Source organism: Agromyces sp. NPDC058110, assembly GCF_042884735.1.
GTDB lineage: Bacteria > Actinomycetota > Actinomycetes > Actinomycetales > Microbacteriaceae > Agromyces.
The window spans coordinates 841,181-954,832 of record NZ_JBHVTI010000001.1 but is presented as its reverse complement, the minus strand read 5'-3'; the positions used below and the strand labels follow the sequence as shown (position 1 = coordinate 954,832).

At 71.7% G+C, this 113,652-nt stretch carries 101 protein-coding genes and 3 tRNA genes (1 of these 104 running past the window's edge); 66 read left to right on the top strand and 38 right to left on the bottom strand.

The window, feature by feature from the left end; translation table 11 throughout:
- Positions 1-707 carry the 5' portion of a CPBP family intramembrane glutamic endopeptidase gene (locus tag ACFVS8_RS04525; RefSeq protein ID WP_387058068.1) on the bottom strand. 55 nt of this gene lie to the left of the window's left edge, so 707 of the gene's 762 nt are visible here — the first part of the coding sequence; it begins with the start codon at positions 705-707; the stop codon falls past the left edge of the window.
- A gap of 205 nt (positions 708-912) precedes the next feature.
- Between ACFVS8_RS04525 and ACFVS8_RS04520 the strand changes: the two genes are divergently transcribed.
- From ACFVS8_RS04520 to ACFVS8_RS04495, 6 genes are all read left to right on the top strand, one after another.
- Positions 913-2,529, top strand: coding sequence for an ABC transporter substrate-binding protein (locus tag ACFVS8_RS04520; RefSeq protein ID WP_387058065.1), 1,617 nt, complete (start codon positions 913-915; stop codon positions 2,527-2,529).
- Positions 2,530-2,714: 185 nt separating this feature from the next.
- Complete coding sequence (locus tag ACFVS8_RS04515; protein ID WP_387058062.1) at positions 2,715-3,644, top strand: ABC transporter permease; 930 nt, start codon at positions 2,715-2,717, stop codon at positions 3,642-3,644.
- Positions 3,634-4,587, top strand: coding sequence for an ABC transporter permease (locus tag ACFVS8_RS04510; RefSeq protein WP_387058059.1), 954 nt, complete (start codon positions 3,634-3,636; stop codon positions 4,585-4,587). The genes ACFVS8_RS04515 and ACFVS8_RS04510 overlap by 11 nt, the downstream gene beginning before the upstream one ends.
- On the top strand, positions 4,584-6,350 hold the full coding sequence (locus tag ACFVS8_RS04505; RefSeq protein WP_387058056.1) for a dipeptide ABC transporter ATP-binding protein: 1,767 nt from the start codon (positions 4,584-4,586) through the stop codon (positions 6,348-6,350). Before ACFVS8_RS04510 ends, ACFVS8_RS04505 begins: the two co-directional genes overlap by 4 nt.
- 244 nt (positions 6,351-6,594) lie before the next feature.
- A complete protein-coding gene (gene typA, locus ACFVS8_RS04500) occupies positions 6,595-8,499 on the top strand; it encodes a translational GTPase TypA (RefSeq protein ID WP_387058053.1) in 1,905 nt (634 codons plus the stop codon).
- Between the two features lie 187 nt (positions 8,500-8,686).
- Positions 8,687-9,541 carry a M23 family metallopeptidase gene (locus ACFVS8_RS04495; protein WP_387058050.1) on the top strand — a complete coding sequence of 285 codons (855 nt, stop codon included), beginning with the start codon at positions 8,687-8,689 and terminating at the stop codon, positions 9,539-9,541.
- 45 nt (positions 9,542-9,586) lie between these two features.
- Here the strand turns inward: ACFVS8_RS04495 and ACFVS8_RS04490 are convergent, their stop codons facing one another.
- Positions 9,587-10,393 carry an enoyl-CoA hydratase/isomerase family protein gene (locus tag ACFVS8_RS04490; RefSeq protein WP_387058048.1) on the bottom strand — a complete coding sequence of 269 codons (807 nt, stop codon included), beginning with the start codon at positions 10,391-10,393 and terminating at the stop codon, positions 9,587-9,589.
- 173 nt (positions 10,394-10,566) lie between these two features.
- Between ACFVS8_RS04490 and ACFVS8_RS04485 the strand changes: the two genes are divergently transcribed.
- From ACFVS8_RS04485 to ACFVS8_RS04465, 5 genes are all read left to right on the top strand, one after another.
- The gene (locus tag ACFVS8_RS04485) at positions 10,567-11,055 is read left to right on the top strand and encodes a hypothetical protein (protein ID WP_387058045.1); all 489 of its coding nucleotides are present in this window, start codon (positions 10,567-10,569) and stop codon (positions 11,053-11,055) included.
- Entirely contained in the window at positions 11,052-11,474 is a 423-nt protein-coding gene (locus ACFVS8_RS04480) for a hypothetical protein (protein WP_387058042.1), read from the top strand. The genes ACFVS8_RS04485 and ACFVS8_RS04480 overlap by 4 nt, the downstream gene beginning before the upstream one ends.
- A gap of 69 nt (positions 11,475-11,543) precedes the next feature.
- Positions 11,544-11,864 carry a ferredoxin gene (gene fdxA / locus ACFVS8_RS04475; protein ID WP_092964954.1) on the top strand — a complete coding sequence of 107 codons (321 nt, stop codon included), beginning with the start codon at positions 11,544-11,546 and terminating at the stop codon, positions 11,862-11,864.
- 2 nt (positions 11,865-11,866) lie between these two features.
- Positions 11,867-12,985, top strand: a complete 1,119-nt coding sequence (gene dapC, locus ACFVS8_RS04470) for a succinyldiaminopimelate transaminase (protein WP_387058039.1) — start codon at positions 11,867-11,869, stop codon at positions 12,983-12,985.
- Between the two features lie 179 nt (positions 12,986-13,164).
- Positions 13,165-14,484: a citrate synthase gene (locus tag ACFVS8_RS04465; protein WP_387058037.1), complete on the top strand. Its 1,320-nt coding sequence runs from the start codon at positions 13,165-13,167 to the stop codon at positions 14,482-14,484.
- 192 nt (positions 14,485-14,676) lie between these two features.
- On the opposite strand, the gene ACFVS8_RS04460 is transcribed toward ACFVS8_RS04465, so the two are convergent.
- Positions 14,677-17,304, bottom strand: coding sequence for a penicillin acylase family protein (locus tag ACFVS8_RS04460; RefSeq protein ID WP_387058034.1), 2,628 nt, complete (start codon positions 17,302-17,304; stop codon positions 14,677-14,679).
- Between the two features lie 99 nt (positions 17,305-17,403).
- Positions 17,404-18,351, bottom strand: a complete 948-nt coding sequence (gene dapD / locus ACFVS8_RS04455) for a 2,3,4,5-tetrahydropyridine-2,6-dicarboxylate N-succinyltransferase (protein WP_387058033.1) — start codon at positions 18,349-18,351, stop codon at positions 17,404-17,406.
- Between the two features lie 66 nt (positions 18,352-18,417).
- Here dapD and dapE point away from each other — a divergent pair, with 66 nt between their 5' ends.
- From dapE to ACFVS8_RS04440, 3 genes are all read left to right on the top strand, one after another.
- On the top strand, positions 18,418-19,515 hold the full coding sequence (gene dapE / locus ACFVS8_RS04450; protein ID WP_387058030.1) for a succinyl-diaminopimelate desuccinylase: 1,098 nt from the start codon (positions 18,418-18,420) through the stop codon (positions 19,513-19,515).
- A gap of 7 nt (positions 19,516-19,522) precedes the next feature.
- A complete protein-coding gene (locus ACFVS8_RS04445; protein ID WP_387058028.1) occupies positions 19,523-20,752 on the top strand; it encodes a hypothetical protein in 1,230 nt (409 codons plus the stop codon).
- A 118-nt stretch (positions 20,753-20,870) separates the two neighbouring features.
- Positions 20,871-21,044, top strand: coding sequence for a DUF3117 domain-containing protein (locus tag ACFVS8_RS04440; protein WP_067875042.1), 174 nt, complete (start codon positions 20,871-20,873; stop codon positions 21,042-21,044).
- A 102-nt stretch (positions 21,045-21,146) separates the two neighbouring features.
- On the opposite strand, the gene ACFVS8_RS04435 is transcribed toward ACFVS8_RS04440, so the two are convergent.
- Positions 21,147-21,779 (bottom strand): O-methyltransferase, encoded by a 633-nt coding sequence (locus ACFVS8_RS04435; RefSeq protein ID WP_387058025.1) that lies wholly within the window; start codon positions 21,777-21,779, stop codon positions 21,147-21,149.
- Between the two features lie 89 nt (positions 21,780-21,868).
- Here ACFVS8_RS04435 and ACFVS8_RS04430 point away from each other — a divergent pair, with 89 nt between their 5' ends.
- Entirely contained in the window at positions 21,869-22,258 is a 390-nt protein-coding gene (locus ACFVS8_RS04430; RefSeq protein WP_387058023.1) for a sec-independent translocase, read from the top strand.
- A 54-nt stretch (positions 22,259-22,312) separates the two neighbouring features.
- Here ACFVS8_RS04430 and ACFVS8_RS04425 read toward each other — a convergent pair whose 3' ends face one another.
- Entirely contained in the window at positions 22,313-23,863 is a 1,551-nt protein-coding gene (locus ACFVS8_RS04425; protein WP_387058021.1) for a succinic semialdehyde dehydrogenase, read from the bottom strand.
- A 69-nt stretch (positions 23,864-23,932) separates the two neighbouring features.
- Here ACFVS8_RS04425 and ACFVS8_RS04420 point away from each other — a divergent pair, with 69 nt between their 5' ends.
- Together ACFVS8_RS04420 and ACFVS8_RS04415 are read left to right on the top strand one after the other, a co-directional pair.
- A complete protein-coding gene (locus tag ACFVS8_RS04420; protein WP_387058019.1) occupies positions 23,933-25,351 on the top strand; it encodes an MFS transporter in 1,419 nt (472 codons plus the stop codon).
- 2 nt (positions 25,352-25,353) lie between these two features.
- Positions 25,354-26,925, top strand: a complete 1,572-nt coding sequence (locus tag ACFVS8_RS04415; protein WP_387058016.1) for a pyridoxal phosphate-dependent decarboxylase family protein — start codon at positions 25,354-25,356, stop codon at positions 26,923-26,925.
- 23 nt (positions 26,926-26,948) lie between these two features.
- Here ACFVS8_RS04415 and ACFVS8_RS04410 read toward each other — a convergent pair whose 3' ends face one another.
- Genes ACFVS8_RS04410 through ACFVS8_RS04395 form a run of 4 tightly spaced genes read right to left on the bottom strand, consistent with a single transcriptional unit; the run spans position 26,949 to position 30,945 of the window.
- Complete coding sequence (locus ACFVS8_RS04410) at positions 26,949-27,887, bottom strand: hypothetical protein (RefSeq protein WP_387058013.1); 939 nt, start codon at positions 27,885-27,887, stop codon at positions 26,949-26,951.
- A gap of 5 nt (positions 27,888-27,892) precedes the next feature.
- Entirely contained in the window at positions 27,893-29,068 is a 1,176-nt protein-coding gene (locus ACFVS8_RS04405; RefSeq protein WP_387058011.1) for an Mrp/NBP35 family ATP-binding protein, read from the bottom strand.
- A complete protein-coding gene (locus ACFVS8_RS04400) occupies positions 29,049-29,624 on the bottom strand; it encodes a DUF1003 domain-containing protein (protein WP_387058009.1) in 576 nt (191 codons plus the stop codon). The genes ACFVS8_RS04405 and ACFVS8_RS04400 overlap by 20 nt, the downstream gene beginning before the upstream one ends.
- The gene (locus tag ACFVS8_RS04395) at positions 29,611-30,945 is read right to left on the bottom strand and encodes a magnesium transporter MgtE N-terminal domain-containing protein (protein ID WP_387058006.1); all 1,335 of its coding nucleotides are present in this window, start codon (positions 30,943-30,945) and stop codon (positions 29,611-29,613) included. Before ACFVS8_RS04395 ends, ACFVS8_RS04400 begins: the two co-directional genes overlap by 14 nt.
- A 32-nt stretch (positions 30,946-30,977) precedes the next feature.
- Between ACFVS8_RS04395 and ACFVS8_RS04390 the strand changes: the two genes are divergently transcribed.
- Both ACFVS8_RS04390 and ACFVS8_RS04385 read left to right on the top strand, forming a co-directional pair.
- Entirely contained in the window at positions 30,978-31,754 is a 777-nt protein-coding gene (locus tag ACFVS8_RS04390; protein ID WP_387058003.1) for a general stress protein, read from the top strand.
- A gap of 73 nt (positions 31,755-31,827) precedes the next feature.
- Positions 31,828-32,181, top strand: a complete 354-nt coding sequence (locus tag ACFVS8_RS04385) for a TIGR02611 family protein (protein WP_387058000.1) — start codon at positions 31,828-31,830, stop codon at positions 32,179-32,181.
- A 22-nt stretch (positions 32,182-32,203) separates the two neighbouring features.
- Here ACFVS8_RS04385 and ACFVS8_RS04380 read toward each other — a convergent pair whose 3' ends face one another.
- Together ACFVS8_RS04380 and ACFVS8_RS04375 are read right to left on the bottom strand one after the other, a co-directional pair.
- Positions 32,204-33,775 carry an aminopeptidase P family protein gene (locus tag ACFVS8_RS04380; RefSeq protein ID WP_387057997.1) on the bottom strand — a complete coding sequence of 524 codons (1,572 nt, stop codon included), beginning with the start codon at positions 33,773-33,775 and terminating at the stop codon, positions 32,204-32,206.
- A gap of 51 nt (positions 33,776-33,826) precedes the next feature.
- A complete protein-coding gene (locus ACFVS8_RS04375) occupies positions 33,827-34,852 on the bottom strand; it encodes an endonuclease/exonuclease/phosphatase family protein (RefSeq protein WP_387057994.1) in 1,026 nt (341 codons plus the stop codon).
- A 117-nt stretch (positions 34,853-34,969) separates the two neighbouring features.
- On the opposite strand from ACFVS8_RS04375, the gene ACFVS8_RS04370 reads away from it, so the two are divergent.
- A complete protein-coding gene (locus tag ACFVS8_RS04370) occupies positions 34,970-35,854 on the top strand; it encodes a PHP domain-containing protein (protein ID WP_387057991.1) in 885 nt (294 codons plus the stop codon).
- Between the two features lie 175 nt (positions 35,855-36,029).
- On the opposite strand, the gene ACFVS8_RS04365 is transcribed toward ACFVS8_RS04370, so the two are convergent.
- A complete protein-coding gene (locus ACFVS8_RS04365) occupies positions 36,030-37,574 on the bottom strand; it encodes a DEAD/DEAH box helicase (protein ID WP_387057989.1) in 1,545 nt (514 codons plus the stop codon).
- A gap of 132 nt (positions 37,575-37,706) precedes the next feature.
- Here ACFVS8_RS04365 and ACFVS8_RS04360 point away from each other — a divergent pair, with 132 nt between their 5' ends.
- The gene (locus ACFVS8_RS04360) at positions 37,707-38,420 is read left to right on the top strand and encodes a ferritin-like fold-containing protein (protein WP_387057987.1); all 714 of its coding nucleotides are present in this window, start codon (positions 37,707-37,709) and stop codon (positions 38,418-38,420) included.
- Positions 38,421-38,473: 53 nt separating this feature from the next.
- Here the strand turns inward: ACFVS8_RS04360 and ACFVS8_RS04355 are convergent, their stop codons facing one another.
- On the bottom strand, positions 38,474-38,794 hold the full coding sequence (locus ACFVS8_RS04355; protein ID WP_387057986.1) for a hypothetical protein: 321 nt from the start codon (positions 38,792-38,794) through the stop codon (positions 38,474-38,476).
- 1 nt (position 38,795) lies between these two features.
- Positions 38,796-39,020, bottom strand: a complete 225-nt coding sequence (locus ACFVS8_RS04350; RefSeq protein WP_387057984.1) for a DUF3107 domain-containing protein — start codon at positions 39,018-39,020, stop codon at positions 38,796-38,798.
- A gap of 92 nt (positions 39,021-39,112) precedes the next feature.
- On the opposite strand from ACFVS8_RS04350, the gene ACFVS8_RS04345 reads away from it, so the two are divergent.
- Together ACFVS8_RS04345 and ACFVS8_RS04340 are read left to right on the top strand one after the other, a co-directional pair.
- Positions 39,113-42,361, top strand: a complete 3,249-nt coding sequence (locus ACFVS8_RS04345) for a PD-(D/E)XK nuclease family protein (RefSeq protein WP_387057982.1) — start codon at positions 39,113-39,115, stop codon at positions 42,359-42,361.
- A complete protein-coding gene (locus ACFVS8_RS04340; protein ID WP_387057978.1) occupies positions 42,358-45,720 on the top strand; it encodes a UvrD-helicase domain-containing protein in 3,363 nt (1,120 codons plus the stop codon). Before ACFVS8_RS04345 ends, ACFVS8_RS04340 begins: the two co-directional genes overlap by 4 nt.
- Before the next feature lie 186 nt (positions 45,721-45,906).
- Here the strand turns inward: ACFVS8_RS04340 and ACFVS8_RS04335 are convergent, their stop codons facing one another.
- The gene (locus ACFVS8_RS04335; RefSeq protein ID WP_387057975.1) at positions 45,907-47,151 is read right to left on the bottom strand and encodes a phosphotransferase; all 1,245 of its coding nucleotides are present in this window, start codon (positions 47,149-47,151) and stop codon (positions 45,907-45,909) included.
- A 160-nt stretch (positions 47,152-47,311) separates the two neighbouring features.
- On the opposite strand from ACFVS8_RS04335, the gene nudC reads away from it, so the two are divergent.
- Together nudC and ACFVS8_RS04325 are read left to right on the top strand one after the other, a co-directional pair.
- Complete coding sequence (gene nudC, locus ACFVS8_RS04330) at positions 47,312-48,346, top strand: NAD(+) diphosphatase (protein ID WP_387057972.1); 1,035 nt, start codon at positions 47,312-47,314, stop codon at positions 48,344-48,346.
- Positions 48,343-50,154, top strand: a complete 1,812-nt coding sequence (locus ACFVS8_RS04325; protein WP_387057969.1) for an ATP-dependent helicase — start codon at positions 48,343-48,345, stop codon at positions 50,152-50,154. Before nudC ends, ACFVS8_RS04325 begins: the two co-directional genes overlap by 4 nt.
- 947 nt (positions 50,155-51,101) lie before the next feature.
- On the opposite strand, the gene ACFVS8_RS04320 is transcribed toward ACFVS8_RS04325, so the two are convergent.
- Positions 51,102-52,463, bottom strand: a complete 1,362-nt coding sequence (locus ACFVS8_RS04320; protein ID WP_387058202.1) for a zinc-dependent metalloprotease — start codon at positions 52,461-52,463, stop codon at positions 51,102-51,104.
- A gap of 214 nt (positions 52,464-52,677) precedes the next feature.
- Between ACFVS8_RS04320 and ACFVS8_RS04315 the strand changes: the two genes are divergently transcribed.
- Together ACFVS8_RS04315 and ACFVS8_RS04310 are read left to right on the top strand one after the other, a co-directional pair.
- Entirely contained in the window at positions 52,678-53,823 is a 1,146-nt protein-coding gene (locus ACFVS8_RS04315) for a PDZ domain-containing protein (RefSeq protein ID WP_387057966.1), read from the top strand.
- Positions 53,824-53,965: 142 nt separating this feature from the next.
- Positions 53,966-56,908, top strand: coding sequence for a UPF0182 family protein (locus tag ACFVS8_RS04310; RefSeq protein ID WP_387057963.1), 2,943 nt, complete (start codon positions 53,966-53,968; stop codon positions 56,906-56,908).
- Between the two features lie 97 nt (positions 56,909-57,005).
- On the opposite strand, the gene ACFVS8_RS04305 is transcribed toward ACFVS8_RS04310, so the two are convergent.
- Positions 57,006-58,409 carry a glycoside hydrolase family 18 protein gene (locus tag ACFVS8_RS04305; protein ID WP_387057960.1) on the bottom strand — a complete coding sequence of 468 codons (1,404 nt, stop codon included), beginning with the start codon at positions 58,407-58,409 and terminating at the stop codon, positions 57,006-57,008.
- Positions 58,410-58,655: 246 nt separating this feature from the next.
- On the opposite strand from ACFVS8_RS04305, the gene ACFVS8_RS04300 reads away from it, so the two are divergent.
- A tRNA-Met gene (locus ACFVS8_RS04300) sits at positions 58,656-58,729 on the top strand.
- Positions 58,730-58,879: 150 nt separating this feature from the next.
- Here the strand turns inward: ACFVS8_RS04300 and ACFVS8_RS04295 are convergent.
- Together ACFVS8_RS04295 and ACFVS8_RS04290 are read right to left on the bottom strand one after the other, a co-directional pair.
- A complete protein-coding gene (locus tag ACFVS8_RS04295) occupies positions 58,880-59,473 on the bottom strand; it encodes a VanZ family protein (protein WP_387057957.1) in 594 nt (197 codons plus the stop codon).
- Positions 59,470-60,111: a M15 family metallopeptidase gene (locus ACFVS8_RS04290; protein WP_387057954.1), complete on the bottom strand. Its 642-nt coding sequence runs from the start codon at positions 60,109-60,111 to the stop codon at positions 59,470-59,472. Before ACFVS8_RS04290 ends, ACFVS8_RS04295 begins: the two co-directional genes overlap by 4 nt.
- An 86-nt stretch (positions 60,112-60,197) precedes the next feature.
- Between ACFVS8_RS04290 and ACFVS8_RS04285 the strand changes: the two genes are divergently transcribed.
- From ACFVS8_RS04285 to ACFVS8_RS04270, 4 genes are all read left to right on the top strand, one after another.
- Positions 60,198-60,887: a response regulator transcription factor gene (locus ACFVS8_RS04285; protein ID WP_387057951.1), complete on the top strand. Its 690-nt coding sequence runs from the start codon at positions 60,198-60,200 to the stop codon at positions 60,885-60,887.
- A complete protein-coding gene (locus tag ACFVS8_RS04280) occupies positions 60,880-61,983 on the top strand; it encodes a sensor histidine kinase (protein WP_387057948.1) in 1,104 nt (367 codons plus the stop codon). Before ACFVS8_RS04285 ends, ACFVS8_RS04280 begins: the two co-directional genes overlap by 8 nt.
- A 161-nt stretch (positions 61,984-62,144) precedes the next feature.
- Positions 62,145-62,591 (top strand): hypothetical protein, encoded by a 447-nt coding sequence (locus ACFVS8_RS04275; protein ID WP_387057945.1) that lies wholly within the window; start codon positions 62,145-62,147, stop codon positions 62,589-62,591.
- Between the two features lie 87 nt (positions 62,592-62,678).
- Positions 62,679-62,752 (top strand) — tRNA-Met (locus tag ACFVS8_RS04270).
- 109 nt (positions 62,753-62,861) lie between these two features.
- Here ACFVS8_RS04270 and ACFVS8_RS04265 read toward each other — a convergent pair.
- On the bottom strand, positions 62,862-63,593 hold the full coding sequence (locus ACFVS8_RS04265) for an alpha/beta fold hydrolase (RefSeq protein WP_387057942.1): 732 nt from the start codon (positions 63,591-63,593) through the stop codon (positions 62,862-62,864).
- Positions 63,594-63,777: 184 nt separating this feature from the next.
- Here ACFVS8_RS04265 and ACFVS8_RS04260 point away from each other — a divergent pair, with 184 nt between their 5' ends.
- Positions 63,778-65,316: an MFS transporter gene (locus ACFVS8_RS04260; RefSeq protein WP_387057939.1), complete on the top strand. Its 1,539-nt coding sequence runs from the start codon at positions 63,778-63,780 to the stop codon at positions 65,314-65,316.
- A 44-nt stretch (positions 65,317-65,360) separates the two neighbouring features.
- Here ACFVS8_RS04260 and ACFVS8_RS04255 read toward each other — a convergent pair whose 3' ends face one another.
- Positions 65,361-66,734 (bottom strand): MFS transporter, encoded by a 1,374-nt coding sequence (locus ACFVS8_RS04255; RefSeq protein WP_387057936.1) that lies wholly within the window; start codon positions 66,732-66,734, stop codon positions 65,361-65,363.
- A 149-nt stretch (positions 66,735-66,883) separates the two neighbouring features.
- Here ACFVS8_RS04255 and ACFVS8_RS04250 point away from each other — a divergent pair, with 149 nt between their 5' ends.
- A complete protein-coding gene (locus tag ACFVS8_RS04250) occupies positions 66,884-67,783 on the top strand; it encodes a LysR family transcriptional regulator (protein ID WP_387057933.1) in 900 nt (299 codons plus the stop codon).
- Between the two features lie 77 nt (positions 67,784-67,860).
- On the opposite strand, the gene ACFVS8_RS04245 is transcribed toward ACFVS8_RS04250, so the two are convergent.
- The 3 genes from ACFVS8_RS04245 to helR form a co-directional block, all read right to left on the bottom strand.
- Positions 67,861-69,021, bottom strand: a complete 1,161-nt coding sequence (locus ACFVS8_RS04245; protein ID WP_387057930.1) for an AI-2E family transporter — start codon at positions 69,019-69,021, stop codon at positions 67,861-67,863.
- Positions 69,022-69,040: 19 nt separating this feature from the next.
- The gene (locus ACFVS8_RS04240; RefSeq protein ID WP_387057927.1) at positions 69,041-69,304 is read right to left on the bottom strand and encodes a hypothetical protein; all 264 of its coding nucleotides are present in this window, start codon (positions 69,302-69,304) and stop codon (positions 69,041-69,043) included.
- 141 nt (positions 69,305-69,445) lie between these two features.
- Positions 69,446-71,617 (bottom strand): RNA polymerase recycling motor ATPase HelR, encoded by a 2,172-nt coding sequence (gene helR / locus ACFVS8_RS04235; protein WP_387058200.1) that lies wholly within the window; start codon positions 71,615-71,617, stop codon positions 69,446-69,448.
- 277 nt (positions 71,618-71,894) lie between these two features.
- Here helR and ACFVS8_RS04230 point away from each other — a divergent pair, with 277 nt between their 5' ends.
- From ACFVS8_RS04230 to ACFVS8_RS04220, 3 genes are read left to right on the top strand one after another with little or no spacing between them, the layout of a single operon-like run.
- The gene (locus ACFVS8_RS04230) at positions 71,895-72,821 is read left to right on the top strand and encodes an SDR family NAD(P)-dependent oxidoreductase (RefSeq protein WP_387057924.1); all 927 of its coding nucleotides are present in this window, start codon (positions 71,895-71,897) and stop codon (positions 72,819-72,821) included.
- Positions 72,822-72,866: 45 nt separating this feature from the next.
- On the top strand, positions 72,867-73,364 hold the full coding sequence (locus tag ACFVS8_RS04225) for a ClbS/DfsB family four-helix bundle protein (protein WP_387057921.1): 498 nt from the start codon (positions 72,867-72,869) through the stop codon (positions 73,362-73,364).
- 9 nt (positions 73,365-73,373) lie between these two features.
- A complete protein-coding gene (locus ACFVS8_RS04220; protein WP_387057919.1) occupies positions 73,374-74,246 on the top strand; it encodes a carbon-nitrogen hydrolase family protein in 873 nt (290 codons plus the stop codon).
- Here the strand turns inward: ACFVS8_RS04220 and ACFVS8_RS04215 are convergent.
- Positions 74,233-75,495 (bottom strand): aminotransferase class I/II-fold pyridoxal phosphate-dependent enzyme, encoded by a 1,263-nt coding sequence (locus ACFVS8_RS04215; RefSeq protein ID WP_387057916.1) that lies wholly within the window; start codon positions 75,493-75,495, stop codon positions 74,233-74,235. The two genes, ACFVS8_RS04220 and ACFVS8_RS04215, sit on opposite strands and share 14 nt — an antisense overlap.
- A gap of 168 nt (positions 75,496-75,663) precedes the next feature.
- Between ACFVS8_RS04215 and ACFVS8_RS04210 the strand changes: the two genes are divergently transcribed.
- From ACFVS8_RS04210 to ACFVS8_RS04190, 5 genes are all read left to right on the top strand, one after another.
- Positions 75,664-77,517 (top strand): S1C family serine protease, encoded by a 1,854-nt coding sequence (locus ACFVS8_RS04210; protein WP_387057914.1) that lies wholly within the window; start codon positions 75,664-75,666, stop codon positions 77,515-77,517.
- A gap of 169 nt (positions 77,518-77,686) precedes the next feature.
- Positions 77,687-78,742 (top strand): glycosyltransferase family 2 protein, encoded by a 1,056-nt coding sequence (locus tag ACFVS8_RS04205; RefSeq protein ID WP_387057912.1) that lies wholly within the window; start codon positions 77,687-77,689, stop codon positions 78,740-78,742.
- A 5-nt stretch (positions 78,743-78,747) separates the two neighbouring features.
- Positions 78,748-79,557: a CDP-alcohol phosphatidyltransferase family protein gene (locus ACFVS8_RS04200; protein ID WP_387057909.1), complete on the top strand. Its 810-nt coding sequence runs from the start codon at positions 78,748-78,750 to the stop codon at positions 79,555-79,557.
- Positions 79,558-79,609: 52 nt separating this feature from the next.
- Positions 79,610-80,455: a glycosyltransferase family 2 protein gene (locus tag ACFVS8_RS04195; RefSeq protein ID WP_387058197.1), complete on the top strand. Its 846-nt coding sequence runs from the start codon at positions 79,610-79,612 to the stop codon at positions 80,453-80,455.
- 86 nt (positions 80,456-80,541) lie between these two features.
- Complete coding sequence (locus tag ACFVS8_RS04190; protein WP_387057906.1) at positions 80,542-81,837, top strand: CDP-glycerol glycerophosphotransferase family protein; 1,296 nt, start codon at positions 80,542-80,544, stop codon at positions 81,835-81,837.
- A gap of 24 nt (positions 81,838-81,861) precedes the next feature.
- Here ACFVS8_RS04190 and ACFVS8_RS04185 read toward each other — a convergent pair whose 3' ends face one another.
- From ACFVS8_RS04185 to ACFVS8_RS04175, 3 genes are all read right to left on the bottom strand, one after another.
- Positions 81,862-82,866 carry a hypothetical protein gene (locus ACFVS8_RS04185; RefSeq protein ID WP_387057903.1) on the bottom strand — a complete coding sequence of 335 codons (1,005 nt, stop codon included), beginning with the start codon at positions 82,864-82,866 and terminating at the stop codon, positions 81,862-81,864.
- Between the two features lie 128 nt (positions 82,867-82,994).
- A complete protein-coding gene (locus tag ACFVS8_RS04180) occupies positions 82,995-83,768 on the bottom strand; it encodes an ABC transporter ATP-binding protein (RefSeq protein WP_387057901.1) in 774 nt (257 codons plus the stop codon).
- A complete protein-coding gene (locus tag ACFVS8_RS04175) occupies positions 83,768-84,580 on the bottom strand; it encodes an ABC transporter permease (protein ID WP_387058194.1) in 813 nt (270 codons plus the stop codon). Before ACFVS8_RS04175 ends, ACFVS8_RS04180 begins: the two co-directional genes overlap by 1 nt.
- Before the next feature lie 75 nt (positions 84,581-84,655).
- Between ACFVS8_RS04175 and ACFVS8_RS04170 the strand changes: the two genes are divergently transcribed.
- Entirely contained in the window at positions 84,656-85,204 is a 549-nt protein-coding gene (locus ACFVS8_RS04170; protein WP_387057898.1) for an ECF transporter S component, read from the top strand.
- Positions 85,205-85,304: 100 nt separating this feature from the next.
- On the opposite strand, the gene ACFVS8_RS04165 is transcribed toward ACFVS8_RS04170, so the two are convergent.
- Entirely contained in the window at positions 85,305-85,997 is a 693-nt protein-coding gene (locus ACFVS8_RS04165) for an NTP transferase domain-containing protein (protein ID WP_387057896.1), read from the bottom strand.
- 402 nt (positions 85,998-86,399) lie between these two features.
- Here ACFVS8_RS04165 and ACFVS8_RS04160 point away from each other — a divergent pair, with 402 nt between their 5' ends.
- From ACFVS8_RS04160 to ACFVS8_RS04150, 3 genes are read left to right on the top strand one after another with little or no spacing between them, the layout of a single operon-like run.
- Complete coding sequence (locus ACFVS8_RS04160) at positions 86,400-88,379, top strand: ABC transporter ATP-binding protein (protein WP_387057893.1); 1,980 nt, start codon at positions 86,400-86,402, stop codon at positions 88,377-88,379.
- The gene (locus ACFVS8_RS04155) at positions 88,355-89,929 is read left to right on the top strand and encodes a hypothetical protein (protein WP_387057890.1); all 1,575 of its coding nucleotides are present in this window, start codon (positions 88,355-88,357) and stop codon (positions 89,927-89,929) included. The genes ACFVS8_RS04160 and ACFVS8_RS04155 overlap by 25 nt, the downstream gene beginning before the upstream one ends.
- 58 nt (positions 89,930-89,987) lie before the next feature.
- Positions 89,988-90,269 carry a DUF3039 domain-containing protein gene (locus ACFVS8_RS04150; protein ID WP_387058191.1) on the top strand — a complete coding sequence of 94 codons (282 nt, stop codon included), beginning with the start codon at positions 89,988-89,990 and terminating at the stop codon, positions 90,267-90,269.
- A gap of 39 nt (positions 90,270-90,308) precedes the next feature.
- Here the strand turns inward: ACFVS8_RS04150 and ACFVS8_RS04145 are convergent, their stop codons facing one another.
- Entirely contained in the window at positions 90,309-91,628 is a 1,320-nt protein-coding gene (locus tag ACFVS8_RS04145) for a nicotinate phosphoribosyltransferase (RefSeq protein WP_387057888.1), read from the bottom strand.
- 84 nt (positions 91,629-91,712) lie between these two features.
- On the opposite strand from ACFVS8_RS04145, the gene murI reads away from it, so the two are divergent.
- The 4 genes from murI to ACFVS8_RS04125 are packed head-to-tail and all read left to right on the top strand — an operon-like array spanning position 91,713 to position 94,951.
- The gene (murI, locus tag ACFVS8_RS04140) at positions 91,713-92,558 is read left to right on the top strand and encodes a glutamate racemase (protein WP_387057885.1); all 846 of its coding nucleotides are present in this window, start codon (positions 91,713-91,715) and stop codon (positions 92,556-92,558) included.
- Positions 92,555-93,319: a ribonuclease PH gene (gene rph, locus ACFVS8_RS04135; protein ID WP_387057883.1), complete on the top strand. Its 765-nt coding sequence runs from the start codon at positions 92,555-92,557 to the stop codon at positions 93,317-93,319. The genes murI and rph overlap by 4 nt, the downstream gene beginning before the upstream one ends.
- Entirely contained in the window at positions 93,316-93,957 is a 642-nt protein-coding gene (gene rdgB / locus ACFVS8_RS04130) for an RdgB/HAM1 family non-canonical purine NTP pyrophosphatase (protein WP_387057880.1), read from the top strand. The genes rph and rdgB overlap by 4 nt, the downstream gene beginning before the upstream one ends.
- A gap of 58 nt (positions 93,958-94,015) precedes the next feature.
- The gene (locus tag ACFVS8_RS04125) at positions 94,016-94,951 is read left to right on the top strand and encodes a cation diffusion facilitator family transporter (RefSeq protein ID WP_387057877.1); all 936 of its coding nucleotides are present in this window, start codon (positions 94,016-94,018) and stop codon (positions 94,949-94,951) included.
- Positions 94,952-95,007: 56 nt separating this feature from the next.
- Here the strand turns inward: ACFVS8_RS04125 and ACFVS8_RS04120 are convergent, their stop codons facing one another.
- Together ACFVS8_RS04120 and ACFVS8_RS04115 are read right to left on the bottom strand one after the other, a co-directional pair.
- Entirely contained in the window at positions 95,008-95,766 is a 759-nt protein-coding gene (locus ACFVS8_RS04120; RefSeq protein WP_387058188.1) for a DedA family protein, read from the bottom strand.
- Between the two features lie 235 nt (positions 95,767-96,001).
- Positions 96,002-96,655 carry a heme oxygenase (biliverdin-producing) gene (locus ACFVS8_RS04115; protein WP_387057875.1) on the bottom strand — a complete coding sequence of 218 codons (654 nt, stop codon included), beginning with the start codon at positions 96,653-96,655 and terminating at the stop codon, positions 96,002-96,004.
- 94 nt (positions 96,656-96,749) lie between these two features.
- On the opposite strand from ACFVS8_RS04115, the gene ACFVS8_RS04110 reads away from it, so the two are divergent.
- Both ACFVS8_RS04110 and ACFVS8_RS04105 read left to right on the top strand, forming a co-directional pair.
- A complete protein-coding gene (locus ACFVS8_RS04110; RefSeq protein WP_387057872.1) occupies positions 96,750-97,610 on the top strand; it encodes an LLM class flavin-dependent oxidoreductase in 861 nt (286 codons plus the stop codon).
- Positions 97,611-97,715: 105 nt separating this feature from the next.
- Entirely contained in the window at positions 97,716-98,075 is a 360-nt protein-coding gene (locus tag ACFVS8_RS04105) for a hypothetical protein (protein ID WP_387057869.1), read from the top strand.
- An 86-nt stretch (positions 98,076-98,161) separates the two neighbouring features.
- Here ACFVS8_RS04105 and ACFVS8_RS04100 read toward each other — a convergent pair.
- The 3 genes from ACFVS8_RS04100 to ACFVS8_RS04090 all read right to left on the bottom strand — a co-directional run bounded on the left by ACFVS8_RS04100 (position 98,162) and on the right by ACFVS8_RS04090 (position 99,709).
- Positions 98,162-98,243: transfer RNA gene (locus tag ACFVS8_RS04100), tRNA-Leu, on the bottom strand.
- 88 nt (positions 98,244-98,331) lie between these two features.
- Positions 98,332-99,321 carry a permease prefix domain 1-containing protein gene (locus ACFVS8_RS04095; RefSeq protein ID WP_387057866.1) on the bottom strand — a complete coding sequence of 330 codons (990 nt, stop codon included), beginning with the start codon at positions 99,319-99,321 and terminating at the stop codon, positions 98,332-98,334.
- A gap of 1 nt (position 99,322) precedes the next feature.
- A complete protein-coding gene (locus tag ACFVS8_RS04090; RefSeq protein ID WP_387057863.1) occupies positions 99,323-99,709 on the bottom strand; it encodes a PadR family transcriptional regulator in 387 nt (128 codons plus the stop codon).
- Between the two features lie 116 nt (positions 99,710-99,825).
- Here ACFVS8_RS04090 and ACFVS8_RS04085 point away from each other — a divergent pair, with 116 nt between their 5' ends.
- The 14 genes from ACFVS8_RS04085 to ACFVS8_RS04020 all read left to right on the top strand — a co-directional run bounded on the left by ACFVS8_RS04085 (position 99,826) and on the right by ACFVS8_RS04020 (position 111,565).
- On the top strand, positions 99,826-101,097 hold the full coding sequence (locus ACFVS8_RS04085) for a CpaF family protein (protein WP_387057861.1): 1,272 nt from the start codon (positions 99,826-99,828) through the stop codon (positions 101,095-101,097).
- Entirely contained in the window at positions 101,094-101,963 is an 870-nt protein-coding gene (locus tag ACFVS8_RS04080; RefSeq protein ID WP_387057859.1) for a type II secretion system F family protein, read from the top strand. The genes ACFVS8_RS04085 and ACFVS8_RS04080 overlap by 4 nt, the downstream gene beginning before the upstream one ends.
- Positions 101,951-102,898, top strand: coding sequence for a type II secretion system F family protein (locus ACFVS8_RS04075; protein WP_387057857.1), 948 nt, complete (start codon positions 101,951-101,953; stop codon positions 102,896-102,898). Before ACFVS8_RS04080 ends, ACFVS8_RS04075 begins: the two co-directional genes overlap by 13 nt.
- Positions 102,899-102,958: 60 nt before the next feature.
- Positions 102,959-103,159 carry a hypothetical protein gene (locus ACFVS8_RS04070; protein ID WP_387057854.1) on the top strand — a complete coding sequence of 67 codons (201 nt, stop codon included), beginning with the start codon at positions 102,959-102,961 and terminating at the stop codon, positions 103,157-103,159.
- A 44-nt stretch (positions 103,160-103,203) separates the two neighbouring features.
- Positions 103,204-103,617: a TadE/TadG family type IV pilus assembly protein gene (locus ACFVS8_RS04065; RefSeq protein WP_387057851.1), complete on the top strand. Its 414-nt coding sequence runs from the start codon at positions 103,204-103,206 to the stop codon at positions 103,615-103,617.
- The gene (locus tag ACFVS8_RS04060; protein WP_387057849.1) at positions 103,592-104,080 is read left to right on the top strand and encodes a TadE family protein; all 489 of its coding nucleotides are present in this window, start codon (positions 103,592-103,594) and stop codon (positions 104,078-104,080) included. The genes ACFVS8_RS04065 and ACFVS8_RS04060 overlap by 26 nt, the downstream gene beginning before the upstream one ends.
- Positions 104,077-104,559 carry a pilus assembly protein TadG-related protein gene (locus ACFVS8_RS04055; RefSeq protein ID WP_387057846.1) on the top strand — a complete coding sequence of 161 codons (483 nt, stop codon included), beginning with the start codon at positions 104,077-104,079 and terminating at the stop codon, positions 104,557-104,559. The genes ACFVS8_RS04060 and ACFVS8_RS04055 overlap by 4 nt, the downstream gene beginning before the upstream one ends.
- 145 nt (positions 104,560-104,704) lie before the next feature.
- Positions 104,705-106,336 carry a hypothetical protein gene (locus ACFVS8_RS04050; protein WP_387057843.1) on the top strand — a complete coding sequence of 544 codons (1,632 nt, stop codon included), beginning with the start codon at positions 104,705-104,707 and terminating at the stop codon, positions 106,334-106,336.
- A 72-nt stretch (positions 106,337-106,408) separates the two neighbouring features.
- The gene (locus tag ACFVS8_RS04045; RefSeq protein ID WP_387057841.1) at positions 106,409-106,687 is read left to right on the top strand and encodes a hypothetical protein; all 279 of its coding nucleotides are present in this window, start codon (positions 106,409-106,411) and stop codon (positions 106,685-106,687) included.
- A gap of 69 nt (positions 106,688-106,756) precedes the next feature.
- Positions 106,757-107,866, top strand: a complete 1,110-nt coding sequence (gene prfB, locus ACFVS8_RS04040) for a peptide chain release factor 2 (RefSeq protein ID WP_387057838.1) — start codon at positions 106,757-106,759, stop codon at positions 107,864-107,866.
- Positions 107,867-107,990: 124 nt separating this feature from the next.
- On the top strand, positions 107,991-109,247 hold the full coding sequence (ftsE, locus tag ACFVS8_RS04035; protein WP_387057835.1) for a cell division ATP-binding protein FtsE: 1,257 nt from the start codon (positions 107,991-107,993) through the stop codon (positions 109,245-109,247).
- On the top strand, positions 109,244-110,155 hold the full coding sequence (gene ftsX / locus ACFVS8_RS04030) for a permease-like cell division protein FtsX (protein WP_387057832.1): 912 nt from the start codon (positions 109,244-109,246) through the stop codon (positions 110,153-110,155). Before ftsE ends, ftsX begins: the two co-directional genes overlap by 4 nt.
- 133 nt (positions 110,156-110,288) lie before the next feature.
- The gene (smpB, locus tag ACFVS8_RS04025; protein WP_387057829.1) at positions 110,289-110,765 is read left to right on the top strand and encodes an SsrA-binding protein SmpB; all 477 of its coding nucleotides are present in this window, start codon (positions 110,289-110,291) and stop codon (positions 110,763-110,765) included.
- 62 nt (positions 110,766-110,827) lie between these two features.
- Entirely contained in the window at positions 110,828-111,565 is a 738-nt protein-coding gene (locus ACFVS8_RS04020) for a tyrosine-protein phosphatase (protein WP_387057826.1), read from the top strand.
- 130 nt (positions 111,566-111,695) lie between these two features.
- Here ACFVS8_RS04020 and ACFVS8_RS04015 read toward each other — a convergent pair whose 3' ends face one another.
- The gene (locus tag ACFVS8_RS04015) at positions 111,696-112,742 is read right to left on the bottom strand and encodes an alpha/beta hydrolase family esterase (RefSeq protein ID WP_387057823.1); all 1,047 of its coding nucleotides are present in this window, start codon (positions 112,740-112,742) and stop codon (positions 111,696-111,698) included.
- Between the two features lie 98 nt (positions 112,743-112,840).
- The gene (locus ACFVS8_RS04010; protein ID WP_387057820.1) at positions 112,841-113,500 is read right to left on the bottom strand and encodes an SIMPL domain-containing protein; all 660 of its coding nucleotides are present in this window, start codon (positions 113,498-113,500) and stop codon (positions 112,841-112,843) included.
- Positions 113,501-113,652: the final 152 nt, after the last annotated feature.

Below are 113,652 nucleotides of genomic sequence, written 5' to 3'. Positions count from 1 at the left end.
CCGACGAACGAGACGACGTCGAGCACGAAGTGCGCGACGACCAGCGGCATCGTGCGCCCCCACCGCTGATAGCACCAGCCGAACACGATGCCCATCACCGCGTTGCCGACGAACGGCCCGAAGCCCTGGTACAGGTGGTACGTGCCGCGCAGCAGGGCGCTCGAGACGATCGTCGCCCACGGGCCGACGCCGAGTTCGCGGAACCGGGTGAACAGGTACCCGACCACGATGAGCTCCTCGGTCAGCGCGGCCTCGAGCGCGCGCAGCACCAGGATCGGCACGGTCCACCACAGCCAGGCCGCAGGGGAGGCCTCGACGGCCACGGTGATGCCCAGCGCACGGCCGGCGGCGTAGAGCGCGAGGCCGGGCACGCCGATCACGGCGACGAGCAGCAGTCCGGATGCCGCGTCGCGGCCGGGCCGCGTCAGGTCGAAGCCGAGGCGGCGGAACGGGCTGCGACCCGGCTGCCAGAGCAGGTAGAGCACGAGCGCCACCGCGAACAGCCCGAAGAACACGTCGAGGAACTGGTACGTGAAGTCGAGCCATTCGCGTTGCGAGCGGCTCGGATTGAGGGCGACGGACTGGTCGCCGAGCGACTGCTCGGCGGTGACCTTCGCGATGATCGAGACGATGGAGTACACCGCCGAGGCGCCGAGTGAGAGCCCCAGCACGATGACGATCTCGATGCGCAAACGAGCAGCCGACATGCAGTGATCCTCGCATATCGTCACGCAGCGCAAAGATCCTGCGTACTGTGACGGAATCCGTCGCACGTTCCGCCCCCAAGGTTGCGCGTCGGTAACGGTTTGCGCAGGAGTTTGCTTCGAGGGTTGGCGATTCATAGTCTCGACTCATCCCGCGCGCCAGGGCGGCCAGAAGCCGCACTGCCGACGCACGTCTACAGGAGGAACATTGAAGATCAAGAGAATCGGCGTTGCAGCCATTGCTCTTGCTGCGGCCGGAGTGCTCGTGCTCACCGGCTGCACGAGCGGCTCGCCGGAGTCGACCGAGGGCGCCAGCTCGACCGCGGTCATCAGCACCAACGGCAACGAGCCCCAGAACCCGCTGGTTCCCACCAACACCAACGAGGTCGGCGGCGGCAAGATCCTCGACTCGATCTTCGCGGGTCTGGTCTACTACGACGCAGAGGGCGCTCCCCACAACGACGTCGCCGAGTCCATCGAGACCGAAGACGCCCAGAACTACACCATCAAGATCAAGTCGGGCCTGAAGTTCACCAACGGCGAAGACGTCACGGCGAACTCCTTCGTCGACGCGTGGAACTACGGCGCGCTCCTCTCGAACGAGCAGCTCTCGAGCTACTTCTTCGAGTCGATCGAGGGCTTCAGCTACGACGAGGACTCCGAGCTCACCGGTCTCGAGATCGTCGACGACACGACCTTCACGGTCAAGCTCAAGCAGCCCGAGTCGGACTTCCCGCTGCGCCTCGGCTACTCGGCGTTCTTCCCGCTGCCCGCGTCGGCGTTCGACGACATGGAGGCCTTCGGCGAGAACCCGGTCGGCAACGGCCCGTACATGCTCGACGGCGAAGGCGCGTGGAAGCACAACGAGCGCATCAGCCTCGTCGTGAACCCCGACTACGACGGCGACCGCAAGGCCCAGAACGGCGGCCTCGACATCGTCTTCTACGCCACGCAGGAGGCAGCGTACGCCGACCTCCAGGGCGGCAACCTCGACGTGCTCGACGCCATCCCCGACGGCGCGCTCTCGACCTTCCAGGACGAGTTCGGCGACCGCTCGGTCACGCAGGCCGCGGCGATCTTCCAGTCGTTCACCGTCCCCGACCGTCTCGCCCACTTCGGTGGCGAGGAGGGCAAGCTCCGTCGTGCCGCCATCTCGAAGGCGATCGACCGCGCTGAGATCACCGACGTGATCTTCTCGGGCACCCGCACCCCGGCCCACGACTTCACGTCGCCGGTCATCGACGGCTACTCCGAGGACATCCCCGGCGCCGACGTCCTCGACTTCGACGCCGACGCGGCGAAGGACCTGTGGGCTCAGGCCGACGCCATCTCCCCGTGGAGCGGCACCTTCCAGATCGCCTACAACGCCGACGGCGGCCACCAGGCCTGGGTCGACGCTGTGGCGAACCAGCTGAAGAACAACCTCGGCATCGACGCGTCGGGCGCTCCGTACCCGACCTTCGCCGAGGTGCGCACCGCGATCACCGACCGCACGATCGAGACCGCGTTCCGCACCGGTTGGCAGGCCGACTACCCCGCCCTGTTCAACTTCCTCGGCCCGATCTACGCGACGGGCGCCGGCTCGAACGACGGCGACTACTCGAACGCCGAGTTCGACGGTCTCCTCAAGGAGGGTCTCGCTGAGACCGACCTCGCGGCCGCCAACGAGAAGTTCCAGCAGGCGCAGGAGATCCTCTTCGCCGACCTCCCCGCGATCCCGCTGTGGTACTCCACGGTCAACGGCGCGTGGAGCCAGTCGGTGGAGAACGTCCAGTTCGGCTGGAACTCCGTCCCGCTGTACTACGAGGTCACCAAGAGCGAGTAATTCTCGATCTGGACGTCTCGGGGTTAGACTCTGAGGCGCCCGTGGGGCGGCAGCCATCGGCTGCCGCCCCACACTCACGTATCCTCCGGTGCGCTCCTGATCGGCGTAGCATCGTGAGGACGAACTCGCATAAGGGTGAGGTTTCTTCCACAATGTCCACTAATCCGAAGCGCGAGGCCTGATCGATGGCCGGATACATCGCGCGCCGACTGCTGCAGGCGATCCCTGTACTGCTCGGAACAACGTTCCTGATCTACTTCATGGTCTTCGCCATGCCGGGCGACCCGATCGTCGCCCTGTTCGGCGACAAGACCCCGCCGCCCCAGGTGCTCGAACAGCTCCGCGAGCGGTACAACCTCGACCAGCCGTTCATCGTCCAGTACTTCATCTTCCTCGGCAACATCTTCCGCGGAGATCTCGGGACGTCGTTCTCCGGACAGCCGGTCTCCGAGATCCTCGCGACGACCTTCCCGGTCACGCTGCGCCTCGCGATCATGGCCGTCATCATCGAGATGGTGTTCGGCATCGCCGTCGGCCTCATCTCGGGCCTGCGCAAGGGCGGCATCTTCGACGCCAGCGCGCTCGTCGTGAGCCTCATCCTCATCTCGCTGCCGGTGTTCGTCGTGGCCTTCGTCGCCCAGTTCATCTTCGGCATCCAGCTGGGATGGTTCAGGACCACGGTCGGGCCAGGTGCGCCGACACAAGACCTGATACTCCCGGCCATCGTGCTCGCGACGATCAGCTTCGCGCAGATCACCCGACTGACGAGGGCGTCAGTCATCGAGACCGACGGCCAGGACTTCGTTCGCACCGCCGCGAGCAAGGGCCTGTCCCGCGGGCGCATCGTCCCCGTGCACATCCTGCGCAATTCCCTCATCCCCGTGGTGACCTACCTCGCCGTCGACTTCGGCGTGCTCATGGTCGGCGCCACGGTGACCGAGGGCATCTTCAACGTCCCCGGTGTGGGACGCACGCTCTACCAGGCGATCATTCGCGGCGAGGGCCCCACGGTCGTCTCGTTCGTGACCGTGATGGTGCTGATCTACCTCGTGGTGAACCTGCTGGTCGATCTTCTGTACGCCGTTCTCGACCCGAGGATCCGCTATGCCAAGTAACACCAGACCCGATCAGCAGCACTTCGTCGCGCCGCTGGAAGAGACCCCCCTCGTCGCGATCGACAAGGTCAAGGCCGAGGGCAAGCCCACCAACCTCTGGACCGACGCGTGGGCCGACGTCCGCGGTCGCCCGATGTTCTGGATCTCCTCGGTCCTCATCGTGCTCGTCGTGGTGGTCGCCCTGTTCCCCGGCCTGTTCACGCAGGTGCCGCCGAATAACGATTGCCAGCTCTCGAACAGCAACGGCGGCCCGACCGACGGCCACCCGCTCGGCTTCACGAAGCAGGGCTGCGACATCTACTCGCGCATCATCCACGGCACGTCGACGTCGCTCTCGGTCGGCATCATCGTGACCGTGCTCGTGGCCGTGCTCGGCATCGCGTTCGGCGCGTTCGCGGGCTTCTACGGCGGATGGATCGACTCGGTGCTCTCGCGCCTGGGCGACATCTTCTTCTCGATCCCCTACATCCTCGCGGCCGTCGTCATCATGTCGGTGTTCTCCAAGTACGCGAACGTGTGGGTGATCTCGCTCGCCATCGGCATATTCGCGTGGCCGGCCACAGCGCGTGTGCTGAGAGCCGAGATCCTCAGGGTGAAGAACTCCGACTACGTCATGGCGGCCACCGCCCTCGGCGTCTCGCGGTTCCGCATCCTGCTCCGTCACGTGCTGCCCAACTCGATCGCGCCCGTGATCGTCATCACCACGATCTCGCTCGCCTCGGCGATCGTCGCGGAGGCGACCCTGTCGTTCCTCGGCGTCGGCCTCCCGTCGAGCACCATGTCGTGGGGCAATGACATCAGCGCCGCGCAGACCGACCTCCGTACCGCGCCGCAGGTGCTGATCCTGCCGTCGATCGCGCTGTCGATCACGGTGCTCAGCTTCATCATGCTCGGCGAGGTCGTCCGCGACGCGCTCGACCCGAAGGCGAGGGCACGTCGATGACCGACACCACCAACGCAACCGAACCGACGACCCGCCGCGACGGCGAGGAGCGTCCGATCCTCGAGATCAAGGACCTCCAGGTCGGGTTCAACACCCAGAACGGCCTCGTCAAGGCCGTCGACGGCGTGAACATCACCCTCTACCGCGGGCAGAGCCTCGCGATCGTGGGCGAGTCGGGTTCGGGCAAGTCCACGACCGCGCACGCGATCATCAATCTCCTTCCGGGCACCGGTCACATCACCGGCGGCCAGATCCTCCTCGACGGCCAGGACCTCACCAAGGCGTCGAAGAAGGAGATGGAGGGCATCCGCGGTCGCAAGGTCGGCTTCGTGCCGCAGGACCCGATGTCGAACCTGAACCCGGTCTGGTCGATCGGCTTCCAGGTCGAGGAGGCCATCAAGGCCAACGGCATCGCGACCGGGCGCAAGGCGATCAAGCAGCGCGCGATCGAGGTGCTGAAGCAGGCCGGCCTGCAGGACGCCGACCGGCGTCTCAAGCAGTTCCCGCACCAGTTCTCGGGCGGCATGCGCCAGCGCGTGCTCATCGGCATGGGCCTCGCCGCAGACCCGCAGCTGCTCATCGCCGACGAGCCCACCTCGGCGCTCGACGTCACGGTGCAGCGCGTGATCCTCGATCACCTCGAGTCGCTGACGCGCGAGCTCGGCACGACACTGCTGTTCATCACGCACGACCTCGGCCTCGCGGCCGAGCGCGCCGAGCAGCTCGTGGTCATGTACAAGGGCCGGGTCGTCGAGTCCGGGCCGTCGGTCGAGATCCTGCAGAACCCGCAGCACCCGTACACGCAGCGGCTCGTCGCGGCTGCTCCGAGCCTCGCGTCGCGGCGCATCCAGGCCACGGGCAGCATCGCAGCCGCCGAGGCCGCGATGCAGTCCGACGCCGAGGCCGCGGCGGGCGACGAGATCGACCTGCTGGCCACCGCCGAGGCACGTGCCGAGGCGCTGGCCACGGCCGAGCCGGCCGCGCCCGCGATCACGGTCGAGAACCTCACCAAGGTGTACAAGATCCGCGGTGCGGGCGACTTCACGGCCGTCGACGGAGTCTCGTTCCAGATCCCCAAGGGCAGCACCATGGCCCTCGTGGGCGAGTCCGGATCGGGCAAGTCCACGGTCGCCAAGATGCTCCTGAAGCTCGAAGACGCGACCTCGGGCAAGATCGTCGTCGGCGGTCAAGACCTGGCGAGCGTCACGGGCAAGCAGCTGTTCGAGCTCCGCAGCCGCATGCAGCCGGTGTTCCAGGACCCGTACGGGTCGCTGAACCCGCTGCGCAACATCGGCAACACGATCTCCGAGCCGCTCTCGACCCACGGCGTGGGCGACCGCGCCTCGCGTCGTGACCGCGTGTTCGAGCTGCTCGACCAGGTGTCGCTCCCGCGCACCCTGGTCAGCCGGTACCCCAACGAGCTCTCCGGCGGCCAGCGCCAGCGCATCGCGATCGCGCGTGCGCTCGCACTGAAGCCCGAGATCGTCGTGCTCGACGAGGCCGTCTCGGCGCTCGACGTGCTCGTGCAGGCCCAGATCCTGCGCCTGCTCGCCGACCTGCAGGGCGACCTCGACCTCACGTACCTGTTCATCACGCACGACCTCGCGGTCGTGCGCGTGATCGCCGACAACGTGAGCGTCATGCAGCGCGGCCGCATCGTCGAGGCGGCGACCACCGACGAGGTGTTCGACAACCCGAAGCAGCAGTACACGCAGGACCTGCTCGCGGCCATCCCCGGCGCGAACATCGAGCTCGGCGCCTAGCGCTCCGCAGACTCAGCGCGGCTCGCCGCGCACCCGGAACGCCCGGCATCCGACCACGGATGCCGGGCGTTCCGCCGTTCTCAGGTGAACGCCCGCTCGGCACGGTAGGCTTGACGGGCGCGCGCCGTCGATCTCGGCCGTGCATCCCCAGACCTTTCACCAAAGCGCTTCCGCGTTTCCGTCGTGCCGCCGTCGTGGCCGCGGGGCGTCGCACACGAAGCCCACCAGCTCAAGAGGACCGAACATGGCGAACGCCACCCGCACCGATCTGCGCAATGTCGCGATCGTGGCCCACGTCGACCACGGCAAGACCACGCTCGTCGACGCGATGCTCCAGCAGACCAACTCCTTCGACGCGCACGCGCACGTCGAGGAGCGCGCGATGGACTCGAACGAGCTCGAGCGCGAGAAGGGCATCACGATCCTCGCCAAGAACACGGCGATCTCGTACAACGGCGTCCACGCCGGCGACAGCCCCATCACGATCAACGTGATCGACACCCCGGGCCACGCCGACTTCGGCGGCGAGGTCGAGCGCGGCCTGTCGATGGTCGACGGCGTCGTGCTGCTCGTCGACGCGAGCGAGGGCCCGCTGCCGCAGACCCGCTTCGTGCTGCGCAAGGCCCTCGAGGCCCGCATGCCGGTCATCCTGCTCGTGAACAAGACCGACCGCCCCGACGCGCGCATCGACGAGGTCGTCGCCGAGAGCCAGGACCTCCTCCTCGGCCTCGCCTCCGACCTGGCCGACGACGTGCCCGACCTCGACCTCGACGCCATCCTCGACGTGCCCGTCGTCTACGCCTCGGGCCGCAACGGCGCCGCGAGCCACACCAAGCCCGAGAACGGCGAGCTGCCCGACAACGACGACCTCGAGCCGCTCTTCGAGGCGATCCTCGAGCACATCCCGGCCCCGACCTACGACGACGAGCACCCGCTGCAGGCGCACGTCACGAACCTCGACGCGTCGCCGTTCCTCGGCCGCCTCGCGCTGCTCCGCGTGCACCAGGGCACCATCAAGAAGGGCCAGACGGTCGCCTGGGTCCGCCACGACGGCTCGGTGCAGAACGTGCGCGTGACCGAGCTCTTCCTCACGAAGGCGCTCGACCGCTACCCCGCCGAGAGCGCCGGCCCCGGTGACATCGCCGTGGTCGCGGGCTTCGAGGACATCATGATCGGCGACACCCTCGCCGACCCCGAAGACGTGCGCCCGCTGCCGATCATCGCCGTCGACGAGCCCGCCATCTCGATGACGATCGGCACGAACACGTCGCCGCTCGTCGGCAAGGTCAAGGGCCACAAGCTCACCGCGCGCATGGTCAAGGACCGCCTCGACCGCGAACTCGTCGGCAACGTCTCGCTCAAGGTCGTCGACATCGGCCGCCCCGACGCGTGGGAGGTCCAGGGCCGCGGCGAGCTCGCGCTCGCGATCCTCGTCGAGCAGATGCGTCGCGAGGGCTACGAGCTCACCGTGGGCAAGCCCCAGGTGGTCACGAAGCAGGTCGACGGCAAGACGCACGAGCCGTACGAGCACCTCACGATCGACGCCCCCGAGGAGTACCTCGGCGCGATCACGCAGCTGCTCGCTGCGCGCAAGGGCCGCATGGACAACATGGCGAACCACGGTACCGGCTGGGTCCGCATGGAGTTCATCGTGCCGAGCCGCGGCCTCATCGGCTTCCGCACCGAGTTCATGACCACCACGCGCGGCACGGGCATCGCGAACGCGATCTCGCACGGCTACGACGCATGGGCCGGCCAGATCGTGACCCGCAACAACGGCTCGATCGTCGCCGACCGCTCGGGCGTCGTCACGCCGTTCGCCATCATCGCGCTGCAGGAGCGCATGACGTTCTTCGTGAACCCGACCGAAGAGGTCTACGAGGGCATGGTCATCGGCGAGAACTCGCGCGCCGACGACATGGACGTCAACATCACGAAGGAGAAGAAGCTGACGAACATGCGTTCGTCGACGGCCGACACCTTCGAGTCGATGACCCCCTCGCGCCAGCTCTCGCTCGAGGAGTGCCTCGAGTTCGCCCGCGAAGACGAGTGCGTCGAGGTCACCCCGACCGCCGTGCGCATCCGCAAGGTCGAGCTCGACGCGACGGCTCGTGCGCGCACGACGTCGCGCCTGAAGAAGCAGGGCTAGTCGCTTCGAACGGGGCGGATGCCGCGGGCCCGAGCCCGCGACATCCGCCCCGTTCCGCGTCTCCGCCGTGATGCCGTCCCGGCATGCACACGGGTTGCGCATGAGAAGTTGAGGGTTTGTTCAGAAACGTTTCATACGTTGGAATGGTTCACCTGGACGCCCCCGACCGGAAACTCCTGCACCACCCATGACCTTCCCCCACTTCGGCCGCCGAGCCGCAGCGCGATCCCGCGCGGCCGTTCGCGGACCTCGCTTCCGTTCCCGCTCCGCCGACCAGGCCCTCCGCTCCGCCTTCGCCGCCGTGCCGCCCCTGCGCGCACTGCTGCCGCGTCGTGCCGGCCTCGTGCTCATGGGCCTCGGCTTCGTCGGCGCGATGGTGGTCAGCTCGAGCGTGCCGGCCCTCGCCGTGAGCGCCGCCGACACCACGGCCTCGGTCTACGCACCGGCGGAGTACACCGGCGACACCATCGAACTCGAGCCGCAGACCGTCGAGGTCGCCAGCGATGCCGTGATGCCGTCGGCGGTCGCGGGCGCGAGCTCCTACGCGGTCGAGGCCGCACCGCCGCCCCTGGTCTCGCAGGTCGCGAGCGTCGGCTCCGTGTCGCTCATCGAGTCGGAGCGCATCGTGTGGCCCGTGCTGACGCCCGAGCGCCAGAGCGACGGCTTCGGCCCGCGCTCCGCTCCGTGCGCCGGCTGTTCGACCAACCACGACGGCGTCGACTTCAACCCGGGCAACGGCTCGCCGGTCATGGCGATCGCCGACGGCGTCGTGGTGCTGGCGACCGAGAGCGGCGGCGGCCTCGGCGTGAACATCGAGGTGCAGCACAACATCGGCGGCACGCTCGTGACCTCGTCGTACGCGCACATGCAGAGCGGCTCCATGACCGTCGGCGTCGGCGACCAGGTGACCGCCGGGCAGCAGATCGGCCTCGTCGGCACCACCGGCCAGTCGACCGGCCCTCACCTGCACCTCGAGATGTTCGGGTCCGACGGCGTGCGGTTCGACGGCTTCGCCTGGCTGGCGATGCGCGTCACCGGCTGAGCGCCCTGAACCGACGCGCCCTGCCGCGCCCGGGATGCGACGGCGTCAGCGGCTGAAGCCGGGCGAGCGCTTCTCGAGGAACGCCGCGACGCCCTCGCGCATGTCGTCGGTGCCGAACGCCTCGCCGAACCCCGCGACCTCGCGCTCGACGGCTTCGTCGGTGCTGCGACCTGCGGCCTCGACGAGCACGCGCTTCGCGTTGGCGACGGCGACGGGCGAGTTCTGGGCGATCTGCGCGACCGTGTCGCGTGCGCCCGCCAGCAGCGCCTCGCGGTCGGCGAACCGGCGCACCACGAGGCCCGCCTCGACGGCCTCCTCGATGCCGATCCGGCGCCCGCTATAGATGAGCTCCTTCGCCCTGGCCGGTCCGACGACGCGCGGCAGCCGCACCGTGCCGCCGAACCCGGGGATGAGCCCGAGTCGCACCTCGGGCTGGCCGAACGCCGAGGCATCCGTCGCGTAGATCATGTCGCAGGCGAGTGCGAGCTCGAGCCCGCCGCCCAGGGCGAAGCCGTCGACGCAGGCGATCACGGGGGAGGGGCACGACTCGATGCGCGCCGCGACCCGGTGTCCGAGGCGCGCGGACCGCTCACCCTCCTCGGGCGTCGCCCCGGCCATGCCCGCGATGTCGGCGCCCGCGACGAACGCCCGCCCGCCCGCGCCCACGAGCAGCACGCCCCGGACGGCCGAGGCGGAGTCCGCGATGCGGGCGAAGGCGTCGTCGAGGGCCTCGAGCACGGCCGTCGAGAGCGCGTTGAGCGCTTTCGGGCGGTCGATCGTGACGATCGCCACGTCGCCGTCGAACTCGAGGTCGACCTCGGGGCGGGCGGGTTCGGATTCGGGCGTCGTCATCGTCGATCGGTCCTCTCGTTGGGCGTGCACTCACGCTACGGCATGCGCACCCCGCGGCGGATCGAGGTCGGTCGGAGGCCGGACGCGGCACGGGCTCCGGCCGTGCCTCCGTGGCCGGCGGATCGGCGCGCCGGTAGGATCCGAGGACACCCCGAAATCACCGAGGAGCTCCCATGCCTTCATCCCAGACCATGGTGCGGATGCCGCGCGCGGCCGTCCGCGGCGTACTCGCGTTCGCCGCAGCGGGCCTGGTCGCCGCCGCACTCACGGGCTGCGTGAACCCCGTCGAGGAACTCGTGCAGAACGGGGTCGAAGACGCCATCGAGGGTGCGACGGGCGGCGACGTGAGCCTGGGCGGCGAACTGCCCGCCGGGTTCCCGGCCGAGATCCCGATCGTCGAGGGCAAGATCACCGTCGGGATCGGCACGGGCGACGCGAACGGTTGGGTCGTGGTCGTGGACGCCACCGAGGCAGACCCGGCGTCTGCGGCGGCCTCCGCGCTCGAGGGCGCCGGCTTCGCCGAGGACACCTCGATGACGCAGGAGCAGCGCGACGCGCTCATGGGCGGGGCGCTCGACGCGAAGGTCTACTCGAACGGCACCTACCTCGTGCTGCTCGCCGTGCAGGACTCGACCGTCTCGTACACGGTGACCCCGCAGTGAACGCGGCAGCCGGCGCGAGCACGTGGAGCCGCATCGCGACGCTCGTGCTCGCGTTGCTCGTCGGAGCGGTGTACGGCACGCTCGGCACGGTCGGCCACCGTCAGGTGTGGCAGATCGGCGACGTGAGCCTGCCATGGGGGCTCGTCGCGGCCCTCGTCGGCGTGGCGGCCCTGCTCGTCGCGTTCCGCACGATCGGCGGGGGTCGGCTGGTCGCGGCGGTCGCGGGCCTCGGCGTGATCCTGATGGTGGGGCTGCTCACGCTTTCCGGCCCCGGCGGGTCGGTGCTCGTGGTGGGCGACCTCACGGGCACGATCTGGTCGATCGGCCCTGCGCTCGTGACGGTGTTCGTCGTAGCGTGGCCGCGATTGCCCCAGCGTGCGGCTGCGCGTCCGACGGCGTCGGGCGCGGGCGCCGCGTAGCTCCGGCGTGGCGCGGCTCCGGCGCGGCATAGACTGAAGTCCCAGCTTCCGAAAGGACCGCGAGCCACCGTGACCTACGTCATCGCCCTTCCGTGTGTCGACGTCAAAGACCGCGCCTGCATCGACGAGTGCCCGGTCGACTGCATCTACGAGGGTGAGCGTTCGCTCTACATCCACCCCGACGAATGCGTCGACTGCGGCGCCTGCGAACCCGTCTGCCCCGTCGAGGCGATCTACTACGAAGACGACCTGCCCGACGAGTGGGCCGACTACTACAAGGCCAACGTCGAGTTCTTCGACGACCTCGGCTCGCCCGGCGGGGCAGCCAAGGTCGGCGTCATCGCGAAGGACCACCCCGTCATCTCGGCCCTGCCCCCGCAGGCGCACTGAGCATGGCACTCGGCGCACTGCCCGACTACCCGTGGGACCTCATGACCCCGTACCGGGAGCGCGCGGCCGCGCACCCCGACGGCGTCGTCGACCTCTCGATCGGCTCGCCGGTCGATGAGACCCCGGCCGTCATCCGCGACGCGCTCTCCGCGGCGACCGACGCGCACGCCTACCCGCAGACGATCGGCACGCCCGAGCTGCGCCGGGCGATCGTCGAGTGGTTCGAACGGCGTCGCGGCGTCGTCGGCACCGGCCTCGCCGAGCGCAACGTGCTGCCGACGATCGGCTCGAAAGAGCTCGTCGCGCTGCTCCCGCTGATGCTCGGCGTCGGTGAGGGCGACGTGGTGGTGCACCCGCGCGCCGCGTATCCGACCTACGCCATCGGCGCCGCGATCGCGGGGGCCGAGTCCCTCGCCTCCGACGACCCGGCCGAGTGGCCCTCCGACACGAAGCTCGTGTGGCTGAACAGCCCGGGCAACCCCGACGGACGCGTGCTCGACATCGACGAGCTGCGCGCGGCGCAGGCGAGGGCGCGCGAGCTCGGCGCGACCATCGTCAGCGACGAGTGCTACGCCGAGCTCGGCTGGGACGCCCCCTGGGGCGACGAACGGGTGCCGAGCATCCTCGACCCGCGCGTGAGCGGCGAGGACCGGAGCAACACCCTCGCCGTGTACTCGCTCAGCAAGCAGTCGAACATGGCCGGATACCGTGCTGCGTTCGTCGCCGGGTGCGGACGCCTGATCGAGCAGCTGACCAACGTGCGCAAGCACGCCGGACTCATGCTTCCCGCCCCGCTGCAGGCCGCGATGGTGGCCGCGCTCGCCGACGACGAGCACGTCGCGGTGCAGAAGCAGCGCTACCGCGCCCGCCGCGACGTGCTGCTGCCCGCGCTCGAGGCGGCCGGGTTCCGCATCGACCGCAGCGAGGCCGGACTCTACCTGTGGGCCACCGAGGGCCGCGATGCGTGGGAGTCCGTCGGGCGCCTTGCCGACCTCGGCATCGTGGCCGGCCCCGGACACTTCTACGGCGAGCACTACCCCGAGCACGTCCGGCTCTCGCTCACGGCCACCGATGAACGGGTCGCGGCCGCGGCGCGCCGACTCGCGGCATCCGTCGCCTGACGACCGCGGGATTCGTGATCGCGCACAGCGCGGAGTCGCCCTGCGGAGCGTCGACTGTCGAATCCGGCAACTCCACGGCGGATGTCTTGGCGGATGCGACAGTGTGCCCCGGCCACGTCTAGGCTGTAGTTCGGATCGCGGTCGAACCGGGCTGCGTGACGGAAAGCAGGTGACCGCACATGACGATCACGGGAGGCGCCGTGAGCGACGCTCTGAACAACGCCGAAGGCCAGAAGCCCCTTCAGGCGACCCTCAACTTCCCCGGTGGCACCGCGGAGTTCCCGATCCGGGCGGCCGTCGACGGCGCCTCGAGCATCGACCTGTCGGCGCTGACGCGGCAGACCGGGTTGACCGCACTCGACTACGGGTTCGTGAACACCGCCTCGACGCAGTCCGAGATCACGTACATCGACGGCAACCAGGGCATCCTCCGCTACCGCGGCTACCCGATCGAGCAGCTCGCCGAGCACTCGACGTACCTCGAGGTCGCGTGGCTCCTCATCTACGGCACGCTGCCGACCGCCGACCAGCTCGGCGAGTTCGACGAGAAGATCCGTCGCCACACGCTGCTGCACGAAGACCTGAAGCGCTTCTTCTCGGCGCTGCCGCACACGGCGCACCCGATGTCGGTGCTCTCGAGCGCCGTCTCGGCCCTCTCGACCTACTACGAGGGCTCCGACCCCGACGACGTCGAGCTCACGATGATCCGCCTGCTCGCGAAGCTGCCGGTCATCGCGGCCTACGCGCACAAGAAGAGCATCGGGCAGGCGTTCCTGTACCCCGACAACTCGCTGAGCTTCGTCGACAACTTCCTGCGCCTGAACTTCGGCAACATGGCCGAGCAGTACGAGATCGACCCCACGCTGTCGAAGGCGCTCGACCGCCTGCTGATCCTGCACGAGGACCACGAGCAGAACGCGTCGACGTCGACCGTGCGCCTCGTCGGCTCGACCGGCGCGAACCTGTACTCATCGATCTCGGCCGGCATCCAGGCGCTCTCGGGCCCGCTGCACGGCGGCGCCAACGAGGCCGTGCTCCAGATGCTCGCGCAGATCCGCGACTCGGGCGAGGGCGTGGCGAAGTTCGTCGAGCGCGTCAAGCGCAAGGAGGACGGCGTCAAGCTCATGGGCTTCGGCCACCGGGTCTACAAGAACTACGACCCGCGCGCGACGATCGTCAAGCAGTCGGCCGACGAGGTGCTCGCCGGCCTCGGCGTGGCCGACCCGCTGCTCGACATCGCCAAGGAGCTCGAGCAGTTCGCCCTCCAGGACGACTACTTCAAGGAGCGTCGCCTGTACCCGAACGTCGACTTCTACACCGGCGTCATCTACAAGGCCATGGGCTTCCCGACGCGCATGTTCACCGTGCTGTTCGCGATCGGCCGCCTGCCCGGCTGGATGGCGCACTGGCGCGAGATGAACCTCGATCCGCAGACCAAGATCGGCCGCCCGCAGCAGCTCTACGTGGGCGAGGCCGAGCGCCGCTACCCCGGCGCCTGAGCGCCGCCCCGCGGCATCCGCCCGTCGTGTTCGACGACGATCGGATGTCTCGGGCCATCCGATACGCCGAAGGGGCGCCACGTCGATCGTGGCGCCCCTTCGGCGTCTGTTCCGGGCGAGCGGGCCCGACGCGCCCCGTCAGGCCGCTCACGTGCCGAGTGCGGCTGCGCGGAGCCGTGCTGGCGAGGCGCGCTACTCCGCGGCGGGCGTCTCGACCGGCGCGGGGGTCGCGGGCGCGACGCCGGCGACCGGCAGCAGGTTGAGCGTGTCCTTCGCAGCGTGCCGGACCGCGTCGAGTCCGAACGGCCAGTCGCGGGTCTCGCCGTGCTGCCAGAGCGGTGCCTGATCGACGTAGTTCGGGTGGAACGCGTGCCCGGAGGCCCCGGTGAGGTTGATCCAGGTGGAGGCATCGAAGTCGCCGAGGTCGACGACCATGCGCATCGAGGGCACCCAGTCGACGCCGTAGCCCTGCGTGGCGTCCCATCCGAGCGCGTTCACGATCGACGACCCTCCGCCGAGCTCGTAGGGGCCCCGGTTGAACAGCCATTCGAGCGGGGCGATGCCCGAGGTGCCGAAGCTCTGGTTGGTCAGGGTGAGGGTGTGCAGGCGGCCCCAACGCCACGACTCGCTGCTGCTGCCCATGCGGCTGGTCGCCTCGACCCAGGCCTCGTCGAGGGCGTTCGCGATCATGGCGTCGCGCCCGGCGACGCCGAGGCCCTCGTTCGTCCACCACGTGGAGTCGGGCTCGCCGAGCAGGGTTCCGACCACGCGGTACCAGCGGTCGCCGCCGGTCGGGCGGGTCTGCTCGGGCAGCGCGCCGAACATGTCGTCGAGGAGGTGCTTCCAGAACACCGCGAAGTACGCGGCTCCGGCGCTGTCGGCGTCGGCGCGGCCGTTCCAGTCGGCGAGCAGCGCCTGGCCGTGTGCCGCGTCGCCCGTGAGGTCGAGCTCGGCGACGACCGGCAGGAAGGCGGCGGCGTTCGCGTCGCCAGTGTCGAGCTGGATGCGCGTGAGATCGTCGGCCGTGAGCTTCTCGCCGGCGTCGACCTTCTCGCGCAGCAGGCGCTCGATGGCCGCGGCGCGGTAGCCGTAGTCCCAGTCGGCCGTGAGGAACGGGCCGCCGACGGCACCCTGGTTCGTGACGGCGTTGTTCGCCGTCACGATGTAGCCGCGCGACGGATTCAGCACGCTGGGCAGGTCGTCGAACGCGACCTCGCCGGTCCAGCCGACGTCGCTCGTCCACCCGGGCTGCGGCAGGGTGCCGTCGCCGTGCTTGCGGATCGGCACGGCGCCCGGGGCCTGGTACCCGATGTTGCCCTCGGTGTCGGCGTAGATCAGGTTCTGCGCGGGCACGTCGAACTGCGAGGCCGCGGCGCGGAACTCGTTCCAGTCGCGGGCCCGGTCGAGCGCGAAGATCGACTGCGCCGTCGTACCCGGCGTGAGCGCGGTCCACTGCAGCGAGAGCTCGTTCGTGCCCTCGGGTGCACCGGATGCCGCGGGGTACTGCTCGGCGACGGCGGCGAAGTCCGAGCCGATGCCCGTGACGATCGGCCCGCGACCGGTCGAGCGCACGGTGATCGTCACGGGCGAGCCGCCCGCGACCTCGATGGTCTCCTCGCGCGTGGTGAGGGGGACTTTCCGGCCGTCGAGCTCGTAGGTGTCGGCCTCGACGCGTTCGAGGTAGAGGTCGGCGACGTCGGGGCCGAGGTTCGTGAAGCCCCACGCGATGCGGTCGTTGTGGCCGATGATGACGCCGGGAAGCCCGGCGAACGTGTACCCGGCCGTGTCGAAGGTGCAGTCGTCGGTCGGCTGGGCGCAGCGCAGGCCCATCTGCGCCCAGATCGACGGAAGGGCCGGGCCGAGGTGCGGGTCGTTGGCGAGCAACGGCTCGCCCGACTCGGTGAGCGCTCCGGACACGACCCAGGAGTTGGATCCGATGTCGCTGCCCTCGGGCCCGAGCAGTGCAGGGATGCCGTCGAGCGTCGCCCGCAACGAGGTGAGCGCGGCGGCGTAGTCGGCGGTGGTCGGGGCATCCGTCGTCGTCTGCCCCGCGGTGAGCGGCGTGACGGCGCCCGAGGCCGAGGGCGCCGAGGCGGCCGGGAGCCCGTCGACGATGGTCGGCGAGGCCGACCAGTCGACGTCGGGGTGCAGCCGCGCGATCTCCTCGGCGGGCAGTGCGGTCGACAGCAGGGCCCGGTCGATCTCGTCGCCCAGGTTCGAGCGGAGGTCCCAGGCCATCGCCTTGAGCCACGCGATCGAGTCGACGGGGGTCCACGGCTCGGGGGAGTAGCCCGGGTTCTGCAGGCCGAGCACGGCGTACTCGAGCGAGAGCTCGGCGCCGCTGCGGCTCGCGAGGTAGGCGTTCACGCCCTCGGCGTACGCCGTGTAGTACGCGCGGGCCTGATCGTCGAGCAGGTCGTACTCCGGCTCGGCGATGCCGCGCCAGTCGAGCGTGCGGATGAACGTGTCGGTGCCGACCTGCGATTCGCCGAACAGCTCGGCGAGCCGGCCGGCGGTGACGTGGCGCCGGAAGTCCATCTCCCAGAAGCGGTCCTGCGCGTGCACGAAGCCCTGCGCGTAGAACAGGTCGTGGTCGTTCTCGGCGACGATCTGGGGGATGCCGGCGTCGTCGCGGTACACGCTCACGGCCGCGACGAGCCCGGGGGCGTCGAGCCGACCGCTCGTCGTGGGGAACGAGCGCTGCACGGTCCACCAGCCGACGCCGCCCGACGCGAGCACGAGCAGCAGCACGATCCCGAGCACCCAGGTGAGCGCTCTCAGCCAGCCGTGGTGTCGGGTTCTGGGTGCGTCGGTGCCCACGTCACTCCTTCGTGCTCGCCCCCGAGGACGGCCGCCGTGCGGCGGCCTGAGGCACCACTGTAATGGAGCGGACGAGCCGGGCGAACGGCCCTCCGGAACTCAGGCGTGGAGCGCGGTGTTCAGGGTGACGCCGTGGCCGTCGCGCGAGAGCACCTCGACCCGGCCGTTGACCGAGTTGCGGCGGAAGAGCAGGTTGGGCACGCCCGAGAGTTCGACGGCCTTCACGGTGCGGTCGGTGCCGCCTCCGAGCACTGCGACCTTGGTGCCCGCGGTGACGTAGAGCCCGGCCTCGACGACGGTGTCGTCGCCGATCGAGATGCCGATGCCCGAGTTCGCGCCGAGCAGCGCGCGCTCGCCGATCGAGACGCGCTGGGTGCCGCCGCCGGAGAGGGTGCCCATGATCGAGGCGCCGCCGCCGATGTCGGATCCGTCGCCGACCACGACGCCCTGCGACACGCGGCCCTCGATCATCGAGCTGCCGAGCGTGCCGGCGTTGAAGTTCACGAAGCCCTCGTGCATGACGGTCGTGCCGGGGGCGAGGTGGGCGCCGAGGCGCACGCGCGAGGCATCCGCGATGCGCACGCGGTCGGGGGTCACGTAGTCGAGCAGTCGCGGGAACTTGTCGAGGCCCGTCGCGTGGATGCCGGCGCGCTGCAGCGCGGGGCGCAGCCGGTCGAAGGCGGCGGGGTGCACGGGGCCCGCGTTGGTCCAGACGACGTTCGGCAGGTGGCCGAAGACGCCGTCGAGGTTCACCGTGTTGGGCGCGGCGAGCAGGTGCGAGAGCAGGTGCAGGCGCAGGTAGGCGTCGGCGGTCGAGGCCGGGGCGGCGTCGAGGTCGATCGTGAGCTCGACCACCTCGACGCGCACGTCGCGTCGCGCGTCGTCGCCCGCGAGTGCGGCGTGCTCGGGGGCGAGTGCGGATGCCGCGTCGCCGAGCACCGGGGCCGGGAACCACGCGTCGAGCACGGTGCCGTCGCCGGCGACGGTCGTGAGGCCCGCGGCCGAGGCGGTGCGGGCAGGGGCGATGGCGGTCTCGTTCGCAGGCATGCCTCAAGGGTACCGAGCGTCGTGGGCGGATGACGCGGGGCGACGACGCGTCCGTAGACTCGACGCATGACGCACGCCGACTCCGCGCCAGCCCCGCTCGACCCGACCGCCGACATCGTCGCGCTGACGAAGGCGATCTGCGACATCCCGAGCGTGTCGGGCGACGAGACCGTGCTGGCCGACCTCGTCGAGCAGGCGCTCGCCGCGGCATCCCATCTGGAGCTGCACCGCGACGGCGACACGATCGTCGCGCGCACGAACCTGGGGCGCGAACGCCGGGTCGTCATCGCGGGGCACCTCGACACCGTGCCGATCAACGGCAACGTGCCGACCCGCTTCGAGACCGACGCCGGCGTCGACTACCTCTGGGGCCGCGGCACGACCGACATGAAGGGCGGCGTCGCGGTCGCGCTGAAGCTCGCGGTCGAACTGGCCGAACCCGCTTACGACGTCACCTGGATGTTCTACGACCATGAGGAGGTCGCCGCCGACCTCAACGGGCTGAAGCGCCTCGCCGAGACGCGGCCCGACCTGTTCGAGGCCGACTTCGCGATCCTCGGGGAGTCGTCGAACGGGCAGGTCGAGGGCGGGTGCAACGGCACGCTGCGCGTGGAGCTGCGGGCGACCGGCACGCGCGCGCACACGTCGCGCCCCTGGATGGGCGTCAACGCGATCCACGCGCTCGCGCCCGCCCTCGAGCGCCTGTCCGCGTTCGAGGCCGAGACGGTCGACGTCGAGGGGCTCGCCTACCGCGAGGGCCTCAGCGCGGTCGGCATCAGCGGCGGCGTGGCCGGCAACGTCGTGCCCGACGAGGCGGTGCTCACCGTCAACTACCGCTTCGCGCCGAGCCGTTCGGTCGACGACGCGGTCGCGGCCATGCGCGCGCTCTTCCCCGAGTACGACCTCACGGTGACGGATGCCTCGGCCGGTGCGCGCCCGGGCCTCGACGACCCGTTCGTGCAGGGGTTCCTCGCGGCCGTCGGCGCCGAGGCACGACCCAAGTACGGGTGGACGGACGTCGCCCGATTCAGCGCGCTCGGCGTGCCCGCCGTGAACTACGGCCCGGGCGACCCGAGCCTCGCGCACACCGACGACGAGCGCGTGCGCCTCGACGCGATCGTCGCGTGCGAGGTCGGCCTGCGGTCGTGGCTGACCGGAACCTGACGCCCGCATGACGACGGCGCAGACCGAGCGCGAGCCCGACCCCTTCCGCGCGACGCGATGGTCGCCGCGCGTGCGGTGGCGCCTCGCGCCGTGGTGGGCGCGCGTGATGGTGGTCTTCGCAGCCTCCCGCGCGGTCACGACGGTGATCGTGCTGGCGCTCGCGAGCGTGCAGGGCGCGAACCCGTGGACCGGTGCGAAGCCGGGATACTTCGAGTACGCGAACATGTGGGACGCCCGCTGGTACCAGATCATCCAGCTGACGGGGTATCCGGCCGAGCTGCCGCTGACGCCCGACGGGCACGTCGCCGAGAACGCGTGGGCGTTCATGCCGGTCTACCCGGCGCTCGTCGGCATGCTGACGTGGTTCCAGATCCCGTGGAACGTCGCGTCGGTGCTCGTCGCGCTCGCCGCGGGCCTCGGCGCGGCCCTCGTGTTCCACCGGCTCATGTCGCGGTTCCTCGAGCCGGATCGGGCGATGTTCGCCGTCGTGCTGTTCTGCGTCGCGCCCGTCTCGCCGATCATGCAGTTCGGCTACGCGGAGCCCCTCGGCTACCTGCTGCTCGCGGCGGCGCTGCTGCTGCTCGTCGATCGCCGGTACGGCTGGCTGTTCCCCGTACTCGCGCTCTGGTCGTTCACCAGGCCGGGCGCGCTCGCGTTCGCGCTCACGCTGGGCCTGCACTGGGTGTGGCGCCGGTGGCGCCGGCGCGACGACCCGTTCCCGACACGCGAGCGCGTGCTCGCGGCATCCGTCACGGTCTTCGCCGTGCTCTTCGGGTTCGGCTGGCTGCTGGTGGCCGGCCTCGGCACGGGCGACCTGCACGCCTACACCGACACCGAACTGGCGTGGCGTGCGGCGTACATCGGCTACGGCGAGCTCGTGCCGTTCACCGCGTGGTTCGAGTCGGGCGGATGGTGGCTCGGCCAGCCGCTCGGCACCATCGCCGTCGTGGCGCTGATCCTCGCGTTCGGGCTGCTGCTGGTCACGCCGGCGGTGCGGCGCCTCGGCGTCGACATCCGGCTCTGGTCGGCGAGCTATGCGCTGTACCTGCTCGCCGTGTTCTTCCCCCAGTCGAGCGTGTTCCGCATCGCGTCGCCGCTCTTCCCGCTGCTCGGCGCCGCGGCGATCCCGCGCTCCAGGTGGTACCGCTGGGCCGTCGTGGTCGTGTTCCTCGCGCTCCAGGTCGGCTGGCTGCTCATCTGCTGGGGCATCGACGGGCGCGACTGGACGCCGCCGTGATCGTGGCCGTGTTCGTCGCCGTGAGTCCTGCCGTGTCGTCCACAACCTCACGGCGATTTCTCAGGACTGCTTCCGATGCACGATAATGGTTGTATCCAGCCACGAAAGGGGTAGCTCAATGGCGGCCATGAAGCCACGCACCGGAGACGGGCCTATGGAGGCTGTGAAGGAGGGTCGTCTGATCATCGTGCGGGTTCCGCTCGAGGGCGGCGGTCGCCTTGTCGTCTCGGTCAACGATGCTGAGGCCAAGGAGCTCTACGACGTGCTCGGCGGCGTCGTCAACCCGGCCTGATCAGTTCCACCCGTTTCGAGCCGAGCCCGCGTGCGGTGCTCGGCTCGAGGCATGTCCGGCGTCGGTGTCGACGAGCGGATGCCGCGGGCGGGTGCCCGTGGGTCAGGCGCCGAGCTTGACGATCTGCAGCAGCCCGTCGCCCGCAGGCGAGACCGCGGTGGCCACGGCGGCCGACGCCGAGAGCTCGGAGATGAGCGCCCGGAAGGCGGTCGCCTCGTCGTCGCGACGGGCCGGGTCGGCCACGCGTCCGCGCCAGAGGGCGCGCGCGACGAGCACGGAGCCCGTGGGCTTGGCGAGGCGCAGCCCGTGCTCGACGTACTCGATGACGGAGCCCGCGTCGGCGTCGATGAACACGACGTCGTAGGAGTTCTCGTTCATGCGGGGGAGCACCTCGCTCGCGCGACCGGCGATGAGTCGCACACGCGCTGCGGCGACGCCGGCGTCGGCGAAGTTCTCGCGGGCGGCCTGGAGGTACTCGTTCTCGGTGTCGATCGAGGTGAGCAGCGCGCCGCGTGCGGCCTGCAGCATGCAGAGGCCCGAGACGCCCACCCCGGTGCCGACCTCGATGATCGACTCGGCGCGCGCGGAGGCTGCGATGACCCCGAGCTGGGCGCCGACGGCCGGCGAGACCGGGTCGATGCCGAGCTCGACGGACTGCTGGCGCGCGCGGGCCACCGCTTCGCTCTCGACGACGGACTCGTCGACGTACTTCCAGTTCAGGTCACGTTCGGACACGATGCGGCTCCCGGCACTCTCTCAGCTGCCAAGCCTACGGCCAGCAGCGTGTGGGATTCGCACGCCTCGCCGCCGACTATCCTGTAACGGTGTTCGGTCTGACGTTCGAGAAACTCCTCATCATCGGGGTGATCGCCGTGTTCCTGCTCGGCCCCGAACGCCTGCCCCATTACGCGGCGCAGCTCGGCAAGTTCGTGCGGTCGCTGCGCGACTTCGCCAACGGCGCGAAAGACCGCATGCGCGAAGAGATGGGCCCCGAGTTCGACGACGTCGACTGGCAGAAGCTCGACCCCCGGCAGTACGACCCGCGCCGCATCATCCGCGACGCGCTGAGCGACGCCGACCCCTTCGCCGAGCCCGCGAAGCCCGTGGTGGCCAGGGCCGCCGTCAACGAGAACTCGGCGTACCTGCAGCGTAAGCGCAAGCGCGAGGCCCTCGGCGCCGGCGAGGCTGCGCCGTTCGACTCCGAAGCGACCTGAGCCGCGGCATCCGCTCGCCGGTCGTCTCGGGCGAACGGATGCGGCGGCGCGCGGTCAGGCCCGGCGGATCGCCTTCAGCGCCTTCGAGACGAGCACCATGACCGGCACCAGCGTGCGGTACTCGGCGCCCGTGCGGGGCAGCGGGATGAGCCCGGTGGAGCGCGACACCGTGATGGGCTCGACGAAGCGCAGCAGACCCTCGTGGCCGTTGCGGCGGCCGACTCCCGACTGCTTGACGCCGCCCATGGGCGCGGCGACCGCCGAGAACGACCCGCGGTAGCCCTCGTTCACGTTGACGCTGCCGGCCTCGAGGGCGTCGGCGACGCGCGACGCCCGACGCAGCGAGCCGGTGAAGATCGAGGCGTTCAGGCCGTACTGGCTCTGGTTCGCGGCCAGGACGGCCTCGGCGTCGCCGTCGACGAGGTACAGCGACGCGATCGCGCCGAAGGTCTCGTCGGCGTAGACGGTCATGTCGGGCGTCACGCCCGTGAGCACGGTCGGCTCGAAGAACCACGGACCGAGGTCGGGGCGCGCGGTGCCGCCGACCAGGACGGTCGCGCCCTTGGCGACGGCGTCGTCGAGGTGGGACTGCACGCGGGCGAGCTGCGCCGCGCTCGTCAGCGAGCCGAAGTCGGGACCGAACTCGAGGTCGGACCCGAGTGCGGCGGTCTTCAGGCGCGAGACGAGCTCCCGCTGGAACGGCCCGGCGACCTTGCGGTCGACGTAGAGGCGCTCGACCGAGACGCAGAGCTGGCCCATGGCCGAGAACGCGGCGTGCGCCGCGCCGCGGGCGGCGTCGATCGGGTCGGCGTCGTCGAGCACGAGCAGCGCGTTCTTGCCGCCGAGCTCGAGCGAGGCGCCCACGAGTCGTCGGCCGGCCTTCTCGGCGACCTTTCGCCCCGTCGCCGTCGAGCCCGTGAAGCAGATGTAGTCGGCGACGTCGGTCACCGCTTCGCCGACCTCGGAGGCCGGGCCGGTGACGACGGCCCAGAGCGCCTCGGGCACGCCCGCGTCGACGAACGCCCGGCGCAGCGCGAGGATCGAGAGCGCGCCCTGGTCGTCGGCCTTCTGCACGACCGCGCAGCCGGCCGCGAGCGCGGGCACCACGTCCATCGCGGCGAGGCTCAGGGCGTAGTTCCACGGCGTGATGACGCCGGCGACGCCCTTCGGCTTGTAGCGCACCGTCGCGGTCAGCACGGTCGGGATGCCGCCGCGGCGCGCGCCGCCGCGCAGCACCTTCTTCGCGGTCAACGCGTTGTACCGCGTGACCGAGGCGGCCTGGAAGACCTCCTCGAACGCCTGACCACGGGTCTTGCCGCTCTCGAGCTGGATCAGGTCGAGCAGCAGCTCCCGGCGCTCGAGCACGAGGTCGTGCGCGCGCAGGAGGATGCGTCGCCGCTCGGCGAAGCCGGCCCTGGCCCACGCGAGCTGCGCGATGCGCGCCCTCGCGGTCGCGTCGAGCACGTCGGCGGCGCTCGACTGAGGCAGCAGGTGCAGGGTCTCGCCGGTGGACGGCGTGGGCACCTCGACCGTCGCGTCGCCCGTGGCGACGATCTCGGCGGTGAGGCGGGCGTACAGGTCGGGGGAGGCCATCGTGGCGCGCATGCGGCACAGTCTAGGACAGTTGACCCACTTCGGGCGCTCCGAGTTCGCGGAGCGCACTACACTGCCTCCATGACCGCAACGGAGCGCCCCCTCTCCCGCGGCGTCGTCACCCGATATGCCATCGGATCCCTCGGGACCGGTGGCTTCGCGACGCTGCCAGGACTCGTCCTCGTGTTCTACCTCACGGACACCCTCGGCGTCACCGCGCTCGCCGCCGGGCTCGTGGTGACCGCGGCGAAGGTCTGGGACGTCGTCATCGACCCCTGGATCGGCGAGCACAGCGACCGCGCGCTCGCCCGGACCGGCACGCGCCGCACCTGGATGCGCGTCGGCGCCGTCGCGCTGCCCGTCGGGTTCGTACTGACGTTCGCGGTTCCCGCCGGACTCGCGCCCGCGGCATCCGGCGTCTGGGTGTTCCTCGCGTTCCTCGCGACGGCCACCGCGTTCAGCCTGTTCCAGGTGCCGTACATCGCCCTGCCCGCCGAGCTCACCTCCGACTACGACGCGCGCACCCGGCTGCTGTCGTGGCGCGTGGTGGTGCTGAGCCTCGCGATCCTGCTGTTCGGCGCGGGGGGCCCGATGCTCCGCCGCATGGGCGGCGACGACGAGGCCATCGGCTACCTGGTCATGGCGATCGTGGCCGGACTCGTCATCGGCGCGGGCATGCTCGTCGCGGTCTCGACCGCGTCTCGCGGCCTGCCGGGCGTGCAGGCGCCTCGCCGCGGCATCCGTGCGGCGTACGCCGAGGGCTTCGCGGCCCTGCGCCGCAGTGCCCCGTTCCGCGCGCTGCTCGCGACCTTCGTGCTGCAGGGCCTCGCCACCGGCGTGATGCTCGCCGGGGCGAACTACGTGGCCGTGTGGGTGCTCGAGAGCGAAGACGCGCTGACCCTGCTGTTCGTGGCGCTCATCGCGCCCGCCGTGCTCTGCGCGCCGCTGTGGAGCCGCATCTCGCGGGGCGTCGGCAAGGAGCGCGCGTTCCAGTGGGCGAGCCTGCTGTTCGCGCTCGCGTCGCTCAGCCTCATCGGCATGATCTGGGCGCCCGGCGCGTGGGTGTACCTCCCGGTCGCGCTCGCGGGGGCGGCGTACGCGGGCATGCAGACCCTGCCGATGGCGATGCTGCCCGACGTCATCTCGCACGACGCGCGCGAGCACGGCGAGGGCCGCGCCGGAAGCTTCGGCGGCATCTGGACGGCCGGCGAGACCGCCGGCATGGCGCTCGGCGCGACCGTGCTCACGATCGTGCTCGCGCTCACGGGCTACCTCGAGTCGACCGGCTCGACCGTCGTCGAGCAGCCCGCGGCCGCCGTGGCGGGCATCGCCGTGAGCTTCAGCGCGCTGCCCGCGGTGCTCGTGCTCCTCAGCATGGTGCCGCTCGCGCGGTACTCGCTGCGCCGGCACGACATCGATGCGGATGCCGCGTCCGCACCGGCTGCGACCGACGGGTCGTCGCAGCCGAACCCCGAGAACGACACGCAGGAGACGGTGTGACCATGAACGACTTCCGACGCGACCCGGCAGAGGTGCTCGCCGAACTCTCGGCGCTCCGCGACGGCGACGCGCCGACGCACGGCGGCCGGGTGCTCTCGTACGTCTACGACTCTGGCCTGTCGGAGCTCGACGAGCTCGCGGCATCGGCCGCCAGGCTCGTGCAGCCCGTGAACGGGCTCGACCCGACGACGTTCACCTCGGTCGCCGCCATGGAGGCCGGCGTCGTCGGGTTCGCCCGGCGGGTGTTCCACGGCGAGGCCGGCGGCTCCGGCGAGGAGGTCGGCTCCGCCGACGTCGTGGTCGGCACCGTGACGTCGGGCGGCACCGAGAGCTGCCTGCTCGCCGTGAAGACCGCGCGCGACGCGTGGCGCTCGGCCCGCGAGGGCACGCCGCGCATGCCGCGCATCGTCGCACCGATCACCGTGCACGCCGCGTTCCACAAGGCCGCCGAGTACTTCGGACTCGTGCTCGACCTCGTGCCGGTCGACCCTGCGACGGGCACGCTCGCGGCATCCGCGATCGAGGAGCGGCTCGGAGACGATGTCGCGCTCGTCGTCGTCTCGGCGCCGTCGTACCCGTTCGCGAGCCTCGACCCCGTGGCGGATGTCGCGGCGGTCTGCCGTGCGCGCGGCATCGCCCTGCACGTCGACGCGTGCATCGGCGGGTTCGCGCTCGGCTTCTGGCCCGACGAGCTGCCGGCCTGGGACTTCCGGGTGCCGGGCGTCACGAGCCTCTCGGCCGACCTGCACAAGTACGGGTATGCGCCGAAGGGCGTCTCCGTGCTCCTCACCCGAGGGCGCGACCGCCAGCGGCACCAGTACTTCCGCACGACCGGCTGGCCGGGCTACCCCGTCGTGAACCCCACCATGACCGGGTCGAAGCCGGCGGGCCCGCTCGCCGCCGCCTGGTCGATCATCGAGGTGCTCGGCGAGGAGGGCTTCGCGGCGCTCGCGGCGCAGACCGCGCGTGCGACCGACGCCCTGCGCGAGGTGGTCGAGGGCATCGAGGGACTGCGCGTCGTCGGGGCACCGACGGGGCCGCTGTTCGCGGTCGCGACCGACGAGTCGGTTGCGCCCGAACGGCGCGTCGATCCGCACCACTGGGCCGATGCCGCGCGCGGCGCCGGGTTCTTCCTGCAGTTGCAGCCCGGGCTCGTGCAGTCCGACGGAACGCGACTGCCGCACACGACCCACCTGACGATCACGCCCGTGACGGAGCAGGTCGTGCCGGAGCTCAGCGCGGCGCTCGTCGCGGCCGCCGATGCCGAGCGCGGCGTGCCGCAGGTCGACGGGGGGCTCGTGCTCGCCGGGCTCGCCGACGCGCTGCCAGGGGGCGTCGAACCCCTGCTCGCGGCGGGCGGTGCGATCGACTCCGACACCGCGGCCGCGCTGCTCGGCGCGATCGGCCTGCTCGGCGGCGCCGACGAGGGCGACGACCGCGCGGACGACGGCGGGCGTGGCGGGCTTCCGGCGCAGATGGCGCCCGTGCTGGCCCTCGTCGAGGCCCTGCCGTCGCAGCTCACGGGCCGCCTGCTGGTCGAACTGCTCGCGCGGGTGGTCGAACCCCGCGACTGACGCTCGGTGCGGCCTGCCCGACCTCAGCTCGCGGGCAGGCCGCACCGTTCGGTGAAGTAGGCGAAGAGGTCCTGCTTCAGCGACGCCGACGCGCGCACCTCGTACTGCCCCGACCAGCCCTCGCTCGTCGTCATCTCGAGCGGCAGGATCGTGCCGCGCTTGTCCTCGGCGCCCGCGTGCGGGTCGCACCGCGCGGGGCGCACGGGCAACGAGATGGTCGACGGCGCATCGGACGCCTCGATGTGCGCGGTCGTCGTCGACCAGTTCAGGCCGTCCTCGGCCGACAGGAGCGTGGTGCCGAGCACCTCGCTCAGGTCGATCGATCCGGATGCCGCGCCCGTGGGCTGCACCTCGATGTCGAGAAAGGCGCGTCGATCGGTGCCCGAGCCGGTCGAGCGCAGGTGCTCGGCGAGCGTGAAGGCGGCGACGGACTCGACCGCGCCGGCGAGGCATCCGCTGTTCTGCAGCCGGGGGAGCGTGTCGTACGGGTCGTCGGCCTCGATCGTGCCGGTCGCGCCGGACCCGTCGACCTCGGCGTCGCCCGTCGCGACACCCGAGAGCGTCACCTCGGCCGGGCCGGCGTCGCCGTCGCACCGCGCCGGCGTGAGGTCGACCCGGTACTGCACCGATCTACCGTCGGGGATCGTGCGAGGGCCCTCGAAGTGCAGCCCGGGTTCGAGCCCGGGAGCCTCGACGTCGAACGCGCCGAACTCGAGGCCGGCGCCGGTGGCGTTGTCGATCTGCACGACCAGACGTCCGTCGACCACGTCCTGCCGGCTCTGCAGCACGCTCGCGGTGATGCCGTCGGGCAGCCCCTCGGTCGTCGTCGGCTGCTGGGCGCACCCGGCGACCGCGACGCCGAGCGCGACGAGGCCGACCAGGGCGAGCACCCCTCGCGGCGGCGCAGACGCCTGCGCCCCGCGCGCACGCCGGCCCGGACGAGGAGCGGCGGCGAGCGGCATCCGGATCACCGCACCGAGACGTCGAGCCGCCGGCCCGCCAACTGACGGGGCCTCGTCGCCACGATTTCGGCCACGCGCTCGATGGCGCGGGCCGCGGGGTCGTCGGGTGCGCCCGCCACGACGGGCACCCCCTCGTCGCCGCCCTGGCGCAGCGCGATGCTGAGCGGCACGCTCGTGATGAGCGGCACCACCTCTGCCTGACCTTCGGAGAGTCGGCGCGCGACCTCGGCGCCCCCGCCCGAACCGAACAGGTCGAGCACGGTGCCGTCGGGTCCGGCGAGTCCGGCCATGTTCTCGACCACGCCGATGATGCGCTGGCCCGTCTGGCGGGCGACGACGCCCGAGCGCTCGGCGACGTCGGCGGCGGCGGGCTGCGGGGTCGTGACCACGAGCACCTCGGCGTTCGGCAGCAGCTGCCCGAGCGAGATCGCGATGTCGCCCGTGCCGGGCGGCAGGTCGACGAGCAGCACGTCGAGGTCGCCGAAGTAGACGTCGGTGAGGAACTGGTTGAGCGTGCGGTGCAGCATCGGTCCGCGCCAGGCGACGGCGGTCGACGATGCCCGGGCTCCGGGTTCGGCCGGCTCGACGAACATGCCGATGGAGATGACCTTCACACCGTGCGCGACGGGCGGCAGGATCATGTCGTTCACCTGCGTCGGCCGTGCGGCGAGCCCGTCGGCGTCGACGAGGCCCAGCAGCGCCGGGATCGAGAAGCCGTGCACGTCGGCGTCGATGAGCCCGACCGAGAGTCCGCGAGCCGCCAGGGCGACCGCGAGGTTGGCCGTGAGCGTCGACTTGCCGACGCCGCCCTTGCCGCTCGTGACCGCGATGACCCGCGTGAGCGTGCCCGGCCCGAAGGGGATGCCGCGCCCGGCCTTCGCGCCGCGCAGCCGCTCAGTGAGGGCGGTGCGCTGCTCGGGCGTCATGACCGTGAGCACGACGTCGACCGGCACGCCGCCCGCCACGGCCTCCGCGGCCTGACGCACGTCGCGTTCGATGCGATCGGATGCCGGGCACCCGACGATCGTGAGCCGCACCACGACGTGCACGCGGCCGTCGGCGATGCGCACCGACTCGAGCATGTCGAGTTCGGTGATGGGCTTGCGGATCTCGGGATCGATCACCGACTCGAGGGAGCGACGGATCGCCGCCTCGAGCGCCTCAGGATCGTGGTGCGGCATGCGCGGAGTCCTCGTCGGCGGCCTGGCCGGAACCGGCCTGGTCGGCACCGGTGCGCTCGACCTGGGCGCGGTCGAGCTCCTCGAGCACCGCGCGGAGCTCGGCGCGGATGAAGTCCTTCGAGGCGAGCTCGCGCATGGCGAGGCGGAGGGCCACGACCTCGCGCGCGAGGTACTCGGTGTCGGCCAGGTTGCGCTCGGCGCGCTGGCGGTCCTGCTCGATCTGCACGCGGTCGCGGTCGTCCTGCCGGTTCTGGGCGAGGAGGATCAGCGGGGCGGCGTACGAGGCCTGGAGGCTCAGCACGAGCGTGAGCACCGTGAACCCGTAGACCTGGGAGTCGAAGCGCCACTGCTCGGGCGCGTAGGTGTTCCAGAGCAGCCAGACGAGCACGAAGAGCGAGAGGCCGAGCAGGAAGCCGGGCGTTCCCATCGCGCGCGCGACCCATTCGGTGAAGCGTCCGAATCGATCCTTGTCGGGGTTGCCTCGGCGGAACGGGGAGCGGCCGGTGCCCTTCGGCGTGTCGAACCTCCGCTCGTCTGCGGTGTTAACGCGTGCCATCTGCTGCCCTCCTCGCAGTGCTCGGGATCGGGATGCTGCCGGTCGTCAGTTGTGCGCGGGCGGTCGCGCGTTTGCTCACCTCGTCTTCGTCTTCGGGATGACTTCGCCAGTCATCGGGCAACAGGTAGTCGAGCACGTCGTCGATCGTCACGACGCCCACGAGGCGGTGCTTCTCGTCGACGACGGGCACCGAGACGAGGTCGTAGCTCGCGAGGATCCGGCTCACCTCGGCGGCCGACGTGTCGGCCCCGACGGGTTCGAGACCCTGGTCGATGAGGGTTCCGAGGCGCTCGTGCGGCGGATACCGCAGCATGCGCTGGAAGTGCACGATGCCGAGGAACCGGCCGGTGGGCGCCTCGTACGGCGGCAGCGTGAGGCAGACGGCGGCGCCGAGCGCCGGCGGCAGGTCGTGCCTGCGGATGAGCGCGAGGCCCTCGGCGACGGTCGCGTCGGCCGACACGATGATCGGCTCGGTCGTCATCAGGCCGCCGGCCGTGTCGGGGCCGTACGAGAGCAGCATGCGCACGTCTTCGGCCTCTTCGGGCTCCATGAGCTCGAGCAGGTGCTCGCCGCGCTCCTCGGGCAGCTGCGCGATGAGGTCGGCGGCGTCGTCGGGCTGCATGTGGTCGAGCACGTCGGCGGCGCGGTCGTCGCCGAGCCCCGAGAGGATCTCGACCTGGTCGGACTCGGGCATCTCCTCGAGCACGTCGGCGAGCCGGTCGTCGGGGAGCTCCTCGGCGACCTCCTGGCGACGCGCCACGGGGAGGTCGAGCAGGGTGTTCGCGAGGTCGGCGGGCTTCAGCTCGGAGTAGGTCGCGATCAGCTGCTCGGCCGACTGCGCCTCGCCGGAGGCCGTGATCTCGCGCACCTCGCGCCAGGTCACGTAGGCCGACTGTCCCTTCGAGAACGGCGAAGCGCCCTTGGGGCGTCGCACGAAGAGCTGCTCGACCTCCCACTCGCCGGGCTCGAGCTCCTCGATCGCGACATCCTCGACGGAGGCCTCGCCCGAGCCGTCGTTGAAGGTCACCTTGCGACCGAGCATCTCGGCGATCACGCGCACCTCGCCGCCGCGCTGCTCGAAGCGGCGGAGGTTGATGAGCCCGGTCGTGATGATCTGGCCGCCGCCGATGGAGGTCACTCGCCCGATCGAGAGGAACACGCGTCGTTTGCCCGGAACCTCGACGATGAGTCCGACGACCCGCGGCGGGTCGTTGCGGCGGTACACGACGAGGACGTCGCGCACCTTTCCGACCCGATCACCGGCGGGGTCGAAGACGGCGCATCCGGCGAGTCGGGCGACGAAGACTCTCGTTGCGCTCACGGTACCAACTTAGCCCGTGGGAGGATGAGGGAGTGAGCACCCCATCGCCGTTCGGCGGCCGCATGTCCAGAGTCTTCCCGACCCTGCCGCAGGGCGAGACGGTCGCGAGCTTCGAGACCTACGCCGAGGCGCAGGCCGCCGTCGACACGCTCGCGAAGGCGGAGTTCCCGCTGAAGGAGCTGGCGATCGTCGGGTCGGGGCTCACGAGCGTCGAGCGCATCACGGGCAAGCTCACGTGGGGCCGTGCGGCCGGTGCCGGCGCGCTGTCGGGCGCGTGGTTCGGCACGTTCCTGGGCCTGCTCTTCTTCATCTTCTCGCCGTCGCCCGCGTCGGTCGGCATCCTGATCTCGGCCGTGCTCATCGGCGCCGGGTTCGGTATGATCTTCGGCGTCGTGACGTACTCGGTCAACCGCCGACGCCGCGACTTCACGTCGATCGCGCAGGTGCTCGCGACGAGCTACTCGGTCGTGGCCGAGACCGCGCACGTCGAGCGCGCACGCCAGGTGCTGGGCACGTCGGGCGAGACCTTCGCGCCGGTGGGCTCGCAGCCGGTCGCGCCGAGGTACGGTCCGGTTCCGGATGCCGCGGCCGGCCGGCCTGCGACGGCGAGCACGCCGAGCGCCGCGAGCGGTGCAGCAGCAGCCGATCCCGCCGCGGCCACGGGTGCCGCAGCGGCGCCGGAGGGCGACGATGCCGGAGTCGACGCGGGCGAGGCCGGCGCAGAAGAACCGACCGGCCTCACCTACGGCGAGGCGCTCGATGCCGCTCGGCGTGCCGAGCGCGAGCGTCGCAAGTCGGGCGACGCCTGAGCGGACGCCCCGCGATCCTGCGAGTCCGCCGGGAGCCCGAACAGGTCGCAGCATCGCGATATATCGTGTCTGCATGGTGATCGAGCAGCAACTCTCCCGCGAGATCGTCGCGGCCGAGCGGCCCGACCGCCCGATCAGGCGATGGCTGCGCGCCCTCCGTCGACGCATCCACGACCGCCCCGCGCTGCGCCGGGCCTATCGCGTGCTCGTGGGGGTGCTGGGCGGGGTCGTCGCGGTGGTCGGGCTCGCCCTCGTGCCGCTGCCGGGGCCCGGCTGGCTGGTCGTCTTCCTCGGCCTGGCGATCCTCGGTTCCGAGTTCGCGTGGGCGCGCCGCCTCGCGGCCTTCGTCAAGCGCCAGCTCGCCAGGTTCTGGGCGTGGTGGCGTGCCCGGAAGGCCGCGAAGGCGGCGGTGGACGGCGCCGTCTGATCGACGGCGCCGACCACGAACGTCAGCCCCGCCGAGCCCCCTGCACCCAGGCCTCGACCTCGGCGACCGTGCGGGGAATGCCCGCCGAGAGGTTCTCGGCGCCGTCGGCCGTCACGACGATGTCGTCCTCGATGCGCACGCCGATGCCGCGGAACTCCTCGGGCACCGTGAGGTCGTCGGGCTGGAAGTACAGGCCCGGCTCGATCGTGAAGACCATGCCGGGCTCCAGCACGCCGTCCATGTACATGTCGCGACGCGCCTGCGCGCAGTCGTGCACGTCGAGGCCCAGGTGGTGGCTCGTGCCGTGCACCATGTAGCGGCGGTGGAACTGGTTCGACGGCTCCAGCGACTCCTCGGCCGAGACGGGCAGGAAGCCCCACTCCGCGGTCTTGCGCGCGATGACCCGCATCGCCGCGGCGTGCACGTCGCGGAAGATCGCGCCCGGGCGCACGACGGCGAACGCGGCATCCGCAGCCTCGAGCACGGCCTCGTAGACCTGGCGCTGCACGTCGGAGAACGTGCCGTTCACCGGGAAGGTGCGCGTGATGTCGGCCGTGTAGTAGCTGTCCATCTCGACGCCCGCGTCGAGCAGCACGAGGTCGCCGGGCACGACGGGGCCGTCGTTGCGGGTCCAGTGCAGGATCGTGGCGTGGGGGCCGGCGGCCGCGATCGAGCCGTACCCGACGTCGTTGCCGTCGAGCCGGGCGCGCGTCGCGAACACGCCCTCGATGACGCGCTCGCCTCGCACCTCGCTCGTGATGCGGGGCAGCTCCTCGAAGACCTCGGTGAAGCCGCGCTTGGTCGCATCGACCGCGGCGCGCATCTCGCCGAGCTCGTACTCGTCCTTCACGAGGCGCAGCTCGGAGACCACGCGCGCGAGCTCCGCGTCGGGCTCGTGCTCGCCGCCGACCTCGAGCGAGAACGGCGCGTCCTGCGCGTTCGTCGACAGCGCCTCCTCGGCGGCGAAGCGGATGCGGGCGTGGTCGACGCGCTCGGTGATCGCGGCGTCGGCCTCGCGCAGCACGAGCGTCGCGGTGTCGACGGCCGAGATCACGGCGTCGAACTCCTCGAGTCCGCGCGTGCCGATCGCGAGGTCGGCCGCGACGTGCGCGAGCGACGGGCGCGCGCCGATCCAGAACTCGCCGATCGCCGGGTTCGCGTAGAACTCCTCGGAGTCGCGGCCGGCGCGCTCGCGGAAGTAGACGGTCGCGAGGTGGCCCTCGCCGCCCTCGGGCTCGAGCACGAGCACGGCGCCGGGCTCGCTGTCGGAGCCCCAGCCCGTGAGGTGGGCGAACGCCGAGTGCGCGCGGAAGGGGTAGTCGGTGTCGTTCGCCCGCTGCTTCATGTCGCCGGCGGGCACGATGAGCCGCACGCCGGGGAACGCGGCCGACACGGCGCTGCGTCGCACCGCGGCGTACGACGCCTGTTCGCGGGCGGACGGCAGCGCCTCGTCGCGCGCAGCCCAGCCGCTGCTGATGAAGTCCTTGAATCCCTCGGAACCGGGAGTGGTCGAACGGTTCGCGTTCCGGCCGCTCTCGTCTGCGGAGGTCGCCGCGGCCGTGGTCTCGGTGGTGGAGGTGTCACTCGTGGTCATGTGCTCCATTGTCTCACCGGAGTCCGCCTCGCCGGAGGCCGCGATGGCGGATCAGTCGGCTCGCGAGAGCGTCGCCACGATCGGGCGGTGGTCGCTGCCCGACCCGTCGACCTCGCCGATCACGCGGAAGGCGTCGACGTGCCATCCGGGGGTCGCGAGCACGTGGTCGATCGGGCTCCCCAGGATCTCGGGCAGGTCGGTCGGCCAGGTGCCGACGCCGCCCGCACCGCCCTGCACCGCCGCATCCGCGCACCGGCCGAGGTCGCCGCCGTCGACGCCGCGGCCGGCGAAGTGGTCGACCGTGGCGTTGAAGTCGCCCGCCATGATGACGTTCTCGCCCGCGCACTGCTCGGCGAGCCAGTCGAGGTCGCTCCGCCAGTTGCGCAGCTCCCAGCGGATCGGGGCGACGGCGTGCACCGCGATGATCCGCGGGCCGTCGCCCGAGACCGGGTCGGCGACGACCGACGGCAGCGTGTTCGTGTTGCCCGGCGGGCCGGAGACCAGTGCGGAGGTCACCTCGTAGTCGCCGAGCTCCGGCGAGATGAGGATGGTCGTCGAGCGCGCCTTCGCGACGTCGTCGAACGCGACCGTGTGCACCCACATGGGGCTCCCGCCCTCGCGCATCGCGACCGCGACCTCCTCGCCGAGCGGCTCGGTCGTCTCGGGCAGCACGACCACGTCGGCGCCCTCCGCGAGCGCGAGCTCGGTGATCGTCGACGCATCGGGCACCTCGCCGAGCGTGTTCCACGAGAAGACCGTCACCGTGTCGGATGTCGCGGCCGACGCGGCATCCGATCCGCCCAGTCCGCGCGCGACGAGCACGGCCGCATTGCCCGCCGAGAAGAGCAGGAGCACGAGCACCATCGCGAGCGCGAACCGGCGCGTCGGGCGAGCGATCGCGAGCAGGCCGAAGACGGCGGCGGCCACGACGCCCACCAGTGCCGCCGACCCTCGGAGCGCGACGATGTGGGTGGCGATCCACTGGTTCTGGAGGCCGAACGCCTGCGGCCAGACCAGGATGGCCGCGACGACCGCCGATGCGAGCACGACGAGCCAGCCGAGGATGCGGGGGAGCATCCCACCAAGCTAGGGCACGAGTCTGTGCCGGGGCCGCGAGGCGGCGCGTCGGAGGCGTGTCGGCGACGCGTCGCCGCGTGGGGATGGTACATCGGCGGCTCGGCCTAGCATGGAGGGATGGCGACGTCGACGGCATCCGGGAGCGGCTCCGCGATCGGCGACGCCGACCTGCACGTGCACTCCACGGTGTCCGACGGCACGGGCGCCCCGGCGGCGCTGCTCGTCGAGGCGGCCGAGGTCGGCCTGTCGGCCATCGCGCTGACCGACCACGACTCGACCGCGGGCTGGGTCGAGGCGGCGGCGGCGGTGCCCGAGACGGGCGTCGCGCTCATCCCGGGCATGGAGCTCTCGACGCGCGAGCAGTACACGAGCGTGCACGTGCTCGCCTACCTCATCGACCCGCTCGACGAGCCGCTGCTCGCCGAGACCACGCGCATCCGGGAGTCCCGCATCACGCGCGCCGAGGAGATCGTGCGGCGCATCGGCCGCGACTACCCGCTCACCTGGGACGACGTGCTCGCCCAGACCGCCGAGGGCGCGACCGTCGGCCGCCCGCACATCGCCGACGCGCTCGTGGCGCGCGGCCACGCGAACACGCGCTCGGCGGCGTTCGCCGGCATCCTGCACCCTCGGCACGGGTATGCGCGGCCGCATTACGCACCCGACCCGCTCACGGGCGTGCGGCTCATCCGCGCGGCCGGTGGGGTGCCCGTGCTCGCGCACCCCGGTGCCAGGGGCGAGGAGCACGTCGTGTCGCGCGAGCGGCTGCGCCAGCTCGTCGACGCGGGGCTCTTCGGGCTCGAGATCGACCACCCCGAGAACGACCCGGCCGCGAAGCCCAGGTTGCACGTTCTCGCCCGCGAGTTCGGCCTGGCCGTCACGGGCTCGAGCGACTACCACGGCACCGGCAAGCCGAACCGGCTCGGGCAGGAGCGCACGCGCGCCGACGTGGTCGCGCGCATCATCGCCGAGGGCACCGGTTCGGCGCCCGTGCTGCCGTAGCCGGGCGGCCCACCCGGTCGGTTCGCCCGCGCCGGCCGTTCTGTGGCCGCGCCGCGCCGCGCGAACGTCTGCCCGTTCACCGAGCGCGTCGTCGACTCGCGGCGACCCGGGAACGACGAAGGGGCGGATGCCTCGCGGCATCCGCCCCCGGTCGTGCGGGTCGTGGGTTCGGCGGTCAGGCCTGGGGCGCGGCGCCCGTCGAGCCGGCCGGACGCGGACCGCGGCGCCGACGGCGCCGCCGGGGAGCCGCGTTGCCGTCGTGGTGCTCGCTGCCGCCGCCGTCGTGCGTGCCGGTGCCCGGCTCGCGCACGGCCGTGGCCGCGGCGTCTGCGGAGTCGGCCGCCGCGGGTGCGGCGCCCTCGGTCGACGACGTCTCGCCCGCGGGGCGCCCGCCGCGGGTGCGCTGACGGGACCGGGTGCTGCGCGGAGCGCGTTCGCCGTCGCCCTGCCGTGCCTCGCCGCGACCGCTGCGGCCGGAGCCGCCCTCGGTGCGCCCTGCGGTGCTCGAACGGGTCGGCGCCGCCGCCGCGGCGGCGGGCTTCAGGCGGCCCTTCGTGCCTGCGGGGATGTCGAGGTCGGTGAACAGGTGCGGGCTCGACGAGTAGGTCTCGGTCGGCTCGGGCTGGCCGAACTCGAGCGCGCGGTTGATGAGGGCCCACTTGTGCAGGTCGTCCCAGTCGACGAACGTGACCGCGATACCGGTCTTTCCGGCGCGGCCCGTGCGGCCGGCGCGGTGCAGGTAGGTCTTGTCGTCGTCGGGGATGGTGTGGTTGATCACGTGCGTGACGTCGTCGACGTCGATGCCTCGTGCCGCGACATCCGTGGCGATGAGCACGTCCTTCTTGCCGGCCTTGAACGCGGCCATCGCGCGCTCGCGCTGGTCCTGGTTGAGGTCGCCGTGCACCGCGGCCGCGTTGAAGCCGCGGTCGTTGAGCTCCTCGACGAGCTTGGCCGCCGCGCGCTTCGTGCGCGTGAAGATCACGGTCTTGCCGCGGCCCTCGGCCTGGAGGATGCGCGAGATCACCTCGTCCTTGTCGAGCGAGTGCGCCCGGTAGACGAGGTGCTTGATGTTCGCCTGCGTGAGGCCCTCGTCGGGGTCGTTCGCGCGGATGTGGATGGGCTTGGACATGAACCGCCGCGCGAGCGCGACGATCGGGCCGGGCATGGTCGCCGAGAACAGCATGGTGTGCCGCACCGCGGGGACCTTCGAGAAGATCTTCTCGATGTCGGAGAGGAAGCCGAGGTCGAGCATCTTGTCGGCCTCGTCGAGCACGATCTCCTGCACCTCGCCGAGGTTCAGGAGGCGCTGGCTCGCGAGGTCGAGGAGGCGGCCGGGCGTGCCGACGACGATCTGCGCGCCCGCCTTGATCTGCTCGATCTGGCCCTCGTAGGCCTTGCCGCCGTAGATCGAGACGATCTTGGTCGGGCGGTTGGAGGTGGCCAGCTCGAGGTCTTCGGAGACCTGCACGGCGAGCTCGCGGGTCGGCACGACGACGAGCGCCTTCACGCCGGGCTCGGGAGCGTCGCCCAGTCGCTGGATGAGCGGCAGGCCGAAGCCGAAGGTCTTGCCGGTGCCGGTCTTGGCCTGGCCGATGATGTCCTGGCCGGAGAGGGCGAGGGGGATCGTCTGCTCCTGGATGGGGAAGGCGTCTGCGATGCCCTTGGTGGCGAGCGCGTCGACGATGTCGGACGCGACGCCGAGTTCTGCGAATGTAGTCAAGTATCTGCCTGTCGGTTCAGCGGGAAAGGTGCGCTCTGCTTGTCCTCAGGCGCACGGGCCGCGGGTCCGATGCCCGCGTGCGACCTCCAGCCTATCCGAGAGCGCCCGAATGCCTCGGATAGGCTGTCTGCCGTGGTGTCCTGGATCAATCGACGCGTCGCGCGCCCCGAGGCGCCGCGGCTGCGACCCCGGGTCGCGCCGACCGAGCTCACCAAGGTCGACTTCACCGAGCTGGTGCCCGAGGCGGTGCCCTTCCTCGGGCAGGCCGCGTACATCCAGCTCGTCTTCTTCGAGGCGCTCTCGACAGCCGTGCAGACCGCGCCGACGCTCAGGGCGAAAGAGGGCCTGAGCGCCGCCGCGGGGGTCGCGCTGCGCAAGCACCACTCGCTCATCGCCGAGCTGCGACTGCTCGGGGTCGAGCCCGTCGACGTGATGACGCCCTTCGCACCCGCGACCGACCGCCTCGAGGCGTCGATGCGCAGCGGCGACTGGCACGAGCTCCTCCTCGCGATCCACGTGGTCTCGGGCATGCTCGACGGCTACTTCTCGCGACTCGCGAACGGACTGCACGCCGACCTCTCGCGCCGGGTGCGCGCGATCCTCGACGAGGCGGGCTCGGCGACCGTGCTCGAGCACGAGCTGGGCCTCGCGATCGCCGAGCTGCCCGGCCTCGCAGACCGGCTCGCGCTCTGGGGCCGCAGCCTCGTCGGCGACACGCTGCTCATCGCCCGTTCGGCGCTGCGCGCCTCCGACGCGCGGGGCCTCGACGAGCGGGTCGAGCCGATCTTCACCGAGCTCATCGCCGACCACACGCGCCGCATGGACGCCCTCGGCCTCACGGCCTGAACGCGAAGACGGCGCCCTCCCGGAGGAGGACGCCGTCGGATGGAGCGGTGCGGTCAGCCGGCGGACGCCGTGCGCGATGCCGCGCTCGGGCGAGACAGCTGCTCGAAGAGCGCGACATCCGCTCGCTCGCGCTTCGGTCCGATGAGGTAGGCGGTCGCCGCGGAGGCGAGGCCGGAGACCACGAGCGAGATGACCCAGATCCAGCCGCCGTCCCACGGCATGCCGAGCCAGGTCAGCGCGACCCAGACGACCGCGGCGACGCCCGCGCCGATCGACGGGATCAGCAGCACGCCGTGCGTCTGCCGGAGCGGCAGGAGGTAGCGAGCGGCGAGCCCGAGGATCGCTCCGCCGAGCACGACGAAGAGCAGCTCCACGTCAGGCCACGAATCCGACGCGGCGCGACTCCTCGGAGCCGATCTCGACGTACGCGAGCGCCGCGGCGGGCACGAGGTAGACGGTGCCCTTCGCGTCGACGAACTTGAGCGACGCAGCGTCGCCCGCGAGCGCGGCGGCGACCTGGGCCTGGACCTCCTCTGCCGACTGCGACGACTCGAAGCCGAGTTCGCGGGGGGAGTTCTGAATGCCGATCCGTACGTCCACAGTGGGCCTTTCTGTCCTTGCGTCAACCCTAGGACACGGCTCGCGGGGGCCGTGGCGCGTTCACTGTCGGCGGAACGGGTTAACGTGTGGGCATGCCCAGCTCCAGCGCCCCGTCGCAGCCCGATGCGACCCGTGCCGCAGGCCGGTCCGGCACCGATCCCCGGCGCCCGTCCGAGGCATCCGCCGGGCCCCTCGCGGCCTCCCTCGCCGAGGGGGAGCACCACGCGGTGTTCGGGGCGCCGGGCTCGGGCAAGACCGAGCTCGCGGTCGAGCTCGTGGCCGACCGGGTCGGGCGTCTCGGCTACGGCGTCGACGACGTGCTCGTGCTGTGCGCCAGCCGGTCGACGGCGACCGCGCTGCGCGACCGCATCGCCGTCCGCCTCGGCGTCACGACGAGGGGGCCGCTCGCCCGCACCGCGAACTCGATGGCCTTCCAGCTCGTGCGCGCCTACACCGGCAGGCCGGTCACGCTGCTCACCGGCGGCGAGCACGACCGCATCGTGGCCGACCTCGTCGACGGCGGCATCCGCGACGGGTTCGGCCCCGAGTGGCCCGACCCCCTGACCCCCGAGGTCCGGGTGCTCCGCGGCTTCCGCTCAGAGCTCCGCGACCTGCTGATGCGCGCGGTCGAGCTCGGCGTCGACGAGAGCGAGCTCGCCCGGCTCGGCGATGCCGCCGGGCGACCCGAGTGGGTGGCCGCATCCGCGTTCATGGCCGAGTACGCCGACGTGAAGGACCAGGTGCGTCCCGACCAGTTCGACTCGGCCGAGCTCGGGGCGTTCGCGGCGTCGATCGTGCGACGCAGCCGCGTCGACCCCGACGCATCCGCGGCCCTCGGCCCGCTCGCCGGGCTGCGCCTGCTCGTGGTCGACGACGCGCAGGAGACGACCGAGGCCTCGGCGTCGCTCATCGCGGCCTTCGCCGCATGCGGCGTGCAGATCGTCGCCATCGGCGACCCCGACGTCGCCAGCAACGGATTCCGAGGGGGCAGGCCCGAACTGCTCGGCTCGCTGAGCCAGATGCTTGACGGCGCTCCCGTGCGGCGCATCGACCTGCCCGCCGTGCATCGCGGGCGCACCGAGATCCTCGAGGTCATCTCGGGCGTGCGCGCCCACATCGGCACGGCGCTCGGCGGGTCGCACCGATCGGCCGCGCTCGCCGGCGATCGGCCGCACGCCGACGATCCGGGCGCCGCGCTCGGGCCCGGTGGAGCGCCAGCCGTAGGCGCGCGCGACGCGTTCGGCGACGGGTCGGCGCGTCGGCTCGCACCGGTGCTCGGCATCGAGGCCGCCTCGAGCGCAGCCGAGCACCAGTCGATCGCCTCGCTGTTGCGCGAGCGCCACCTGCTCGACGGCGTGCCGTGGTCGCAGATGGCCGTCGTGCTGCGCTCGGGCGGTGACGTGCCGTCGGTCGAACGCGCGCTCGCGCTCGCCGACGTGCCCACCGCGGGGGCGGCGAACGGCCTCGCCCTGCGCGACGCGCCCGCCGCCTCCGCCCTGCTCACGGCGTGCTCGTTCGTGCTCGGGCGCGAGCCGCTCGGCGCCGAGCTCGCGGTCGCCCTGCTCACCGGTCCGCTCGGCCGGCTCGACGGCATCGGGCTCCGGCGCCTGCGGCTCGCGCTCCGGCACGAGGAGCTCGCGGCGGGAGGCGGCCGCACCGGCGACGAGCTGCTCGTCGACGCGCTCGCGGCACCCGGCGGGTTCGCGACGATCGATGCCGCGCCCGGCCGTCGCGCAGCGAAGCTCGCGGCCGTGCTCGACGCCGCGACCGGGGTGGCCAGGGGCGGCGGCACGATCGAGGAGGTGCTCTGGTCGCTGTGGGAGGGCGCCGGACTCGGCGCCGAGTGGGCGCGCCAGGCCGCGGGCACCGGTGTGCTCGCCGACGAGGCCGATCGTTCGCTCGACGCCGCAGTCGCGCTGTTCTCGGCCGCGACCAGGTTCGTCGAGCGCGAGCCGGGTGCCCCCGCCATGCGCTTCGTCGACGAGGTGCTCGCGAGCGAGCTGCCCGAAGACTCCCTGGCGCCCCGGCGCACGGCCGAGACCGTGCTCGTCACGACGCCGCAGGGCGTCGTCGGCCGGGAGTTCGACGTGGTCGTCGTCGCCGGCCTCCAAGACGCCGTGTGGCCGAACCTCCGACCGCGGGGCACGCTGCTGCACGCCGGACTCCTGCCGCGCGTCGTCGCCGCCGCGCGCGCGGGCGCGCCGCTGCCCGGCGTCGAGACCCCGGCCGAGGCGCGTGCGTCGGTGCGCGACGACGAGCTGCGGATGTTCGTGCTCGCCGTCTCGCGGGCCCGTCGCCAGGCGGTGCTCGCCTGCACGGCCAACGACGACGAGCAGCCCTCGGTGCTCATGGGGTACGCCCTCGAACGCGTGCGCCCCCGGCGTCGCCCGCTGCACCTGCGATCCCTGGTGGGCGCGTTGCGCCGAGAGGCGGTCACGGGCGATCCCGAGTCCGCGGCGGCGCTCGCGATGCTCGCCGAGGAGGGCGTGCCCGGCGCCGATCCGAGCGAGTGGTACGGACTTGCCGGGCTCTCGAACGAGGCGCCGCTGGTCGACCTCGACGGCGACCCCGAGGCATCCGTGCCGGTCTCGCCGTCGCAGATCGATCGCGTCGAGGAGTCCCCGCTCGGCTGGTTCGTCGACCACGTCGCCTCGCCGCCGTCCGGCATCGCCGCATCGATCGGCACCATCGTGCACGCCGTCGTCGAAGAGGTCGGCGGTCGCGATGACGGATCGACCGACGTCGACGAGATCTGGGCGGCCGTCGAAGAGCGACTGAAGGCCGTGCGTTTCGAGGCCGGGTGGGTCGCCGAGCGGGAGCGGCGCGGTGCGCGCCGCATGGCCGAGGGCGCCGCGGAGTACCTCAACGGGTTCGACGACGACGCGAAGGTGCTGCTCGGCGCCGAAGGAAGGTTCACCATCACCGTCGACCGCGTTCGCATCACGGGCACCATCGACCGCATCGAGGCGTCGCCCGACGGCACGACGGTCATCGTCGACATCAAGACTGGTCGCACGCCGCCGACGTTCGCCCAGACCGCCGCGCATCCGCAGTTGGCCGCCTACCAGCTCGCGGCGCGCCAGCAGGCGGTGCCCTCCGCCGGCGTGCTCGGCGGGGCGAAGCTCGTCTACGTCGCGCCGCCCTCCCGCGGGCTCGCCTACACCGAGCGGGCGCAGCAGCCGTTCGACGAGGAGGCCGAGGCTGCCTTCCGAGCGCGGCTCGGCGACGTCGGGCGAGTGATGGCCGGCGCCGTCTTCGAGGGGTCGACCGACCCCGGTCCGCGTTCGAGGTTCGGTTCCTGGCAGTACCGCGTGCACCTCGTGCCGGCGGTCTCGGCGTGAGCGCCGTGCCCGGCGCCATGAGCGCCGACGGCACGCGCGCGGGCATCAGCGCGGCCGAGATCGCCACCCGCCTCGGGCTGCACGTGCCGACCCCCGAGCAGCAGGCCGTCATCGAGGCCGATCCCCACGGTGCGAGCATCGTCGTCGCCGGTGCCGGCAGCGGCAAGACCGAGACCATGGCGAACCGGGTCGTGTGGCTGCTGGCCAACGGGCACGTCGGCGTGGCCGACGTGCTCGGCCTGACGTTCACGCGAAAGGCCGCGGGCGAGCTCGCCGAGCGCGTCCGCGAGCGCGTCGCGCAGCTCGTGCACGAGGGCATCGCCGAGCTCGTCATCGACCCGCTCGAGTCGGCGACCGTGAGCACGTACCACTCGTTCGCGAGCGCGATCTACCGCGAGCACGCCATGCGTATCGGGCGCGAACCCGATGCGACCGTGCTCGGCGAGGCGTCGGCCTGGCTCCTCGCGAGGTCGGTCGTGAGCGCGTCGGCCGATCTGAGGCTCATCGAACTCGACGCCTCGCTCGACCGGGTCACGGCCGCCGCCCTGTCGCTCAGTCGGGCGCTCGCCGAGAACGTCGCGGACAGCCGCGACGTGCGGGCGTTCGCCCGCGACTTCCTCGCCATGCGCGGCCTGCCGATCGAGGCGCCGCGCAAGCGCACCGACTTCGACTCCTTCGTCGGCGCGCTCGGCGTCGTCGACGCCCTGCCTCCGCTGCTCGAACTCGCCGACGCGTACGCCGCGGCCAAGCGCGAGCGCGGCTACGTCGAGTTCTCCGACCAGGTCGCGCTCGCACTGCAGATCTGCGTCGAGCACCCCGACGTCGTCGCCGAGCATCGGGAGCGCTCGCGCACGGTGCTCCTCGACGAGTACCAGGACACGAGCGTCGTGCAGACGCGCCTGCTGGCCGCGCTCTTCGAAGGGCACCCGGTCATGGCGGTGGGCGACCCCGACCAGTCGATCTACGGCTGGCGGGGCGCGAGCGCCGCCAACCTCGCCAGGTTCGATCGCGACTTCGGCCGTGGCACGGCGGCCGTCTACCACCTGTCGACGAGCTGGCGGAATCCGCGAGTCGTGCTCGATGCGGCGAACACGCTCATCGCGACGCTCGATGCCGGCATCCCGAAGGCGGCGCTGGCGCCGTCGCCGTTCGCCGGCGCAGGTCGCCTCGATCTCGCCTGGGGCGAGACGATCGACGACGAGGCCGACCGGGTCGCGCGGTGGTTCGCCGAACGCCTCGGCCGGAGCACGGCTGCCGGTGCCGCATCCGAGGCGATGCCGACGGCTGCGGCAGCCCGGAGCGGGGCGCTGCTGTGCCGCACGTTCGCGAACGTCGACGTGTTCACGCAGGCGCTCCGCGCGCACGGCGTGCCGGTGCACGTGCTCGGCATGGCCGGCCTGCTCGACCAACCCGTGATCGCCGACCTCGTGTGCGTGCTGCGCGTGCTGCACGACCCCACGGCCGGATCCGAGCTCGTGCGCGTGCTCGGCGGCGCCCGCTGGCGCATCGGCCCGGCCGATCTGGCCGGCCTCCGAGGCGTGGCCGGATGGCTCGTGGATCGTGACTCGGCGCGCCGCAGGCTCGACGACGACGTTCGGCGCGGACTGCGCTCGTCGACGGCCGCCGAGGAGTCGCCGTCGATCGTCGACGCCCTCGACTTCACCCTGACGGCCCCCGACGACCACCGGGCGCTCGCGGGCATCAGCCCTACCGGACTCGCGAGGCTCCGCCGGGCGGGTGCCCAGTTGCAGGCCCTGCGACGGCGCGTCGGCCTGGGGCTGATCGACTTCGTGCACCTCGTGCAGCAGGAGCTGCTGCTCGACATCGAGGTCGCCGCGAACGCCGACCAGCCGCTCGGCCGACCGAGCCTCGAGGCGTTCGACGAACTGCTGGCCGGCTTCGCCGACGATGCCGAGCATCCGACCCTCGGCGCCTTCCTCAGCTGGCTGACCGAGGCCGAGCAGCGCGACCGGCTCTCGCCGCGACAGGACGAACCCGAGCCGGGTGCCGTGCAGGTGCTCTCCATCCACGGTTCGAAGGGCCTCGAATGGGATGTCGTCGCCGTGCCGCGCATGGTCGACCAGGAGATCCCCTCGAAGCCGCGGTCCGCCAAGGGCTGGCTGGCGTTCGGCGAACTGCCGAACGAGTTCAAGGGCGACCGCGACGAGCTCCCCGAGCTCGGCTGGCGCGGCGTGCAGAGCCAGCGGGAGTTCGACGAGGCCGTCACCGCGTTCGCCGAGGAGAACCGCGAACGGCATGCCGACGAAGAGCGTCGGCTCGCCTACGTGGCCGTCACCCGCACCCGGTCGGACCTGCTGCTCAGCGGTTCGTGGTGGTCGACGCAGAAGACGCCCCGGCCGCCGAGCGCCTTCCTCCGTGAGCTCGCGGTCGCCGGCGTGATCCGCTCCGACGTGCTGCCGAGCGCACCCGAATCCGACGAGAACCCCCGGGTCGAGGCGGACTCGCGGGTGTCGTGGCCGCTCGACCCGCTCGGCGTCCGCAGGCCCGGCGTCGTGCGTGCCGCCGACGCCGTTCGGGTGGCCGCCCAGGGCCCGACGGGCGCCGGCATCGGCCCGCAGCTGTCGGCCGAGCTCGCCCTCCTCATCGAGGAGCGTCGCCGACGGCAGGCCGGCCCGGGGCCGACACCGATCCCGTCGCGCGTGCCCGCGTCGCGGTTCAAGGACTACCTCGACGACCCCGAGGCGGTCGCCGCGCAGCTGCGGCGTCCGATGCCGCAACGCCCGTACCGGGCCACGCGCCTCGGCACGCTGTTCCACGAGTGGGTCGAGCATCGCTCCACCGGCGAGTCCGCAGCCGCGGCCGTCGACGACGGCCTGTTCGGCCTCGAGGCCTTCGGGCCCGACGATCCGGCGGAGGTGGTCGAGGTCGCGGGCGCGGCGCCGGGCGACGTCCGGAGTGCCGGAGGCGCCGCCGGCGCCAACGACAATCTCGACCGGCTCGCGGCCCTGCGAGCGACCTTCGAGGCCTCCGAGTGGGGCGGGCGGCGCCCGCTCGAGGTCGAGATCGAGCTGCACCTCCCGATCGACGAGCACGTGTTCGTCTGCAAGCTCGATGCCGTCTACACGGTGCCCGAAGACGGCGAGCTCGCGGCACGGGGCATCCGCTACCAGGTCGTCGACTGGAAGACCGGACGAGCGCCCCGCAACGCGCGCGATCTCGAGCTCAAGCAGACGCAGCTCGCGCTCTATCGCCTCGCCTACGCCGCCTGGGCGGGCATCGCGCCCGAGACGGTCGACGCCGTCTTCTACTTCGTCGAAGACGACCGCATCATCAGGCCGGCGGAACTCTACGACGAGGCTGCGCTCCGGAGGGCGTGGGCCGCTGCCGTCGCGACCTGAGCGTCGGGAGCACCCCGCCCGACGTCGGCCGAGTCATCATCGCCAGACTCCTCCGGGTGCGGGCTGCTCGAGATGGTCCGCCCAAGGATGGGACGCGCCTGGCCGGGAAGATCGGGGCTGGGACGCACCCGGCCGGGGTCGTTCCGGGCCGGGATGTCTCAGGCCCGGCGTTTCGGATCGGGGCGTTCAGGACCCGGTGCGGCCGATCGGGCGCCCGTCGTCGTCGGCGTCTTCACCCGGGGCATCCGTCGCCGGCCGAGGTTCGCCGCCGTGCACGGCGGCAGCTCCCGGCGCTGCATCGCCCCAGTCGCTGAGGTCGAGCGGGATCGGGGCGGTCGCGTCCGCCGGCACGGCGGCCCGTTCGCCCCGCTCGCCGAGCTCGAACTCAGAGAAGTCGTAGCTGTCGGTGAGCAGCGCCGACGACTCGCGGGCGGGCTCGGTGCGCGGCGTCTCGTCGAGCAGGCGCTCGACGCCGTCGACTGTGAGGATGGGGCCGGTCTGCGGCGAGAGCGCCTCGGTCGTGCGATCGTGCACTCCCGCGACGAGGTCGTCGAGCATGGAGACGGCGTCGTCGATGATGGCCTGGTCTCGTTGGTCGACGCCGTGCAGCAGCCAACGCGCGAGCTCGAGCTCGCCGTAGAGCAGGGCGCGCTGGGGGAGTGCCCCGTCGGCGCCGCCGCCCCGACCGACGAAGTACGCCTCGAGGGCGCGCTCGGCCGACGGGCCGCGCGAGGTGAGCAGCCAGTGCAGGTCGCGTGCGGGATCGCCGACGGACAGGGCCGACCAGCCGATGATCGCGGCCACGCGTTCGTCGTCGACGACGAACGAGTCAGCGCTCAGGGTGCCGTTCACGACGGTGGTGCGGAAGCGCCAGAGCGACTCGTCGTCGGTGGCCTCCTCCCAGCGTCGCAGCAGGGCGGCGGGCAGGCGGCCGGTGTCGGAGGCGCGGCCGATGAGCTCGACCACGGCGTCGCGCGCCTCGCCGTCGCTCTCGCGCGCGAGGCCGGCGTCGCCGACGAAACCCGACGGCAACGAGTGGATCGCGGCGATCGCGTTGCCGACGGACTCGGCGATGCGGTCGTGCGCGGTGAGCTCGTCGGCGCCGAGCACCCGGCCGGGCACGAATTCGGTCACGATCGCGCGCGTGCCGTCGATGGGCGCCTGCCCGACGAACACGGGCACGGTGAACGGCAGGCGCGAACGGATGCCGGTGGTCATCGCCCGCAGCGCGACGAGGTCGGCGGACTGCTCGGTCTCGGCCGACTGCGTGCGCGGTGTGCGGATGAGCAGGCGTCCGCCGTCGGTCGCCCGCAGCTCGACGGCGTCGTACGCACCGCCCGAGCGCCTGGTGTGGGCGCGTGCCGCGCTGACCTCCAGGCCGGGGACCGCCGCCGTGGCCAACGCGGCTAGAGTGAGAGTGGGTCTGGCCATGGCCAACAGCTTAAGCAGGTCGATCGGCTGCAGCGGCGAGCGCCACACCTTGGCGCAGACTCCGCGGTCGTCACGGTTCCGCGGGTTCGGCCCGGTCGGGCCGGCTCCGTCCGACGACGCGGGCGATCCGACACGAGCACCGAAGCGAGAAAGAGGCGCCGTGCGCGAATCGACACCCCCGCCCCTCGCCCGGGCGCGCCTCGATCGCGACGGCGCCGCGCGGAGCGCCCCCGACCGAGCCGCACGCTTCGACGCCGACCCTTCGGCGCGGGTGCTGCTGATGCACGACGGTCGGGCGCTGCTCACCGAGATCGTCGAGGGCGTTCCGCCGGTGCTCGACCTGCGGTCGCCCGCCGAGCTCGCACGGCTGCTCGACGCAGCGGGCACCGTCGACGCAGCGGGCGCCGCCGGTGAAGAAGCAGGCCGCACGGACGTGCACGGGCTCCGCGTCTACCTCGGCCGCGCACTCGACGACGAGGGCGCCGCGACCGCGGGTGCGCCGATCGAGGTGCGCGTGCTCGATGACGCCGACGCCGACGCGGTGGAACCCGAGGCCGCGCGCTGGGTCGGCCTCCGCCAGGCGGCGCCGATGCTCTCCGATCGTGACTCCGGCCTGTTCACGCAGGCGGCGGCGATCGTGAACTGGCACGGGGCGAGCGCCTTCTGCCCGCGGTGCGGTGCGGCCACCGAGCCGATCGAGTCGGGCTGGTCGCGGCGGTGCACGAACGACGGCGGACAGGTCTTCCCCCGAACGGATCCGGCGGTCATCGTGCTGGTGACCGATGCCGACGATCGCGTGCTGCTCGGATCGAACGCCATGTGGCAGTCCAACCGCTTCTCGCTGCTCGCCGGGTTCGTCGAGCCCGGCGAGTCGCTCGAGTCCGCGGTCGTGCGCGAGATCGGCGAGGAGGCGGGCCTCGAGGTCGTCGACGTCGAGTACGTCGCGTCGCAGCCCTGGCCGTTCCCGGCCAGCCTGATGCTCGGGTTCACCGCGCGCGCGGTGTCGGCTGAGGCCGCCGCGGCCGTCACCCCCGACGGCGAGGAGATCCTCGAACTGCGCTGGTTCAGTCGCGCCGAGCTCGCTGCAGCGCTCCCCGAGGTCGGGGTTCCCGGACGCACGTCGATCGCGGGCTGGCTGCTCGAGCGGTGGTACGGCGGTCCGATCGAGTCGTCACCGCAGGGCTGGGGCGCGTGAGCGCGGCATCCGACCCCCTGCTCGCCGACCTCGACGACGAGCAGCGCGTCGCCGCCGAGGCCCTGCTCGGGCCGGTCTGCATCCTCGCGGGCGCCGGCACCGGCAAGACCCGGGCGATCACCCACCGCATCGCGTACGGCGTCGCGACCGGCACCTACGACCCGGCGCGAGTGATGGCGCTCACCTTCACCGCGCGTGCCGCAGCCGAGCTCCGGGAGCGCCTGCGCCTGCTGGGCGCGAGCGGGGTGCCGGTGCGCACGTTCCACGCGGCGGCGCTCGCCCAGCTGAACCACTTCTGGCCGCTCGTCGTCGGCGGCACCGCTCCGCGCGTGCTCGAGTACAAGGGGCGACTGCTCGGCGCGGCTGCCGAGTCGATCCGGCTCCGCGTCGACCAGCCGACGCTCCGAGACGTCGCCGCCGAGATCGAGTGGCGCAAGGTGGGCATGCTGACGCCCGACGCGCACGAGGCCAGGCTCGTCGTGCGCGGCGCCCCTGGCTCGCTCACGACCGAGCAGTTCCACGACCTGGTCGCGGCGTACGAGCGCATCAAGGACGAGCGCAGGCAGCTCGACTTCGAGGACGTGCTGCTCGCGACCTCGGGCATGATCGAGGCCGAGGCATCCGTCGCCATGCGCGTGCACGAGAGCTACCGCCACTTCGTCGTCGACGAGTACCAAGACGTCTCGCCGGCGCAGCAGCACCTGCTGGAGCTCTGGCTCGGCGACCGCGACGAGCTCTGCGTGGTCGGCGACGCCAGCCAGACGATCTACTCCTTCGCGGGCGCGACGCCCGAGTACCTGCTCGGGTTCGAGCGCCGGTTCGCCGATGCGACGATCGTGCGCCTCGAGCGCAACTACCGTTCGACCGAGCAGATCGTCGATGCCGCGAACCGGCTGATGCGCGGCCGGGCGGGCGCGTTGCAGCTCCGCGCGACGGCGCCCGACCGCTCGGCCGGCGACAACGCTCCGACGGTTCCGGATGCCGCGGCGCCACGCCCGTCGTCTGGCCACCCGCGCACCGACGAACCCGTGATCACCTCGTACGCCGACGAACTCGCCGAGGCGCGCGGCGTCGCGACCGTGATCCGCAACCGCATCGACGCCGGCGCGGCGCCCGAGCAGATCGCCGTCCTCATGCGCGTCAACTCGCAGTCGGCCATGCTCGAGCACGCCCTCGACGAGGTCGGCGTGCCGTCGCGCGTGCGCGGCAGCGTGCGGTTCTTCGACCAGCCCGAGGTGCGTCAGGCCGTGCAGGCCCTCCGCGCCGCCGCGCTCACGATCGCGAACGAGCCCCTCTTCAAGTCGGTGAGCGACGTGCTGCGGTCGCTCGGGTGGACCGCGCAGGCTCCCGAGGGCCCCGGCGCCGTGCGTGCGAGATGGGAGTCGCTGAACGCGCTCGCCCGCCTCGTCGACGACGCCCCGCCCGGAACCACGTTCCGAGCATTCGCCGACGACCTGCGCGCCCGTGCCGAGGCGCAGCACGAGCCGACCGTGCAGGCGGTCACGCTCGCCACGCTGCACTCGGCGAAGGGCCTCGAGTGGGACGAGGTGCACATCGTCGGGCTCACCGAGGGCATGCTGCCGATCGCCTACGCGAAGGGACTCGACGCGATCGACGAGGAACGGCGGCTGTTCTACGTCGGCGTCACGCGGGCACGCCGGCGGCTGTCGCTGAGCTGGGCGCGGCTGGGCGGTCAGCAACGGTCAGCGCGAGAGGAATCGCGATTCCTGCAGGAGCTCGGCACCCGCACGCCGGGTGCTCAGCGTGTTCGCGACGGCGGCCGGCCGAGCCCCGTCGGTCGAACCTGACGGATGCCGCGGCCAGGCGCAGTGGATCATCGGCGCCGTGACCCGGCTCGCCGCTCCGATGGCCTTGGGGCGTCGGGGCGCCCGGCAGTCTGGCCAGCCGCGCGTCGACGGCGGTCGCGACGAGCGCGGCGGCGTCGAACCGCAGGCGTTCCGGCTCGGCGGGCGCGGGCCGACCGGTGAGCTGGGCCGCGATCACCGGCCACGCGGCATCCGCATCGCGACCGGCGAGGTCGACGCAGCGCAGGCACGGCCCACGGCCGGGCTCGACGAACGGGCCGACGCGGATGCCGGAGTCGTCGCTCACGACGGCGAGATGCGGCAGGTCGCGCCGCAGCCACCGCAGGTGCCGCGACGGGGTGATCGCCCACGCGGCGACGATCACGACGACGTCGGGATCGTCGAGCGGGGACTCCGCCGGGCGGTGGGCAGGCTCGGAACCGGCCGATGTCTCCGACCAGGGCACCGGGCATCGTCGCACCTCGTGGCCGAGCACCTCGAGGTTCGCGGCCACGAGTTCGGCGAGCGGGCCGTCGCCGTCCAGGCCGACCGCGCGGGGCCGGCCGGCGTGGATCGGGCCGCCCGAGGCATCCGCTCGCCCTGACGCGGGTCGCGACCCCTGCGGGTCGAGGAGCGCGGCCGAGACGAGGTCGACGAATCGCCGCACCTCGTCGGGCGTCGCATCGAACGCCGCGCCGATCGTGACGAGCGTCGAGAGGCTCGCGCCGTGCCGGAGCGCCGAGAGGAGCCCGTGCTCGAGCTCGCCGGGGCGTTCGAGCACGGCGGCCGGTTCGGAGGCACCGAGCTGCAGGTCGTCGGGCGAACGCCAGACGAGGGGGAGTGCTGGGTCGAGCCGGAGGGTCATGCGGCGAGCATGCCCGATGACGCCCGACCGCCGGGGCATCCGTCCACAGGCCGGATGCCCCGGTGAGGAGCTTCGATGCTCGGGGTCAGACGGGCTTCGGCCCGCCGTCGCCGCCTGCGTCGGTCTCGGGGGACTCGCCGCCCTCGCCGGGCGCCACGGGCGTCTCGCCGCGCAGGAGCGCCTCGAGCGCCTGGTCGAACTCGTCGTCGGCCTCGCTCGTGGCCGTCTCGCCGCCCGTGAGGCGCGCGATGAGCCCGCTCGGGTCGTCGAGGTCGGCGCTCGTCGGGAGCAGGTCGGGGTGGGCCCAGAGCGCGTCGCGACGTTCGATGCCGACCGCGTCGGTGACGGCCCGCCACATCGCCGCGGCCTCGCGCATGCGGCGCGGGCGGAGCTCGAGACCGACGAGCGTCGCGAACGCCGATTCGGCGGGACCGCCGGTCGCGCGGCGGCGACGGATGGTCTCGGCGATCGCGTCGGACTTCGGCAGGCGGCCGGTCGCGTCGGCCGTGGCCAGGTCGACCCAGCCCTCGATGAGCGCCAGCATGGTCTCGAGCCGGTCGAGCGCCCCCTGCTGCGCATCGCTCTTGGCGCTGATGAGCGCGCCGGACTCCACCGCGCGGCGCAGTTCGTCGGTGTTCGTCGGATTCGCGGGGTCGAAGCCCTCCGCGAGCTGCTCGAGGCGCTCGGTGTCGATCTCGATGCCGCGGGCGTAGGCCGTGATGGCGCTGATGAGGTTCAGCCGCAGCCAGCGCGCGTGCCGGAACAGCCGGGCGTGGGCGAGCTCGCGCACCGCGAGGTAGAGCTCGACCTCGGTCGAGGGGATGTCGAGGTCGGTGCCGAACTCGGCCACGTTCTGCGGGATGAGCGCAGCGCGGCCGTCGGCCTGCAGCGGGATTCCGACGTCGCCGCCGGAGACGACCTCGGTCGCGAGCTGTCCGACGACCTGGCCGAGCTGCATCGCGAACATCGCACCGCCGATGCCGCGCATGAGCTTGGACGCGCCGGCGATCATCGACTGCATCTCTTCGGGCGCCTGCTCGCGCATGACGCGCGTGAGCGCATCGGCGATGCTGAGGGCGACCGGTTCGGCGAGCTGGGTCCAGACGGGCATGGTCGCCGCGACCCACCCGCGACGGGTGAGCAGCTCGGGCGACTCGGGCAGGCGGCCGAACACGACCGCCTCGTCGAGCCACAGCGAGGCGACCTGCAGCGCCTGGTCGAGGCGGGCGCGCTCGTCGTCGGTGATCTGCACCTGACCGGATGCCGCGCGCTGCTCGCCCTGGCGGAGTGCGGCGCTCCAGTCGATGCCGTCGTCGGCGTGGTTCATCGCCTGCTGGAGCTGCCCGAAGAGCGCCGCGACGCTGGCCGGATCGTTCGGCAGGCCGGCGGCGCCCGCCAGCTGGCCGGGGTCGATGCCGCCACCGCCCGAGAGCAGGTTGCGCAGCATCTCGCGGAACTCCTCCTCGGAGTTCTTGTCGCCCGGCTCGTCGTCCCGATCGGCCACGTGAGCCACCTCCTGTCAAGTTCTCTCCACCGTAGCGCCGTGGTGCGGACGCCAGGCTGGGAAATGGCTTAAGCTGGGCGTTCCCGGTGTCCGCCCGTCGCGAACAGGCGAGGCACGGGTCGATCTCGGCGTCTGCACCGTCCGGAAGGAACCACCGATGGCACTGTTCGCCGACGACCGCTCGCCGAGCCCCGACGAACCGGGCTTCGACGCCGAGCCCCGTCACTTCCGGGCCGAGCCCCGTCCCTTCCGCGAGCGGTTCGGGGGCTGGGCCGCCGTGGTCGCGACCGTCATCGCGGTGATCTTCGCGCTGCTGCCCTCGCCGTACGTGATCGAGCGCCCCGGCCCCGTGTACGACACGCTCGGCACGGCGGAGCACGACGGCGAGGAGGTGCCCCTCATCGCCATCCCCGACGAGAAGACCTACCCGACCGAGGGCGAGCTCAACCTGCTCACGGTGTCGGTCGTGGGCCGCCCGGGGGCGACGCCGAGCTGGTTCGAGGTCATGACGGCGTGGTTCGACCGCCGGCAGTCCGTCGTGCCCGTCGAGGCGATCTTCCCCGCTGGCGTGACCGACGAGGACCGCGACGCGCAGAACGCCGCGGCCATGGTCGACTCCCAGCAGGACGCGATCGCCGCGGCGCTCGTCGAGCTCGGCTACGACTTCCCGAGGCAGGTCACCGTCTCGGGGGTGGCCGAGGGCAGCGCGGCCGACGGCGTGCTCGAAGACGACGACGTCATCGAGGCCGTCAACGGCGTCGAGGTGTTCTCGATCGACGAGCTGCGCGCCGAGGTGCAGCAGAACGGCGGCGACGCCCCGGCCGAGCTGCGCGTGCTGCGCGGCGACGACGAGCTCGCGCTCGAGGTCACGCCGACCGAGAGCAACGGGGTATTCGTGCTCGGCGTGGGCGTGCGCATGGTGTACGAGTTCCCGATCGACGTCGAGCTGCAGCTCGACGACGTCGGCGGCCCGAGCGCCGGCATGATGTTCGCGCTCGGCATCGTCGACGAGCTCACGCCAGGCGCCATGACCGGCGGCGAGATCGTCGCGGGCACCGGCACGATCGACTCGGCCGGCGCCGTGGGCGCCATCGGCGGCATCCGCCAGAAGCTGTGGGGCGCGAAGGAGGCCGGGGCGACCGTGTTCCTCGCGCCAGCCTCCAACTGCGACGAGGTCGTCGGCAACGTGCCCGACGGGCTCGACGTGTTCGCGGTCGAGACGCTCGACCAGGCGCGCGACGTCGTCGAGGCCGCGGGCGAGGGAGCCGACCTCGGCGGATTCGCCACCTGCACCGCATCCTGACCGCGCGCTCGGCCGTACATGCGGCACGCGGCATCCGTTCGACGCATTCGTTACGAAGTTCCCAGCCGGTGACGATGGTTCTCCCGGCTGAGGAGCCCCGCGGCGACCGTAGGATGGAGATTCGATCCCGATCCGACCGAACATGAGGCCGAGAGTGACCGCAGCACAGCCGCAAGAACCGAGGATTTCGCGCCGTCGAGCGCCGATCGCCCTGACGATCGGGGTGTTGGCAGTGCTCGTGATCGCGTTCTTCGTGTTCACCGGCCTCTACGCCGACGTGCTCTGGTACGACCAGCTCGGGTTCCTCGAGGTGCTCACGACGCAGTGGGTCGCCCGCTCGGTGCTGTTCGTCATCGGGTTCCTCGCGATGGCGGTGCCCGTCTGGGCGTCGATCCAGATCGCGTACCGCACGCGGCCCGTCTACGCGAAGTTCAACTCGCAGCTCGACCGCTACCAGGAGGTCTTCGAGCCCCTGCGCCGCCTCGCGATGTACGGCATCCCCGTCGTGCTCGGCATCTTCGCGGGCGTCTCGACCTCGAGCCGCTGGGACCTCACGCTCACCTGGCTGAACCGCACGCCGTTCGGCCAGACCGACCCGCAGTTCGGGTTCGACGTCGGCTTCTACGTGTTCGAGTTGCCGTTCTACCGCTCGATCGTCGGCTTCGCCTCGGCCGTCGTGCTGCTGTCGCTGCTGCTCGTCGCGGCGACCAACTACCTCTACGGCGCGATCCGCGTCAGCGGCCGCGAGGTCGTCATCTCGAAGTCGGCGCGCGTGCAGATCGCGATCACCGCCGGCCTCTACCTGCTCCTGCAGGGCGTCAGCATCTGGTTCGACCAGTACGCCACGGTCACCGAATCGGGTTCGCTCATCACGGGCGCCTCGTACACCGACGTGCACGCGGTGATCCCCGGCCGCCAGATCCTCGCCGTCGCGGCCGTCGGCGTCGCGATCCTGTTCATCGTCACCGCGATCGTGGGGCGCTGGCGCCTCCCGCTCGTCGGCGTCGCGCTGCTCGTCGTGTCGAGCCTGCTCATCGGCTCGCTCTACCCGTGGGTCGTGCAGCGGTTCCAGGTCGACCCGAGCCCCCGCACGCTCGAGGCCGAGTACATCCAGCGCAACATCGACCTCACGCGCGACGCCTACGGCGTGGCCGACATCGAGGAGATCCCGTTCGAGGCGCAGACGACGGCCGAGCCCGGCGCGCTCCGCGCCGACGCCGAGACCACGGCCAACATCCGCCTCATGGACCCGCTCGTGATCAGCCCGGCGTTCCAGCAGCTCGAGCAGTTCCGCCAGTACTACCAGTTCCCCGACGCGCTCGACGTCGACCGCTACGAGATCGACGGCAAGACGCAGGACACGGTCGTCGCGGTGCGCGACCTCAAGGTCTCCGGCCTCGGCGACGCCGAGACCTGGTACAACTCGCACATCGTCTACACGCACGGCTACGGCCTCGTCGCGGCGGCGGGCAACCAGCGCTCGGCCGGCGGCCAGCCGGTGTTCGTGCAGTCGGGCATCCCCTCGACGGGCCAGCTCGGCGAGTTCGAGCCGCGCGTCTACTTCGGCGAGACCTCTCCCGACTACTCCATCGTCGGCGCGCCCGAGGGCACCAAGCCCGTCGAGCTCGACTACCCGGCCGGCGGCGAGAACGACGAGCAGACGCAGACGACGTTCGAGGGCGACGGCGGGCCCAAGCTCGACAACGTGTTCACCAAGCTGGTCTACGCGCTCAAGTTCCAGTCCGAGCAGATCTTCCTCTCCGACGCCGTGAACACGTCGTCGCAGATCCTCTACGACCGCGACCCGATCGAGCGCGTGCGCAAGGTGGCCCCCTACCTGACCACCGACTCCGACGCGTACCCGTCGGTCGTCGACGGTCGCGTGGTGTGGATCGTCGACGCGTACACGCTGACCGACCAGTACCCCTACTCGAACAAGGTCAGCATGAGCGAGGCCATCGCCGACAGCGAGAGCCTGCCGCAGACCCTCCCGTTCGACGAGGTCAACTACATCCGCAACTCGGTCAAGGCCACGGTCGACGCCTACGACGGCTCGGTCACGCTCTACGCCTGGGACGACGACGACCCCATCCTGCAGACGTGGCAGAAGGTCTTCCCGTCGACGGTCAAGCCCATGAGCGAGATGTCGGGCGACCTGATGACGCACGTGCGCTACCCGGCCGACCTCTTCAAGATGCAGCGCGCCGTGCTCGGCCGTTACCACGTGACCGATGCGGGTGCCTTCTACTCGCGCGAAGACGCCTGGACGACCCCGAAGGAGCCGACCGAGCCGGCGAACACGACGCTGCTGCAGCCGCCGTACTACCTGACGATGCAGATGCCCGGTCAGGATGCGCCGTCGTACTCCCTGTACTCGACGTTCATCCCCGAGGCGAGCGGAGACCAGAGCCGCAACGTGCTGCGCGGCTACCTCGCGGTCGACGCCGACGCGGGCAGCACCGACGGCGAGCGGGCCGACGGCTACGGCAAGCTCAGGCTGCTGACCCTGCCCGAAGACGACAACGTGCCCGGCCCGGGTCAGGTGCAGGCGACGTTCAACTCCGATCCGACGGTGTCGCAGTCGCTGAACCTGTTGAAGCAGGGCCAGTCCGACGTGATCAACGGCAACCTGCTCACGGTGCCCGTCGGCGGCGGCCTCCTGTACGTGCAGCCGGTCTTCGTGAAGTCCACGGGCAACACGAGCTATCCGCTGCTGCAGAAGGTGCTCGTGGCGTTCGGCGACGACATCGCCTTCCAAGACACGCTCGACCTCGCGCTCGACGTGCTCTTCGGCGGTGATTCCGGTGCGGATGCCGGTGACAACGCGGTCGACCCGGGCAACACCGGCGAGACCCCGACCGAGGGCGAGGGCGAGGGCACCGGCGACGGCACGACCGACGGCTCGACCGGCGGCACCGGCGAGACGAGCCCCGAGATGCAGCAGCTGCTGCGCGATGCATCCGGGTTCCTGAAGGCGAAGCAGGCCGCACTGGCCGACGGCGACTGGGCTGCCTACGGCGCCGCCGATGCGCAGCTCGCCGAGACCATCGCCAAGATGCTGGCGCTCACGAGCGAAGGGCAGTAACCGCCGCTCGGGGCTCCGGCGCCGAGCAACCCCAAGACGACCGATGGCCGGCAGGATCTCCTGCCGGCCATCGTCGTGCGTGGTGGTGCGCGGTGCGTCAGTCGAGCGGGCCCTCGGGGCCGGCGCGCAGGGCGTCGCCGAGCGAGTCGCCGAGCTCGTTGCGGTAGTCGCCCGAGAGATCCCACCACATCGCGCCGCCGTAGCCGGCCTGCGCGAGCCATTCGGCCTTGGCCGTGACGGACTTCGGGTCGTCGAGGCTCCACCAGTCGCCCGTCGTCGCGTCGTAGCGCCACGAGGCGCCGACCGTCGGGTCGAAGTAGCCGGTGCCGACCTTGCGGAGGTCGTAGTAGGGCTTGGTGCCGATCGATGCCGTGGCCGGCTGCCAGGCGTCGTCTCCGACGGTGACGCCGGTCCATCCCTGGCCGTACGCCGCGAGCCCGGCGTTCAGCTGCTCGGGCGCGGCGCCCGCGGCGAGGTACATGCCGACCGCGCCGTCGAGGCCCAGGCCCCAGTTCTCGGTGCCGTCGGGGTGCAGGTTGCCCTGGTGTCCGGTCTTGTCCGGCACCCAGCCGCCGTGGAAGTCGTAGCCCTGCACGTTGAGGAAGTCCACCGTCGCGAACAGGCGCGGGTCGAGCCATCCGCCCTGACCGGCGTTCCATCCGCCGGCGGGTGCGAACGCGGTGAGCAGGTAGTCCTCGCGGGTCTTCTTGCCGTACGCGTCGAGCTGCGTGCGGAACTCCTCCATGAGGGCGAGGAAGTTCTCCTTGTCGACCGAGGGGTCGGGGCTCGTGCTCGGCACCTCGCCGCCGGTGACGGGCCACTCCCAGTCGATGTCGATGCCGTCGAAGATGCCGGCGGCGACGCCCTTGCCGCCCTGCTTGCCGACGACCGGCAGGTTGCCCTTGAGGTACACGTCGATGCAGCTCGAGACGAGCTTGGCGCGGCTCTCGGGGGTCGCGGCGGCGGCGTAGAAGTTGTCGGACCAGGTCCACCCGCCGAGCGAGATGAGGATCTTGGTGTCGGGGCTCTTCTTCTTGAGCTTGGCGAGCTGGTTGAAGTTGCCCGCGAGCTTCTGGTGCTTCGAGTCCGGCTTGCCGTCGACCGAGTCGGCCGACGAGACGAGACGCAGGTAGTCGTTCTGCGCATCGCCCTCGCCGGGCGTGTTCGTGATCTCGCAGGTGAGGTTCGACGTGACGTTGCCGAACGCGTAGTTGATGTGCGTGATGTCCTTGATCGCGCCCGTCGTGAGCAGGTCCTCGATCTGGTAGTCGCGCGTGATCGGGCTGTCGGCCATGACGTACCCGACCGCGCGGTAGCCGTTGATGTCCTCGGGGCCGGCCGACTTCGGGTGCTTCCGATGGTCGCCGTGATGGCCGTGGTTGCCACGGTCGTCCCGGTCACCGCCACCGTGCGCGAGCGCGGGGGAGACGGCGGATGCCGCGACGAGCGCGGCTGCGGCTGCGGCGACGGCCGCGGTTCTGATCAGGTGACGCTTCGGCATGTGAATCCTCATCGATCGGGGTATCCGCACGGCACTGCGCCGTGCGATTGCGGCGACGCTATCAACGAGGGCACGGGTTTGGAAGGAGTCCTAACAAGAACTGCGGGAACCGCAACGGAATCCGCATCGGCATGTCGGGCATCCATAGGGAATGCACAGGTGCGTGCACATGCTGCAACCGGCCCGATCGGAGAGCGCGCTCGATTTGTGAGGCCCCGGAACCCGTGCTAGGTTTATCTCTTGTGCCGCGGGGTGGAGCAGCTCGGTAGCTCGCTGGGCTCATAACCCAGAGGTCGTAGGTTCAAATCCTGCCCCCGCAACCGAAGCGGTATCGAATATCGCACGAGAAGGCCGGGATCGAAGTCATTCGATCCCGGCCTTCTCGCATTCGAGGCCCGCGCCGTGGAGGGCATCGAACTGCACGGGCCCTCCGCGCTCCGCTCGCGGTTCAGGCGTGTCCGACCCGAGGATCAGGGCGCCGCCGGTGCCGACTGCGACGAGCCGACCGGCGGCCCGTCGCCCGGGGCCCGAGTGAGCGGCCCCGCTGCGAAGCCCGCGACGGCGACGAGTGCGACGGCGGTGCCGATCGCGCACGCGACGGTCATGATGCCGCCCGTCGCCGTGCCGACGGTTCGGCCGAGCAGGGCGACGAGCACCAGGCCCACGAGCCCGCCGGCGCTGTTCATGATGACGTCGGTGAGGTCGGAACGGCCGATGGCGAGCACGAACTGCGCCGTCTCGAGGAGCGCGCTCGTCGCGGCGACGACGGCGAGTGCCTTCCACCACGGCAGCCGGGGGGCGAGCAGGCCGAGGTACGCGCCGAACGGGATGAAGACCAGCAGGTTGCCGCAGACCTCCCAGACGGCGCTCGCGCCGGCCGTCGCCGTGGAGACGAACGGCACCAGCTTGACGATGCGCTCCACGCCGCCGACCGACGGTGGTTGGAGCTTCCAGAGCACGAGCCAGACGAGCAGGAACAGGTAGATCGCGAACAGCAGCGACAGTGCAGCGCGGGTGCTCGAAACCGCATCCGCCGGCGTTCCGGCGGGCTCGGCGCGGGTCATCCCTGCATCCGCGGGTCGTAGGTCGGATCGAAGTAGAGGTCGGGGCATCCGCTGTCGACGGCTTCGGCGCGCAGCTCGAAATGCCACGGCTCGTTGTCGTAGATGCGGCACACGCCATAGGCGGCGCCGTGCTCGTCGAGCCAGGCCGCGGCATCCCATTCGCCGATGTCGACGGCCTCGCCGCGTACGTGCGGCGACGTCTCGGGTGTGGCGACCCAGCGTGCCGCCTCGGCCTCGGAGCCGTACTGGGCGACGGCCTCCCGCAGCAACCGCTCCTGGTACTCGGGTGAGCGCCACCCATCGTTGACCTCGAACACGATCCCCTCGGCGGCCGCATCCGTCGCGGCGCGCCGGATCGCGTCGAGCAGGTCGGGGTCGAGGTTCGTGACCGCTCCGACCTCGTCGAAGACCGTCGTTCCGTCGGCGACGCCGCCGTCGTCGCCGAGGGCGTGCTCGGCCGGGGCCGGATCTGCGGGACCCGCGGGGCCCGCCGAGTCGACCATCGAGGCCGACGAGGAGGATGTCGCCGCGAGGCGCCCGACGAGGACGGCGACGATCATGGCGGCGGCGAGTGCGCCGACCGCGAGCAGCACGGATGCTGCGGCGCGGCGGGTCGTTCGTGGTGGTTCTCTGCGCATGCGCCCAGCCAACGCGGGCGCGTGTTGCGAGGGCGTCTGCAGATTTCGATACGCTGGCGATATGCCGCGGTTCGTAGCATGGGGGAGTGCGCGTGCTGATCGTCGAGGACGAACCCTTCCTGGCGGAGGCGATCCGCGATGGGCTGCGCCTCGAAGCGATCGCGGCCGACATCGCAGGTGACGGCGACGTCGCGCTCGAGCTGCTCGACCTCAACGCCTACGACATCGCGGTGCTCGACCGCGACATCCCCGGGCCGTCGGGCGACGAGGTCGCGGCGCGCATCGTCGCCTCCGGCAGCGGCCTGCCGGTGCTCATGCTCACGGCGGCCGATCGGCTCGACGACAAGGCCTCGGGATTCGAACTCGGCGCAGACGACTACTTGACGAAGCCGTTCGAACTGCGCGAGCTCGTCATGCGACTCCGCGCGCTCGCGCGCCGACGCGTTCAGGCGAGGCCGCCGGTGCTCGAGGTCGGCGGCCTGCGCGTCGATCCGTTCCGCCGGGAGGTGTACCGCGACGGCCGTTTCGTCGCGCTCACGCGCAAGCAGTTCGCCGTGCTCGAGGTGCTCGTCGCAGCCGACGGCGGCGTGATCAGCGCCGAGGAACTGCTCGAGCGAGCGTGGGACGAGAACGCCGACCCGTTCACGAACGCCGTGCGCATCACCGTCTCCGCGCTGCGCAAGCGGCTCGGCGAACCCTGGCTGATCGCGACGGTACCGGGTGTCGGCTACCGCATCGATGCGGGTCCGGATGCCGCGGGCGGCTCGCGTGCGTAGGGCCCCCGGGCTCAGCGTCCGCATGAAGCTGGCGCTCAGCTACACGGGATTCCTGCTCGTCGCGGTCGTGCTGCTGCTCGGCGTGGTCTGGGTGTTCCTCCTGCGATACGTGCCGGCGGAGGCCATCGCCACGATCGGCGGATTCGTGCCGGGCCGCGACGACCTGGTGCGCGCCTTCGCTCCCGCGGCGACCTGGGTCATCCTGTTCCTGCTGGTGTTCGGGCTGCTCGGGGGCTGGATCCTCGCGGGTCGGATGGTCGCACCGCTGTCGCGCATCACGCGGGCCACGCGGAAGGCGGCCGTCGGCTCGCTCTCGCATCGGATCGAGCTGCCCGGTCGCCTCGACGAGTTCCGCGAGCTCGCCGACAGCTTCGACGCGATGCTCGGGCGCCTCGAGGCGCAGGTCGACGAGCAGCGGCGGTTCGCCGCGAACGCGTCGCACGAACTGCGCACGCCGCTGGCGACCACGCAGGCCATGCTCGAGGTCGCCCGCACCGACCCCGAGCGCGACGTCGACGCCCTGCTCGCGCGGCTCCAGGCCGTCAATGCGCGCGCGATCGAGCTCACCGAGGCCCTCCTGCTGCTCAGTCGGGCCGATCAGCGGTCGTTCGAGGTCGAGCGCGTCGATCTGTCGCTGCTCGCGGAGGAAGCCGTCGAGACGCTGGTTCCGCTCGCGGAGCAGCGCGGCATCGCACTCGAGGCCCAGGGCGAGTTCGCGCAGACGCTCGGGTCGCCGCCGCTCCTGCTGCAGCTCACGACCAACCTCGTGCACAACGCCATCGTGCACAACCTGTCGACGGGCGGGCAGGTGCGGGTCGTGACCGAGCACCGAGCGGATGCGGCCGTGCTCGCGGTCGAGAACACCGGACCCGAGATCGCACCGGGGCTGCTCTCGACGCTCACCGAGCCGTTCCGGCGCGGATCGGAGCGCATCCGCGGCGATGACGCGGGCGTCGGCCTCGGGCTGGCGATCGTGCAGAGCATCGTTCGCGCCCACGACGGCACGCTGGTGTTGGAACCGAGAGCGGGCGGCGGGCTCCGCGTCGAGGTGCTCCTGCCTCCTGCCCAGGGCCGCATGGACGGCCGCGGCGGCTGAGGCCTGCGCACCGGAGGTGGATTCGGCGAGACGGCGAGGCGGCGTGCCAGATCTCGAGCACGGTCGTGGCAGAGCGGTCAGGAATCGAGAAGCGCTCGACCCGGTCTCACCCCTACGTTGGATGCAGATGGGGCGGATGCCCCGCACGACAGGAGGAGATCATGAGCGAGGCACGAGACACCAAGTCCGGATTCAGCGATGAGGAGCGCGCGGCGATGCAGCAGCGCGCCGAGGAGATCCGCCAGACGAAGGGCCTGAAGGGTGCCGCGAAGCTCGCGAAGGAGCTCGAGGCGTGCGTCGCCGCGATCGACGGGCTCGACGGCATCGACAAGGAGGTCGCCGTGCTGCTCAACCGCGTCGTCACCGAGGTCGCGCCCCAGCTCGCTCCGAAGACGTTCTACGGCTTCCCGGCGTACGCCGCGGACGGCAAGGTCGTCGTCTTCTACCAGCCGGCCTCGCGGTTCGACACCAGGTACGGAACGGTCACGTTCGACGAGACGGCGCGTCTCGACGACGGCGACTTCTGGCCGACGTCGTTCGCGGTGCTCGCGGCAGGCCCCGAGATCGAGGCCCGCCTGCGGGAGCTCGTCGCGCGCGCGGTGGCCTGACTCCGGGCCATGTGGTCGGAGGCTGCTCCCGCAACCCGTATACTGGATGCAACGCGACAGCGTGCGGCCCTGATCCAGGGCCGCTGGCGCGGGGTGGAGCAGTTCGGTAGCTCGCTGGGCTCATAACCCAGAGGTCGCAGGTTCAAATCCTGTCCCCGCAACCGGAAGACGAGGCCGTGATCAGGAAGACCTGATCACGGCCTCGTTCGTTTCCGTGCGGGTGTCGATACGCCGCTGGTTCGCTTCGGGCGCGTTCGGTTCGCGTCGCGCTCAGACCGTGGCGACGGCTGCGAGGATCGCGTCGACCGTCGTCTCGGGGTGCGACACCATCGAGACGTGCGAGGCGCCGACCTCCGAGACCGTCGAGCCGGCCCGCTCGGCCATGCGCCGGAGCACGTCGACCGGGATCACCAGGTCATCGGTGCCGATGACCGCCCAGCTCGGGATCGACCTCCAGGCGGGCGGACCCGAGGGCGTCACGTTGGCGACGAGCGAGGCGGGCCGCTGGCTCGCGGCGATCGTCCAGCGCGTGGCCTCGTCGAGATCCTGGGCGAACGAGGCGTGCACGACCTCGGGCTTCAGGAACACCTCTGCCGCGCCCTCCGGCGCGCCGGGGTAGCCGGCGATATCGAAGATGGTCGTCGGATCCGCGACGCCCAGCGCCGACGTCGACGCGTCGAGGAGTTGCACGACGGTCTCGCCCTCGTCGGGCATGAACGCGTTGACGTAGACGAGCGCGCGCACGTCGCCCGCGGTGCCGGCGTTGGTGATCACCGCTCCGCCGTACGAGTGGCCCACCAGCACGACCGGTCCGCTCGTGCGCTGCGCGAGGAACGACGCCACGTAGGCGCTGTCATCCGAGAGCCCGCGCAGCAGGTTCGGCGGCACGAGCACCTCGAACCCCTGGCTCTGCAGGGTCCGCGTCACCGCGTCCCAGCTCGATCCGTCGGCCCACGCCCCGTGCACCAGCACGATCGTCGGCTTCGTCGCGGCATCCGTCATGGCATTCCCCCAAATGGTCGTTCACGCTCGTTCGTTGCTCGTTCCGGGGGCACCTTACGCCTGAGTGCCCGCGCTGCGCCAGCATGACGTGCGACGGAGCCCCGCCCCATCGGTTCGCGGCCGTGCGACGATCGGCCAGCGCCGCCTCTGGCCTCGCGCTCCCGCACAGTGATAGGAATTCCACATGGGGGACACTTCGACATCGGCGCCGGGGCACACCGCGGCGCAACGGGGCGCGCAGGGTGCGCTCATCGCGACATCCGTCTCGGCGCTGGTGGTGAACGCGAACACCTCGGCCGTGTCGATCCTGATCCCGGCGATCTCGGCCGACACGGGCACGCCGACCGACACGCTGCAGTGGGCCGTGACCGGCTACTCGCTGGTGGGCGCCGCCGTGATCGTGACGTCGGGCTCGCTCGGCGACGTGTTCGGCCGCCGCAAGATCTTCCTCGGCGGCCTGTTCCTCTTCATCGCCTCGTGCGTGCTCATCGCGCTGTCGCAGGAGGGGCTCGGCGTCATCGCCGGACGCTGCATCCAGGGCGCGGCGGGGGCGACGATCCTCGCGTGCGGCATGAGCCTGCTGTCGGCCTCGAGCACGGGCAAGGCCCAACTGCGGGCCGTCACCCTCTGGGGAGCGGCATCCGCGGTGGGGGCGGCGGCCGGGCCGCTCGTGGGCGGCCTGCTCGCCTCGACGCTCGGCTGGCAGGGGCTGTTCTGGATCGACGCGGCCATCGCCGCGGTGTGCATCCCCATCACGCTGGGAGCGGTCGCCGAGTCGAGCGACCCGACGAGGCCGCGGTCGATCGACATCGCCGGCACGGTGCTGATCGCCGCGATCCTCGCCCCGCTCATCTTCGCCCTGACGAACGGCAGCGCGTGGGGCTGGGTCTCGGTGCGGACGCTCGGATGCTTCGCCGTCACGATCCTGGCGACCGTCGGGTTCGTGCTCGTCGAACGCCGGGTCAAGGCCCCGCTGCTCGACCTGGCCCTGCTGAAGAACAAGGTTCTCGTCGGCGCGACGCTGTCGATCCTGCTCGGCTCCGGAACCGTGAACGGCATCATGTACGTCGTCAGCCTGTACTTCCAAGACCCGGCCAGCCTCGACATGAACGCGTTCCAGGCCGGGCTCGCGACCCTCCCGGTCGCGGCCGCTGCCGTGGTGCTCGCGCCGCTCATCACGCCGATCGTGAGCCGCATCGGGGCTCGCACCACCATCGCCACGGGCTTCGTCATCATGGCGGTCTCGTTCGCCGCGCTCGCGTTCGTGCAGGAGACGTGGACCTACGCGCTGTTCGTGCTGCCGCTCATCGGCGTGGCCGCCGGGATGAGCCTGCAGAACGGCCCGTGCTCGTCGCTCTCGACGTCGTGCGTCGAGCCGCGCGAGGTGGGTGCGGCATCGGGCGTGTCGAACATGGCCAGGTACGTCGGTGCGGCGGTCATGACCGCGATCGTGGCCTCCGTCTACGGTTCGGTGTCGGCGACACGCGTCGCCGACGGCGCCTCGGAGAGCGTCGCGCTCGCCGACGCGTTCTCGTGGTCGTCGATCTCGATGGGCATCTGGTGCGTGCTCGGCATCGCCCTCGCCCTGCTCGTGGCGCGCAGCGTCACCCGCAAGCCGAGCGAGTTCGAGTACGCCGCGGCGGCGGCCTCGACGTCGCACACGCTGACCCCGCCCGAGGCGGTGGTGAGCGGCACGACGGAGCCCGCGGCGCCGACCGGCTGAGACCGGTTTCGTGACGCCGCGGGCGGGCCGGGGTCAGGCGCGCGTCACGCGGGGTAGCGCTCCGCATCGGCCGCGTCGACGGACTGCAGCGTGACGCCCTTGGTCTCGCGCAGCGTCAGCACGGTGACCGCGGTCACGGCGCAGGCGACGGCCACGTAGACGGCCACGGGGATCCACGAGCCGGAGCTCTGCAGCAGCGCGACCGCGATGATCGGGGCGAGCGAGCCGGCGACGATCGAGGTCACCTGGTAGCCGAGCGAGACGCCGGAGTAGCGCATGCGGGTCGGGAACATCTCGCTCATGACGGCGGGCTGGCTCGCGTACATGAAGGCGTGGAAGCACAGGCCGACCGTGATCGCGAGCACGATGAGCACGGGGCTCGCGGTGTCGAAGAGCGGGAACGCGAACGGCGCCCAGATCGCGCCGAGCACGGCGCCCGTGAGGTAGACCGGCTTGCGCCCGACCCGGTCGGAGAGGCGACCGACCTGCGGGATCACCAGGAAGTGCACGACGTGCGCGATCATGAGGGCGAACAGCAGTTCGCTCGTCTGGTACCCGACGACGGTCGAGAGGTACACGATCGAGAAGCTGACGATGATGTAGTACAGGATGTTCTCGGCGAACCGCAGGCCCATGGCCTGCAGCAGCTGCTTCGGGTAGCGACGGATGACGGCTCCGACGCCGAAGCTCGCGGCCTTCGCCTGCTCCTGCTCGGCCTTGGCCTCCAGGAAGATCGGCGCGTCGGTGACGTGCGTGCGGATGTAGTAGCCGATGACCACGATCACGGCCGAGAGCCAGAACGCGACGCGCCAGCCCCAGCTCAGGAACTGCTCGCTCGGCAGCACCCACGACATCGTGAAGAGCACGAGCGTGGCGAGCAGGTTTCCCACGGGCACGGCCGACTGCGGCCAGCTCGCCCAGAAGCCGCGACTGCGGCTCGGGCTGTGCTCGGCGACGAGCAGCACCGCGCCGCCCCATTCGCCGCCGACGGCGAAGCCCTGGATGAAGCGCAGCGCGACGAGCAGGGCAGGCGCCCAGTAGCCGATGGTGTTGAAGCCGGGCAGGCAGCCCATCAGGAAGGTGGCGACGCCGACGAGGATGATCGTCGCCTGCAGGGTGTGCTTGCGACCGAGGCGGTCGCCGATCTGGCCGAAGACGATGCCGCCGAGGGGGCGGGCCACGAAGCCGACCGCGTACGTGAGGAACGCCGCGATGATGCCGTCGAGCTGCGTGCCGGCAGCAGGGAAGAAGAACGTGCCGAACACGAGCGAGGCCGCCGTCGCGTAGAGGAAGAACTCGTACCACTCGACGACCGTGCCGACCATCGACGCCGCGACGATCTTCTTGAGTCCTGAGATCGGGGTGCCCGATTCCGCCGTGGGGGCCGGCGCCCCGGTCTCGTGCTGTTGAACGCTCATCGGCGTCGGTCTCCTTCGGTGTCGTCATTGACCCGATCGCGCACGATGCGCGATGCGTGGCCGCCGTGCGGCGGGCTCAACGAGTGTCGCCCGATCGTGGCGGTGCATCAACGACCAACATCGCGACGGTGCTGTGCATAATTGCAGATATGGCGAACCCGGACGACCTGCTCGTGCTGCTCGCCGTCGCGCGCACGGGCCGCTTCACGACGGCCGCCGAGAGCCTCGGCCTGAACCACACCACGGTCTCGCGGCGCATCGCGAGCCTCGAGCAGTCGCTCGACGGCCACGTGCTCGCCCGATCCGTCGGCGGATGGGAGCTCACCGAACTCGGCCGCCGCGCGATGCACGCGGCCGAGGAGGTCGAGCAGGCGCTCGGTCGGCTCGCCTCCGCCGACGACGAACCCGAGCGGCAGCAGCTCTCCGGCATGGTGCGCATGTCGGCGACCGACGGCTTCAGCGCCTACATCGCCTCGCCCGCCGTCGCCGCACTGCGGCGGAGGCATCCCGGCATCACGGTCGAGATCGAGACGGTGACGAGGCGGGCCAGGCAGCACCGATCGGGCCTCGACATCGAGGTCGTGGTCGGCGAACCGCAGGTGCACCGCGCGAGCGCCTTCCGGCTCGGGGAGTACGTGCTCGGCATGTACGCCTCGCGCCGCTACCTCGCCGAGCACGGAGAGCCCGAGACCGTCGAGCAGTTGACGCGGCATCCGCTGGTCTACTTCGTCGACTCGATGCTGCTCGTCGACGATCTCGACGCCCCGCGTCGACTCGTTCCGACCATGCGCGACTCGCTCTCCTCGACGAACGTGTTCGTGCACGTCGAGGCGACCAGGGCCGGGGCCGGCATCGGGTTCCTGCCGTGCTTCATGGCCGATCAGCACCCCGACCTCGTTCGGCTCCTGCCCGAGCACTTCGCCGAGCACCTGCCCTACTGGATGGTGCTCCGGCCCGACTCGCTGCGCCTCGCGGCCGTGGCCGCAGTCGCCGATGCCCTGCGCGACCGCACGGCGGCCTACGAGCGGGAGCTGCTCGGACTGGGCTGAGCCGATCGCGCCGAGCGCGCGGTCGTCGCCCCGGAGATCGGTCGCTGGCGACTTCGCTGCGCCGAGTCTCCGGCGACTCAGCGCAGCGAATCGGGCGCGGGTTTCGCACGCGCCCACCGCGCCGGAAGGCCCTCGCCGTCCCAGACCTGCACCACGCCCCACGCCACCGCGGTGATCGGCACCGCCAGGATCGCGCCGAGCACACCGCCGAGCGCGGTGCCCACGGTCAACGCGACGAGGATGACGAACGCGTGCAGCTTCATCGACCGGCCCATGAGCACGGGCTGCAGGAAGTTGCCCTCGAGCTGGTTGACGAGCACCACCACGCCGACGACGAACAGCGCGTTGACGAGCCCGTTCGACACGAGCGCGACGAGTGCGGCGAGGATGCCTGCGAGCGTCGCGCCGACGATCGGGATGAACGCGAGCACGAACACGAGCACCGAGAGCGGGATCGCGAGCGGCACCTGCAGGATGAGCAGTCCGATGAGGATGCCGATCGCGTCGACGAGCGCGACCGCAGCTGTGCCTCGCACGTACGAGCCGAGCACCGACACGGTCTTGTCACCCACGCGCCGCGCCCGCTCGTAGTTCTCGCCGCGGAACGGCCGCAGCACGAACTCCCACATCTGGGGTCCGTCCTTCAGGAAGAAGAAGAGGATCGTCACGAGCAGCACGAACCCCGTGATGAAGCTCGCGACCGCACCGACCCCGGCGATCGCACCCGAGCCGAACTGCGCGCTCGTGAGGAAGTCGGTGATCTGGGCGATCCAGTCGTCGAGCTGGTCGGGTGTTGGGAAGAACGGCAGGTCCTGCGCCCAGGCCGCCGCCTTCTGGAAGCCGTCCTGCGCCTGTGCGGCCAGCTCGTCCCACTGGTCGCGCACGGCCCACACGATGAGCCAGCCGAGCAGGCCGAGCAGGCTCACGGTCACGAGCAGCGTGATCAGCGTCGCCACCACCGAGGGCACGCCGCGGCCGCGCATCCACCGCATGGCGGGTGCGAACGCGCTCGCGAAGATGAGCGCCAGCACGAGCGGGATCGTCACGAGCGTCAGCGACTGGATCACGAAGATGATGCCCGCCGCGATCGCGATCACGACGATCGCCTGGACCGACCTGATCGCGAGCCTGCCGAAGCCGTCGGCCCAGAGGCTCCACGGCGCTCGATCGGCCCTCAGCCCGACCGACGTGTTCTGCAGGCGGATGACGCGGGGCTCACGGGGACCGAAGAGTGCCATGCGTCGACGTTACCGGCCTTCACGACCACAGGTGCTCGACGGCCCAGCCTCCGTCGACGCGCACGATGTCGACCGTCACGCGCTCGTCGGACTCCGAGCAGGCCCGGATGCGCCAGCCGAGGAGCCGCTCGGGCGGGTGGGTCAGCGCGGCCGGCGTCGTGTCGGGCTCGCCCGTGAGCGGGATCGGCGTGTCGACGGGGCGCCAGCGCTCGCCGCGGAACACGAGCCTGACGGGCACGCCGTCGTGCTCCCAGATGGACGCTGCCTCCAGCATGATCGTCATGTCGCGACTCCCTCATTCGAACGTGTGTTCGAATGTAGCGGGTCGAGGCGCGACACGCCCAACACGCCCGCAGCCGACCGGATTCCCACGACGACACCCCTCGTCGGTCGGGCGCGCGGCCGGCGCCGCCGCGGCGACCCCTCAGCCGCCCGCGAGCACGACGAGACGACGCGTCGCCCTGGTCATCGCGACGTAGCGGTCGACCGCGCCCTCGATGCCGGTGCCGAAGCGGTCGGGGTCCACGAGTGCGACGAGGTCGAACTCCAGTCCCTTCGAGAGTTCGGGGGTGAGCACGCGAACGCTCGCCGAGCCCGCCACGACGGCCGAGTCGACGTCGCCCGTCGAGATGACGCATGCGCTGCCCTCCGGATCGCCGTCGAGCCAGTCCGCGACGATCCGGTCGAGGTCGGAGGCGGCCGCGTGCAGCACGGGAATGCCGGTCGAACGCACCGAGGTCGGCACGTTCGCGTCGGGCAGCGCGGTGCGGATCACGGGTTCGGCCTCGCGCATGATCTCCTCGGGCGTGCGGTAGTTGATCGTGAGCGAGGCGAGCTCGGCGTGCCCGAGGCCGGCGCGTTCGAGCCGCTCCCGCCACGGCTCGGTGAAGCCGTGGCGCGCCTGCGCGCGGTCGCCGACGATCGTGAAGCTGCGCGAGGGGCACCGGCGCAGCAGCATCTGCCACTCGGCATCCGTCAGTTCCTGCGCCTCGTCGACCACGATGTGCGCGAACGGTCCGGCGAGTTCGTCGGGATCGGGGGTCGGGAGCTCCGACTCGTCGACGAGGCTCCGCTTCGCGTCCTCGACGCGGAGCATCTTCATGAGGCCGAGCTCGCTGTCGTCGGCCGCGATGAGCTCGTCGACGACGCGGTCCATGCGTTCGCGCTGCACGGCGAGGGCGGCTTCGCGCCGGATGCGGGTGCGGGATGCCTCGGGGTCGCCCACAGCACGTCTCGCGGCGTCGAGCAACGGCAGGTCCGAGGCCGTCCACGCCCGGGGATCGTCGCGCTGGAGCGCGGCCACCTCACCGGCGTCGAGCCAGGGCGCGCACCGCTGCAGGTAGGAGGGGACCGACCAGAGGTCGGCGACCACGCCGACGGGGTCGAGCAGCGGCCAGGCGCGGTCGAACGCGGCTCGCAGCCCCGGATCCTGCGCGAGCGCCCGGCGCAGCGCCTGCTGCGGCACGTCGTCGTCGGCGTGCCGGTCGGCGAGTACGGCGAGCAGTTCGCTCCAGATTTCGTCTCGCGCGTCGTTGTGGGAGTCGGCCGGCTCGCGCGCGCCGAATGCCTCCTCCCAGTCGGCCGCGTCGACGTGCACGTCGAGCCACCGCGTCTCCACGACGAGCGCGCGTCGTGGCGGCCGCTCGTACGATGCGACCGCCGCGTCGACCGCGTCGACGATCCGCGACGACGCCTTGAGCCGCGCTGCCGCGGGGTCGTGCTCGGCCGGCGCCCACGCTCCCTCGGGCACGAGGTCGCGCAGGGTGCAGGTCTGCACGCCCTCCTCGCCGAGGCTCGGCAGCACGTCGGCGACGTAGTCGAGGTAGGCGCGGCTCGGGCCGACGAAGAGCACCCCGCCCCTGCGGTGCCCCAGCCTCGGGTCGGAGTACAGGAGGTAGGCCGTGCGGTGCAGGGCCACGACGGTCTTGCCGGTACCCGGACCGCCGTCGACCACGAGGGGTCCGCGCGACCCCGCCCTGATGATCGCGTCCTGGTCGGCCTGGATCGTGCCGAGCACGTCGCGCATGCGCTCGGACCGGCTCGCGCCGAGGCTCGCGATGAACGCGGACTGGTCGTCGAGTGCGGCTCCCTCGAGGCCGCCGCGCCGTTCGAGCCCCTCGGCCGTGAACACCTCGTCCCAGTAGTCGGTGATGCGCCCGTGCGTCCAGCGGTATCGGCGGCGGCTCGCGAGGCCCATCGGGTTCGCGTGGGTGGCGCCGAAGAACGGCTCGGCGGCAGGGGAGCGCCAGTCGACGAGCAGACGCCCGCCCGCCCCGTCGCCGATCCCGAGGCGGCCGACGTAGACCGGGTCGGATCCGTCGGCCGGCTCGAACCGGCCGAGGCAGAGGTCGAGGCCGTAGCGACGCAGCGTGCGGAGGCGGGCCGTGAGCCGGTGGATCTCGAGGTCGCGGTCCAGGGCTCGCGTACCGTGGCCGCCGGGCGAGCGGCGCTCCGCGTCGAGGGCGTCGGATGTCTCGGCGAGCGCCCGCTGCAGGCTCGTCGCGATCGCGTCGAAGTGGCGCTCATCGCCGTCGATGAGTTCGGGGTCCGTCTTCGCCGCGAGGCGCTCCGGAAGGTCGAATACTGTGCTGGTCAGGAGTTCTCCTCGTGCCGGATGGGGGTGGATCGACCATTGTGCACGACGAGGGGGCCCTTGCGGCAAGGCCCCGTCCCGGAGTTAAACTGAGAGTGGAGAGCATCGAGGTGCTCTCCTTCCGCATTCCCCGGCACGTCGCATCCGGGCCTGCCCGGAGGCGCCCCCCGATGCCGTCTCGGTACGATCCTGCCCAAGCCCCGATCGAGCCCTCCGCACCTCGGGCGACGAGGTCGGCGCGATCACGCGGGGCGTCCGCACGGACAGACGGGGGCGGAGCATGACCGGGGTCCGGATCGATCGCTCGACGGGCGTGCAGCTGCCCGACCTGCGCGCCGAGCGCGTGCTCGTCACCGGGGCCAGCGACGGCATCGGCGTCGAGATCGCGCGGGCGCTCGCCGGAGCCGGTGCCGAGGCGATCCTGCCGGTGCGCGACGAGTGGAAGGGCGCGCAGGCCGTGAAGCGCATCCGCGCCGACCACCCCGACGCCGCCCTCGCGACCCACGAGCTCGACCTCGCGCGGCTCGCGTCGGTCCGCTCGCTCGTCGGGCGGTTGCTCGAGGACGGCCGCCCGATCGACCGCGTCGTGCTGAACGCGGGCATCGTGCTGCTCGGCGACCGGCATCGTCACCTGAGCGTCGACGGCTACGAGTTGCACTTCCAGACGAACTTCCTGGGGCATGCGGTGCTCGTGCTCGGCATCCTGCCCTTGCTCCTCGCGGCGCCCGCGCCGAAGGTCGTGGTGCAGGTGAGCCTGGCCGCGGCATCCGCTCGCCTCGACCTCGACGACCGGTACCTGATCGAGGGGTACACGCCGCTGCGGGCCTACGCGGCGTCGAAGCTCGCGCTGGGCCTGTTCGGGCTCGAGCTGGGGCGTCGGCACGCGTCCGACGGTCTGCGCGTCGCGCTCTGCCACCCGGGCATCGCGCCCGACACGGGCATCGCGGCAGACCTCCGGGCGAAGTCGTCGTGGAGCCGCAGGCTGCTGGGCGCACGTCTCGGGGGAACGCCGGCGCAGGCCGCGCAGCCCGCGCTGGTCGCCGCGATGACGGATGTCGCGCCCGGCCGCTTCGTCGTGCCGTCCGGTCTGCTCGGCTGGTCGGGGCCGCCCGTCGAGGCGAAGCTGTTCCGGCGGTTCGACGACGAGGAGTCCGCGGCGAGGGTCTGGAACCTCGCCGGGCGCGTGGCCCGCGCCGATGCCGACTGACCGGGCCTCCGGCGCGAGCGGGGCCGGCTGGCCTAGCATTGGGCCATGTCGGTACCGACCAACCGAGTCCAGCTCGAGGCCGCCGCGGTGCGGGGGTTCCACCGCTTCGACGAGGCCATCGAGCGCATCCCCGTGGCCGAGCGCGAGGCGCCGTTCCCGCGCGAGGGGCGCGACCGCGACATCCGCGACCTCATCGACCACCTGTACGCGTGGCACGTGCTGCTGCTCGGCTGGCTCGACGCCGAACGCGCGGGCGAGGCCGTCGCGTACCCGGCCGCCGGCTACACGTGGGCGCAGCTCGACGACCTGAACGTCGGCCTGCGCGATCGCTATCGCAACGGGGGCACGCTCGCCACCGCCCGCGAGCGGCTGCGCGAGAGCCACGTCACGGTGCTCGCGCGGGTCGAGTCGCTGAGCGACGACGAGTTGTTCGACCCCACGGCGCACGAGTGGCTCGGCGGGCCGCTCGCCGAGCCCGTGCACGAATGCCTGGGCGGCCACTACGCGTGGGCGCTCGAGGCGCTCGACGCGGCGCGTGCGTAGCATCGCAGCATGAGCACGCACGCGGATGCCGCCGGCACGCCGACCGGGTCGACGGCCGAGGGCCCACCGGCCGCGGCGGGCGCGTTCGGCGTCGCGGTCGCCCAGTTCGCGCCCGGCGCCGACACCGCCGCGAACCTCGCCGCGATCACGAGGCTCGCGGAGCTCGCGGGATCCCGCGGGGCCGGGCTCGTCGTGCTCCCCGAGTACTCCAGCCACTTCACGCCCCAGCCCGACGCGTCGTGGCACGCGGCCGCCGAGCCGCTCGACGGGCCGTTCGTGCGCGCGCTCGCCTCGCTCGCCGATCGACTCGGCATCCACGTGGTCGCGGGCATGATCGAGCGCGTCGACGGCGAGGGCGAGCGGGTCTCGAACACGGTCGTCGCCGTGGCCCCCGGCGCAGGGGTGGTCGCGGCGTACCGCAAGCTGCACCTCTACGACGCCTTCGGCCAGCGCGAGTCCGACTGGGTGGTGCCCGGCGAGGTCGCCGAGCCCGAGCTGTTCGAGGCGGGCGGGCTGCGGTTCGGCCTGCAGACCTGCTACGACGCGCGGTTCCCCGAGGTCACGCGCCGCATCGTCGACGCGGGGGCCGACGTGGTCTGCATGCCGGCCGAGTGGGTGCGCGGGCCGTTGAAGGAGGCGCACTGGCGCGTGCTCACGACGGCGCGCGCGCTCGAGAACACCGTCTACGTCGCGGCGGCCGACCACGCCCCGCCGGTCGGCGCGGGCAACAGCATGATCGTCGACCCCATGGGCGTCGAGCTCGCGACCGTGGGGGAGACCACGGATGTCGCGGTCGCGTGGGCCTCGGCAGAGCGCATCGCGTCGGTGCGACGGATCAACCCCGCGCTCGCGCTCCGGCGCTTCGGCGTCACGCCCCGCTGAGGCCGGCCAGCCCCGCGAGCCGCGACGATGCCTCCTCGAGCACCTCGAGGCGCTTGCAGAACGCGAACCGCACGAGGCTGCGCGTGGCGTCCCTGCGTTCGGGGTGCACGAACGCCGAGATCGGCACGCCGACCACGCCGGCGAGCTCCGGCAGCCGCCGGCACAGCGCGGCGCCGTCGTCGAAGCCGAGGGGCGCGGCATCCGCCACGACGAAGTACCCGGCCGCGGGCGGCGAGATCTCGAACCCGGCGGCGAGGAGGCCGGCCGCGAGCACGTCGCGCTTGGCGCGGAGGGTTGCCGCGGCATCCGCGAACACGGCGTCTGGCAGGTCGAGGCCCACCGCGATCGCGGGCTGGAACGGCGCGCCGTTGACGTACGTGAGGTACTGCTTGACCGCGAGGATCGCCGTGACGAGCGGCGCGGGCGCGATGAGCCAGCCGACCTTCCAGCCGGTGGTGCTGAACGTCTTGCCGCCCGACGAGATCGTGACCGTGCGCTCCCGTGCGCCCGGCAGCGTCGCGACGGGCACGTGGGTGCCGGCGGTCGGGCCGTCGAACACGAGGTGCTCGTAGACCTCGTCGGTCACGATGACGGCGTCGTGGCGCTCGGCGAGCTCGACGATCCTGGCGAGCACGTCGGCGTCGAGAACCGCGCCCGTCGGGTTGTGCGGCGTGTTCACGATCACGAGTCGCGTGCGCGGTCCGAATGCGGCCTCGAGCTCGTCGAGGTCGGGCCGCCAGTCGGGGAAGGTCAGCGCGACGGTGCGGTGCACGCCGCCCGCGCGCGCGATGAGCGCGGCGTACGCGTCGTAGTAGGGCTCGAAGGTCACGACCTCGTCGCCCTCGTCGACGAGCGCGAGCACGGTGGCCGCGAGGGCCTCGGTCGCCCCGGCGGTCACGAGCACCTCGGATGCCGGGTCGACCGCCATGCCGTACCAGCGCTGCTGGTGCCGGGCGATCGCCTCGCGCAGCACGGGCATGCCGAGGCCGGGCGGGTACTGGTTCACTCCCGAGGCGATCGCCGCGCGGGCGGCCTCGAGCACCTCGGCCGGACCGTCCTCGTCGGGGAAGCCCTGGCCGAGGTTGATGGCGCCCGTGCGCGAGGCGAGCGCGCTCATCTCGGCGAAGATCGTCGCGGCCACGGTGCCGTCGGGCGAGAGCAGGCCCGCGCCCGCGGCCGTGCGCTGCCAGGGCGCCGGTCGCCGGTGCGACTCGGGCAGCTCCCGTGAATTCGTGGGGAAGTCGCTCACGCTCTCACCGTACGTCAGGGTGCGCCGGGTACGCTGGCCCACGGCGTCCAGGCGGTCGGATCCGGCACTCGGGGCCTTCACCGCCGGGGGATAGCAGGATCATAGACTTCGCCGATCTGCCGCACAGGTTGCGGCGAGAAGCTGGCTTCGCTTTGGAAGGAGCACACCATGACCGACAGCACCGACGGACGCAACACGCCCGATGACGAGCAGGTCGACACGACCGCCGTCGCGCAGCCCGAGACGTCCGAAGTCCACGCAGCGCAGGTCGCCGAGGGCGAGGGCGCCCCGGTCGACGAGACCGCTCCCACGACGGATGCCGGGACCGCCGTCGTCGCCGAGGCGCCCGCCGCTCCTGCCGCTCCGGCAGTCGAGGCCGCCGCGCCCGTCGCCGCGGAGCCCGCGGCCGCCGCGCCCGAGGCGCCCGCCGCTCAGGCACCAGCCGCCGCAGCACCGACCGCGCCCGCCCCCGTGCAGGCCACCGGCACGGTCTACACGCCCGGCCAGGCGCCGCAGCCGTACGCCGCGGCATCCGCAGCTCCCGCTCGTGCGACGGCCCCTGCGGCCCCGGCCGCCCCGGTGAGCTCGGCCACCGCGCCGACCACCCCGATCGACCCCCAGGCGCAGGCCGCTGCCGCGCGCCCCGTCGCGCAGCCCGGCGAGGTGCCGCCCGCCTTCGGCGGCCCCCGCCCGGCCGACGCGCACCCCACGCAGTCCTACGCGGGCGTGCCGCCGTACCAGCCCGGCGCCCCCACGGCACCCGCCGCGGCGGGTGCGCCCAAGAAGCGCGCCGGCTTCGGCCTCATCGCGGCCGTCGCCGTGGCCGCGGCCCTCATCGGCGGCGCCTCGGGCGCCGGCATCACCGCGCTCGTCACCTCGAACGACCAGGGCACGACCGCGAGCGATGCCGCGAGCACGCAGAACATCGTCGTGAACGACACCGACTCGGTGAACCAGATCACCGCGGTGGCCGCGAAGGCGAGCCCCAGCGTCGTCACGATCTCGGTCTCGGGCAGCAGCGCCGCGGGCACCGGCTCGGGCATCATCCTCTCCGACGACGGCTACGTGCTCACCAACACGCACGTGGTCACGCTCGACGGCGAGATCGCCGACCCGGCCATCCAGGTCAAGACGAGCGACGGGCACCTGTACGCCGCGACCGTCGTCGGCACCGACCCGCTCTCCGACCTCGCGGTCATCAAGCTGACCGACGCGTCGGGCCTCACGCCGCTCGAGTTCGCCGACTCCGACAAGCTCAACGTCGGCGACACGGCCATCGCGATCGGCGCACCCCTCGGCCTCTCCGGCACCGTGACCAACGGCATCGTGAGCGCCCTCAACCGCTCGATCGACGTGGCCTCCTCGGCCGCGCCGAGCACGCCCGACGACTCGTCGGGCGACAGCGGCCAGGGCGACGGCGGCGAGGGCGGCTCCGACAGCCCGTTCGACTTCTTCTTCGACCTGCCCGACGGCGAGGGCGGCTCCGGCGGCCAGCAGCAGCAGAGCTCGGCCACCAGCCAGGTCTCGCTGCCGGTCATCCAGACGGATGCCGCGATCAACCCCGGCAACTCGGGCGGCGCGCTGCTCGACTCCGAGGGCAAGCTCATCGGCGTGAACGTCGCGATCCTGTCGACCGGTTCCTCCTCGGAGTCGGGCAACATCGGCGTCGGCTTCGCGGTCCCGGCGAACCTCGCCGAGCGCGTCGCGAACGAGATCATCGAGAACGGGTCGGCCACGCACGGCCTGCTGGGCGCCTCGGTCACCTCGGCCGAGACCGACGGATCGAGCGACACCGTCGGCGCGCTCATCGCCGAGGAGCCCGCCGCCGGCGGCGCGGCGGCGAACGCCGGCCTCCAGGCCGGAGACGTGGTGACCGAGTTCAACGGCCACCCGATCACCGACCAGACCGACCTCACCGCGCAGGTGCGCGCGCTGCCCGGCGGCGCGAAGACCACGCTCACCTACACGCGCGACGGCGAGTCGAAGACCGTCGACGTCACGCTCGGCACCTTCGAGGGCTGAGCCGGCGAGCACGACCGTCGCAGCGACCCGCGGCAGCACGAGACGGGGCCCGGCCACTCGGCCGGGCCCCGCTTCGGCGTTCGGGCGGGCGACGCTCCCACGGAGGAACGCCGAGGGTTCGCCGTCCGCCGACTGCTAGGCTCGATCGACCCGATCACGAGTGAGGACCATGCCCGAGCAGCACCACCAGGCGACCCCGTCGCCGCTCGTCGGCGTCTCCTACGTCATGCCCGTGCTGAACGACGCGTCGCACGTGCGGCAGGCGGTCGAGTCGATCCTCGCGCAGGACTACGAGGGCCCCGTCGAGGTGCTCATCGCGCTCGGCCCGTCGATCGACGGCACGAACGAGCTCGTGGCCGACCTCGCCGAGCGCGACCCGCGCGTGCGCGTGCTCGACAACGAGGTGGGCTCCACGCCCGCCGGCCTCAATCTCGGCATCCGGGCGGCCGTGCACCCCGTCGTCGTGCGCGTCGACTCGCACTCGATGCTGCCGGTCGACTACACGAGCATCGCGGTGCGCACGCTCGACGAGACCGGCGCCGACAACGTGGGCGGCATCATGGACGCCCGTGGCGTCACCCCGTTCCAGCAGGCCGTGGCGCTCGCCTACACGACCCCGGTGGGCCTCGGCGGGTCGTCGTTCCACGTCGGCGGCCAGGCGGGGCCGGCCGACACCGTCTACCTCGGCGTGTTCCGCCGCGAGGCGCTGCTGCGCGTCGGGCTGTTCGACGAGCGCATCAAGCGCGGGCAGGACTGGGAGCTCAACCGGCGCCTGCGGGCGACGGGAGGCACCGTGTGGTTCACGCCGGAGCTCGCGGTCACCTACCGCCCGCGTGCGTCGCTCGAGCGCCTCGCCAGGCAGATGTTCTCGACGGGCCTCTGGCGCGGCGAACTCGCACGCAGCTTCCCGGGCGCCAGCGGCATCCGGTACTTCATCCCGCCGCTCATGGTGCTCGGGGTGTTCACGGGCCTCGTGCTCGGCATCGCGGGCCTCGTGCAGGCCGCCGTCGGCGCGACTCCGTGGCTGCTGCTCGGCTTCGCGGCTCCCGCGGTATACCTCCTGTTCGTGATCGCGGCGACCCTCGCCTACGCCAGGGGGCACGGCGTGCGCACGGCGCTCTGGCTTCTCGTAGTCTTGCCATGCATCCACGTCTTCTGGGGGGCCGGGTTCGTTCCGGGCTACCTCTCGCTGACGAGCAACATCGCCTCGCACACGGGAAGGTGACACCGATGTCGCGCATCGACCCGCACGCGAAGCCCTCGAGCATCGCCGAGCTCCGCGCCGTGGCGCAGCCGCCCGAGGTGCGCGGCCGCCGCAACGCCGAGCACTGGACGGCCTCGCTGTACCTGCGCAACCTCTCGCCGTACCTCACCTGGCTCCTGCTGCGCACGCGCATCAGCGCCAACGGCGTCACCGGCATCATGATCCTCGTCGGGTGGTCGACGGCCGCCGCACTGCTCATCCCCGGCGTCTGGGGGGCACTGCTCGCAGTCGTGCTCGGCCAGCTCCAGATGCTCGTCGACTGCTGCGACGGCGAGGTCGCGAGGTGGCGGCGCACGTCGTCGCCCGCCGGCGTGTTCCTCGACAAGGTCGGGCACTACACGACCGAGGCGCTGATCCCGCTCGCGCTCGGCATCCGCGCGGCCGCGTACCCGCTCGAGTTCCCGGCCGACTTCCTGTTCACGACCCTCGGTGCGGTGCTCGCGCTCGTGATCGTGCTGAACAAGGCCCTCAACGACATGGTGCACGTCGCCCGCGCCAACGCCGGGCTCGCCAAGCTCGCCGACACGCACGGCGAGTCGGCGCCGCGCGCCGGCCTCGTCGCGAAGCTCCGCAAGGCGGCCAGGTTCGTGCCGTTCCACCGGCTCTACCACTCGGTCGAGCTGACGCTCATCGTGTTCGCCGCGTCGCTCGTCGGCCTGGTGCTCGGCCAGTCGCTCGTCGACCGCATCGTGCTCATCGCGCTGGTGCCGCTCGCGATCCTCGCCGTGATCGGGCACTTCGTCGCGATCATGGCCTCCAACCGTGTCCGTTCCTGACGCGTCGCCCGCGGGCACGGCCGTGCCGCGCGTCGGCGTGGTGGTGCTCACCATGGGCACGCGACCCGACGACCTCGCGCGCGGCATCCGGAGCGTGCTCGACCAGCGGGGCGTCGAGGTCGACGTCGTGGTCGTCGGCAACGGCTGGGACCCGGCGACCTCCGAGCCGCCGCTGCCCGTCGGCGTGAAGACCCGGCACCTGCCCGAGAACCTCGGCATCCCCGCGGGCCGCAACGCGGGCGTTCCCGACGTCGCCGGCGACGTGTTCTTCTTCCTCGACGACGACGCGTTCCTGCCGAGCCCGACCTTCCTCAGTGACGGATGCCGCATGCTCGCCGCTCGGCCCGAACTCGGGCTGATCCAGCCCCGCGTCGTCGACCCGACCGGGCTGACGTCGCCGCGCCGGTGGATCCCGCGCATCCGCAAGGGCGACCCCGCGCACTCCTCGCCCGTGTTCTCGTGCTGGGAGGGCGCGGTGCTCATGCCGCGCGACGTATTCGACTCGGCGGGCGGCTGGGCCGACCCGTTCTTCTACGCGCACGAGGGCATCGAGCTCGCGTGGCGCGTGTGGGACACGGGGCACGTCGCCTGGTACGCGGGCGACCTCGAGGCCGCGCACCCCGTGATCGACCCGGCGCGCCACAGCTACTACTACCGGCTGAACGCCCGCAACCGCGTCTGGCTCGCCCGCCGCAACCTGCCGCTCGTGCTGGTGCCGTTCTACGTCGGGTCGTGGACCGCGATCCAGGTGCTGCGCTGGGCGCGGCAGCCCGCGGCGCTGAAGGCCTGGTTCGGCGGCTGGCGCGCCGGTTGGCGCGAGCATCCCGGTGAGCGTCGGCCCATGCGCTGGCGCACGGTGTGGCGCATGACGAGGGCCGGGCGACCGCCGATCGTCTGATCCGGTCGCGTAACGATCGGCTCTCACTCGTCTCGCGGACGGCCCCACGAGGCATCCGCCCAGCCCTGCGTCGCTACCCTTGGTGAGTGGGATTGAGAAGAGATGCACGTCGCGCCGTCAAGCTGGCCAAGGAGATCATGTGGTCGCGCCGGGCGCAGCGCGCGCTCGGCGAGAAGCTGAGGCAGCAGCCGCCGCTCGAACCGCACCGCTTCAAGATCGGCGTGTACTTCGCCGACGGCAAGGTCAACCTCTACCAGCTCCGCCAGTGGTACGCGCCGCTCGCCGAGCTCGCCGAGACGTACCCGGTGCTGCTCCTCAGCCGCGCTTCCGGCGCTGCGCTGTCGCTCGTCGACGAGTCCCCGCTGCCCGTGGCGTACGTGCGGCGGGTCGCCGACCTCGAACGGGTCGTGCACGAACAGGACCTGCACGTGATCTTCTACGTCAACCAGAACGCCAAGAACTTCCAGATGATGCGCTACGGTCGTCGCTGGCACGTGTTCATCAACCACGGCGAGTCCGACAAGATGTACATGACCACCAACCAGTTCAAGGCCTACGACTACGCCCTGATCGCCGGTGACGCCGCGCGGGCGCGGCTCGACAAGGTGCTCTGGGACTACGACTTCGACAAGCGCGCGATCCCCATCGGGCGTCCGCAGGCCGACCACTACCTCGACGGCACCGTGCTGCCCTACACGCCCGACGAGCGCGAGGTCGTGCTCTACGCGCCGACGTGGGAGGGCGACCGCGACGCAGCGGCCTACGGCTCGATCGCGACGCACGGCGTCGAGCTGGTGCGGGGCCTGCTCGCGACGGGGCGCCATCGGGTCATCTACCGGCCGCATCCGCGCTCGGGCGTCGTCGACGAGGCCTACGGTGCCGCGAACCGGCAGATCATCCAGGCGCTCGCCGCCGCGAACGCGGCCGACCCGTCGGCGCAGCACGTCTACGACCACGGCCCGAAGCTCGGCTGGCAGCTCGCCGCCGCCGACGTCGCGATCGTCGACATCTCGGCCATGGTCTACGACCGCCTCGCGGCAGGCAAGCCCCTGCTCATCACGCGCCCGGTCAACCCCGCCGCGCAGATCGACACCAGCGGCTACCTGCAGGCCTGCGAGTGGCTCGCCGCGACGGATGCCGCGGGGCTCGTGTCCCGCGTCGACGAGGTCGCGCACGACGAGGCCGCGCTCGAACGCCTCGGGTTCTGGGTCGAGCGCTACTTCGGCGACACCACGCCAGGAGTCACGACCGCTCGATTCCACGCCGCCGTCGACCACCTCATGGCCGAGTGGGAGCGGTTCGCCGAGCTCCACGCCGGCGACGGCGAGATCGACGAGCACGACGAGTCCGACGACGAGGACGATCTCGAGGCGACCGCGTAGGTTCCGCGGGGGCGCCCGGCCGGGTCAGCTCTCAGCCGGCGGTTCGTCTCCGGCCTGCCGTGCGGGTTCCGGCTCGGAGGTCGCATCCGCCGCCGGGTCTGCCGCCTCGACGCTGCGCCGGTCGCGCCGCACGACGCGACCGGCGACCTCGCGAAGGCCCCGACTGGTCGAGACCGCGACCGCGCCGAACGCGGCGCCGGCGCGCATGACCCCCGAGGCGGCCGCCTGCACGAGCGCCGGCGAGTCGCCGGGCTCGAGCTCGAGCGGCAGGCTCGTCGGCGCCTGGCCGAACGCCAGCCTGGACTGCTGAAGCACTTTTCTGCCGAGCAGGTGGTTGCCCGTTCCGCCGATCGCCGCACCGATGCCGAACGGGATCGCCTTGCCGATGATGCCCGCGCCGCCGCGCACCGCGAACTGGCGGATGAACGTCGCCCGCAGCTGGTCGGCGACGGGGCCGACGAGCGCGCGGGGGAGCCCGTTGGTGATGATCTCGCCCCAGTACGCGTCGCGCGCGACGCCCCGGCCGCCGGCCTGACCGGCGAACTGGCGCACGAGGTCGACGCCCTCGCGCCCGAGCATCAGCGTCATGACGAGCGCGCGGGCGCGCGCCGGATTCTCGACGGCGATGCCGTGCACCTCGGCGACCGACTGCGCGAACAGCGCCGTCGCCTCGAGGAACCCGGCGGTCTCGACCCCCGACAGCGCCAGTGTGACCCCTGTGCCGATGCCCGGGATCACGGCGGTGGCGCCCACGGCGGCACCGCCGGTCGTCACGGCGGCGAGGTAGCGGCGCTCGAGCATCCGCACGAGCTGGTCGGGCGTGGCGAGCGGGGCTCTCCGTCGGATGCTGCGGATGTGCGCCACCACGACGGGCCGCTGGATCGACAGCACGAGGTCGATGCCCCGGTCGATGCCCGACGCCTGCGCAGCGGCATCCGCTCGACCCTGATCGCCGGTCGCGGATCCGCCGTTCGGCTCGGAGGGCCCTGTTCCGGCCATCGAGGTGATCTTGTGCACGCGTTCGGGCATGCGGCGATGATACGTGAGCGCGCTGGGGCCGAGCCGGGGGTTGCGCTCGACCGACGGGCTGCCGAGTCGGTGGGTTGCCGAGCCAGCGGGCTGACGGACCGACGGGCTGCCGGGCGAACCCCGCAGGGTCAGGCCGTGCCGTGCTCGGCGTTGTACCGGTCGAGCACGTCGCCGATGGGCCCGTCGAGCTGGAGCGTGCCGCCGTCGAGGTAGAGGCCGCGCGTGCAGAACCGGCGCAGGTCGCGCTCGTTGTGCGAGACGAAGAACATCGTGCGCCCGCCCGCGAGCAGCTCCTCGATGCGCTTGTAGCACTTCTCGCGGAACGCCTTGTCGCCCACGGCGAGCACCTCGTCGACGAGCAGGATCGGCTCCTCGAGCTGCGAGATCACGGCGAACGCGACGCGAACCTTCATGCCGCTCGAGAGGTGCTTGTACGGGGTGTCGAGGAACTTGCCGACGCCCGAGAACTCGACGACGTCGTCGAACTTCTCGTCGATCTGCCGGTTGGTCATGCCGTGCAGGCCCGCCGTGAGGTAGACGTTGTCGCGCACGGTGAGGTCGTCGACGAATCCGCCCGTGATCTCGATGAGCGGTGCGACGCCGCCCGTCACCTCGACGGTGCCCTCGTCGGCGATCATGACCCCGGCGACGAGCTTCAGCAGGGTCGACTTGCCCTGTCCGTTGCGCCCGACCACGCCGATCGCCTCGCCGGGCCGCACGGTGATGGACACGTCGCGCAGGGCCCAGAACTCGTCGGGCCGGGTGCGCCGCCGCCGGCCGGAGAGGAGGTCCTTGAACGAGCGCCGTCCGCGCCGGTTGCGGCGGAACCTGATGCCGAGCCCTTCGGTGCGGATCGCGTAGGCCTCGTCGACGGGCAGGGCGGTGGCAGTGGCATCCGTCATCAGATCTCCTTCAGCACCTGGCGCACGCTGCCGCGGAACACGAGCAGGCCGACGACGAGGAACGCCGCGGACATGAGGGCTGCGATGACGACGTCGAACCAGTCGAGTTCCTGCGCGAAGAACGCCGAGCGGTAGATGCCGAAGATGCCCGAGAGCGGGTTGAACGCCGCCCACACGTGCAGCTGGCTCGGCAGGTCGGCGACGCCGTAGATGATCGGCGACGCGTAGAAGAGGAAGCGCAGCGCCAGCTTGACCGCGCGCTCCAGGTCGCGGAAGAAGACCACGAGCGGGGCCACGATGAGCGCGATGCCTGCGGTCAGCACCGCCTGCAGCGCGATGCCCAGCGGGAAGAGCAGGATGTTCCAGTTCACGGGGGCCTGGAAGACGATCGCGAACAACGCGAGCACCGGCAGGGCGAGCAGGAACTCGATGCCCTTCGAGAGCACGATGCGGTTGACCCAGATGGTGCGGGGGATCATGGTCGAGCGCACGAGCTTGGCGTCCTTCAGGAACGCGCGCGTCGAGTCGGAGACCGCGCCGTTGAACCACATCCACGGCAGGAGCGCCGACAGCAGGAACACGATGTAGGGGTCGGTGCCGACGCCCTTATCGAACACCTGGGTGAAGACGAACCAGTAGATGCCCGCCATCACGAGCGGATCGAGCACCGACCAGACGTAGCCGAGCGCGGAGGTCGAGTACCGCACCTTGAGATCGCGCGTCGTGAGCAGCCAGAGCGAGTGCCGGTAGCGCGACCACCGCGTGCGCTGCAGCGGGTGGGCGTCGCCGTAGGCGACCGAGGTGGTGCTCATCACGATCTCATCGTAGATGCCCCGCGACGGTAGGTTTGTAGGGGTGCCCCTTCGGCCCCGTCTGAGAGGAGCGTCGTGCGGCGTACAACCACCAGGGTCCTGCTGAGCTGCGCGGCCATCGGCGTCGGCGGCGGACTCGTCGCGGGCGCGTCGGGCTATCTCGCTGCGGCGTTCGCGGCGTTCGGCCCGCTCTTCTACGGCATCACGGTCGGCGCGCACTTCCTGCCCAGCATCGTCGCGCTCGCGCTGCTCAAGCGTCCGGGAACGGCCGTGCTCGCCGGCGTGATCGCCGGGCTCGTCGGCGCGGTGTTCGCCCCATGGTGGATCGGCCGCTTCGTCGGCACCGGACTGCTCGTCGGCGCGCTCATCGAGCTGCCGTTCCTCGTGACGCGATACCGGCGCTGGAGCCCCTGGATGTTCTACGTGGCCGCCGTCTTCTCTGGCGTGGTGCTCGCGATCGGCGTGTTCATCGGTCTCGGCGCCGAGCACTACACGGTCTGGGCGTGGGCGATCGCGCTGCCGCTCTGGGTGCTGAGCCCGGTCGCGTTCACGTGGATCGGCCGGCTCATCGCCGCCAGGCTCGCGCGCGCCGGCGTGGCGCAGTCGGCCGGCGACGCGCCCTGATCAGCACCCCTCGCCAAGACAGCGAAGAGCGGATGCCGCGTGGCATCCGCTCTTCACTGCTGTGTCGAACTGCGTGGCCGGCCGGGTGGCCGGCGCGCGATCACACGAAGTGGTTGGCTCGCTCGAGGTCTTCGGCGAAGTCGATCTCGACCGCGTAGAGGTCGGTGATGTCCATGGGCTCGACGAGCAGGCCGTTCTTCTCGATCGCGAGCTCGAGGCCGCGCTCGAAGTAGTCCTGGTCGCCGACGCGGCGCAGGTGGGCGAGGAAGGTGGCCTTGTCGCGGCTCGAGATGTAGTTGATGCCGACCGCTTCGCCCAGGCCGCCCTTGACGGTCTTCGACAGCTCCTTGACGTAGCCCTCGGCGCTGATCGTGTACTTCACCTCTTCGTCGGAGACCTTGGCGTGGTTCACCGTGACGAACGACTGGTCGCGGGCGATGTACGGCAGCGCGCGGTCGAGGATGCTCGGGTCGAAGACGACGTCGCCGTTCATCCAGAGCACGCCGCCCGGCTGCGACGCCGCGAGGGCGCGCATGAGCGACTTCGAGGTGTTCGTCTGGTCGTACTCCTCGTTGTAGACGAAGGACGCCTGCGGGAAGGCCTCGATGATGTGCTCGAGCTTGTAGCCCACGACGATCGTCACGTCGGTGCCTGCACCGAACGTGTGCTCGATGTTGTCGAACTGCTGGCGCATGATGGTGCGGCCGTCGCTGAGCTCGGTGAGCGGCTTGGGGAGGGATCGCCCGAGCCGGCTCCCCATGCCGGCCGCGAGAATCACGATCTGGGTGGTCATTGCTGTTCTCCTTCGAAGGATCGGATGCCGCGCCTCGAGGCCGAGAATTTACGCGCAGTTCATCCGGAAGATCTGTTGAAGACACACCGTTATGCCGTGACCAGCGTAGCGGGCGCGGGTCACGGATGGCTGAATGATCTCACGCTTCGTAGCGGGATCGTGATCGAGCGCACAGGAGATCCACAGAGTCGCCGCGCGTCGTCGGACGGCGTTCGTGAGCGCCGGAGGCCCGGGTGTTGATACCTTGGCTGGGTGACTTCCGTTTCGCGCTCAGAACATGACGACGAAGCTCCCGAAGGCACGGGCACGGGGGTGTCTGCCACGAGGGGGGCCGCTTCGCCGCGCTCGGCCTCCGGCAGGGCCTCGAAGTCCGCGTCGTTGACGGCAGCGAAGCGCACCCCGGTGAGACGCGCCCCGGCGAAGGGCGCCGATGCGGCGGCCGAGACGAAGGAGGCCGCCGCGGAGTCGACGGCCTCCGATACGAGCGCCGCCAAGCGCGCTCCCGCCGCTGCCGCGAACCCGAAGACGACCGCGGCGAAGCCCGCGATCACGGGGCGGTCGACCGCGGCGAAGACCGCCGCCGCTGCGGACAAGACGACCGCGGCGAAGTCCACGCCGAAGCCCGCATCGAAGACCGCGTCGAGGAGCGCTGCGGCCAAGTCGACCGGGGCGAAGTCCGCAGCCAAGGGCACCGCGACCGCGAAGTCCGCCGAAGGATCGACCGAGGCCGGCTCCAAGCGCACCGCCGCGTCGCGCGCGGCCTCGGCTGGGGCCTCCAGCGCGCGTACCGACGCCGCGAAGACGGCCCGCACCGCCCGCACGGCCGCCAAGACCGAGGCCCCCACCGCACGCACCCGCGCGGCCTCCGCGGCCGCGAAGCAGCGGCAGACCCAGCGGGTCGCCGCCGCGCTGACGACCGAGACCACGGCCGCGGAGCGCACCTCGCGCAAGCCCGTACCCGTCGACGGGACGTCCGGCACCGCTCCCGCATCACCCGACGTCGAGCAGGCTCGCGCCGACGACCACGGCGCAGACGCGCTCATCACGGCCGCGGCGGTCGCGGCCGCGCAGGCCGAGGCTGCCGAGGCCAGGGCGGAGGTCGAGGCCGCTGAGTCCGAGGCCGCCGCATCCGTCGATGCCGCTGCTGCCGAGGCCGTCGCAGCCGAGGCCGTTGCAGCCGAACCCGTTGCAGCCGAACCCGTTGCAGCCGACGACGTCGCAGCCGAGGCTGCTGCTTCCGAGTCCGTCGCAGCCGAGGCTGCTGACGACTCCGACTCCGACGCTCCTGCTGCCGAGACCGCCGCTGCCGACGAAGACCTCGCCGAACCCGCTCCCGAGGCCCTCGCGGCCGACGAGACGGTCGCCGTGGCCGAGCCGGGCGCCGCACCGGTCGATGAGGCGCCCCCCATCGCAGACGACGCCGCTGCGACATCCCAATCCGACGTGGTCGAGGCGAGGTCCGAGGTCGTCGACGCCGAGGCGCTCGCGCTCGAGCCCGAGGCGGTCGAGGTCGTCGAGGCCGCGACCGCGGTCGCCGTCATCGCGCCGCCCACGTCGTCCCGCACCGCGCCGCGCAAGAAGCGCACGCTCCGCGTGGCCAGAGCCGCGCCTGCGGCCGACGCCCCGCGGGTGCTCCTGATCGACGGACTCGTCAAGCAGTTCGGCGGCAACACCGCGGTCGACCACATCTCGCTCGAGGTGCGGGCCGGATCGTTCTACGGCATCGTCGGACCGAACGGCGCGGGCAAGACGACCACGCTCTCGATGGTCACGGGCCTCCTCCGCCCCGACGCGGGCACCGTGCGCATCCACGACATCGACGCCTGGGCCGACCCCGCCGCCGCGAAGCGCGCGACGGGCGTGCTGCCCGACCGGCTCCGCCTGTTCGACCGGCTCACGGGCGGTCAGCTCCTGGCGTACTCCGGCTCGCTCCGCGGGCTCGACAGCCGCACCGTGCGCGAGCGCAGTGCCGACCTCATCGCCGCGTTCGGACTCGACGACGCGGTCGACCGGCTGGTCGCCGACTACTCCGCAGGCATGACGAAGAAGATCGCCCTCGCCTGCGCCATGATCCACGCTCCGCGCCTGCTGGTGCTCGACGAGCCGTTCGAGTCGGTCGACCCGGTGTCGGCGGCGAACCTCACCGACATCCTCGAGCGCTACGTCGAGGGCGGCGGCACGGTCGTGCTCTCCAGCCACGGCATGGATCTCATCGAGCGCGTCTGCGACTCGGCGGCGATCATCGTGGGCGGGCGCGTGCTCGCATCCGGAACCCTCGACGAGGTGCGTCAGGGCGAGACGCTCGAAGACCGGTTCGTCGAGCTCGCCGGCGGGCGCAAGGCAGCGGAGGGCATGGAGTGGTTGCACAGTTTCTCCGACTGAAGCTCCGGCTGCTCGGGAACATCTTCCAGCGCAGCGCATGGCAGATCGTCGGCGTCTCGCTGGGCATCGTCTACGGCGTCGCGATGTCGGCGCTGCTGTTCAGCGTGCTCGTCGGGCTGCGACTCGTCGAGGACGTCACGCTCGTGCGCGACGGGCTGATCGTCGCCGGCAGCCTGACGATGGTCGGCTTCGTGGTCTTCCCCCTGCTGTTCGGCAGCGAGGACACCATGGATCCTCGACGCTTCGCGCTGTTCGGCATCCCCGATCGCACGCTCGCGCTCGGGCTCGCGCTGGCGGCCGCCGTGGGAATCCCGGCGATCGTGCTCGGCATCGCCCTGCTGGGCACGGTCGTCACGTGGTCGCGCGGGGTCGGCGAGGTGATCTTCGCCCTGCTCGGGGCGGCCCTCGCGTTCGCGACCTGCCTGCTGATCGGGCGCGTCGCGACCTCGATCGCCTCGCTCCTGCTCGCGACCAGGCGCGCGAAGGAGATCGGGGGAGTGCTCGGCCTCGTCGTGCTCGTGCTGCTCTCGCCGGTCATCGTCGTGCTCGTCACCCTCGACTGGCAGACCGACGGCCTCCTGCTGCTCGAGTCGGTCGCGGGGGTGCTCGGGTGGACGCCGCTCGGCGCCGCCTTCGCGGTGCCGGGCGATGCGGCCGCCGGGCTCTGGTGGATCGCGATCCTGAAGCTCCTCATCGCAGCGGCGAGCCTCGCCGTGCTGTGGTTCGCCTGGCAGGCGCTGGTCGCGCACATGCTCGTCACGCCGGGTCGCGAGGCGTCTGCCAAGCAGTACCGCGGCCTCGGATGGTTCGATCGGATGCCGGGCACGGCCGCCGGTGCGATCGCAGCACGGAGCATCACCTACTGGGGGCGCGACGCGCGCTACTGGGTGTCGATCGTCATGCTGCCGCTCGTTCCGCTGCTCGTGCTCGTGCCGCTGACGCTCGCCGGATTCCCGCTCGCGGTGACCGCGCTCATCCCGTTGCCGCTGCTGTGCCTGCTGCTCGGCTGGACCCTGCACAACGACACCGCCTACGACAACACCGCCGTCTGGCTGCACGTCGCATCCGGCGTGCGCGGGTGGGCCGACCGGCTCGGCCGCCTCGTGCCCGTGCTCGTCGGGGGCATGCTCGTGATCGGGGTGGGGGCCGCGCTCACGATGATCGCGATCGACGACGACACGGTGCTGCCCTCGCTCATCGGGGTGAGCACCGCCCTGCTGTTCGGCGGGCTCGGCGTCGGCTCGATCGCCTCCGCCCGGTTCCCGTACCCCGCCGTGAAGCCCGGCGACTCGCCGTTCCAGCAGCCGCAGTCGACCGGCACGATCTCGGCGCTCGTGCAGTCGATCACGATGATCGGCTCGCTGCTCGTGGCCGCTCCGGCCGTGTACTTCGCCTACCGCGGGCTCACGGGCGACGCGAGCTGGCACGCGTACTCGTTCATGGCCGGAACCGCCGCGGGCGTGCTCGTGCTCGTGCTCGGCATCGTGGTCGGCGGCCGCGTGTTCGACCGCCGGGGCCCCGAGATCCTCGGCGCCGCGCTCCGCGCCTGAGCGCTCGGGCGACACCGGACCCGGCACCGCGGACTGGCCGTAGAATCGACCCATGATCATGCCCGTGAACGCCAGCATCGCCGACCCCGACGCCCCGGGCGGAACGACCTCGGTGCTCGACCGCGAGCTCGAGAAGCTCCTGCAGGAAGAGAACATCGAGCCGGGCGATCACGAGCGCTTCTCGCACTATGTGAAGAAAGACAAGATCCTCGAGTCGGCCATGACGGGCAAGCCCGTCAAGGCGCTCTGCGGCAAGAAGTGGACCCCGGGGCGCGACCCCGAGAAGTTCCCGGTCTGCCCGACCTGCAAAGAGATCTACGAGAAGATGAAGAAGGGCTGACGCCCGGCTCCGCCTCGTCGGCTCGGCGTGCTCGCAGGCTCAGCGGTACGTCGTCGGGATCGCGGCGTCGCCGCGTCCGAGCCGGAACGCCTCGATCGGCAGCTCCTGCATGACCTCGGCGCGGTGCGCCCGGGCCGCCTCGGTGCCCTCGGGCCCGAGGTACGCGGCATCCGCCACGCCGCCGGTCATGAGCGGCACCATGAGCGGGCGCAGGCGCGTGCCCTCCTCGAACTCGGCGTCGCCGCCCGGTCCGTCGCCGACGAAGACGAGCTCCTCGCGCGCCGTGCGCGTCGAGTCGAGTCGACGCGCCGCGTTCTTGCGGCCGCCGACGCTCGCCTTCGAGGTCGAGGCCTTCGCGACCGAGACCCACTCGCCGGCGTCGTCGCGGCGCGCGACGAGCTTGAAGACCATGCCCGCGGCCGGCGATCCGGAGCCGGTCACCACCGAGGTGCCGACCCCGTAGGCGTCGACGGGGGCGCCCGAGAGGCCGGCGATCGTGAACTCGTCGAGGTCGCTCGTGACGGTGATGCGCGTGCCGACGGCGCCGAGCCGGTCGAGCTGGTCGCGCACCCCTGCGACGACGGTCGGCAGGTCCCCGGAGTCGATGCGCACGGCCCCGAGGCCGGTGCCGGCCACGCGAACGGCGGTCTCGACGCCCTGCTCGATGTCGTAGGTGTCGACGAGCAGGGTCGTGTTCGGCCCGAACGCGTCGACCTGCGCGCGGAACGCCTGCTCCTCGGAGTCGTGCAGCAGCGTGAACGCATGCGCCGCCGTGCCCATCGTCGGGATGCCCCAGGTGCGCCCGGCCTCGAGGTTCGAGGTCGCGTCGAATCCGGCGATGTAGGCCGCGCGTGCGGCGGCGACGGCCGAGCGTTCGCTCGTGCGGCGCGAGCCCATCTCGGCGATGGGGCGCCCGAGCGCGACCGACACCATGCGCGCCGCGGCGCTCGCGACCGAGGAGTCGAAGTTCAGGGTCGAGAGCACCACGGTCTCGAGCATGACCGCCTCGGCGAAGGTCGCCTGGATCGTCAGCAGCGGAGACCCGGGGAAGTACACCTCGCCCTCCCGGTAGCCCCACACGTCGCCGCGGAAGCGGTAGTCGGCGAGCCAGTCGAGGGTCTCCGACCGCACGACCCGGTTGTCGCGCAGCCACTCGAGCTCGGCCTCGTCGAACCGGAACGCCGAGATGAGCTCGAGCAGGCGCCCGGTGCCGGCGACCACGCCGTAGCGGCGCCCGTCGGGCAGGCGGCGTGCGAACGCCTCGAAGAGGCTCTCGCGGTGCGCGGTGCCGTTCTGCAACGCGGCATCCACCATCGTGAGCTCGTATCGGTCGGTGAGCAGCGCTGAGGACCCGGTCACCCGATCAGCCTAGCGACGGATGCCGCGTCTCGCCGTTCGCGCGACGGACTCGCCGGACGACGGACTCGCCTAGGCTGGTCTCTCGTGACGGATGCACCGATCGGGATCTTCGACTCCGGCGTTGGCGGGCTCACGGTCGCCCGAGCCGTGAAGGACCAGCTGCCGAACGAGTCCATCCTCTACATCGGCGACCTGGAGCACTCGCCCTACGGGCCGAAGAAGATCGCCGACGTCCGCGGCTACGCGCTCGCGGTGCTCGACGACCTCGTCGCGCAGGGCGTGAAGATGCTCGTGATCGCCTGCAACACGGCATCCGCGGCCATGCTGCGCGACGCCCGCGAGCGCTACGACGTGCCCGTGATCGAGGTGATCCAGCCGGCGGTGCGCCGCGCGGTCGCCACGACCCGCAACGGCAGGGTCGGCGTCATCGGCACGGCGGGCACGATCTCGTCGCGGGCGTACGACGACGCCTTCGCGGCCGCACCGCACCTCGACCTGCACACGGTCGCGTGCCCGCGCTTCGTCGAGTTCGTCGAGGCCGGGGTCACGAGCGGCGACGAGCTGCTCGCCGTCGCCGAGCAGTACCTCGCCCCGCTGCGCGACGCCGACGTCGACACGCTCGTGCTCGGCTGCACGCACTACCCGTTCCTCAAGGGGGCGATCTCGTACGTCATGGGCGAACGCGTCTCGCTCGTCTCGAGCGACGTCGAGACCGCGAACGACGTGTACCGCACCCTCGTGAGCACCGGCATGGAACGCCGATCGGCCATGCCGCCCACCTACCGGTACGAGGCGACGGGCGGCTCGACGAGCGCGTTCCTCGACCTCGCGCACCGCCTCATCGCCCCCGAGATCCCGAGCGTCGAGCTCGTGCAGACCGGCGCCGTGACCATTCCCGACCACGTCAGACTTCGACAGGAGAACGCATGACCGAGGCATCCGAGAACCAGATCGTGCGCGCCGACGGGCGCACCCCCGACCAGCTCCGCGAGGTGCGCATCGAGCGCGGCTGGAGCGAGCACGCCGAGGGCAGCGCCCTGATCTCGTTCGGCCGCACCAAGGTGCTCTGCACGGCGAGCTTCACGAACGGCGTGCCGCGCTGGATGTCGGGGAGCGGCAAGGGCTGGGTCACGGCCGAGTACGCGATGCTGCCTCGTGCGACGAACACGCGCAACGACCGCGAGGCGGTGAAGGGCCGGATCGGCGGGCGCACGCACGAGATCAGCCGGCTCATCGGCCGGAGCCTCCGGGCCGTCGTCGACATGAAGGGCCTCGGCGAGAACACGATCCAGATCGACTGCGACGTGCTGCAGGCCGACGGCGGCACGCGCACGGCCGCGATCACGGGCGCGTACGTCGCCATGGCCGACGCCATCGAGTGGGCGCGCGGCAAGCAGTTCATCGGCAAGAAGGCGACGCCGCTCATCGACACCGTCGCCGCGGTGTCGGTCGGCATCGTCGCGGGCACGCCCATGCTCGACCTCGCCTACACCGAGGACTCGCGCGCCGAGACCGACATGAACGTCGTCGCGACCGGACGCGGCCTCTTCGTCGAGGTGCAGGGCACGGCCGAGGGTGCGCCCTTCGACCGGCGCGAGCTCGACGCGCTGCTCGACCTCGCGCTGGGCGGCACCGCCTCCCTCACCGAGATCCAGCGGGCGGTGCTCGCCGAGGCACGGGCGAACGCGTGAGCCTCGAGATCGTCCTCGCGACCCACAACGCACACAAGGTCGCCGAGTTCCAGCGCATCATCGGCGAGCGGATGCCGGAGGCCGCCGTCGTCTCGTACGACGGCCCCGAGCCGGTCGAAGACGGCACGAGCTTCGCCGCGAACGCGCTCATCAAGGCCCGCGCGGCTGCGGCGCACACCGGACGCATCGCCCTGGCCGACGACTCCGGCATCGTGGTCGACGTGCTGGGCGAAGCCCCCGGCATCCTCTCGGCGCGCTGGGCGGGGCACCGGGCGGGCGACGAGGCGAACCGACGCCTGCTGCTCGACCAGCTCTCCGACATCGCCCGCCCGAACCGGGGGGCGGAGTTCCGCTGCACGATCGCGCTCGTCGTGCCCGAGACGCTGCTCGACGGCGGCTCCGAGTTCGTCGCCGAGGGGCGCTGGCGCGGCAGCCTCGCGTACGAGCCCCGAGGGTCGCACGGCTTCGGCTACGACCCGATCTTCGAGCCCGACGGGCTCGAGGTCACCGCCGCCGAGCTCACGCCGGAGCAGAAGAACGCGCAGAGCCACCGGGCGCTCGCGTTCGTCGAGCTGCTGCCTGAGCTCGAGCGCGTCGCGTCGCGGATCGCGGACCGACCCGGCGGCGCCGGCGCCTGAGAACGCGACTCATTCCCATCACCGGCACGGCGGCGATCCGGCGCCTACGCTTGAGGTGATGGCACACTCGCACGACCACTCCCACGGCCACGCCCACGGGGCGGCGAATCGCACCAGGCTCTGGATCGCGATCGCCATCATCGGCGTGTTCCTCGTGGTGCAGGTCGTGGGTTCGGCGCTCACCGGATCGCTCGCCCTGCTCGCCGACGCCGGGCACATGTCGAGCGACCTGATCGGGCTCGTCGTCGCGCTCATCGCCGCCACGGTCGCGGCGCGACCGGCGACCGACCGGCAGACTTACGGGTACCGGCGGGCGGAGGTGCTCGGGGCACTTGTGAACGGCGTGATCCTCGTGGTCGTCGCCGTCACGGTCGCGATCGGCGCGGTCTCCCGACTCGTCGAAGGGGCCGCGGGCGAGGCGCACGAGGTCGCCGGCGGCGGCATGCTCATCGTCGGCGCGGCCGGACTCGTCGCGAACATCGCGGCGATGCTCGTGCTGCGCGGCGGCGCGAAGGACTCGATCAACCTGCGCGGGGCGTACCTCGAGGTGCTCGGAGACCTCATCGGCTCGGTGCTGGTCATGGTCGCCGCCCTCGTGATCGTGCTGACGGGCTTCGATGCGGCCGACCCGATCGCCTCGATCGGCATCGCCGTGCTCATCGTGCCGCGCGCGCTCTCGCTGCTGCGCGACGTCATGCACGTGCTCTTCGAGTCGGCCCCGGCCGACACGGATGTCGCCGAGATCCGCGAGCACATCCTGCGCACGCCCGGCGTGGTCGCCGTGCACGACGTGCACGTCTGGCAGATCACGTCGGGGCAGCCGGTGTTCTCGGCACACGTCGAGGTCGAGCGAGACGTGTTCGCGTCGGGCCGCACGGGAGCACTCCTCGACGAGCTGGGCGGATGCCTGAGCGCGCACTTCGACGTCGAGCATTCCACGTTCCAGCTCGAACCCGCCGGCCGTGCAGGGCAGGAGCAGGGCTCGCACCGCTGAGCCGCGGCATCCGCTCGGGCGATCCTGTCGTGGACGACCCGGAGCGCGCGCGACGATCAGCGCTGGTCTTCGGGGCCTCGCTCGAAGACCTCGGGGTCGAGCACGAGCGCCTGGGCCTCGGTCTCGTCGGTGACGACGTCTTCGCCGGCCCGCTCGGCCTTCTTGGCCTTCGAGCGCTCGCGCAGGTAGTGCCACAGCGTGACGATCGCGGTGCCGCCGACGGCGGCGAGGAGGATGAGGTCGATGTACTCCTTGACGAAGTCGGCCACCGGTGGGATGAATCCGATGGCGTAACCGAACATCGTGAGGCCGAAGCCCCAGAGCACCGCGCCGATGAGGTTGTAGAGCGTGTACTTGCCCTTGTGCATGTGGCCGACGCCGGCGGCGACCGGGGTGAACGTGCGCACGATCGGCACGAAGCGCGCGAGGATCACGGCGAGCGCGCCGAAGCGGTCGAAGAACGCGTTCGTGCGCTCGACGTTCTTCACGCTGAAGATGCCGGATTCCTTGCGTTCGAAGATCGTCGGACCCGCCTTGTGGCCGATGTAGTAGCCGACCTCGCCGCCGACGAACGCCGCGAGCCCGATGAGCAGCGAGACCCACCACACCGAGATGCCGAAGACGCCGTGCTCCGAGCCGGGCAGTGGGTGCGAGAGCAGGCCCGAGATCACGAGCAGGGTGTCACCGGGGAGCAGGAACCCGACGAGCAGCCCGGTCTCGGCGAAGATGATGCCGCACACGACGAGCAGGGCCCACGGGCCGGCGCCGCCGATGATGGTCTCGGGGTCGAGCCACGGGATGAGGGCGGTGTTGATCACGGAGGAGGCTCCTGTCGGCGTCGAGACGCGGCCGTGCTGCTGCGGCTCGGTGCGGCGTGGTGTCGTTGCAGTCTAGCGATCCGAGGTGCTCGCCGACTGGGGGAGAACCCCGAAATCATCCTCTGGAGTGAGGCGGCTCGCACCGTGGTCGCAGACGACGACGGCGCCGCGGGCATCCGCTCGTCGAGAGCGAGTGCCGCGGCGCCGACGGGATGCGCGGTGAGGCGGGTCGCTACTCGCCGAGCGCCTCGAAGATCGCGCCGTTCAGGCGGAACGACGCCTTGGCCTCGTCGATGAGCACGTCGACCTGGCCGGGCTGCAGCGCGAGCGCGTTCATGGCCTCGCGGTAACGGCGCTTGTAGCGCACCGGGCCCTCGGCGCCGAGGTCGAAGTCGTAGAAGCTCAGCTGCTCGGGCGTCGCGCCGTAGTGGCGGCCCACGAGCGCGGCGATGGCCTGGCCGCCCGAGAGGTCGCCGAGGTAGCGCGTGTAGTGGTGCGCGAGGTAGCGCACGTCGTCGTCGGAGACGGCCCGCAGGTGCGCGGCGTACGCGGCGGTCGCGGGCAGTGCCGGGTGCGTCTCGCGCCAGTCGGCCGCGCCGAGCGCCGCGAGGTCGGACTCGATGGCGGCGAGGCGCGCGAGCTTGGGGTCGAAGACCTCGCCGTCGCCCTCGCGGCTGCCGCGCTCCTCGAGTGCCTCGTAGACCCAGGCGAACTGCGCGAGGTAGCGCGTGTAGTCGTCGAGCGAGAGCTCGCCGCCCATGAGTCGCGTGATGAATCCGCGGGTCTCGGCGTTGCGGTGGTCGTCGGCGGTCGCCGCGCGCACGAGCGCTGCGACGTCGAGCGGCTGGGTGGCGGCGGTGGCCTCGGCAGGGGGAGCGATGGTCATCGGAACGCGTCCTTCGAACGGGATTCAGGTAAGGCTCACCTTACATGGTTCGCATTGCGAACGGATGTCGGTGGGCGCCGATAGCTTCTGGTGCATGCGGTACGGCTTCATCTACACGGGCGACGACCCCGAGCTCGCGGTCGAGCTGGCCGCGCTCGCCGAGGCGAACGGCTGGCACGGATTCTTCGTGTGGGAGGGCATCTGGGCCACCGATCCGTGGGCGACTCTGGCGGCGGCGGCCGTGAAGACCACGTCCATCCGGCTGGGCACCATGCTCACCCCCGTTCCACGGCGTCGGCCGTGGGAGCTCGCGAGTCAGACCATGACCGTCGACCGGCTCTCGAAGGGGCGGGTCGTGCTGTCGGCCGGGCTCGGCGTGCCCGAGCAGGTCGAGCCGAGGTTCTGGCTGTTCGAGTCCGACCCGGGCCGGCGCGAGCGCGCCGAGATGCTCGACGAGTCGCTCGGGCTGCTCGAACGGTTCTGGCGGGGCGAGTCGTTCGAGCACGACGGCGCGCACTACCGGGCGGCCGCCGCGCAGAGCATGATCCCGCCGACGGCCGTGCAGCAGCCGCGCATCCCGATCTGGGTCGTCGGCGTCTGGCCGGCCCAGAAGTCGATGCGTCGCGTCGCCCGCTACGACGGATGGCTGCCGAACTTCGCCCCGCCGGGGGCCGAGGTCGCGCCGGGCTCGCCCGGCTTCACGCCCGAGGTGGCCGCCGAGGCGATCGAGTGGCTGCGACGCGAGCGCGAGCGGCTCGGCCTCGAAGACCGGCCGTTCGACGTCGTGCAGGAGGGCACGACCTCCGGTCTCGATCCCGCTGCCGACGCTGCGGTCGTTCGCCCGTGGGTCGAGGCCGGGGCCACCTGGTGGCTCGAGGCCGACTGGAACGTGCCGGCCGAGGGCATCGAGTCGTACGCTCGGGCACGCATCGTCGCCGGGCCGCCGCAGAGCTGATCCCGGGCGTCGCAGATCTGACCACGGCCGTCGCAGAGCTGACCACGGGCGTCGCATCCGAAGATGACCCTCGCCGAATCGGGCCCGCCCGCGTACGGTCGAACCATGACGAACATCACCGAGAGACTGGCGGAATCGGTGCCCTCGTGGGGCGCGAAGGTGGCCTTCGGCGAGAAGACGACGCTGAACGGCCAGGAGCTCATCCCCGTCGCGCTCGTCGCCTTCGGCTTCGGCGCGGGCCAGGGATCGGGCGACACGCCCGAGGGCGGTTCAGTGCCTGCGGGCCACGGCGAGGGCAGCGGCGGCGGTGGCGGCGGCTACTCCATCCCGATCGGCGCCTATGTGGGCGGCGGACCCGACGGACTGCGGTTCAAGCCGAACCCGATCACGCTGCTCGTCGTCGCGACGCCGTTCGTGTCGGCGCTCGGCTGGGCGGTGTCGCGCATCATCAACGCCGCGCGCTGACGCGACGGGCCGGCGCCCGTGGGGCGGTCGCCGTCGGCGCGCCGCGCGGTCGCCGTCGAGGCACCTCGTGACGTGCCGTGTCGTCGTGCGGAAGGAGGGACTTGAACCCTCACGCCCGAAGGCACAGGAACCTAAATCCTGCGTGTCTGCCGATTTCACCACTCCCGCGAGTGCCCGTTCAGTCTAGGCGCGCCGCGACGCGGCATCCGTTCGACCGGCGAGGTGAACGGATGCCGCGTGCGCGGCTGTGCGGCGATCAGTTCGACGTGCCGCCCTGCTCGGCCGTGCCGCCCTGATCGGCCTTGCCGCCGAAGAGCATGCGCGCGAGCACGAGCATCATCGCGACGAAGCCGGCGACGAAGGCCAGCGGAGCCCAGATCCACCCGGCCGTGAAGCCGATGACCGGGATCGCGACGAACGCGATCGTCCAGATGACGGCGGTGTAGATGCCGAACCTCGCGCCGGCGGCTGGGTCGTCTTCGAAGCGCGTGCCGATCGTGGCGGCGTCGCGATGCTGCTGCACGACCCATGGCTTGTGCCGGTTGGTCTGCGTCGCACCGAGGTAGCTGAGCGCGCCGATCGAGCCGACGACGAGGGCGCCGGCGAGCACCAGCCAGGCGAGGTCGAGTCGCACGATCACGACGGGCGTGAATGCCAGACCGGCGAGCAGCAGGCCGGTCGATGCGCCGTAGCCGATCGCACGACCCGCGGGCATGCGGTGGTTCGTCGTGGTCTCCTGGCACAGGGCATCGGCCGTGACCGCGCCGAGCGCGAGCCCGACCACGGCGGCGAGGGCGACGAGCGCGCCCGTGCCGAGCGAGAGCAGGGGAGTGAGGCCGAGCACGAGCAGCACGAGTGCGGCTGCCGCGATGATCGAGAGCACGACGGTGCGCACGACGAAGCCGGGCTTCGGGCGCACGCGGTTGCGGAGCGCCGCGGCGGCCGCCGACTCGGCGCGGGCCGCCCCGGTCGCCCGCGACGCGGTCGCGTTTGCGGCGGCGTGGCCCGCGGCATCCGTCGTCGGATCGAGGTCGACGAGTTCGCGCACGTCGCCGAGCTCGTCGACGGCCCGGCGCGCGGCGTCGTGCTGGGAGAGTCCGGACGCCTCGAGCTCGCCCATGCGTGCGAGCAGGTTGCCGCGGATCTCCTCCTTCAGGTCTTGGACGTCGGGCGTGACCTCGATGCCGGCGAACGCCTCGTCGAGCAGTCGGTGCAGGTCGCCGCCTGAGGAGCGGTGGTCGGTCATGTCAGGAGCCCTTCGTGACTGCGGGCGTGCTGCCCAGCAGGGAGTCGATGATGGTTCGGGTGGCGACCCAGGCGCCCACGTTCTGCGTGAACGCGGCGCGGCCGGCGTCGGTGATGCGGTAGTACTTGCGGCGACCGCCCTGCGACTCGTCGCCCCAGTAGGCCTCGGCGAGCCCGTCGCGGAGCAGCCGGCGGTAGCTCGCGTAGAGGGTCGCCTCCTTGATCTCGTACGCGCCGCCCGTGGCGTCGCGGATGAGCTTGTAGATCTCGAAGCCGTAGCTGTCGTGCCTGCGGAGCACCCCGAGCACGATCGTGTCGGTGTGACCGCGCAGCAGGTCGGCTGCGAAGGCATCGTCCGGCACTGCGCCGGAAGCTGTGTCCTTGGTCATGACCAGTACTGTATCAGATCAAATACCTGATGTGAACAATTCGATTGACGGATGCCGCGGCCCGGCCGTGTGGATAACTTCGAGGTGCTCGGCAGGCCGCCCTCCAAGATGGGGGCATGACCGACGCCGTGCGCACCATCACCGAGCGCGTGCGCACCCGGGTGCTGCACGAGGGTGTCGACCTCGGCCGCGACGGTTCGGCTGCCGCGCGCTTCGCCCGCGAGGAGGTGCGCCGGTACAGCGAGCGTGCGCTCGCCGGCGCGCACGCCGAGCTGATCGACGAGCTCGCGACCGCACGCGAGGTCGAGGCTGCGATCACGGGCTACGGGCCGCTGCAGCCGTACTTCGACGATCCCGAGGTCGAGGAGATCTGGATCAACGGACCGACGCGCGTATTCGTGGCGCGCAACGGCGTCGCCGAGCTCACGCCGATCGTGCTGGGCGATCGCGAGGTGCGCGAGCTCGTCGAGCGTATGCTGCAGCACAGCGGGCGGCGCGTCGACCTGAGCTCGCCCTTCGTCGACGCCTCGCTGCCCGACGGCTCGCGGCTGCACGTCGCCATCCCCGATGTCGCGCGCGCCCACTGGGCCGTGAACATCCGCAAGTTCCAGCGCCGCATCCGCACGCTCGAAGCGCTCGTCGAGCTCGGTTCGCTGACGGCCGAAGCCGCCGGCTTCCTTCGTGCGAGCGTCGTGGCCGGCGCGAACATCCTCGTCTCGGGTGCGACGCATACGGGCAAGACCACGCTGCTGAACGCGCTCATGTCGTCGGCACGGGGCGACGAGCGCGTCATCACGATCGAGGAGACGTTCGAGCTCGACCTCGACGTTCGCGACCTCGTGTCGCTGCAGTGCCGTCAGCCAAGCCTCGAGGGCACCGGCGAGATCACGCTCCGACGCCTCATCAAGGAGTCCCTTCGCATGCGCCCCGACCGGCTCATCGTCGGCGAAGTGCGCGAAGCCGAGAGCCTCGATCTGCTGATCGCGCTCAACTCGGGCTTGCCCGGCATGTGCACGATCCATGCGAACTCCGCACGCGATGCGTTGGCCAAGCTCTGCACCCTGCCCCTCCTGGCCGGCCGCAACATCGATTCGTCGTTCGTCGTACCGACGGTCGCGACCTGCATCGACCTCGTCGTGCACCTCGCCATCGACGCAACCGGTCGCCGCACCGTCGTCGAGATCTCGGCCCCCACCGGCGAATGCCGCGACGGCGTCGTCGAGGCCGATCCCATCTTCGCCGGCGTCGGCGGGCGGCTGACGGCGACCGGAGTTCGCCCGAGGCGGCTCGAGAAGTACCGGGCGGTCGGGCTCGTGCCCGACGACGAGCCCGAGGTCGAGAGGTCGACCGCCATCGGGTCCAGCGACGTCGATGGGGTTCCCGCGTGAGCCTCGCGCTCGGCGCGATGCTCGGCGTCGGCCTGCTGCTCGTGCTCGCCCCGTGGTTCTGGCCTGCGAAGCCGGCCGAGACCGGAGCCGCCGGTCCGTCGCCCGCCGTTCGGCGCATCCGCGACGAACTCGCGCTCGCCGGTCTCGGCGACGTGCCGATCCCGGTCGTGGTTCTCGTCGCGCTCGTCGTGTCGCTCGTCGTCGGCGCCGTCGTGCAGGCCGTGATGCAGGTCCCGACGCTCACGGTGGTGGCCGCGTTCCTCGGCGCTGCGGCGATTCCATTGGCGATCGCCTCGCGTGCCGACCGGCGCCGAGCTGCCAACCGGGCGGTGTGGCCCGACGTGGTCGACCACCTGGTCGCCTCGGTGCGCTCGGGCGTGCCGCTCCCCGAGAGCGTGGGCGCCCTCGGCGAGCTCGGTCCGGCCCAGACTCGACCGGCATTCGCGGCATTCGAGGTCGACTACCGGCGCACCGGGAACTTCTCGCAGTGCCTCGACCGATTGAAGACGGCGCTGGCCGACCCCATCGCCGACCGGATCCTCGAGACGCTCCGCATGGCGAGGGAGGTCGGCGGCAGCGAACTGACCGCCGTGCTGCGTGCACTCTCCGGCTATCTGCGAGAGGACGCCGCGCTTCGGGCCGAGGTCGTGGCCCGCCAGTCGTGGATCCGCAACGCGGCGAGGCTCGGCGTCGCGGCGCCGTGGCTCCTGCTCGTGGTGCTGTCGTCGCGTCATGAGACCATGGCGGCCTACGACTCGCCCGCCGGAGCGGTGCTGCTGGTCGTGGGGGTCATCGTGACCGTGGTCGCCTACCAGGCCATGTCCGCTCTCGGACGCCTTCCCGAGGAGCGTCGATGGTTCCGCTGAACGCGACGGTCCCGCTCGCGGTGCTGCTCGGTGCGCTGATCGGTCTCGGTTCGTGGTTCGCGATCAGCGCGATCCCGCGCATCGGCCGACCTCGGCTCGCAGAGCGGGTCGCGCCGTATGTCGCCGACTTCTCGCCCGAGGCGCGCGAGATGCTCGCACGTCGCGAGGGCGATCCGACGCCCGTCTTCGGGGCCGTCCTCGGTCCGCTCCTCCGACGCGCGCGCTCATTGGCGACATCCTGGCTCGGCGGACCCGAGACGGTGTCGCGACGGCTCAGGCAGGCGGGCTCGCCCATGTCGGTCGAGCGATTCCGAGCCGAGCAGCTCGCGTGGGGTGCTGTCGCGTTCGCCGCCGGCACGACGGTCTCGTTGTTCGGGCCGGGCTTCGCGACCTTGCCGCTGCCCGTCCGAGTCGCGGCGCCGCTCCTGGCGGCCGCGTTCGGAGTGTTCGCACGGGACTGGCTGCTCCAGCGCGCCGCGACGCGGCGCTCGGCGCGCATCTCCGAGGAGCTGCCGACGGTGCTCGAATTCCTCACCCTGAGCCTCACGGCCGGCGAGGGCATGCTCGACGCCCTCCGCCGCATCGCGCGCATCGGGTCAGGCGAGCTGTCTGACGAGTTCCGGGCCGTCGTCGCAGCAGTCGGCACCGGTGTGCCGTTGCCCGATGCGATCACCTCGCTTCGCGACGAGCTCGACCATCCGGCACTCTCCCGCGCGCTCGACCAGGTGCTCGGTGCGCTCGATCGCGGAGCGCCGCTCGCCTCGGTGCTCGCCTCCCAGGCCGGCGACGCCCGCGACCAGGCCAAGCGCACGATCATCGAGCTCGCCGGCCGCAAGGAGATCGCCATGCTCGTGCCGCTCGTCTTCCTGATCCTGCCGGTGACGATCGCGTTCGCGCTGCTGCCCGGCTACCTGGTGCTCCAGACGGGATTCTGATGCCGTCGACCGCCTCACCCTCGCCCGAGCGCCTCGTCGGCGCGAATGAAAGGAACCCCCATGCGCAAGCACCTCGACCGAGTCACCCGATGGACCGCGCGGCGTGCGCTCGCCCGGTTCGCAGACGAGCGTGGCGACGTGCCCGGCTGGGTGCTCATCACGCTCATGACGGCTGGGCTCGTCATCGTGATCTGGGGACTCGCCGGGCCGGCGCTGTCGGGAGTGTTCGAGCAGGCGATCGACCGCGTCACCGGATTCTGACGGCCTCCGGGGTGCACCCCGCGAGCGGGCACTCGGCCCGCCGCATGACGGGCCGTCGGCTCGGGCTCGCATGGTCGCGGCTCGCGGACGATCGCGGCTCCGCCGTCGCGGAGTTCACAATGGTCGGCGCGCTCCTCATCGTCCTGGTGCTCGCCGTCGTGCAGTTGGCGCTCGCCCTGCACGTGCGCAACACCCTGCTCGACGCGGCGGCAGAGGGAGCACGATTCGCGTCGCTCGCGGGCTCGTCGGCGGCAGAAGGGGCCGCTCGGACGCGCGAGCTCATCGACACCGCGATCTCCGCCGAGTACGCCCGCGACGTCAGGGCCACCACCACCTCGATCGGCGGCACGCCGGCGATCGAGGTCCGCGTGCGCAGCGTGCTCCCGGTCATCGGGCTGTTGGGGGTCGCGAACGGACTGGAGGTGGCCGGGCATGCCCCGCTCGAGACGATCGGGTGACGCCGCCGAGTCGCCCTCGACGCGCGGCCTTCGCCTCGGCGACGACCGCGGATCCGCGTCGCTCGAGTTCCTGACGGTTGGTCTGCTCCTGCTCGTGCCGATCGTGTACCTCGTGCTGAGCCTGGCGGCCATCCAGGCCGCGGCATTCGCGGTCGAGGGCGCCGCACGGCATGCCGCGCGCATCGCCGCCGACGGTCCCGGGGGAGCAGCCCGCGCCTCCGGAGACGTCGAACGCGCGGTGCGAATCGCCCTCGAGGACTTCGGGATCGACGCCGACTCCGCCTCCGTCACGATCGAGTGCGAGAGCCCCGAGTGCGCTCCAGGCGAGCGGCTCGACGTCACGGTCGCGGCCCGCGTCTCGCTCCCGCTCGTACCCGACGTGCTCGATCTGCCCGGCCTCGCGAGCGTGCCAGTCGAGTCCGCCGCGACGCAGACGATCTCACGGTTCGCGGGTCTCGAATGAACGTGCACGTCGGACCCCACCGCGGCGGGGCGTCCACACGATTCGGGCCGACGAGCGGCAGCGACGACACCGGATCGACCCTGCTGCTCACGATCTTCTTCGGCGCGTTCGCCCTCGTGCTGGTGCTCGTCGTCGTGGCGGCCTCGTCGCTGTATCTCGAGCGCAAGCGCCTGTTCACGCTCGCCGACGGGGCCGCGCTCGCCGCAGCCGAGGCCTGGAGCCTCGACGACGTCGAGGTCGGCGGCGAATCGCTCGTGGTCGAACTCGACGACGCCGACGTGCGCCGAGCCGCGGCCGACTACCTCGACGCGGCGTCGGGCAGGTTCACCGACGTCGAGCTCGTGCGGGCCACGTCGCTCGACGGCCGCAGTGCGACCGTGACGCTCCGCGCCGTCTGGACGGCGCCCCTGCACACCGAGGTGCTGCCCTTGCGCGTGCCGATCGAAGTCACGACGACCGCCAGATCCGTGTTCCGGTAACCGGGCGCGCGATTCCACCTCGCACGCCGCGATGCGCTCGCTCGGCGGCCATCCGCTCGCCGAACTCGCCGAACAGGCCGCCGGCGTCGAGCGAGAGCGTGCGCCCCGAGGTCGCGGTGGTGCTGCACGCCTACGATGGGGGGCCATGGGCATCGTGGGGGAGGGCAGCGTCGCAGCGGCCGCGATCGACGAACGGATGCCTCGGCGACCCGAGATCGCCCGCGAGGCGCTCGGCTGGGCATTCGCGGTCGCCATGGCCGTGCTGGTCACCGCGCACGTCGCGATCACGCGCGACGAGCTCGTGTTCGTCGATGCCGACTCGATGTTCAATGCGCTCGTGGTGCACTCTCTCACTTCGGGAGCACCGCAGGACTGGGCGCTCTCGCCGGTGCTCTTCGTGCCGGAGGTCGCCGCGTTCGCCCTGGTCTCGGCCGTGACGCCCGACCTCCACGCGGTGTTCGTCGTCAGCTCGATGCTGAACTTCGTCGCGCTCTACGGAGCGTTCCGCGTCGCGTCGGGCAGCCGGAGCACTGCGACCGCACCGGTGCTCGGCGCCGTCGCCGGGTACGCCGGGTTCTGCACGATCGCCCTGCTGGAGTCGGGCGGCGACCGCGACAGCATGCAGCTCGCGAGCCTGCTCGGCACGACCACGTACTACGGCGCCACCGTGATCGCGGCCGTCGTCGTGATCGGGCTCGTGCGCCGGGTCCTCGACGCCGGCCGGCTGCGCGCCCGCCTGCTGGTGCCGCTTGGGGCGGTCGCCGCGGTGTCGGCGTTCAGCAACCCGCTCGTCGTCGTGTGGGCCGTCGCCCCGATCGCGCTCGTGCTGGTCGCCCAGGCGATCGTGCACCCCGAGCGGATGTCACGACGACCGCGCGGGCTCCTGCACGCGCCGCCGGCGCAGGCGCTGCTCGTGCTCGCCGCGGCATCCGTCATCGGCATCGTCGCGCGCTCGATGCTCGGCGACCTCGTGGTGGCCCGGTCGAGCGAGTACCTGAAGGACGGCAACCAGTTCGTCGCGCTGGGCGATCTGCTGCGGGTGGCCACGGTCGAGCTCATGCGTCCCGGTGGCGTGATCGGCGGCCTCGTGCTGCTCGGGCTCACCGCGCTCGCCGTGGTGCTCACGTTCTCGCGCACGGCGTCGGAGCGGCCCGGACCGGGCCTGCTCGTGGCCGTCGCCTGGATCGCGCCGGTCGCCTGCACGGTCGGCGTCGTGCTGCTCGGCAACCCGTCGCCGCGCTACCTGCAGCCCTGGGTGTTCGCGCCGATGCTGGTGCTCGCGTGCCTGGCCGAGTGGGCCCCGCCCGGCATTGCGCAGCGGCTGCGGGGCGGCGGCGCCCCGCGAACGCGGCGGGGGAGCGCGACGGCGCTCGCCGCGGCATCCGTCGTCATGCTCGTGCTCGGCGGGGTCGGCGCGGCACGCCTGGCGACGACCCCCACCCCCGCCCGGGCCGCGGCGGACTCGCTCGCGTGCGTCGTCGACTGGGTCGACGCGACCGACCGCCACGGTGCCGGCCAGTTCTGGACCGTGCGCGCGCCGAAGGCGTACGCCGCCGACCCGGCGACGCTGCTGCAGGTGACCCACGACCTGCATCCGTACGAGTGGCTCGTGAACCGCACCGACTTCGACACGACCGCGGTGTCGTATCTCGTGACCGACTCCCAGAGCGCCGAGTTCGTGCTGCCCGAGGGCGTGAGCCTCGACGATGCCACGACCGTGGACTGCGGGCGGTACACGATCCACGACTTCGGGTCGACCACGATCCCGGTCGGCTGACCGTCGGCCACGTGACCGACGCCGGCACCGGCTTCGGAGCGAGCACCCGGTCGAATGCGTTTGACTGGACCCATGACCTCCGACGCCCAGGGCCGTGCACGATTCGGACGATCGACCTCGCGCATCGCGATCTTCGGCCTCGTCGCCGCGGTCGTCTCGCTGCTGCTGCCCGCGATCCCGGCGCTGGTCGCCTCGTTCGTCGCCGTGGTGCTCGGGCTCGTGGCGCGTCGCCAGCTCCGGGTCGACCCGGCGACCGGGCCGTCATGGGTCTCGCTCGTGGCCCTGCTGCTCGGCGGCTTCATCTTCCTCGCGCAGGGCGCCATCGTCTGGATGGCGACCTTCTCGGGCTGAACGCCCCGCCGAGGCATCCGCTCGGCCGCGTTCTCGTGCCGAACCCGGCGCGACTAGGCTGGAGGGGCCATGTTGGATCTTGACCTCACGCAGGAGATCGCCGCGCTGCGCTCCACCTTCCGCGATATCAGCGCCGTCGTCGACGTCGAAGCCGTCAAGGCCGACATCGCCCGTCTGTCCGAAGAGGCCGGCAAGCCCGACCTCTGGGACGACCCCGCCGCCGCCCAGAAGGTGACGAGCGCGCTCAGCCACCGCCAGGCCGACCTCAAGCGCATCACCGACGTCGAGCAGCGCCTCGACGACCTCGACGTGCTCGTCGAGCTCGCCCTCGAGATGGACGACGAGGACTCGGCGGCCGAGGCGCGTCAGGAGCTCGCCGCCCTCGAAGAGGTCGTCGGCCAGCTCGAGGTGCAGACCCTGCTCGACGGCGAGTACGACCCGCGCGGCGCGGTCGTCACGATCCGCTCGGGCGCAGGTGGCGACGACGCCACCGACTTCGCCGAGATGCTCATGCGCATGTACCTGCGCTGGGCCGAGCGGCACAAGTACCCCGTCAAGGTCATGGACACCTCGTACGCCGAGGGCGCCGGCATCAAGTCGGCCACCTTCGAGATCGACGTGCCCTACGCCTACGGCACGCTCTCGGTCGAGGCCGGCACCCACCGCCTCGCGCGCATCAGCCCGTTCGGCTCGGCCGACAAGCGGCAGACGAGCTTCGCCGCCGTCGAGGTCATCCCCGTCATGGAGGAGGCCGTCGAGGTCGACATCCCCGAGAACGACATCCGCGTCGACGTCTTCCGCTCGTCGGGCCCCGGCGGACAGTCGGTCAACACGACCGACTCGGCCGTGCGCCTCACGCACATCCCCACCGGCCTCGTCGTGTCGATGCAGAACGAGAAGTCGCAGATCCAGAACCGTGCAGCCGCCATGCGCGTGCTGCAGACGCGACTACTCCTCCTCAAGCGCGAAGAGGAGGCCGCGAAGAAGAAGGAGCTCGCCGGCACCATCACGGCGAGCTGGGGCGACCAGATGCGCTCGTACTTCCTCTACGGCCAGCAGCTCGTGAAAGACCTGCGCACGGGCTACGAGGTCGGCAACCCGGCCTCGGTGTTCGACGGCGACCTCGACGGCCTCATCGCGGCCGGCATCAAGTGGCGCAAGCGCAAAGACGACGACTGAGCCCGGTTCCGGATGCCGCGTCGCGCCGTTCGCGCGTGAACGCACCGTGAATCCGCGCCACGACCTTCGGGCAAATGCGAGTCGCTGACCCGCTGCGGCACTTCGGTGCTTAGGCTCGAACGCGATGATCCGCTTCGACTCCGTCACCAAGACCTACCCCGGGCAGGCGAAGCCCGCGCTGAACGACATCGGCGTGGAGATCCTCCGCGGCGAGTTCGTGTTCCTCGTGGGCGCATCGGGCTCCGGCAAGTCCAGCTTCCTGCGGCTGATCCTCAAGGAGGAGAAGCCGTCGAAGGGCACGATCCACGTGCTCGGCCAGAACCTGGGCTCGATCTCGAGCCGCAAGGTGCCGTACTTCCGGCGCGACCTCGGCGTCGTGTTCCAGGACTTCCGGCTGCTGCGCGACAAGTCCGTCTACGAGAACGTCGCCTTCACGCTGCGCGTGATCGGCAAGTCGCGCGGGTACATCCACACGGCCGTGCCCGAGACCCTGAAGCTCGTCGGCCTCGACGGCAAGGGCAAGCGCATGCCCCACGAGCTCTCGGGCGGAGAGCAGCAGCGCGTCGCGATCGCGCGCGCCATCGTGAACAAGCCCCAGATCCTGCTCGCCGACGAGCCGACCGGCAACCTCGACCCGGTCACGTCGGCCGGCATCATGACCCTGCTCGAGCGCATCAACGCGGGCGGCACCACCGTCGTCATGGCCACGCACGAGGCCGGCATCGTCAACGAGATGCGCCGTCGGGTGATCGAGCTGTCGGCCGGCGACATCGTGCGCGACGAGCGCTCGGCGGGCTACGGCGCCGTGCAGGGCACGCTGCCCGTCGACGACGACGCGGCCGCCGCAGCGGCGGCCGTCGCCGCAGCCGAGGCCGCCTCGGCGGCGCTCGTGCACGAGCAGCGCGAACGCGACGCCGCGGCGGCCGCCGCCGTCGCCGCGGAATCCGGAGCGAAGCAGAAGCGCACCCGCCGATCGAAGAAGCAGGCCGAGGCCGAGCAGGCGGCGCCCATCGTGGCCGCGCCCGAGACCCCGCCGACCGTCACCGCGGCCGCGCCGAAGGTGACCCCCGAGATGATGCAGCAGAGCCAGCCGCTGTACGTCGAGCCCGAGGCCACCGACGAGGTGACCGACGCGGCGGCCGAGATCACGGCCGCGGCGACCGCGTCGATCGAGATCCCGCGGGGCTCCGCCGGCGACGGCGCCGAGACCTCCGGCGACGGCGGTGAACCCGGCGAGGGCGAGGCATCCGGAACCGACTCCGAGAAGGATGCCCCGACCGATGCGAAGCAGCACCTCACGCTCGCCGAACGACTCGGACTGAGAGCCCCAGGCGGGCCGCGCGAGGGCGACGACGACCAGGAAGTGGGCCCGACGCGATGAGGTTCGGACTCGTGCTCGCCGAGGCCGGCAACGGCCTGCGGCGCAACATCACCATGGTCGTCTCGGTCGTGCTCGTGACCTTCATCTCGCTGACGTTCGTCGGCACCGCCGCGCTGCTGCAGCTGCAGATCGCGCAGATGAAGAACTACTGGTACGACCGGGCGCAGGTCGCGGTCTACCTGTGCACGTCGGTCTCGACGGCGGCCGGCTGCGTCGACGGCGAGGCCACGCCCGAGCAGAAGGACGCGATCGAGGCGCAGCTCACCTCCGACACGCTCGCGCCGTTCATCGACGAGTACTACTTCGAGGACCACCAGCAGGCCTACGAGAACTTCCAGGAGCAGTTCGCGGGCACCCCCGCGGCCGACTACGTGACGCCCGAGGTGCTGAACGAGACGTTCTGGGTCAACCTCGTCGACCCCTCGCAGTCCGACGTGCTCGTCGAGGCGCTCGCGGGGCTCGCCGGCGTCGAACAGGTCGTCGACCAGCGGCGCTACCTCGACCAGATCTTCGACGTGCTGAACGCGGCGAGCTACACGGCCATCGCGATCGCGGCGATCATGCTCGTCGCGGCGGCGCTGCTCATCGCGACGACGATCCGGTTGTCGGCGTTCTCGCGTCGTCGGGAGCTCGGCATCATGCGGCTCGTCGGCGCCTCGAACCGCTTCATCCAGACGCCGTTCATCCTCGAGGGCGTGTTCGCGGGGCTCATCGGCTCGGTGCTCGCCGGCGGCGCGGTGGTGGCGATCGTCCACTTCTTCGTGCAGGGCTACCTCGCCGACCGCCTGTCGTTCACGTTCGTCGACCTCGGCGACGCGCTGCTCGTGGTGCCGCTGCTCATCGTGGTCGGCGTGCTGCTCGCGGCGCTGTCGGCCGGCATCGCGATCAGGCGGTACCTCCGCGTCTGAGCGGATGCCGCGGCATCCGACCGCACCCACCCGGCCGGATCGGGGTCGCCGCTGCCGAACGGCCCTCGCGCGTGCACTAGAGTGAAAGGCTGCTCCGGATGCCGGGGCATCCGTCGAGCAGAAGGAGCATGCCGTGCCCAGGGAACGCGGTCAGAAGGTGGTGGCGACCAACCGCAAGGCGCGCCACGACTACACGATCGAGGACACCTACGAGGCGGGCATCGTGCTCACCGGCACCGAGGTGAAGTCGCTGCGCGAGGGTCGCGCGTCGCTCGTCGACGGCTACGCGTTCATCGACGGCGGCGAGATGTGGCTCGACGCGGTGCACATCCCCGAGTACACCGAGGGCACGTGGAACAACCACGCGCCCCGGCGCAAGCGCAAGCTCCTGCTGCACAAGCAGGAGATCGTGAAGATCAGCCACAAGACGAAGGAGGGCGGCTACACCCTCGTGCCGCTGCAGATCTACTTCGCCGACGGCCGCGCCAAGGTCGAGATCGCCGTCGCGAAGGGCAAGCGCGAGTACGACAAGCGTCAGGCGCTGCGCGAGAAGCAGGACAAGCGCGAGGCGGATCGCGCGATCTCGAGCCGGCGGCACCTGGGCGAGTAGGGCTTCGGGGCGCCGATCGGATTCCCAGCCTCCCGGTCGGCCGTGGGGGATAGGCTCGCGGGGTGGAGACCTCGACGCGCATCCCGGTTGCCGGCACCTACAACTTCCGTGACGTCGGCGGTCTGCCCGCCGCCACCGGCACGGTGCGCGAGGGCGTGCTCTACCGCTCAGACGGCCTCTACCGCATCGGCGACGAGGGTCGGGCGCAGCTTCGCGAACTCGGCGTCGGCATCATCATCGACCTGCGCGACGAGAACGAGGCCGCGCGCATGCCCGACGACATCGACGGCCTCGACGTCGAGGTGCTGCGCCTGCCCGTCTTCGAGGGCTCGGGCGCCTCGCAGGGCGCTGCCGGCATCTCGCTCGAGGCGCTCTACGACCGCATCGTGACGATGCACGCGCCCGTCGTGGTCGACGCCGTGCGCGAGATCGCGAGTGCGGGCGACCGGAGCGTGCTCGTGCACTGCACCGCCGGCAAGGACCGCACCGGTGTCGTCGTCGCCGTGGCCCTGCTCGCCGTGGGTGTCGACCGGGAGGCCGTCATCGACGACTACGCGCGCACCGAGGGCAACCTCGCGGGCGAGTGGCTCGAGGAGATGATCGCGCTCATCGGCCGCTACGGCGTGCCCGACACCCCCGCACTGCGCACGCTCATGGGCGGCAGCCCGCGCGAGGCGATCGAGGGTGCCATCGAGACCATCGAGCGGGCGCACGGCTCTGCGCGGGAGTACCTGCTGGCGTCGGGCCTGACGCTCGACGAACTCGCCCGCCTCGAGCAGGTGCTCGTCGTCGCCGACTGAGGTCCAGCCGCCGGCCCGCCGGCCCGCTGGCCCCTGAGTGCGTCGGGCGCGCCAGCGCGTCTGGTCCCGGTGAACACGCCGTCGGGCACGCCTTCCGGCGCGCCCGACGGAACCGGGTGATCGTCGGTGCTCAGTCGAGTCCGAGGAAGAACTCGACCGCCGCGAGCGGGCCGTCGAGGTCCTGGGTGGTGCCGCCCATGATGCGCGGCTGCGAGTAGTTCGGGTTGGGCACGACGTGACCGCCGCCCTCGACCGCGTAGAGCACGACCGGGGTGGAGGTGCCGTCGCCGTAGACCGTGCGGGTCACGTCGGTGTCGTCGGTCTCGACGCCGTCCTTCACCTTCTCGACCTCGGGTTCGGCGTCGAGGCCGTTGCGCTCGGCCCAGAGGCGCGCCGAGGCCTCCGCGGAGTTGACCATGCCGAGGTCGCTGCCGAACGCGCTCGCCTTGCCTCCGGCGAAGGGATTGATCGGGTCGGCCGTGCCGAGCACGAACATCGCGGCCTCAGGGGCGCCCGAGTCGGTGCACGAGAAGTTCGACGGCTCGGGGTAGGCGGCAGCGAACGCGGCGAATCCCTTCACGAGGTCGGGGCGCTCGACGCCGAGGCGCATCGAGAAGTGTCCGCCGTTGGAGAGCCCGGTCGCGAAGACGCGCGAACGGTCGATGCCGTAGTCGGCCTCGGTTGCATCGATCATCGCCTCGGTGAAGGCGAGGTCGTCGATGTCGTCCAGACGCGCCGGGTACGGGGTCGAGGTGCGGCAGTCGTGCCAGGTCTTCTCATAGCCGTCGGGGTAGATCGCGACGAAGCCGCGCTCGACGGCGAGCTCGTCGAACCGGTAGCCGGTCACCGTCCGCATCTGGTCGCCGTTCGAGTTCGAGCCGTGGAACGCGAGGATCGCGGGGGCGTTCGCAGGCAGGTCGTCGGGCACGACGGTGGTGTAGGTGCGCTCGAGGCCGTCGACGGTCACGGTGTGCTGTTCGACCGTCGCCGCGAGCCGCGGCTCCGCCGGCGTGGGGGTGTACAGGAACCAGGCGGCGAGGCCGCCGATCACGAGCGCGAGTGCGCCGATGACGGAGCCCGCGATGACGAGCGCGCGCCTGCGTCGACGCTTGCGGGCGTCGAACTTCGGCGGGGCGGATGATGCGGGCGAATCGGCCGTGGGGGTTGGCGTGGCCATGCTGCTCCTTTGCAGTGCGTCGGTGGGGCGCCGATCACAATACCAAGTTGCATGCGGTTTTCAATTCCGACCAACCCTGCGGCGCCGGCCCTGCAGTCTCAGGCCGGTTCGGCCACGAACCTCGCGTCGACGGAGGCCTCGATGACGAGGTCCTGCGGCGCGAACTCGGTCACGGCAGCGCCGCTGACATCCGCCGCCGCGCGCATCATCATGGCCTTCGGCATGGGTGACGGAGCCGGGCCGAGCCGTCCGTGATCGGTCACCTCGATCGCGACCGGGGTGCCGAGCCCGAGCGCCGAGGCGTACACGCCGGCCTTGGCGACCGCATCGGCCACCGCGGCGCGCTGCGCGGACTCCCGGGCGCCCGCGCGCGTGGCCTCCGTCACTCGCCAGTCGATGCCGCCGACCGTGAGCTCGGGGGAGCCGGACGCGGTGCCCAGCCACTCGCCGAGGCGGTCGAAGTCGCGGAAGACGACCTCGACGTCGGCGGTCGCCTCGTGCACGAGCGGCAGCTGCCGGCCGTCGGCGTTCCACGGCCGATGCGACCACACGCGCAGTTGCGGTGCCGACCACGAGTCGAGGGCGCCGGATGCCTCGAGCTCGCGCACCGCGGCGAGCAGGCGCTCGTGCGCGGCCCCCGTGCGGGCGATGACGTCGTCGCGGGCCTCGCCCGATCCGCCGACCGAGAGGGTGACGGCTGCGAGCTCGGGCTCGACCCGGGTCTCGGCGCGACCGGTGACGGTGATGGTGGTCTGCATGATTCCCCCTCTTCGACGAGCCCAGCCTAGGCCGAGGTTCGGACACCGAGGGGTGGCGGGGGGGGCCCCCCCCCCCCCGCGCCCCCCCCCCCCCCCCCGCCCCCCCGCGGGCGGGGGGGCGCCCCCCCCCCCGCACAGCCCCGCCACACCAA

Coding starts and splice junctions, on each gene's coding strand:
- ACFVS8_RS04515 (WP_387058062.1), top strand. CDS start 2,715: ATGGCCGGATACATCGCGCGCCGACTGCTGCAGGCGATCCCTGTACTG.
- ACFVS8_RS04510 (WP_387058059.1), top strand. CDS start 3,634: ATGCCAAGTAACACCAGACCCGATCAGCAGCACTTCGTCGCGCCGCTG.
- ACFVS8_RS04505 (WP_387058056.1), top strand. CDS start 4,584: ATGACCGACACCACCAACGCAACCGAACCGACGACCCGCCGCGACGGC.
- typA (WP_387058053.1), top strand. CDS start 6,595: ATGGCGAACGCCACCCGCACCGATCTGCGCAATGTCGCGATCGTGGCC.
- ACFVS8_RS04495 (WP_387058050.1), top strand. CDS start 8,687: ATGACCTTCCCCCACTTCGGCCGCCGAGCCGCAGCGCGATCCCGCGCG.
- ACFVS8_RS04490 (WP_387058048.1), bottom strand. CDS start 10,393: ATGACGACGCCCGAATCCGAACCCGCCCGCCCCGAGGTCGACCTCGAG.
- ACFVS8_RS04485 (WP_387058045.1), top strand. CDS start 10,567: ATGCCTTCATCCCAGACCATGGTGCGGATGCCGCGCGCGGCCGTCCGC.
- dapC (WP_387058039.1), top strand. CDS start 11,867: ATGGCACTCGGCGCACTGCCCGACTACCCGTGGGACCTCATGACCCCG.
- ACFVS8_RS04465 (WP_387058037.1), top strand. CDS start 13,165: ATGACGATCACGGGAGGCGCCGTGAGCGACGCTCTGAACAACGCCGAA.
- dapD (WP_387058033.1), bottom strand. CDS start 18,351: ATGCCTGCGAACGAGACCGCCATCGCCCCTGCCCGCACCGCCTCGGCC.
- dapE (WP_387058030.1), top strand. CDS start 18,418: ATGACGCACGCCGACTCCGCGCCAGCCCCGCTCGACCCGACCGCCGAC.
- ACFVS8_RS04445 (WP_387058028.1), top strand. CDS start 19,523: ATGACGACGGCGCAGACCGAGCGCGAGCCCGACCCCTTCCGCGCGACG.
- ACFVS8_RS04440 (WP_067875042.1), top strand. CDS start 20,871: ATGGCGGCCATGAAGCCACGCACCGGAGACGGGCCTATGGAGGCTGTG.
- ACFVS8_RS04425 (WP_387058021.1), bottom strand. CDS start 23,863: ATGCGCGCCACGATGGCCTCCCCCGACCTGTACGCCCGCCTCACCGCC.
- ACFVS8_RS04420 (WP_387058019.1), top strand. CDS start 23,933: ATGACCGCAACGGAGCGCCCCCTCTCCCGCGGCGTCGTCACCCGATAT.
- ACFVS8_RS04415 (WP_387058016.1), top strand. CDS start 25,354: ATGAACGACTTCCGACGCGACCCGGCAGAGGTGCTCGCCGAACTCTCG.
- ACFVS8_RS04410 (WP_387058013.1), bottom strand. CDS start 27,887: ATGCCGCTCGCCGCCGCTCCTCGTCCGGGCCGGCGTGCGCGCGGGGCG.
- ACFVS8_RS04405 (WP_387058011.1), bottom strand. CDS start 29,068: ATGCCGCACCACGATCCTGAGGCGCTCGAGGCGGCGATCCGTCGCTCC.
- ACFVS8_RS04400 (WP_387058009.1), bottom strand. CDS start 29,624: ATGGCACGCGTTAACACCGCAGACGAGCGGAGGTTCGACACGCCGAAG.
- ACFVS8_RS04385 (WP_387058000.1), top strand. CDS start 31,828: ATGGTGATCGAGCAGCAACTCTCCCGCGAGATCGTCGCGGCCGAGCGG.
- ACFVS8_RS04380 (WP_387057997.1), bottom strand. CDS start 33,775: ATGACCACGAGTGACACCTCCACCACCGAGACCACGGCCGCGGCGACC.
- ACFVS8_RS04375 (WP_387057994.1), bottom strand. CDS start 34,852: ATGCTCCCCCGCATCCTCGGCTGGCTCGTCGTGCTCGCATCGGCGGTC.
- ACFVS8_RS04370 (WP_387057991.1), top strand. CDS start 34,970: ATGGCGACGTCGACGGCATCCGGGAGCGGCTCCGCGATCGGCGACGCC.
- ACFVS8_RS04345 (WP_387057982.1), top strand. CDS start 39,113: ATGCCCAGCTCCAGCGCCCCGTCGCAGCCCGATGCGACCCGTGCCGCA.
- ACFVS8_RS04335 (WP_387057975.1), bottom strand. CDS start 47,151: ATGGCCAGACCCACTCTCACTCTAGCCGCGTTGGCCACGGCGGCGGTC.
- ACFVS8_RS04320 (WP_387058202.1), bottom strand. CDS start 52,463: ATGCTGCGCAACCTGCTCTCGGGCGGTGGCGGCATCGACCCCGGCCAG.
- ACFVS8_RS04315 (WP_387057966.1), top strand. CDS start 52,678: ATGGCACTGTTCGCCGACGACCGCTCGCCGAGCCCCGACGAACCGGGC.
- ACFVS8_RS04310 (WP_387057963.1), top strand. CDS start 53,966: ATGAGGCCGAGAGTGACCGCAGCACAGCCGCAAGAACCGAGGATTTCG.
- ACFVS8_RS04305 (WP_387057960.1), bottom strand. CDS start 58,409: ATGCCGAAGCGTCACCTGATCAGAACCGCGGCCGTCGCCGCAGCCGCA.
- ACFVS8_RS04295 (WP_387057957.1), bottom strand. CDS start 59,473: ATGACCCGCGCCGAGCCCGCCGGAACGCCGGCGGATGCGGTTTCGAGC.
- ACFVS8_RS04290 (WP_387057954.1), bottom strand. CDS start 60,111: ATGCGCAGAGAACCACCACGAACGACCCGCCGCGCCGCAGCATCCGTG.
- ACFVS8_RS04275 (WP_387057945.1), top strand. CDS start 62,145: ATGAGCGAGGCACGAGACACCAAGTCCGGATTCAGCGATGAGGAGCGC.
- ACFVS8_RS04265 (WP_387057942.1), bottom strand. CDS start 63,593: ATGACGGATGCCGCGACGAAGCCGACGATCGTGCTGGTGCACGGGGCG.
- ACFVS8_RS04260 (WP_387057939.1), top strand. CDS start 63,778: ATGGGGGACACTTCGACATCGGCGCCGGGGCACACCGCGGCGCAACGG.
- ACFVS8_RS04255 (WP_387057936.1), bottom strand. CDS start 66,734: ATGAGCGTTCAACAGCACGAGACCGGGGCGCCGGCCCCCACGGCGGAA.
- ACFVS8_RS04250 (WP_387057933.1), top strand. CDS start 66,884: ATGGCGAACCCGGACGACCTGCTCGTGCTGCTCGCCGTCGCGCGCACG.
- ACFVS8_RS04245 (WP_387057930.1), bottom strand. CDS start 69,021: ATGGCACTCTTCGGTCCCCGTGAGCCCCGCGTCATCCGCCTGCAGAAC.
- ACFVS8_RS04240 (WP_387057927.1), bottom strand. CDS start 69,304: ATGACGATCATGCTGGAGGCAGCGTCCATCTGGGAGCACGACGGCGTG.
- ACFVS8_RS04230 (WP_387057924.1), top strand. CDS start 71,895: ATGACCGGGGTCCGGATCGATCGCTCGACGGGCGTGCAGCTGCCCGAC.
- ACFVS8_RS04225 (WP_387057921.1), top strand. CDS start 72,867: ATGTCGGTACCGACCAACCGAGTCCAGCTCGAGGCCGCCGCGGTGCGG.
- ACFVS8_RS04220 (WP_387057919.1), top strand. CDS start 73,374: ATGAGCACGCACGCGGATGCCGCCGGCACGCCGACCGGGTCGACGGCC.
- ACFVS8_RS04210 (WP_387057914.1), top strand. CDS start 75,664: ATGACCGACAGCACCGACGGACGCAACACGCCCGATGACGAGCAGGTC.
- ACFVS8_RS04205 (WP_387057912.1), top strand. CDS start 77,687: ATGCCCGAGCAGCACCACCAGGCGACCCCGTCGCCGCTCGTCGGCGTC.
- ACFVS8_RS04200 (WP_387057909.1), top strand. CDS start 78,748: ATGTCGCGCATCGACCCGCACGCGAAGCCCTCGAGCATCGCCGAGCTC.
- ACFVS8_RS04195 (WP_387058197.1), top strand. CDS start 79,610: ATGGGCACGCGACCCGACGACCTCGCGCGCGGCATCCGGAGCGTGCTC.
- ACFVS8_RS04185 (WP_387057903.1), bottom strand. CDS start 82,866: ATGCCCGAACGCGTGCACAAGATCACCTCGATGGCCGGAACAGGGCCC.
- ACFVS8_RS04180 (WP_387057901.1), bottom strand. CDS start 83,768: ATGACGGATGCCACTGCCACCGCCCTGCCCGTCGACGAGGCCTACGCG.
- ACFVS8_RS04175 (WP_387058194.1), bottom strand. CDS start 84,580: ATGAGCACCACCTCGGTCGCCTACGGCGACGCCCACCCGCTGCAGCGC.
- ACFVS8_RS04165 (WP_387057896.1), bottom strand. CDS start 85,997: ATGACCACCCAGATCGTGATTCTCGCGGCCGGCATGGGGAGCCGGCTC.
- ACFVS8_RS04150 (WP_387058191.1), top strand. CDS start 89,988: ATGCCCGTGAACGCCAGCATCGCCGACCCCGACGCCCCGGGCGGAACG.
- rph (WP_387057883.1), top strand. CDS start 92,555: ATGACCGAGGCATCCGAGAACCAGATCGTGCGCGCCGACGGGCGCACC.
- ACFVS8_RS04125 (WP_387057877.1), top strand. CDS start 94,016: ATGGCACACTCGCACGACCACTCCCACGGCCACGCCCACGGGGCGGCG.
- ACFVS8_RS04115 (WP_387057875.1), bottom strand. CDS start 96,655: ATGACCATCGCTCCCCCTGCCGAGGCCACCGCCGCCACCCAGCCGCTC.
- ACFVS8_RS04110 (WP_387057872.1), top strand. CDS start 96,750: ATGCGGTACGGCTTCATCTACACGGGCGACGACCCCGAGCTCGCGGTC.
- ACFVS8_RS04105 (WP_387057869.1), top strand. CDS start 97,716: ATGACGAACATCACCGAGAGACTGGCGGAATCGGTGCCCTCGTGGGGC.
- ACFVS8_RS04095 (WP_387057866.1), bottom strand. CDS start 99,321: ATGACCGACCACCGCTCCTCAGGCGGCGACCTGCACCGACTGCTCGAC.
- ACFVS8_RS04090 (WP_387057863.1), bottom strand. CDS start 99,709: ATGACCAAGGACACAGCTTCCGGCGCAGTGCCGGACGATGCCTTCGCA.
- ACFVS8_RS04085 (WP_387057861.1), top strand. CDS start 99,826: ATGACCGACGCCGTGCGCACCATCACCGAGCGCGTGCGCACCCGGGTG.
- ACFVS8_RS04075 (WP_387057857.1), top strand. CDS start 101,951: ATGGTTCCGCTGAACGCGACGGTCCCGCTCGCGGTGCTGCTCGGTGCG.
- ACFVS8_RS04070 (WP_387057854.1), top strand. CDS start 102,959: ATGCGCAAGCACCTCGACCGAGTCACCCGATGGACCGCGCGGCGTGCG.
- ACFVS8_RS04065 (WP_387057851.1), top strand. CDS start 103,204: ATGACGGGCCGTCGGCTCGGGCTCGCATGGTCGCGGCTCGCGGACGAT.
- ACFVS8_RS04060 (WP_387057849.1), top strand. CDS start 103,592: ATGCCCCGCTCGAGACGATCGGGTGACGCCGCCGAGTCGCCCTCGACG.
- ACFVS8_RS04055 (WP_387057846.1), top strand. CDS start 104,077: ATGAACGTGCACGTCGGACCCCACCGCGGCGGGGCGTCCACACGATTC.
- ACFVS8_RS04050 (WP_387057843.1), top strand. CDS start 104,705: ATGGGCATCGTGGGGGAGGGCAGCGTCGCAGCGGCCGCGATCGACGAA.
- ACFVS8_RS04045 (WP_387057841.1), top strand. CDS start 106,409: ATGACCTCCGACGCCCAGGGCCGTGCACGATTCGGACGATCGACCTCG.
- prfB (WP_387057838.1), top strand. CDS start 106,757: ATGTTGGATCTTGACCTCACGCAGGAGATCGCCGCGCTGCGCTCCACC.
- ftsE (WP_387057835.1), top strand. CDS start 107,991: ATGATCCGCTTCGACTCCGTCACCAAGACCTACCCCGGGCAGGCGAAG.
- ftsX (WP_387057832.1), top strand. CDS start 109,244: ATGAGGTTCGGACTCGTGCTCGCCGAGGCCGGCAACGGCCTGCGGCGC.
- ACFVS8_RS04015 (WP_387057823.1), bottom strand. CDS start 112,742: ATGGCCACGCCAACCCCCACGGCCGATTCGCCCGCATCATCCGCCCCG.
- ACFVS8_RS04010 (WP_387057820.1), bottom strand. CDS start 113,500: ATGCAGACCACCATCACCGTCACCGGTCGCGCCGAGACCCGGGTCGAG.